This window comes from Microbulbifer sp., from assembly GCF_051659245.1.
Taxonomy (GTDB): Bacteria; Pseudomonadota; Gammaproteobacteria; order Pseudomonadales; family Cellvibrionaceae; genus Microbulbifer.
This window is the reverse complement of the sequence record NZ_JBOFOC010000016.1, coordinates 1-100,116: the sequence shown is the minus strand read 5'-3', so window position 1 is coordinate 100,116 and position 100,116 is coordinate 1. Positions and strand designations below refer to the sequence as shown.

Annotated in this window: 72 protein-coding genes; 33 read left to right on the top strand and 39 right to left on the bottom strand. The window is 60.7% G+C overall.

All coding sequences use genetic code 11. The features are described 5' to 3' along the window. Positions 1 to 251: 251 nt before the first annotated feature. Together ACRC0P_RS01930 and ACRC0P_RS01925 are read right to left on the bottom strand one after the other, a co-directional pair. A complete protein-coding gene (locus ACRC0P_RS01930; RefSeq protein ID WP_438627982.1) occupies positions 252 to 2,285 on the bottom strand; it encodes a glycoside hydrolase family 9 protein in 2,034 nt (677 codons plus the stop codon). 220 nt (positions 2,286 to 2,505) lie between these two features. Then, a complete protein-coding gene (locus ACRC0P_RS01925) occupies positions 2,506 to 4,857 on the bottom strand; it encodes a glycoside hydrolase family 9 protein (protein WP_438627980.1) in 2,352 nt (783 codons plus the stop codon). Positions 4,858 to 5,217: 360 nt separating this feature from the next. Between ACRC0P_RS01925 and ACRC0P_RS01920 the strand changes: the two genes are divergently transcribed. From ACRC0P_RS01920 to ACRC0P_RS01910, 3 genes are read left to right on the top strand one after another with little or no spacing between them, the layout of a single operon-like run. Beyond that, positions 5,218 to 8,049, top strand: coding sequence for a DEAD/DEAH box helicase (locus ACRC0P_RS01920; RefSeq protein WP_438627978.1), 2,832 nt, complete (start codon positions 5,218 to 5,220; stop codon positions 8,047 to 8,049). Further along, positions 8,042 to 9,235 carry a hypothetical protein gene (locus tag ACRC0P_RS01915; RefSeq protein ID WP_438627976.1) on the top strand — a complete coding sequence of 398 codons (1,194 nt, stop codon included), beginning with the start codon at positions 8,042 to 8,044 and terminating at the stop codon, positions 9,233 to 9,235. The genes ACRC0P_RS01920 and ACRC0P_RS01915 overlap by 8 nt, the downstream gene beginning before the upstream one ends. Before the next feature lie 16 nt (positions 9,236 to 9,251). Then, positions 9,252 to 9,827 carry an RQC-minor-1 family DNA-binding protein gene (locus tag ACRC0P_RS01910; RefSeq protein ID WP_438627974.1) on the top strand — a complete coding sequence of 192 codons (576 nt, stop codon included), beginning with the start codon at positions 9,252 to 9,254 and terminating at the stop codon, positions 9,825 to 9,827. A 106-nt stretch (positions 9,828 to 9,933) separates the two neighbouring features. Here ACRC0P_RS01910 and aceA read toward each other — a convergent pair whose 3' ends face one another. Continuing rightward, positions 9,934 to 11,268 (bottom strand): isocitrate lyase, encoded by a 1,335-nt coding sequence (gene aceA / locus ACRC0P_RS01905; protein WP_438627972.1) that lies wholly within the window; start codon positions 11,266 to 11,268, stop codon positions 9,934 to 9,936. Between the two features lie 115 nt (positions 11,269 to 11,383). Here aceA and ACRC0P_RS01900 point away from each other — a divergent pair, with 115 nt between their 5' ends. From ACRC0P_RS01900 to ACRC0P_RS01890, 3 genes are all read left to right on the top strand, one after another. Next, positions 11,384 to 12,319, top strand: coding sequence for a LysR family transcriptional regulator (locus tag ACRC0P_RS01900; protein ID WP_438627970.1), 936 nt, complete (start codon positions 11,384 to 11,386; stop codon positions 12,317 to 12,319). A gap of 128 nt (positions 12,320 to 12,447) precedes the next feature. Further along, entirely contained in the window at positions 12,448 to 14,628 is a 2,181-nt protein-coding gene (locus ACRC0P_RS01895; RefSeq protein ID WP_438627968.1) for a malate synthase G, read from the top strand. A 331-nt stretch (positions 14,629 to 14,959) separates the two neighbouring features. Next, on the top strand, positions 14,960 to 17,875 hold the full coding sequence (locus tag ACRC0P_RS01890) for a TonB-dependent receptor (protein ID WP_438627966.1): 2,916 nt from the start codon (positions 14,960 to 14,962) through the stop codon (positions 17,873 to 17,875). A gap of 292 nt (positions 17,876 to 18,167) precedes the next feature. On the opposite strand, the gene ACRC0P_RS01885 is transcribed toward ACRC0P_RS01890, so the two are convergent. The 6 genes from ACRC0P_RS01885 to ACRC0P_RS01860 all read right to left on the bottom strand — a co-directional run bounded on the left by ACRC0P_RS01885 (position 18,168) and on the right by ACRC0P_RS01860 (position 23,806). Continuing rightward, positions 18,168 to 18,647, bottom strand: coding sequence for a hypothetical protein (locus tag ACRC0P_RS01885; RefSeq protein ID WP_438627964.1), 480 nt, complete (start codon positions 18,645 to 18,647; stop codon positions 18,168 to 18,170). Between the two features lies 1 nt (position 18,648). Continuing rightward, complete coding sequence (locus ACRC0P_RS01880; protein ID WP_438627962.1) at positions 18,649 to 19,803, bottom strand: JmjC domain-containing protein; 1,155 nt, start codon at positions 19,801 to 19,803, stop codon at positions 18,649 to 18,651. Positions 19,804 to 19,926: 123 nt separating this feature from the next. Then, positions 19,927 to 21,300 (bottom strand): adenylosuccinate lyase, encoded by a 1,374-nt coding sequence (gene purB / locus ACRC0P_RS01875; RefSeq protein ID WP_438627960.1) that lies wholly within the window; start codon positions 21,298 to 21,300, stop codon positions 19,927 to 19,929. A gap of 15 nt (positions 21,301 to 21,315) precedes the next feature. Continuing rightward, positions 21,316 to 21,951 (bottom strand): high frequency lysogenization protein HflD, encoded by a 636-nt coding sequence (gene hflD / locus ACRC0P_RS01870; protein ID WP_438627958.1) that lies wholly within the window; start codon positions 21,949 to 21,951, stop codon positions 21,316 to 21,318. Positions 21,952 to 21,960: 9 nt separating this feature from the next. After that, a complete protein-coding gene (gene mnmA / locus ACRC0P_RS01865; RefSeq protein ID WP_438627957.1) occupies positions 21,961 to 23,109 on the bottom strand; it encodes a tRNA 2-thiouridine(34) synthase MnmA in 1,149 nt (382 codons plus the stop codon). A 106-nt stretch (positions 23,110 to 23,215) separates the two neighbouring features. Continuing rightward, positions 23,216 to 23,806 (bottom strand): pseudouridine synthase, encoded by a 591-nt coding sequence (locus ACRC0P_RS01860; protein WP_438627955.1) that lies wholly within the window; start codon positions 23,804 to 23,806, stop codon positions 23,216 to 23,218. A gap of 155 nt (positions 23,807 to 23,961) precedes the next feature. On the opposite strand from ACRC0P_RS01860, the gene icd reads away from it, so the two are divergent. Then, the gene (gene icd / locus ACRC0P_RS01855; RefSeq protein ID WP_438627953.1) at positions 23,962 to 25,212 is read left to right on the top strand and encodes an NADP-dependent isocitrate dehydrogenase; all 1,251 of its coding nucleotides are present in this window, start codon (positions 23,962 to 23,964) and stop codon (positions 25,210 to 25,212) included. Between the two features lie 97 nt (positions 25,213 to 25,309). Here icd and cspD read toward each other — a convergent pair whose 3' ends face one another. After that, positions 25,310 to 25,585: a cold shock domain-containing protein CspD gene (gene cspD / locus ACRC0P_RS01850; RefSeq protein WP_438627951.1), complete on the bottom strand. Its 276-nt coding sequence runs from the start codon at positions 25,583 to 25,585 to the stop codon at positions 25,310 to 25,312. Between the two features lie 269 nt (positions 25,586 to 25,854). Between cspD and clpS the strand changes: the two genes are divergently transcribed. Next, complete coding sequence (gene clpS, locus ACRC0P_RS01845) at positions 25,855 to 26,235, top strand: ATP-dependent Clp protease adapter ClpS (RefSeq protein WP_438627949.1); 381 nt, start codon at positions 25,855 to 25,857, stop codon at positions 26,233 to 26,235. A gap of 113 nt (positions 26,236 to 26,348) precedes the next feature. Further along, positions 26,349 to 28,637: an ATP-dependent Clp protease ATP-binding subunit ClpA gene (clpA, locus tag ACRC0P_RS01840; protein ID WP_438627947.1), complete on the top strand. Its 2,289-nt coding sequence runs from the start codon at positions 26,349 to 26,351 to the stop codon at positions 28,635 to 28,637. Between the two features lie 72 nt (positions 28,638 to 28,709). On the opposite strand, the gene infA is transcribed toward clpA, so the two are convergent. The 4 genes from infA to trxB form a co-directional block, all read right to left on the bottom strand. Then, on the bottom strand, positions 28,710 to 28,928 hold the full coding sequence (gene infA, locus ACRC0P_RS01835) for a translation initiation factor IF-1 (protein ID WP_010130378.1): 219 nt from the start codon (positions 28,926 to 28,928) through the stop codon (positions 28,710 to 28,712). A gap of 103 nt (positions 28,929 to 29,031) precedes the next feature. Beyond that, positions 29,032 to 29,751, bottom strand: coding sequence for an arginyltransferase (locus tag ACRC0P_RS01830; RefSeq protein WP_438627944.1), 720 nt, complete (start codon positions 29,749 to 29,751; stop codon positions 29,032 to 29,034). Then, a complete protein-coding gene (gene aat, locus ACRC0P_RS01825; protein ID WP_438627942.1) occupies positions 29,744 to 30,463 on the bottom strand; it encodes a leucyl/phenylalanyl-tRNA--protein transferase in 720 nt (239 codons plus the stop codon). The genes ACRC0P_RS01830 and aat overlap by 8 nt, the downstream gene beginning before the upstream one ends. A gap of 193 nt (positions 30,464 to 30,656) precedes the next feature. Continuing rightward, the gene (trxB, locus tag ACRC0P_RS01820) at positions 30,657 to 31,601 is read right to left on the bottom strand and encodes a thioredoxin-disulfide reductase (protein ID WP_438627940.1); all 945 of its coding nucleotides are present in this window, start codon (positions 31,599 to 31,601) and stop codon (positions 30,657 to 30,659) included. Between the two features lie 382 nt (positions 31,602 to 31,983). Here trxB and ACRC0P_RS01815 point away from each other — a divergent pair, with 382 nt between their 5' ends. From ACRC0P_RS01815 to cysG, 6 genes are all read left to right on the top strand, one after another. Then, positions 31,984 to 34,326 (top strand): DNA translocase FtsK, encoded by a 2,343-nt coding sequence (locus ACRC0P_RS01815; RefSeq protein ID WP_438627938.1) that lies wholly within the window; start codon positions 31,984 to 31,986, stop codon positions 34,324 to 34,326. Between the two features lie 150 nt (positions 34,327 to 34,476). Next, positions 34,477 to 35,088: an outer membrane lipoprotein chaperone LolA gene (gene lolA / locus ACRC0P_RS01810; RefSeq protein ID WP_438627936.1), complete on the top strand. Its 612-nt coding sequence runs from the start codon at positions 34,477 to 34,479 to the stop codon at positions 35,086 to 35,088. 6 nt (positions 35,089 to 35,094) lie between these two features. Continuing rightward, positions 35,095 to 36,429 (top strand): replication-associated recombination protein A, encoded by a 1,335-nt coding sequence (locus ACRC0P_RS01805; protein ID WP_438627934.1) that lies wholly within the window; start codon positions 35,095 to 35,097, stop codon positions 36,427 to 36,429. A gap of 66 nt (positions 36,430 to 36,495) precedes the next feature. Beyond that, a complete protein-coding gene (gene crcB / locus ACRC0P_RS01800) occupies positions 36,496 to 36,870 on the top strand; it encodes a fluoride efflux transporter CrcB (RefSeq protein WP_438627932.1) in 375 nt (124 codons plus the stop codon). A 54-nt stretch (positions 36,871 to 36,924) separates the two neighbouring features. After that, complete coding sequence (gene serS / locus ACRC0P_RS01795; protein ID WP_438627930.1) at positions 36,925 to 38,208, top strand: serine--tRNA ligase; 1,284 nt, start codon at positions 36,925 to 36,927, stop codon at positions 38,206 to 38,208. Positions 38,209 to 38,230: 22 nt separating this feature from the next. Continuing rightward, positions 38,231 to 39,613, top strand: a complete 1,383-nt coding sequence (gene cysG, locus ACRC0P_RS01790) for a siroheme synthase CysG (protein WP_438627928.1) — start codon at positions 38,231 to 38,233, stop codon at positions 39,611 to 39,613. 701 nt (positions 39,614 to 40,314) lie between these two features. Here cysG and ACRC0P_RS01785 read toward each other — a convergent pair. Beyond that, complete coding sequence (locus ACRC0P_RS01785; protein ID WP_438627926.1) at positions 40,315 to 42,672, bottom strand: penicillin acylase family protein; 2,358 nt, start codon at positions 42,670 to 42,672, stop codon at positions 40,315 to 40,317. A gap of 278 nt (positions 42,673 to 42,950) precedes the next feature. Here ACRC0P_RS01785 and ACRC0P_RS01780 point away from each other — a divergent pair, with 278 nt between their 5' ends. From ACRC0P_RS01780 to ACRC0P_RS01755, 6 genes are all read left to right on the top strand, one after another. After that, on the top strand, positions 42,951 to 45,587 hold the full coding sequence (locus ACRC0P_RS01780; protein WP_438627924.1) for a TonB-dependent receptor: 2,637 nt from the start codon (positions 42,951 to 42,953) through the stop codon (positions 45,585 to 45,587). 159 nt (positions 45,588 to 45,746) lie between these two features. Continuing rightward, complete coding sequence (egtB, locus tag ACRC0P_RS01775; RefSeq protein WP_438627922.1) at positions 45,747 to 47,048, top strand: ergothioneine biosynthesis protein EgtB; 1,302 nt, start codon at positions 45,747 to 45,749, stop codon at positions 47,046 to 47,048. Positions 47,049 to 47,050: 2 nt separating this feature from the next. After that, entirely contained in the window at positions 47,051 to 48,013 is a 963-nt protein-coding gene (gene egtD / locus ACRC0P_RS01770; protein WP_438627986.1) for an L-histidine N(alpha)-methyltransferase, read from the top strand. Positions 48,014 to 48,251: 238 nt separating this feature from the next. Further along, positions 48,252 to 49,652, top strand: a complete 1,401-nt coding sequence (locus ACRC0P_RS01765) for a hypothetical protein (protein WP_438627920.1) — start codon at positions 48,252 to 48,254, stop codon at positions 49,650 to 49,652. A 101-nt stretch (positions 49,653 to 49,753) separates the two neighbouring features. Then, positions 49,754 to 50,758: a hydrolase gene (locus ACRC0P_RS01760; protein ID WP_438627918.1), complete on the top strand. Its 1,005-nt coding sequence runs from the start codon at positions 49,754 to 49,756 to the stop codon at positions 50,756 to 50,758. Next, the gene (locus ACRC0P_RS01755) at positions 50,755 to 52,434 is read left to right on the top strand and encodes an NAD-dependent malic enzyme (protein WP_438627916.1); all 1,680 of its coding nucleotides are present in this window, start codon (positions 50,755 to 50,757) and stop codon (positions 52,432 to 52,434) included. Before ACRC0P_RS01760 ends, ACRC0P_RS01755 begins: the two co-directional genes overlap by 4 nt. Before the next feature lie 118 nt (positions 52,435 to 52,552). On the opposite strand, the gene ACRC0P_RS01750 is transcribed toward ACRC0P_RS01755, so the two are convergent. Beyond that, positions 52,553 to 53,497, bottom strand: coding sequence for a tyrosine-type recombinase/integrase (locus tag ACRC0P_RS01750; protein ID WP_438627984.1), 945 nt, complete (start codon positions 53,495 to 53,497; stop codon positions 52,553 to 52,555). Between the two features lie 245 nt (positions 53,498 to 53,742). On the opposite strand from ACRC0P_RS01750, the gene ACRC0P_RS01745 reads away from it, so the two are divergent. The 3 genes from ACRC0P_RS01745 (at position 53,743) to ACRC0P_RS01735 (ending at position 57,958) form a co-directional block, all read left to right on the top strand. Next, positions 53,743 to 54,813 carry a DNA-binding protein gene (locus ACRC0P_RS01745; RefSeq protein WP_438627914.1) on the top strand — a complete coding sequence of 357 codons (1,071 nt, stop codon included), beginning with the start codon at positions 53,743 to 53,745 and terminating at the stop codon, positions 54,811 to 54,813. 389 nt (positions 54,814 to 55,202) lie between these two features. Further along, positions 55,203 to 56,312 carry a hypothetical protein gene (locus ACRC0P_RS01740; RefSeq protein ID WP_438627912.1) on the top strand — a complete coding sequence of 370 codons (1,110 nt, stop codon included), beginning with the start codon at positions 55,203 to 55,205 and terminating at the stop codon, positions 56,310 to 56,312. Positions 56,313 to 56,713: 401 nt separating this feature from the next. Continuing rightward, entirely contained in the window at positions 56,714 to 57,958 is a 1,245-nt protein-coding gene (locus ACRC0P_RS01735) for a tyrosine-type recombinase/integrase (RefSeq protein WP_438627910.1), read from the top strand. An 11-nt stretch (positions 57,959 to 57,969) separates the two neighbouring features. Here the strand turns inward: ACRC0P_RS01735 and ACRC0P_RS01730 are convergent, their stop codons facing one another. The 6 genes from ACRC0P_RS01730 to ACRC0P_RS01705 are packed head-to-tail and all read right to left on the bottom strand — an operon-like array spanning position 57,970 to position 62,937. Next, entirely contained in the window at positions 57,970 to 58,425 is a 456-nt protein-coding gene (locus tag ACRC0P_RS01730; protein WP_438627908.1) for a hydrogenase maturation protease, read from the bottom strand. Next, the gene (locus ACRC0P_RS01725; protein ID WP_438627906.1) at positions 58,418 to 59,737 is read right to left on the bottom strand and encodes a Ni/Fe hydrogenase subunit alpha; all 1,320 of its coding nucleotides are present in this window, start codon (positions 59,735 to 59,737) and stop codon (positions 58,418 to 58,420) included. The genes ACRC0P_RS01730 and ACRC0P_RS01725 overlap by 8 nt, the downstream gene beginning before the upstream one ends. After that, positions 59,724 to 60,512: an oxidoreductase gene (locus ACRC0P_RS01720; protein WP_438627904.1), complete on the bottom strand. Its 789-nt coding sequence runs from the start codon at positions 60,510 to 60,512 to the stop codon at positions 59,724 to 59,726. The genes ACRC0P_RS01725 and ACRC0P_RS01720 overlap by 14 nt, the downstream gene beginning before the upstream one ends. Positions 60,513 to 60,533: 21 nt before the next feature. Further along, a complete protein-coding gene (locus ACRC0P_RS01715) occupies positions 60,534 to 61,340 on the bottom strand; it encodes an FAD/NAD(P)-binding protein (RefSeq protein WP_438627902.1) in 807 nt (268 codons plus the stop codon). Continuing rightward, positions 61,340 to 61,819 (bottom strand): cyclic nucleotide-binding domain-containing protein, encoded by a 480-nt coding sequence (locus tag ACRC0P_RS01710; RefSeq protein WP_438627900.1) that lies wholly within the window; start codon positions 61,817 to 61,819, stop codon positions 61,340 to 61,342. The genes ACRC0P_RS01715 and ACRC0P_RS01710 overlap by 1 nt, the downstream gene beginning before the upstream one ends. Beyond that, positions 61,816 to 62,937, bottom strand: coding sequence for a 4Fe-4S dicluster domain-containing protein (locus ACRC0P_RS01705; protein ID WP_438627898.1), 1,122 nt, complete (start codon positions 62,935 to 62,937; stop codon positions 61,816 to 61,818). The genes ACRC0P_RS01710 and ACRC0P_RS01705 overlap by 4 nt, the downstream gene beginning before the upstream one ends. A 193-nt stretch (positions 62,938 to 63,130) precedes the next feature. On the opposite strand from ACRC0P_RS01705, the gene ACRC0P_RS01700 reads away from it, so the two are divergent. Further along, on the top strand, positions 63,131 to 63,601 hold the full coding sequence (locus ACRC0P_RS01700) for a Crp/Fnr family transcriptional regulator (RefSeq protein WP_438627896.1): 471 nt from the start codon (positions 63,131 to 63,133) through the stop codon (positions 63,599 to 63,601). Positions 63,602 to 63,813: 212 nt separating this feature from the next. Here the strand turns inward: ACRC0P_RS01700 and ACRC0P_RS01695 are convergent, their stop codons facing one another. From ACRC0P_RS01695 to ACRC0P_RS01675, 5 genes are all read right to left on the bottom strand, one after another. Beyond that, a complete protein-coding gene (locus ACRC0P_RS01695) occupies positions 63,814 to 65,250 on the bottom strand; it encodes an RtcB family protein (RefSeq protein ID WP_438627894.1) in 1,437 nt (478 codons plus the stop codon). A gap of 259 nt (positions 65,251 to 65,509) precedes the next feature. After that, positions 65,510 to 65,929, bottom strand: a complete 420-nt coding sequence (locus ACRC0P_RS01690) for an archease (protein ID WP_438627892.1) — start codon at positions 65,927 to 65,929, stop codon at positions 65,510 to 65,512. Between the two features lie 3 nt (positions 65,930 to 65,932). Further along, entirely contained in the window at positions 65,933 to 74,527 is an 8,595-nt protein-coding gene (locus tag ACRC0P_RS01685) for a GH36-type glycosyl hydrolase domain-containing protein (protein ID WP_438627890.1), read from the bottom strand. Continuing rightward, a complete protein-coding gene (locus tag ACRC0P_RS01680; RefSeq protein ID WP_438627888.1) occupies positions 74,524 to 75,504 on the bottom strand; it encodes a universal stress protein in 981 nt (326 codons plus the stop codon). The genes ACRC0P_RS01685 and ACRC0P_RS01680 overlap by 4 nt, the downstream gene beginning before the upstream one ends. Positions 75,505 to 76,040: 536 nt before the next feature. After that, positions 76,041 to 77,321 (bottom strand): aminotransferase class V-fold PLP-dependent enzyme, encoded by a 1,281-nt coding sequence (locus tag ACRC0P_RS01675; protein WP_438627886.1) that lies wholly within the window; start codon positions 77,319 to 77,321, stop codon positions 76,041 to 76,043. Between the two features lie 150 nt (positions 77,322 to 77,471). Here ACRC0P_RS01675 and ppsA point away from each other — a divergent pair, with 150 nt between their 5' ends. The 4 genes from ppsA (at position 77,472) to fnr (ending at position 83,001) form a co-directional block, all read left to right on the top strand. Further along, positions 77,472 to 79,913: a phosphoenolpyruvate synthase gene (ppsA, locus tag ACRC0P_RS01670; protein WP_438627884.1), complete on the top strand. Its 2,442-nt coding sequence runs from the start codon at positions 77,472 to 77,474 to the stop codon at positions 79,911 to 79,913. Between the two features lie 117 nt (positions 79,914 to 80,030). Beyond that, complete coding sequence (locus ACRC0P_RS01665; RefSeq protein ID WP_438627882.1) at positions 80,031 to 80,726, top strand: OmpW/AlkL family protein; 696 nt, start codon at positions 80,031 to 80,033, stop codon at positions 80,724 to 80,726. Between the two features lie 19 nt (positions 80,727 to 80,745). Then, a complete protein-coding gene (gene hemN / locus ACRC0P_RS01660) occupies positions 80,746 to 82,128 on the top strand; it encodes an oxygen-independent coproporphyrinogen III oxidase (RefSeq protein ID WP_438627880.1) in 1,383 nt (460 codons plus the stop codon). A gap of 75 nt (positions 82,129 to 82,203) precedes the next feature. After that, the gene (gene fnr / locus ACRC0P_RS01655) at positions 82,204 to 83,001 is read left to right on the top strand and encodes a fumarate/nitrate reduction transcriptional regulator Fnr (RefSeq protein ID WP_438627878.1); all 798 of its coding nucleotides are present in this window, start codon (positions 82,204 to 82,206) and stop codon (positions 82,999 to 83,001) included. A 43-nt stretch (positions 83,002 to 83,044) separates the two neighbouring features. Here the strand turns inward: fnr and ACRC0P_RS01650 are convergent, their stop codons facing one another. Then, entirely contained in the window at positions 83,045 to 83,452 is a 408-nt protein-coding gene (locus ACRC0P_RS01650) for an STAS/SEC14 domain-containing protein (RefSeq protein ID WP_438627876.1), read from the bottom strand. Between the two features lie 160 nt (positions 83,453 to 83,612). Here ACRC0P_RS01650 and trhP point away from each other — a divergent pair, with 160 nt between their 5' ends. Then, positions 83,613 to 84,929 (top strand): prephenate-dependent tRNA uridine(34) hydroxylase TrhP, encoded by a 1,317-nt coding sequence (gene trhP / locus ACRC0P_RS01645; RefSeq protein WP_438627874.1) that lies wholly within the window; start codon positions 83,613 to 83,615, stop codon positions 84,927 to 84,929. A 5-nt stretch (positions 84,930 to 84,934) separates the two neighbouring features. On the opposite strand, the gene ACRC0P_RS01640 is transcribed toward trhP, so the two are convergent. Further along, on the bottom strand, positions 84,935 to 87,667 hold the full coding sequence (locus ACRC0P_RS01640; protein WP_438627872.1) for a cation-translocating P-type ATPase: 2,733 nt from the start codon (positions 87,665 to 87,667) through the stop codon (positions 84,935 to 84,937). Between the two features lie 184 nt (positions 87,668 to 87,851). Between ACRC0P_RS01640 and ACRC0P_RS01635 the strand changes: the two genes are divergently transcribed. Both ACRC0P_RS01635 and ACRC0P_RS01630 read left to right on the top strand, forming a co-directional pair. After that, positions 87,852 to 88,049: an acyl carrier protein gene (locus tag ACRC0P_RS01635; protein ID WP_438627870.1), complete on the top strand. Its 198-nt coding sequence runs from the start codon at positions 87,852 to 87,854 to the stop codon at positions 88,047 to 88,049. A gap of 38 nt (positions 88,050 to 88,087) precedes the next feature. Next, the gene (locus ACRC0P_RS01630) at positions 88,088 to 90,385 is read left to right on the top strand and encodes a heavy metal translocating P-type ATPase (RefSeq protein WP_438627868.1); all 2,298 of its coding nucleotides are present in this window, start codon (positions 88,088 to 88,090) and stop codon (positions 90,383 to 90,385) included. 9 nt (positions 90,386 to 90,394) lie between these two features. Here the strand turns inward: ACRC0P_RS01630 and ACRC0P_RS01625 are convergent, their stop codons facing one another. The 10 genes from ACRC0P_RS01625 to gap all read right to left on the bottom strand — a co-directional run bounded on the left by ACRC0P_RS01625 (position 90,395) and on the right by gap (position 98,855). After that, the gene (locus tag ACRC0P_RS01625) at positions 90,395 to 91,285 is read right to left on the bottom strand and encodes a F0F1 ATP synthase subunit gamma (protein WP_438627866.1); all 891 of its coding nucleotides are present in this window, start codon (positions 91,283 to 91,285) and stop codon (positions 90,395 to 90,397) included. 10 nt (positions 91,286 to 91,295) lie between these two features. Beyond that, positions 91,296 to 92,771, bottom strand: a complete 1,476-nt coding sequence (locus ACRC0P_RS01620) for a F0F1 ATP synthase subunit alpha (protein ID WP_438627864.1) — start codon at positions 92,769 to 92,771, stop codon at positions 91,296 to 91,298. Further along, complete coding sequence (locus ACRC0P_RS01615) at positions 92,764 to 93,519, bottom strand: F0F1 ATP synthase subunit delta (RefSeq protein WP_438627862.1); 756 nt, start codon at positions 93,517 to 93,519, stop codon at positions 92,764 to 92,766. The genes ACRC0P_RS01620 and ACRC0P_RS01615 overlap by 8 nt, the downstream gene beginning before the upstream one ends. A 12-nt stretch (positions 93,520 to 93,531) precedes the next feature. Then, positions 93,532 to 93,801 (bottom strand): ATP synthase F0 subunit C, encoded by a 270-nt coding sequence (atpE, locus tag ACRC0P_RS01610; protein ID WP_183457260.1) that lies wholly within the window; start codon positions 93,799 to 93,801, stop codon positions 93,532 to 93,534. Further along, positions 93,794 to 94,492: a F0F1 ATP synthase subunit A gene (locus tag ACRC0P_RS01605; RefSeq protein ID WP_438627860.1), complete on the bottom strand. Its 699-nt coding sequence runs from the start codon at positions 94,490 to 94,492 to the stop codon at positions 93,794 to 93,796. The genes atpE and ACRC0P_RS01605 overlap by 8 nt, the downstream gene beginning before the upstream one ends. 3 nt (positions 94,493 to 94,495) lie before the next feature. After that, positions 94,496 to 94,771 (bottom strand): AtpZ/AtpI family protein, encoded by a 276-nt coding sequence (locus ACRC0P_RS01600; RefSeq protein WP_183457264.1) that lies wholly within the window; start codon positions 94,769 to 94,771, stop codon positions 94,496 to 94,498. Positions 94,772 to 94,850: 79 nt separating this feature from the next. Next, complete coding sequence (locus ACRC0P_RS01595; protein WP_438627858.1) at positions 94,851 to 95,267, bottom strand: F0F1 ATP synthase subunit epsilon; 417 nt, start codon at positions 95,265 to 95,267, stop codon at positions 94,851 to 94,853. Beyond that, positions 95,264 to 96,664, bottom strand: a complete 1,401-nt coding sequence (gene atpD / locus ACRC0P_RS01590; RefSeq protein WP_438627856.1) for a F0F1 ATP synthase subunit beta — start codon at positions 96,662 to 96,664, stop codon at positions 95,264 to 95,266. The genes ACRC0P_RS01595 and atpD overlap by 4 nt, the downstream gene beginning before the upstream one ends. Positions 96,665 to 96,968: 304 nt before the next feature. After that, positions 96,969 to 97,502, bottom strand: a complete 534-nt coding sequence (locus tag ACRC0P_RS01585; RefSeq protein ID WP_438627854.1) for a hypothetical protein — start codon at positions 97,500 to 97,502, stop codon at positions 96,969 to 96,971. Between the two features lie 351 nt (positions 97,503 to 97,853). Then, complete coding sequence (gap, locus tag ACRC0P_RS01580; protein WP_438627852.1) at positions 97,854 to 98,855, bottom strand: type I glyceraldehyde-3-phosphate dehydrogenase; 1,002 nt, start codon at positions 98,853 to 98,855, stop codon at positions 97,854 to 97,856. Positions 98,856 to 99,149: 294 nt separating this feature from the next. Between gap and ACRC0P_RS01575 the strand changes: the two genes are divergently transcribed. Then, the gene (locus ACRC0P_RS01575; protein ID WP_438627850.1) at positions 99,150 to 99,989 is read left to right on the top strand and encodes a mechanosensitive ion channel family protein; all 840 of its coding nucleotides are present in this window, start codon (positions 99,150 to 99,152) and stop codon (positions 99,987 to 99,989) included. Positions 99,990 to 100,116: the final 127 nt, after the last annotated feature.

Below are 100,116 nucleotides of genomic sequence, written 5' to 3'. Positions count from 1 at the left end.
GGCACTGACTTAAGCGCAAATGGCCTTATTTGTAGGGTGGATAAGCGAAGCGCATCCACCAGTTACAAGGCCTGGGGCGGCGGATGCGCTTCGCTTATCCGCCCTACGGGAGCCGGAAACCGCTTAAGTCAGTGCCATTGGTCCCTGTCACTTTTCTATCGGCCCACCCCTGTTGTAGGAGCGGTCCGGCCGGGAGCGGTCCGGCCGCTCCTACAAGGAACTAGAAGAACTGTCTCGTATGCACAAGCTCCCTAGTCTTCGCCCTCCGGCACAAACTTGGACAGCAGGCGGATATAAGCCACCTGGTAGTCGTTGTGATTCTCCGTTACCGCCCAGGAGTTCAGTGGCCAACTGGTGTTGAAGTCGAGGTAGGACTTCTGTGCGGGCTGGTCGGCGGGCGGTGAGGGCGGCGCTGTACCGCAGCGGGCGTTGTTCTCGGGACTGTTGCAACTGTTGGGGCAGCAGGCGTCCCAGTCGTAACTGGGATTGGGGCCGCCCACCAGGAAGCCCGGTGCGGGCCCGTAGGAGGATTCGCTGACGGAATCCCATTCCGGGCTGCCGTCGGAGAACCAGGAGTGGTAGAAGCTGTCGATGGAATTCTCCGCGCCGAACTCTCCCATATTGGAGAGATACGCCTTGCCCAGCGGGTTGACCCCGTGCAGATAGTTCAGGTGGCGCAGCGCGGCATTGCGCGCTTCCGCTTCACCGGGGCCGCCGGCACCGAACTGGTACTGGTCGTAGAAGAGGTTGCCCTGGTGCGCGTGGGTGCGGTTGCTGCCCCAGGTGTAAACCTGTATGTGGGCGCGGTAGGCTTCCCGGTCGCTGTTTACCGCGGGCCAGTTGTCTCCCCCCTGGTCCAGGGAGTTTCCGTAAGCCGTGCGGATATTATTCGCCACCTGGGTGGATACGCCGTCCAGGGAAGCGAAGTAGAGCAGGGCGTGTTGAATTTCCGCTTCCCATACGGAGGCGTTGTTCTGTTCAATCAGGCGGGCGCCCTCATAGTTGTCTTCCACAAACTGCCGGTAATCGGTATTGCCCGTGCTTTGGTACAGGTAGATGGCGGCAATCAGGCTTTTGGCAAAGCGGCCGTAGTCATCCGTCTCCTGTTCACCGGCGGCGAGGCCGTTATCGGAGTTTCTGAAAGTCACTTCGGGATTCGTCTGCGCCCACTGCCAGGCGTTTTCCGCTCTTTCACTCAGGTCCGCGGCGTAACTCCCCAGGCCCTGGATCTGGCCCAGGATATGGCTGCCGAGGGCGAAAGCGGCGGCGCTGCTCAGTGTGGCGGCGGTGGTCGCCGGGCCGTAGGTGGTGGGACCGGTGGCGTCAGAGGGCGGGCTGGCGTGGGCCAGGTCCATCACCGAGAGCACGGAGCCGTCCGCTTCCTGCATGCGAATCAGCCAGTCCATCCCCCATTTCACTTCGTCGAGCAGGTCGGGGATACCGTTGCCGGATTCCGGAATATTGAAATCGTCCGTCCAGACCCCGGGGTTTTCCCGATAGCTGTGCAGCAGCGTGGTCAGGTAGGAGGCGTGCCAGTTGGTGTACTTGTTGTAGTCCCCGGCATCGAACCAGCCGCCGCGCAGATCGCGCTGGGTGTCTGCATTGCCGGTGTCGCTGAACAAACGGGCTTCCGGGTCCTGGCCCGCACCCAGGTGGCTGGCGCCATCAGTCCAGCGGGCATCGGCGTAGGGTGCTTCTTTGGCGAAGCCGGCGCGCTGGTAGTAGAAAGTGCGCACCGCCTGCACCAGCACGGGCCGGTAGACGTCGTCGGCTATGCGGAAGACGGGGGAGCGCAACTGGTTTTCGGTGTCCACCACCCTATAGTTGCCGGGGCGGGTAACCGCGCTGAAATCCAGGTGCCAAACCCGGTCGCCGGAGTTATCCGCGGTGGCGCCGCCATTCCAGGCCTGGGGCCCGACGGTGAGTACTACTTCGTCGCTTTCGGTATCCACCACTTGATAGCTGTCGGCCGGGGTATATTCCCGGTCGCCGTCAAAGCCCTGTTGCGGATCGCGCAGCACGGCCACTTTTTCCGATTCCGGCAGATAGCCGAACTGATCGACGACGATAAAACCGCTGAGAGCCAGGTTCCCCGGGTCGCCACCGCTGGAGCTGCTTCCAGAACTGCTACTACTTCCAGAGCTACTGCTACTTCCAGAGCTACTGCTACTTCCGGAACTGCTGCTGCCACCGTCTCCAGCATCACTTCCGCCGCCGCCTCCACAGGCGGATAAGAGAAAACAGAGCAGCAGGAAGGAAAAGGATGAGAATAGTTGTCTGTTCATTGGTCGCATTTATTGTTGGTTATTTTTCAGAATTATATGATTCTTCATATGTTAGCGCTATCGTACAACTTTTCTGAACCGTGACAGGGGTCACGAAATCGGCGTAAGGGTCAGGGCCGAATAAAAAGGGCCGCAAAAGCGGCCCAAAAAAAGCCGCTGGCCGGGCCGGATTCCTGTGAATCCGATCCGGCCAGCGGCCATGCTGTACGTTAGCTGGCAGTTATTCGCTGTCGGCTTTCACAAATTTGGAAAGCAGGCGGATATAAGCCACTTGATAATTGTTGTGGTTCTCTGTCACCGCCCAGGAGTTCAGCGGCCAACTGGTGTTGAAGTCGAGGTAGGACTTCTGTGCGGGCTGGCCGAAGGGCGGCTCGGGGGGAGCCACGCCACAGCGGGCATTGTTCTCGGGGCTGCCGCAACTGTTGGGGCAGCAGGCGTCCCAGTCGTAACTGGGATTGGGGCCGCCCACCAGGAAGCCCGGTGCGGGCCCATAGGAGGATTCGCTGACAGAGTCCCACTGAGGGCTGCCGTCGGAGAACCAGGAGTGGTAGAAGCTGTCGACGGAATTCTCTGCACCGAACTCTCCCATATTGGACAGATAGACCTTGCCCTGCGGATTGACGCCGTGCAGGTAGTTCAGATAGCGCTGTGCGGCATTGCGGGCTTCGGCAGCCCCCGGAGCTCCCGCACTGAACTGAAACTGGTCCAGAAACAGGTTGCCCTGTGCGGCGTGGCCGCGGTTACTGCCCCAGGTATATTCCGGGATGCTGGCCCGGTAGGCGTCGACGTCGCCGTTTACCGCCGGCCAGTTGGCGTCACCGTCCATGGCCGCTTGGTAAGCGCTGCGGATGGCCGAGGCCACTTCGCTGGAAACCCCTTCGAGCGCACTGAAATAGAGCAGCGCATGCTGGATTTCCGTTTCCCAGATGGAGGCCCAGCTCCACTGCACCAGATGGGCTTCCTGGTAGTTGCTCTCCACATACTGGCGGTACTCGCCCTTGCCGGTGGCCCGGTACAGATTGGTGGCGGCGATCAGACTTTTCGCGAAGCGCCCGTATTCATCCACTTCCTGCTCGCCGGCGGCGACGCCGTTGTCGGAGTTTCTGAAGGTCACTTCGGGATTCGCCTGCGCCCACTGCCAGGCGTCTTCCGCCCTTTCACTCAGGTCCGCGGCGTAACTCTCCAGGCCCTGGATCTGGCCCAGGATATGGCTGCCGAGAGCGAAAGCGGCGGCGCTGCTGTAGGTGGCGGCGGTGGTCGCGGGGCCGTAGGTGGTGGGGCCTGTGGCGGAAGAGGGGGGGCTGGCGTGGGACAGGTCCATCACGGAAAGCACGGAGCCGTCTGCCTCCTGCATGCGCACCAACCAGTCCATCCCCCATTTCACTTCGTCGAGCAGATCGGGGATACCGTTACCGGATTCCGGAATATTGAAATCGTCGGTCCACGCAGCGGGGTTTTCCCGATAGCTGTGCAGCAGGGCGATCAGGTAGTCCGCGTGCCAGTTGGTGTACTTGTTGTAGTCCCCGGCATCGTACCAGCCGCCACGCAGGTCGCGCTGGGTGGCCGCATTGCCGGTGTCGTTGAACAAACGGGCCTCCGGGTCCTGGCCCGCGCCCAGGTGGCTGGCGCCATCAGTCCAGCGGGCATCGGCGTAGGGCGCCTGTTTGGCGAAGCCGGCACGCTGGTAGTAGAAGCTGCGTACCGCCTGCACCAGAACCGGGCGGTAGATGTCACTGCCGATGCGGAAGGTGGGAGAGCGCAGTTCGTTGGTATCGTCCGCCAGCAGGTAGTCGCCGGGGGCTGTGACCGGGGAGAAGTCCAGGTGCCACACGCGGTCACCTGAGTTGTCGGCGGTGGCGCCGCTGTTCCATGCAACCGGTTGCGCGCTGTAGACCACTTCACCGCTGTCTGCGTCCACCACTTTGAAGGTCGCGGCGGGCATATATTCACCGGCGCTGTCGTACCCCTGCTGCGGGTCCCGCAGTACCGCGACTTTTTCGCTGTTGGGCAGGTAGCCGAACTGGTCCACGGTAATAAAGCTACTGGTTTCGTAGCCCTGATAATCGCCGCCGGAACTGCTGGAAGACGACGAGGAGCTCGAAGAAGAGCTCGAAGAAGAGCTCGAAGATGAGCTCGAAGAAGAGCTCGAAGAAGAGCTCGAAGAAGAGCTTGAGGATGACGAGGAACTTGAAGAAGAGCTCGAAGAGCTGCTGCTCGAGGAGCTGCTGGAAGAGCTGGAGCTGCTCGAAGAACTCGAGCTGCTCGACGATGAACTGGACGAGCTGCCACCGCCATCATCTCCTGCCACAGTCACCGGTACCGGTGAGATACCGCCCGGAGTAGTCAGAAAACCGATATTGACCTGGCCGTCAACGCCGATGGTGCCGTTGTAATCCACCGGCTCCACCACGTAGCGGCTGCCCGCGTGGGAAACGATGATGCCGTTCCAGATCTGGGTGATCTCCACATCCAGGTCGAACTCCACGGTCCAATCGGAAAGCGGTACCGGATCATCATTGAGTATAACAATTTCGCCTTGGGCGCCTTGCCCCCAGTCATTGGCAATATTCATGTTTGCCTGAGCGGCGAATACCGATGGTGCCGCAAGACACATACTGAAAAATAAACTTTTATGTGGTAACCGCATGATACGGATCTCCTTTTCACTGCTTTTGATTATGCGATGCGATACAAGCCTATTATTGTTAATGTGAAATATATGATTTTTGGGGTGGTACCGCTATCATCGGCGGGGAGGAAAGGGCCAAAGTTGAACCGGCGTCACGAATGGTCGATACGAAAGCACAATAAATCGGCAAGGTGGCCGTGCACACCGCCCGGAGCTGGCACGGGTTTCAGGCTCTACTGAAATCTACTTTGTTATACTCCGCCGCCCATCGCAGACAACCCACGGCAAAGTCCACCAACTCCCATGACCAGCAGTTTCCTACAGCGCCTGCGCCGCGAGCAGGGTCTTCCCGATACACCCGACACGCGGCGGCTCCACTACCGGCTGTCACAGGACGGGCGCAGGCTCAGCCTGCTGCTGGCAAAGCCGCTGGCAGGCGGGCAGTTGGAAAACCCCAGCGCTTACCGGCTGCAGCCGGCGCATTGGCAGCGGCCGCCGGGGTTTCTCGATGGGGACGACCTGGCGGCGCTGCCGCAACTGCACCAGCTGTGCCCGCGGGAAGCGGAGGAGGGCGGTTACCGGCTGCCCGTCACGACCCCGCTGAGCCTGCTGCGGGCCCTGGCGGAAAGCGGCCGCCTGCTGCTCGCGGACGCCGGCCCCCTGGCGTGGGGCAGTCCCGAAGCGGTGCCTTTCGGCTGGCAGACAGATGAACTGGGCCGCCAGCGCCTGGATTGGCAGCCCTCCCCCGGCCAGTTGCTGCTGCCCTGCGATCCCCCCGCCTGCCTGGTACCGCAGCGGCGCCAGCTGGTGCCGGTGGCCGATGTGCCCGCGGCGAGCGCGCGGGAGTGGCTGCGTCGACGGCCGCAATTGGCGCCGGAACAGTTGAATCAATTTCTCTCCCGCTACTGCGACGAGCTGGAGGCCGCCGGGCTGCCCCTGCCGCGGGCGCTGCCGGAGCGGCGCCTTGCCGCTGAGCCGCAGCCGCTGCTGGCGCTGTCCAGTGCCGGCGGCGCCGACCGGTTGCGGCTGCACTTTGTCTACCGCTGGCAGCAAGTGGAATGCCGCGTGGACGCCGGCGACGATGAAAGTTTCGGCCGCTACCACCCCGAGAGCGGCGAACTGCTGCGTTTCCAGCGCGACCGGAGTAAAGAAACCGCCTACAGGCGCGCCCTTGAGCAAGCGCTGGTGGAATACAACCCGCGCCTCCCGTCCCCCGACGCCTGGGAATTCCCCGACTGGCGCGACCCCATGACCAACGCCCTGCCGGCATTACGGGCGCAGGGCTGGCTGGTGGAAATCGCCCCCGACTTTCGCCAGCACTTTATCGCCCCCGGGGCCGTGCACCTGGAGGCGGCACCGGAGGGCGTGGACTGGTTCGAGCTGGCACTGCAGGTGGAAGTGGACGGCGAACTGTTGCCGCTGATGCCACTGCTCGCCGACTGCGCGCGCCGCTACAGCCGCGCACAGCTCGAAGTGCTCGGCGGCGATTTGCCCCTGGCCTTGCCAGACGGCCGCCAGTTGCTGCTGCCCGCCGCGCGCCTGGCCCGTTGGCTGGCACTGCTCGGCGAACTCTGTTTCGAGGAGGCCGCCGGTGAACGGCTGCGCCTGCCGCGGGCGCAACTGGACCGCCTGCATTATCTGGCGGATGACGAGCTGGAGGTGTCCGCCGAGGCCGAGGCGCTGGTGGAGGGTGTGCGCAGGCACCTTGCGCCTGCCGCGCCGCCGCGCCTGCCAGAGGAATGGTGCGCGACCCTGCGCCCCTATCAACTGCAGGGCCTGGCTTGGCTGCAACAGCGGCGCGCGCTGCAGACCGGCGGCCTGCTGGCGGACGATATGGGGTTGGGCAAGACAGTGCAGCTGCTGGCCCACCTGAGCGTCGAGCGGGCGGCCGGGCGCCTGGCGCCACCGGCGCTGGTGGTGGCTCCCAGCAGCCTGCTGGACAACTGGCTGCGGGAGGCGGAGCGATTCGCCCCGCGGTTGCGGGTGGAGCTGGTGCGCGGCCCCGGGCGCCACCGGCGCTGGCAACGGCTGGGCGAAAACCATCTGCTGCTCACCTCCTACGCGCTGCTGGCCAGGGACCTGGAGCACTGGCGCGCGCAGCCTCTGAGCGCCGTGATCCTGGACGAGGCCCAGGCCATCAAGAACGCCCACAGCCAGATGGCCGGCTGCGCCCGGGAGTTGCAGGCGGACTACCGGCTCTGCCTTACCGGCACCCCGGTGGAAAACCACCTGGGCGAGCTCTGGTCCCTGTTCGAGTTTATGCTGCCCGGATTCCTCTCCACCGAGGCCAGCTTCAACCGCTGCTACCGCAAGCCCATTGAAAGGGACGGTGACGAGGGGCGGGCGCGGGATCTGCTGGAACGCATCGCGCCCTTTGTGCTGCGGCGCACCAAGGCGCAGGTGGCGACAGACCTGCCGCCAAAAACGGAAATTTCCCTGCGCCTGCCGCTCCAAGGCGCCCAGCGGGATCTGTACGAGACACTGCGCGAAGAGGGGCTGCGGCAGATCCACGGCAGCGTCGCGGACGGCGGCGGGCGGCTGATGGTGCTGAACCTGCTCACCCGCCTGCGCTTGCTCTGCTGCGACCCGGGCCTGGCGGACCCGGCCCAGGCGGACGCCGGTTCCGCCAAGCGCGAATACCTGCGCGAAGTACTGCCGCAACTGGTGGAGGAGGGCCGCAGCGTGCTGGTGTTCTCCCAGTTTGTCGGTATGCTGCGGCTGGTGGCGGCGGACCTGCAACGGCTCGGCATTCCCAGTCTCAGCCTCACGGGCCGTAGCCGCAACCGCGGCGAATTGGTGGATCGTTTCCAGGCCGGCGCCGCGCCGGTGTTCCTGGTCAGCCTCAAGGCCGGCGGCAGCGGTCTCAATCTCACCCGTGCCGACACGGTGATCCACTGCGACCCCTGGTGGAATGCCGCCGCCGAGGCCCAGGCCAACGACCGCGCCCACCGCATCGGCCAGGACAAACCGGTATTCGTCTACAAGCTGCTGGCGGAGGACACAGTGGAGGAAAAAATGCAGCAACTGCAGGCCCGCAAGCGACAGCTGGCGGAGCAGGTCTACCGCGCCGCCGAGGCGGAAGCCCTGGAGTTCCAGGATCTCTATTCCCTGCTGGCGGAGGGCCCGGATGCTTGATGACGCCCTGCCGGAAGCGGACGCGGCCGCCGTAGAGGCGCAGCTGCTGGCCCGCGGCGCTTTTACCTCGGTGCAGTGGCTGCTGGACTGCGGCGCGCTGACTTTCGCTGGCTACGAAGACTGGCGCCGCGGCGGGCTTCCCACCCTGGAAGCCGCCGTCGCCTGCGACCGCGACCAGTTGCTGGCGCGCTTGCGCGGCGCCGAGGCCGCCGCCCGCGCGCTGAAGCTGGTCGCTGAGCCGCAGCCCTTTTACAGCTGGGGCGACGAAAGCGGGCGCGAGCTGCGCCCCAGCCGCGACGCCGAACTGGCACGCCTGCTCGGCGGCCGCTGGCTGCGTCCGCAGGACGCCCCGCAGTTGGACCTGTTTATGGACGGCGGTGCCGCCGGTAGCGAAAACGAGCTGCTGCAGGCCCTGGCGGAGCGCCAGTGGCGCATCGCGGAAGACAGCTACCAGCAGCTCTGCCAACTGGCTCCGGACAACCCGCACCTGGGGGGCTACGAGACGCTGCTGCTCTACGGCCGCCATATGGGCGCCAATGCCGCGGTAGAGGACTACGAGGAAGAGCTGGACGCCCTGGAAACGGAGATAGCGCCCCTGGCCCGGGACCTGCTGCGCGATCGCGCGCGGGACTACCTGGCCCTGGCGTGGCAGCGACTGGCCACCGCCGGCGTCGCGGGCGAGTTCGACCCACAGCAGCCAAAGCGGCACCCCAGCTTCGCCTGGGCACGGGCCGGCGACTGGCCGCGGGTGATCGAAAGCCTGCGCGCGGTGGACGGCTTCGAGACCCGGCCGCTGCTGCTGGCGCGACTGGCGACGGCCCTGTGGCAAACCCGCCGGCGCGAGCCGGCGCTGCTGGTATGGTGCCACCTGTTCGAGGTGGCACCGGAATTCGCCGAAGAATCGGCGGAGGACGATCGCGGGCCCCTGGCGGAGCTCTGGCGGGACTTCGGTGAACTGCCCGAGGAGCTGTCCGCAGAACACTTCTCCCCCTGGCTGCTGCTGCGCGAACCGGGGCTGGCGCACCATTTCGAGGGCACGGAATTCCCCACTCCGCGCGGCCGGGCGACCGCCGCGGTGTGCCGGCTACTGGCCCTGCGCGCCCGCGGGGAGCCGGAAACGGCGGCGCGCCAAGCGCTGCAGGCGGAGGCTCCGGCGCTGCTGAAAATCTACTTGGGCGACGCATGAAGAAGAGAGGATATCAGTGGGGAAAAGAGTACAGCGGGTGCCCCTGCACCTGGATACCAGGGGCATAAAATCCCTGCCGCAGGCAGAAATCGCAGCAATACTGCGCGGCGCAGACGAAATGATCCTGCGCGGCGGCCGCACCCTGCTGGCGCAACTGCTCAAAGGTTCACGGCGCAAAAAACTGCTCGAACTGGAGCTGGACAAATCACCGGTATTCGGTTTCTACCGCCAGTTGAGGGAAGAGGAAATACTCGCTCGCATCGACTGGACCATATTGCAGGGCTACCTGGAAATCGAGTACGACTACCGGTTGCCGCTGCTGGTTTTCGGCCGCAAAGGCTGGGAGATCGAAAAGCAGACCTATGCCGAAGAACTCTTACAGCGAATGCGCAGTGCCGCGGCCGGCGGAAGTCATTTTGACCCCGGCGAACTCAAGGACAGAAACCGTGAGCTTATCTGGCTGCTGCTGGAGAAGATCGAAGCTGCCGGCGATGCCGGCCTGATTCCCATGCTCCGGGCCTGGAGCGAAATAGATTATAAGAAGGTACGCACCCGTATTGCGCGAGTCATTCACAGGCTCGAGTCCGCTTAGTGGCATAGGTTGGACTGAGCGCGAGTATGCCCTGCTCATAAAACAAGCCAAAAGGGCCGCAAATCGGCCCGAACCATGAGTGAAATCAGGGATATTGCGGCGATTCTTATTTGAACTGCTCTTCCTCAGTGGAGCCGGTCAGCGCGGTCACGGAGGACCGGCCGCCCTGGATCACGCTGGTCATATCGTCGAAATAGCCGGTGCCCACTTCCTGCTGGTGCGCAACGAAGGTGTAACCCTTCTCGGCGTCGGCGAATTCTTTTTCCTGCAGGCGAACATAGGCGGACATATCTTCTCGGGCGTATTCGTAGGCCAGGTTGAACATCCCGTTCCACATGTTGTGGATTCCCGCCAGGGTGATGAACTGGAACTTGTAGCCCATCGCCGACAGCTCGCGCTGGAAGCGGGCGATGGTGGCGTCGTCCAGGTTCTTCTTCCAGTTGAAGGATGGGGAGCAGTTGTAGGCCAGTAACTGGTCCGGGTACTCCCTGCGTACCGACTCGGCGAATTTCTTTGCCTCGTCCAGGTTCGGCGTGGCGGTTTCGCACCACAGCAGGTCGGCGTAGGCAGCGTAGGCCAGGCCGCGGTTGATCGCCTGGTCGATGCCGGCCTTGACCCGGTAGAAGCCTTCGGCGGTGCGCTCACCGGTAAGGAAGGGGGCGTCGTACTCGTCGCAGTCGGAGGTCATCAGATCCGCGGCGTTGGCGTCGGTGCGCGCCAGTACGATGGTGGGCACGCCCTCCACGTCGGTGGCCAGGCGCGCGGCGACCAGCTTCTGCACCGCTTCCTGGGTGGGCACCAGCACCTTGCCGCCCATATGGCCGCATTTCTTCACCGAGGCCAACTGGTCCTCGAAGTGCACGCCGGAGGCGCCCGCGCGGATCATGTTCTTCATCAGTTCAAAGGCGTTCAGCACACCGCCAAAGCCGGCCTCCGCATCCGCCACGATGGGGGCAAAGTAGTCGATATAGCCGGCATCTCCCGGGTTCTTGCCCGTTTTCCACTGGATCTGGTCAGCGCGTTCGAAGGCGTTGTTGATGCGTCGCACCACCGTGGGTACCGAGTCGACAGCGTAGAGGGACTGGTCCGGGTACATGGTCTCGGAAGTATTGGCATCCGCCGCCACCTGCCAACCGGACAGGTAGATGGCCTGCACACCCGCTTTCACCTGCTGCACCGCCTGGCCCCCGGTCAGGGCGCCCATGGCGTTGACGAAATCCTTGTCCGGGCGGAAGGCCGGGCGGCCGCCCTCGTTGATCAGTTGCCATAGCTTCTCGGCACCCCGTTGGGCAATGGTGTTTTCGCGCTTGAGGGAGCCCCGCAGGCGCACCACATCTTCCGCGGAGTAGGGGCGCTTCACGCCCTTCCAGCGGGGATTGGACTTCCAGTCCTTCTCGATGGCCTCGATTTCGGCCTTGCGGTCATAATTGCCTGTGGTCATGTCTCTCTCCCTCGTAAGGCGCTGACTGATATTAGGTGTTGAGTATCCTAGTAGCCCTGGCATAATTTGCCCAATTTATTGCTTTTATTTTCGCTATCGACGGGGCGAATACTTAATGAACCTGGAAAGAGCCGACCTGAACCTGCTGGTCTACCTGGATGTGCTGCTGCGGGAGCGCAACGTCACCCGCGCCGCCAATTACCTGGGGTTGTCCCAGCCCGCCATGAGCAACGGCCTCAAGCGGCTGCGGGAGCTGTTCGACGACCCGCTGCTGGTGCGCACCCGCGAGGGCATGATGCCCACGGAACGGGCCCTGGAATTGCAGCCCATGGTGCGCGAGGCGCTGGCGGCCATCGATCGGGTGATCCAGCCCAACCGGGATTTCGACCCCGGGGCCGCGCGGCGCACCTTTCGCATTATGGCCAGTGACTACGCGGAATCCACGCTGATCCCACCGCTGTTGAAGCAATTGCGGGAGGGCGCGCCCGGGATCAGCCTGGACATCATGACCCCCAGCGACGTGAGCTTCGTGGACGTGGAGCAGGGCAAGGTGGATATGGTGATCAACCGCTTCGACAGCATGCCCCAGAGCTTCCACCAGGCCACCGTGTGGCGGGACAGCTTTTCCTGCGTGATGCGGGCGGATAACCCAATTCTCGAGGACTACAATCTGCAGAGTTACCTGCGCGCCCAGCATATCTGGGTGAGTAAGACCGGCATGGGTGTCGGCGTGGGAGTCAACCCGGAGGACGTTCAGCGTCTGGGGTGGGTGGACGAGGCCATCGGCCGCCTGGGCGAGAAGCGGACCATCTCGGTATTCACCCGCCACTACCAGGTGGCCATGCTGCTGGCGGAGCAGAGCGACCTGATTGTCACCGTGCCCACGCGCCTGGCCCTGCTGGCGCGGGACAACCCCCGCGTGCTGCGCCGGGAGCCGCCGCTGGAAATCCCGCCACTGGAGCTGAAAATGGCCTGGAGTCCACTGCTGCAACAGAGTGCACCACACCGCTGGCTGCGACGGCTGATTCTGGATATCGGCCGCCATCTGTAACGACGCGCGAGACAGGGTTTAATAAAAATCCAAAATGTGAATAGTGAAAATTCCGCCTATAAATTAGCAGCATGGCGAAGTGCCTGTTTAGAATGGCGAATTCCCAACGATCAGCAAGAGGCCCGGATATGACGGAACGAGTCCAAATCGGCGAACTGCAAATCGCGCCGGAATTGTACAAACTGATCAACGGGGAGGTGATCCCCGGCACCGGTGTGAACGCCGGGGAGTTCTGGGCCGAATTCGAGAAAATCATCGACGACCTGTCGCCGGTGAATCGCGCCCTTCTGGAGAAACGTGACCAGATACAGGCGAAAATAGATCAGTGGCACAGCAACAACCCCGGCGCCTTCCGGGATATTCCCCGCTACAAGGAATTCCTGCGCGAGATCGACTACCTGGTGGACGAGCCCGCGGATTTCTCCGCGACCACGGAAAACGTGGATGCGGAGATCGCCACCATGGCGGGGCCCCAACTGGTGGTGCCGGTAATGAATGCCCGCTACGCATTGAACGCCGCCAACGCTCGCTGGGGCAGTCTGTACGATGCGCTTTACGGCACAGATGTAATCAGCGAGGAAGGTGGTGCGGAAAAAGGCACCGGCTACAACCCGGTGCGCGGCGCCAAGGTGATCGAGTACGGCCGGAAATTTCTCGACCAGTCAGCACCGCTCACTCGCGGCAGCCACAAGGATGTCGTGGAGTACCGTCTCAACGGGTCGCTGCTGGAAGTGGAATTGTCCAGCGGCGACATTGCAACACTGAAAAACAGCAACCAATTTGTCGGATATACCGGCGATATCGATTCGCCCGATGCAATCCTTCTGCAACAGCACGGCCTGCGCTTTGAAATCCTGCTCGATCGCGAAAGCCCCATCGGCAAAACCGACACGGCCGGCGTGAAGGACATTGTGGTTGAGGCCGCGCTCACCACCATTATGGATTGTGAGGACTCGGTGGCCGCGGTGGACGCGGCGGACAAGGTGCTCGTCTACCGCAACTGGCTTGGGCTGATGAAAGGCGACCTGCAGGAGTCCATCAGGAAAGGGGAAAAGACCTTCCTACGCAAACTGAATCCCGACCGCGAATACACCTCCCCCAACGGCAGGGCCTTTTCCCTGCCCGGACGCAGCCTCTTGTTTATACGCAACGTCGGCCACCTGATGACCAGCGATGCGGTGCTCGACAAAGACGGCAACGAAGTCCCGGAGGGAATTCTCGACGGCATGATCACCAGCCTGATCGCACTGCACGATATCCGCGGCGATACCGACAGGTCGGTGAAAAACTCGCGCACCGGCAGTATCTACATCGTCAAGCCGAAGATGCACGGCCCCGAGGAAGTGGCCTTCGCCAACACCCTGTTCGACCGGATCGAAGACGTTCTGGGTCTGGAGCCCAACACGGTAAAGATGGGCATCATGGACGAGGAGCGACGCACCACCGTCAATCTCAAGTCCTGTATTGCCGAAGCCAGGGAGCGGGTTGTGTTTATCAACACCGGGTTTCTCGATCGCACCGGCGACGAAATTCACACCTCCATGCTCGCCGGTCCGATGATCCGCAAGGGAGACATGAAAAAGTCCAAATGGATTACCGCCTACGAGGACTGGAATGTGGATGTAGGGTTGGCCACCGGGCTCAAGGGCAGGGCACAGATCGGCAAGGGCATGTGGCCGATTCCCGACCAGATGCTGGCGATGATGCACGTCAAGCTGGCCCATCCCATGGCCGGCGCCAACACCGCCTGGGTGCCGTCACCCACCGCCGCCACGCTGCACGCGCTGCACTACCATAAGGTGGACGTGGCCAAACGACAGGAAGAGCTGGCCAGGCGGGAACCGGCCAGCCTGGATGACATTCTCACGGTTCCCGTCGCGGAGGACACCAGTTGGAGCACCGAGGAAATACAGCGGGAACTGGACAACAACGCCCAGGGCATTCTCGGCTATGTGGTGCGCTGGGTGGAGCAGGGCATCGGCTGCTCCAAGGTGCCGGATATCAATGACGTGGGCCTGATGGAAGACAGGGCCACACTGCGTATTTCCTCCCAGCATATCGCCAACTGGCTGAAGCAGGGTGTATGCACCGAGCAACAGGTGATGGAAACCATGCAGCGCATGGCTGCGGTTGTGGACCGGCAGAATGCCGGTGATCCCGACTACCGCGACATGTCGCCGAACTACGACGACAGCATCGCCTTCCAGGCCGCCTGCGAACTGGTATTCAGGGGCGGAGAGCAACCGAACGGCTACACCGAGCCGGTGCTGCACCGCCGGCGCAGAGAGTTCAAGGCGAAAAATGCTTAAACAGAAAAGGCCCCGCGGGGCCTTTTCTCATAGCAAGAAGAAACTCTTACCCAAATACCACTGCTGGCACTCAGGCCGGCACCGCTGCCCGGCCAATTCCGGCCCGCCGGCCGATCAACTGCGCGCAAAGACCAAAAAGTACCCCCCGGGCTTGCAACGCGGCTGTTGTCACCAGAGGTCATATTGATTGAACCTGACGAAATAAGACAAGAAGTGATCTTTATTGATTGATCGCATATCTTAAATATCATATGGTGAAAGAAGCGCGGAGGAGAGCTGCGCGGTTTCGGCTTTGCATGCGTTCCAATTCCAATAACGACGGAGCAAACCAATGAGCTACAAAGGACTGAGTGCCCCCGCTCCCCTGTCGGTAGCGATCATGGCCGCCATGGCCTTTGCCGGCGCAACACACGCCCAATCAACCTCTGACCCAGACGGCGCCATTGAAGAGATTCAGGTGACAGGGTTCAGAGCGTCCTTGAATACCGCACTCAATCAGAAACGCGAGAGTACAGCAGCGGTAGACAGTATTGTCGCCGAAGACATCGGGAAGTTCCCGGACTCCAACCTGGCCGAGTCCATGCAGCGTATACCCGGTGTCGCACTGGCGCGCGGTGATGGTGGCGAAGGTAAGAACATTTCGGTGCGCGGTCTGGGGGCCGAGTTCACCCGCGTGCGGATCAATGGTATGGAAGCTGCCTCCCAGACCGGCTCATCGGATATTTACGGCGCCGGCAACGCAGGGCGGAGCTTCGACTTCAACGTATTCCCAACCGAAATTTTCTCCGAGTTGACTGTCCGTAAAACACCCAGCGCTGATGTTGAAGAAGGCTCCCTCGGCGCCACCGTGGACCTGAGAGCACCAAGGCCGTTGTCCGCGGAAGGAGACCTAACCATCACCGGTACCGCACGAGGTGTCTACAACGAGGTGGGAGACTCCGTCGATCCCCGCTTTTCAGGACTGATTTCAAAGAAATTTTTCGACGATACCTTCGGCGTATTGGCCTCCGTTGCACACTCTGAACGGAATATTCGCGAGGTGGGTTACTCTGCCGTTAACATTCTCCCCACTTACGTGAATGGCGGCTTATGTTCACCTGTGGGCTACACCCTTCAAAACCCGGAAACCAATGCGAAAAAAGGAGCAGATGCCCTCAACTGCAGCACCAATAACCCACGCACGGGCAGCAGTGAAGCCTATGAGCTCATTCAGTCCCGGACCGGGGTGTCCGGCAACCCCGGGGGCGGTGTATTCCTTCCACGCATTCCCCGTTACCTTAACTCCGAGCAGGATGCAGCGCGCACCGGCGGCACCTTGACACTCGAATGGCAACCCACCTCCGATACCCGTATCGCTCTGGACAACCTTTACTCCAAGTACGATGTCGTGCGGCGGGACAATTATATTGACGCGCTATCGTTCGCTCGAAATGCCAATGTCAATGGCCAACCCATGGTATCGGTCCGGGAGCTTGAGGTAGATGACAATGGTACATTAGTCTACGGCGTTTTTGATGGCGTCAACCTTCGCTCAGAAAGTCTGGTCGACCGCTTTTCTACCACGTTTGAACAAACCAATCTCAGCATTTCGCATCTGTTCAGAGAAGACTTTGAAGTTAAGGCGCTACTGGGCCGCTCAGAGTCAGAGTTCGACAATCCTGAGCGCCTGACCGTAAACGTAGACTCTCCAAATACCGATAACTTCGTCATTGATTTTCGAAACCGCGACAACATTCCTGCCATGAGCTACGGCATAAATGTCAATGACCCAGGAAACTTCAATTACGCACCTCGCCGGGATGACGGTGTTGTTTTGGGAAATTTCAATACCCGGAACCAAAAAAGAGTTACGGAGAATACAACGGCCGAAGTAGACATCATCTGGAATTTCTCGCCTGAGCTTACCTTCAAGTTCGGCGTACAGTCCCGTGAGAGCGATTACAAAACCCATTCTGTTATAATCGCAGACGAGTTCAGAGATACATCGCAATTACCGGAAGGGACCAGCGTCGCCGACTTCTCAAGAACCGTTCAGGGTGTGAGCGACGTCCTGGGCTCAGCCACCATGGATGACTACCTGGGTGTCGATCACGAGAAATGGAAAGACATCGTGGGTTTCGACGATTTTGTATGGTGTGGCGCAGAGTGTGGCGCTCAATCTCCCGCGGTAAACGAGAAAACCAACAGCGCATACTTGATGGCCGAATTCACTTTTGACCAATGGAATTTTCCTGTGCGTGGCGATATCGGTGTTCGATACATAGATACCGATCAACACAGTATTGGCTTTATCCCCACCGCCGCCCCTGAAAGTTCTCCCTACCGCACTTTTGCCCAGAGGGTCGATATTGATCGTCAGTATGACGACCTGCTGCCTTCCTCCAACGTGGTCGTAGAGTTTACACCTTCGCTCCTGGGGCGGCTTTCAATCGCGGAAGTAATGTCCCGGCCCGACCTGGGACTGCTCATTCCAAGCGGCTCCATGAACCCTGTTACACGAACCGCCTCCATCGGCAACGCCTTGCTTGAGCCGATTCGAGCGAAGACTTATGACGTCGCCCTGGAATGGTACTTTGATGAAGGTGCACTGGCCTCTATCGCCTACTTCAAGAAAGACATCAGCACTTACATTCAGTCCATTTCAAGCCTGGTTCCGTATACTGAACTTCGCTTCCCAAATACGTTACTGGAAGGTACGGCTGCCAACCCCGATGATTTGTTTACGGTAAACCAATCGACAAACACTGAAGGCGGTCCACTCAGCGGTGTCGAGTTAAATCTTCAGCTGCCGATGATCTTCCTGCCCGGCTTTTGGCAAGACTTCGGGGTTCTGGCCAACTATACCCACGTAACCTCTGAAATTGACTATGTACTCCAGAGCAAGGAAGGCGTACCAACGCTGACCACCACCAACGACCTGATCGGTCTCTCGGGAAACGCGGCCAGCGCAACGCTTTACTATGAGAATGATGTTTTCAGTTTCCGCACCACCGGAAGCTATCGTTCAGGCTACTTGCGTTCAGTTCCGTCCGGAGCCAACGACAGCGACGTACTAGGCAACAATTCGACATTCTTTGTTGATGCCTCAGCATCTTACTATCTGACGGATACCGTCAAGTTAATATTTGAGGCACAGAACCTCACAAATGAACGCAACACCCTGTACATCGACAGCCAACGCAGGGACCCTTTGTTTGAAACCAAAATGGGGCGAACCTTTACTGTTGGTCTCAGCACCAAGTTCTGAAGGAAAACCCGGCCCTCTACAAGGGCGAAGAGCGACCTGCAGAGATCGATCAGCGAGGACGACAAGAGACCTTGGCCGCAGCCGAACGGCTACACTGAGCCGGTGCTGTAGGCGGCGGCGGGAATTCAAAGCCAAACACGCCTGGAAAAAGGTCCTGCGGGACCTTTTTCTCCCTTTATCATCGTCTAGGAGCGGCCCATGGCCGCGATCGGGCCTTACCCGAACAAATTGAACTCCGATCGCAGCTTGGAGGGAAACCGTTGCGCGATTGCCCTGAGCCAAAATAGGGGCCCTAAATGAGTAACCGCCGTAAATTGCCGTCCGGTACGGCCAGCGGCCAGTCCTGCTCGAACACGTCCAGCAGTTTGCGTGCCCTTACCGGGTTGCCCACCTCAAAGTTGCCCAGCCACTGGTCGCGATCGTCGCGCACAATCAACTGCCGGCCGTCGGCGACGGCGAACTCCCAGTCCGGCGTGTCTACGCTTGCCTGCACTTTGCGGATCTCCATCGCCGAACTGAGCCGCTGGGCCAGGTGATGCAATCGATGGAACTGGCGCACGATGGGGTCACTGTCGCGAATCAGGATACGCACCTGCACAAAGCGGCTGCGACGCGCATAACGGGACAGGGCGTCGACGACCTCCGCGTCGTGATATAGAGGGCGGGCCAAGTGTTCGGAGAAGATACACAGGCTTCTGCGGCTGTCGTCGAGCAGTTCGATCAGCGCCCGGCGAAAATCCTCGGCGGACGCCAGCGGCCGGGAATCTTCCATGCTACTCCACCTCTGGCGGGTAGATCAGGCTGCCCTGGGCAACCAACTGGTCGATCAGGCCACCGGCAGCGGCCAGTTCGGGGAATTGCTCGATATCCCGTTGAACCAGGGTTTTTATAGTGCAAAAGTTCTCCGCGAAGGAGAGTGGTGCGGAAAAAACCTCACCGTCCACGAACAGCGCCTGAGGATCGCGGCTGAAGGCGCAGCGGGAACCGGGATTTAGAACCAGTTCGACACCGCGCGCCAGTTGATCCCGCCAGCCCTCCGCTGCGCCGGCCTCGAGAGCGAGGATCTCGGGGTATTTGGCCTCGGTCATCACAGCGCCAAACCAGCGGGCGATATTCTGCGGCTGCTGAATCCACTGGCCCAGTTGCTCCTGCAGCCGTTGCACGGCGGCACTGTCTATCTCGCCGGGATTTTTTGCCGGCGCCAACCCGGGATCGCTGTAACGGACGTGTTCCGGAAGCGCCATAGCCAGCTCAGAAGCCAGATCCTCGAGAGCAACGCGTGCGGAGGGAGCGCGAAAGCCGATAGAAATGGTGGTACAGGGGCCATCGGCGATGCCCCAGTGGCTATACTGGGGTGGCAGATAGAGCATATCGCCCGGCTCCAGCAGCCAGCTGTTCTCCGCCTCGAAGTCACGCAGGATATTCAACGGCGTGCCTTCAACTCTTGGACTGCTTTCGTCCGACTTGGGCCCCTGGTGCCAAAGCCGTTTGCCCTCCGCCTGCAGCAGGAACACATCGTAGAAATCGTAGTGGGGGCCGACGCTGCCGCGATCCGCTGCATAACTGATCATGATGTCGTCCAGGCGCCAGTCGGGAATAAAACGAAAGCATTCCTTCAGTTCGGCCACTTCCGGCAGCCATTGATCCACCGCCTGTACCAGCAGCGTCCAGTGACTGGCGGGCAGGGAGAGAAAATCGCTCTCGGTAAAAGGCCCGTTGCGCAACTGCCAGGGGCCGTCTTTTCCGCTCTCCTCAATGAGGCGCGATTCCACTTCCTCTTCCAGCGCCATGCCGGCCAGCTCTTCCCCGGAAACCGGCGAGACAAAGTCCGGGAAGGCGTTGCGAATCAACAACGGCTTGCGCTGCCAGTAGTCGCGGAGGAAGTCGGCTATCGGCAGATCGCCCAGATGAGTAAGCGGTTTGACCACAGTAAATCCCCAGCAATTTCCAATGGCAACTTTCCGTAGGATGGGCAAAGCGCAGCGTGGCCATCGATTCTGCGGAAGATGGACACTCTGGGCTTTGCCCATCCTACAAATGTCCCGCCCATTCTAGATTTTTTTAGCTTGATCCACGGCATTGCCGATATAGGAAGCCGGAGTCAGTTCGTGCAGAGATTTTTTCGCTTCCGCGGGGATTTCCAGGTTTTCGATAAAAGTTTTCAGGGTTTCCCGGGTGATACCCTGTCCGCGGGTCAGCGCCTTGAGTTTCTCGTAGGGCTCTTCGATATTGTAGCGGCGCATTACCGTCTGAATCGGTTCCGCCAACACCTCCCAGGCATTGTCCAGGTCTTCCGCCAGTCGCGCGCGGTTGATTTCCAGCTTGCTCAGCCCCTTCAGTGTCGCGGCATAGGCGATCACCGCGTAACCCGCACCCACGCCCATATTTCGCAGTACGGTGGAGTCGGTCAGGTCCCGCTGCCAGCGGGAGATCGGCAGTTTGGCGGCAAGGTGCTGGAAAACGGCGTTGGCCAGGCCCAGGTTGCCCTCGGAGTTTTCGAAATCGATGGGGTTGACCTTGTGGGGCATGGTGGAGGAACCCACTTCGCCGGCGACCACTTTCTGTTTGAAATAGCCGAGGGAGATATAGCCCCAGATATCGCGGTCGAAGTCGATCAAAATGGTGTTGAATCGCGCGATGGCATCGAACAGTTCGGCGATATAGTCGTGGGGCTCGATCTGGGTGGTGTAGGGGTTCCAGGCCAGGCCCAGGGAGGTGACGAATGCCTCGGCATTAGCCGCCCAGTCCACATCGGGATAGGCGGACAGGTGCGCATTGTAATTGCCCACGGCGCCGTTGATCTTGCCCAGCAATTCCACATCGCGAATCTGTTTGAGCTGCCGGCGCAGCCGCGCCACCACATTGGCCAGCTCCTTGCCCACGGTGGTGGGGCTGGCGGTCTGGCCGTGGGTGCGTGAAAGCATGGGCACATCGGCAAATCCCTTTGCGAGCCCGGCAATCTCATCGACAACCCGGTTCATCGCGGGCAGCAGCACCTGGTCGCGCCCTGCGCGCAGCATCAGGGCGTGGGACAGGTTATTGATATCTTCGGAGGTACAGGCGAAGTGCACAAACTCGCCAACTTCCGCCAGCTGCTGGTTTGCAGATATTTTTTCTTTCAGGAAATATTCCACCGCCTTGACGTCGTGGTTGGTGGTGCTTTCTATCTCCTTGATCCGCCGCGCATCCTCCACCGAGAACCCGGCCACGATGTTATCGAGCAGCTGGTTGGCTTCACTGTCGAAAGCTGGAACTTCCTCGATTTCCGGGTGACTGGAAAGCCGCTGCAACCAGCGAACCTCCACCTCCACCCGCGCGCGGATCAGGCCGTACTCGCTGAAGATATCCCGCAGTGGTGCAGTTTTGCTCTCGTAGCGCCCGTCGATAGGGGAGACCGCGGTTAGGGCGGACAGCTCGACAGTCATAGTTTCTCTCCGAACTTAAATATTTGAGGATTCGATTCGCGCGATCAACTCGTCGGTCGCGGCGAGCAGTTTTTTGCGCTGGAACAGCAGGTGCAGTCTGCGCCCACCCAGTTGGCGCCACAGGGTGGCGGCGCGCACGCCGGCAAACAGCATGGTGCGGATCTGGTTGGCGATGCGCTGCTGTTGCAGAAAATTAAAATCCCCCAGCACCTGTATGCGGAAACGGAAGGTACTCAGGGTGTCGCCGTATACGCCGGCGAGATTGGAAAAGACATTTTCGTGGGTCAGGTTGAAGTGATCCGCCTGCACCTTGGCTTTTTCCAGGCGGCTGCCGATTATCGCCAGCAGGTCGCTTTTCCTGCTCAACTGGCGCTGCAGGTAGAGGATGGAGAGCGCGTAGCGCAGGCAATCGGTGTACTCCGGGTGCTGGCGCGAGCGCAGAAGCTGGCGGGAGACCTGCAGCCCGGGCAGCAGCCTGTCGGCGCCACCGAATACGTCTTCGGCGCGATCCGGGTTGATCTGGAACAGACTGTAGACGCCGGTCTCCAGTTGCTCCAGGGGCGCGGTGCCGGTTTTTGCCAGCCGCTCCACAAGAACCGCGGATTGAAAGATCCCCGCCAGTGCCAGTGCCTGGTCCCGCCAGTTACTCAAAGTCTCTCCTTAATTCTGTTTGCCGGGTGCGCAGCCAATGCCGGTGGCCCGCTCTATGACGGCGCCGCCGAGGCAGACTTCGCCATCGTACAACACCAGTGATTGTCCGGGTGTGATTGCCCGTTGTGGTTCGTCAAAGGCCACTTTCAGCCCGCCGGTGCCGCAGACCTCTACCGTGCAATCCTGGTCCGGCTGGCGATATCGGGTCTTGGCCCTGGCCCGCAGCCCCTCGGTAGTATTGGCGGTCACCGGTGCGCTGCCGTTGATCCAGTGGGTGTGTGCCGCCTCCAGGCCGTTGGCGTAGAGCAGGGGGTGGTGGGCGCCCTGGGCCACGATCAATACATTGCGCTCCAGGTCCTTCCCCACCACATACCAGGGCTCTTCGCCAGCACCCCTCACGCCGCCGATTCCCAGACCCTGGCGCTGTCCAATAGTGTGGTACATCAGCCCTGTGTGACGCCCCATGACTTCCCCTTCCGGGGTCTCCATGTCGCCCGGCTGCGCCGGCAGGTACTGCTCCAGGAAGTCCTTGAAACGGCGCTCGCCGATAAAGCAGATACCAGTGCTGTCTTTCTTGTCGTGGGTGACGAAGTCATGTTCTTCCGCCAGGCGGCGCACTTCGGGTTTTTCCAGCTCGCCGAGGGGGAACAGGGACTTGGCGAAAGCCGCTTCGTCCACCGCGTGCAGGAAATAGCTCTGGTCCTTGTTGGCATCCAGACCCTTTAACAGGTAAGTGCGCCCGTCGATATCCCTTCGCCGCGCGTAGTGGCCGGTGGCGATGAGGTCTGCGCCAAGCACTTCGGCGTACTCCAGGAAGACCTTGAACTTGATTTCCCGGTTGCACAGGATATCCGGGTTGGGCGTGCGCCCGGCCTTGTATTCCGACAGAAAGTACTCGAACACATGGTCCCAGTACTCGGCGGCGAAGTTGGCGGTGTGCAGCCGGATTCCCAGTTTCGCGCACACCGCCTCGGCATCCGCCAGGTCGGCCTTGGCGGTGCAGTATTCAGTGCCGTCGTCCTCATCCCAGTTCTTCATAAACAACCCCTCCACCCGATAGCCCTGCTGCAGGAGCAGCAGGGCGGCCACAGAGGAGTCCACGCCGCCGGACATGCCGACGATTACACGCTGGGGCTGTTTCACTGAGGATTGGGGCATAGACAAGGACGATCAGTTACTGCACGACGAATAAAAAGGGGCGCAATTTTACCCGCGATCGGGCTTTGTGACCAATGGCTTTGTCAGCGGTGGCTCCAGTGGCAGTTCACCGCTTCGGTCGTCTCTTTCGCACAGGCCGGGGCCTGGCAGGGGCTGTGTAGACTTCTTCGAGCCTCTGCTTCCCCGGCTGCAGCTGACCCAGCGTCCAGTTGCCGATAGCCACCCGCACCAGCCGCAGGGTGGGGTGACCCACCGCCGCGGTCATCCGCCGCACCTGGCGGTTGCGCCCCTCGCTGATGGTCAGCTCCAGCCAGGAGGTAGGAATCGACTGCCGGCTGCGCACCGGCGGGTTGCGCGGCCACAGGTCCGGAGCCGCCAGTCGCCTGACCTTGGCGGGGGCAGTGGGGCCGTCCTTGAGCTCGACGCCCCGGCGCAGCCGGGTCAGGGCATCTTCGCCGATGTCGCCTTCCGCTTGCACCCAGTAGGTCTTGGGCAGTTTCTGCCGCGGGTGGCTGATCCGGTGCTGCAGTTCGCCGTCGTCGGTGAGCAAGAGCAAGCCCTCGGAGTCGAAATCAAGCCTCCCCGCCGGATAGAAGCCCGGGCGGTGGATATAGTCGGCGAGGGTGGGGCGCCCGCGATCATCGGTGAACTGGCAGAGCACCCCGTAGGGCTTGTTGAAGAGGACGATCTGGCTCACTGGGTGGGTCCAAAAGCCACTATTGTAATCCAACTACAAAAACGAGCCGATACTGATATAATCCCGCCGATTTTTTACCCCGCCAGCGGCCTGCCGGACTTTAGGCGACAGGTTGCTGGACGGGTCAGATCCACCAAAGACGGAGTTCAAACAATATGGGCCATATCCAGGTGCCGGCAGACGGCGAGAAAGTTACAGTCAATTCCGACGGTTCGCTGAATGTGCCGAATCGCCCAGTCATTCCCTTTATCGAGGGTGACGGCATCGGCGTGGATATCACCCCGGTTATGCGCAAGGTAATCGACGCCTCGGTGGAGAAGGCCTACGGCGGCGACAAATCCATCGCCTGGATGGAGATCTTCTGCGGCGAGAAAGCGGCAGAGACCTACGCCGGCGACTGGTTCCCGGCCGAGACCCTGGAAGCGCTGAAAGAATATGTCGTGGGCATCAAGGGCCCGCTGACCACCCCGGTGGGCGGTGGCTTCCGCTCCCTGAACGTGGCCTTGCGCCAGGAACTGGATCTGTATGTGTGCCAGCGCCCGGTTCGCTGGTTCAGCGGCGTACCATCCCCGGTGAAGGAGCCGAACAAGGTCGACATGGTGATCTTCCGCGAGAACTCCGAGGACATCTACGCCGGTATCGAGTGGAAAGCCGACACCGATGAAGCCAAGAAGGTAATCAAGTTCCTGCAGGAAGAGATGGGGGTCAAGAAGATCCGCTTCCCGGAACACTGCGGTATCGGCGTCAAGCCGGTTTCCGAAGAGGGCACTAAGCGCCTGGTACGTAAGGCCCTGCAGTACACCATCGATCAGGACCGCGATTCCCTGACCCTGGTGCACAAAGGCAACATCATGAAGTTCACCGAAGGCGCCTTCGCCGACTGGGGCTATGAGATTGCCCGCGACGAGTTCGGTGCCCAGCCCCTGGACGGCGGCCCCTGGCACAGCTTCAAGAACCCGAAAACCGGCAAGGAAATCGTGGTCAAGGACGTAATCGCCGACGCCATGCTGCAGCAGATCCTGCTGCGCCCGGCGGAGTACGACGTGATCGCCACCCTGAACCTGAACGGCGACTACCTGTCCGACGCCCTGGCCGCTCAGGTGGGCGGTATCGGTATCGCCCCGGGTGCCAATCTGTCCGACGAAGTGGCCCTGTTTGAAGCCACCCACGGCACCGCGCCCAAGTACGCGGGCCAGGACAAGGTAAACCCGGGTTCCCTGGTCTTGTCCGCGGAGATGATGCTGCGCCACCTGGGCTGGAACGAAGCGGCCGACCTGGTGATCAAAGGTGTGGAAGGGGCTATCGAAGCCAAAACGGTCACTTACGACTTCGAGCGCCTGATGGACGGCGCCGAGCTGAAGTCCTGCTCCGAGTTTGGCGACGAAGTCATCAAGCACATGGCCTGATGCACCCGCGGGCCCCGCGCCCGCCCAGCAAAAAGCCCCGTGCCGTAAAGGTGCGGGGCTTTTTGTATGGGTATTTAGGGGGCCGGAGGGATAGTGCCTATTCCAGCGCTGCCTCCTTTTCCCGCTGTGTCCGCCTGGCGTCGTCGGAGGCCTTGGACGCTCCTGCGGAGGTGCCTGTACAGATGTTGGCGGCGTGATAGCCCTTATCACCCTTGATAATGTCAAAGGTGACCTGTTGGCCCGCTTTCAGGGTGCGGTAACCTTCCATCTGGATTGCAGAGTAGTGTGCGAACAGGTCTTCTCCCCCTTCATCGGCAAGAATAAACCCATATCCCTTGGCGTTATTGAACCACTTGACGGTACCGGTAGGCATTGGCGAACTCCCTCTAATTGCCGGGGCGACTGCTGGCCGCCTTGTAGAGTCTTTTATTGTTATCTGCATTTCCTGCATATAGATCGCGCTCCCGCTTGCGATCCGGCCCCGGATGGGGCCGACAACATCTCTTGTAGCTAACTGATATGCGATTGTCAAGACTGCTGGCGCCCGCTGTGTCGCGGTGCAAATGAGGTTACAATGGTTCCCCCGCTAAAAAGTTCGGGCTCGCTTGTTATTTTTCCTCCGGGACCTCATTGACAATTGCTATGGGTATTTCACTGGCCATTAAACTACACTCGAACGGAACTGGGGACGACTCGCCCTATTTTGGCGATGTCGACGGCGATACGGCAGTAGAAGAGGCCCCGCCCCAGCTTAAACGCCCCCCCATGTACAAGGTGGTGATGCTCAACGACGACTACACGCCCATGGAGTTTGTCGTGGAAACGCTTGAGCTGTTTTTCGGTGCCAACCGGGAACGCGCCACCCAACTGATGCTGCAGGTACACACGCAGGGAAAAGCGATCTGCGGTGTCTATACTCGTGATATAGCGGAGACGAAGGCCGCGCAGGTCAACCAGTTCGCTCGCGACCACCAGCATCCGCTGCTGTGCGAGATCGAAGCAGACGAAGATGAGGAAGAGTAGGCACATCAGGTCCCGTCGCTTGAAAGGAATCAGGCTCACTCAAACACCGCTTGCGGGCATGTGTTTCCCGGTGATTGACGGGTGGTATAGGCGAGTTAGGCTTTGAGGTTTAGATGCTCAGCAAGGACTTAGAGGTAACACTCAACCTGGCGTTCAAGGGTGCACGCGCGAAGCGCCACGAGTTCATGACCGTGGAGCACCTCTTGCTGGCGCTTCTGGACAATGAATCGGCTGCGGACGTGTTGCACGCCTGCGGTGCCGACCTCGGAGCGCTGCGCCGCGAACTGCTGGAGTTCGTCGACTCCACCACTCCCCTGATCCCCGAGGCCGACACCGACCGCGAGACCCAGCCGACCCTGGGCTTCCAGCGGGTGCTGCAGCGCGCCGTTTTCCATGTGCAGTCCTCCGGCAAGAAAGAAGTGACCGGTGCCAATGTCCTGGTGGCCATCTTCTGCGAACAGGAGAGCCAGGCGGTCTACTACCTGAAACAGCAGAGTGTGGCCCGTATCGACGTGGTCAACTACATCACCCACGGAATATCCCGGGTGGGCAGCAGCGGCCACAATCACCATCACCATCACCACAACCCCGAACCGGCGCCGGAGCAGACCGACGAGGATATTGCCGGCGGCGTGGAGCCCGGGGGTTCCGACCCGCTGGAAAGCTATGCCACCAACCTCAACCAGGAGGCCATCCTCGGGCGCATCGACCCGCTGGTGGGCCGCGGACCGGAAGTGGAGCGGGTCACCCAGGTACTGGCCCGCCGGCGCAAGAACAACCCCCTGCTGGTGGGTGAGTCCGGTGTGGGCAAGACTGCCATCGCCGAAGGCCTGGCTCGGCGTATCGTGGACGAGGAAGTGCCCGGGCCGCTGCTCGACAGCACCATCTACTCCCTGGATCTGGGCTCCCTGCTGGCGGGCACCAAGTACCGGGGTGATTTCGAGAAACGCTTTAAGGCGCTGCTGGCGGAGCTCCGCAAGCGCGAACACGCAGTGCTGTTTATCGACGAGATCCACACCATTATCGGTGCCGGCGCCGCCTCCGGCGGAGTGATGGACGCTTCCAACCTGCTCAAGCCGCTGCTCTCCAGCGGCCAGTTGCGCTGTATCGGCTCCACCACCTTTACCGAGTACCGCGGCATCTTCGAGAAGGACCGCGCCCTGTCCCGCCGTTTCCAGAAAATCGACGTGAACGAGCCCTCGGTGGAGGAGACGATACAGATTCTCCAGGGGCTGAAAAGCTGCTTCGAGGACCACCACAAGGTGCGTTTTACCGGCGCCGCCCTGGAGGCCGCGGCGAACCTGGCCAGCCGCCATATCACCGAGCGTTTCCTGCCGGACAAGGCGATCGACGTGATCGACGAGGCCGGCGCCCACCAGTCCCTGCTCCCGCCAGTGGAGCGCAGCGACGTCATCGATGTGGCCGAGATCGAAATAGTGGTCGCCAAGATGGCGCGCATTCCGGCGAAGAGCGTCTCCGCTTCCGACAAGATCCATCTGGCGAAACTGGAAGACAACCTCAAGATGGTGGTCTTCGGCCAGGACCAGGCGATCGGCGCCCTCAGTACCGCGATCAAGCTGAGCCGCGCGGGCCTCGGCGCCGAGGAAAAACCCATCGGCTCTTTCCTGTTCGCCGGCCCTACCGGTGTGGGCAAGACCGAGCTCTGCCGCCAGCTGGCCAAGGTGATGGGTATCGAACTGATCCGCTTCGACATGTCCGAGTACATGGAGCGCCACACCGTATCCCGCCTCATCGGCGCGCCTCCCGGCTACGTGGGCTTCGACCAGGGCGGCCTGCTCACCGATTCGGTGACCAAGCACCCGCACAGCGTGGTGCTGCTGGACGAGATCGAGAAGGCGCACCCGGAGGTTTTCAACCTGCTGTTGCAGGTGATGGATCACGGCACCCTGACCGACAACAACGGCCGCAAGGCGGATTTCCGCAACGTGATCCTGGTCATGACCACCAATGCCGGCGCCGACCTGATGAGCCGCCGCTCCATCGGTTTCACCACCCAGGATCATTCCAGCGACGGCATGGAGGAGATCAAGAAGATCTTTACTCCCGAGTTCCGCAATCGCCTGGACAGCATTATCCAGTTCAGCAGCCTGGATCTCGAGGTAGTGAAAACCGTGGTGGACAAGTTTATCGTCGAGCTACAGGCGCAGCTCGACGAGTCCCGCGTCACCCTGGAGGTGAGCGAGGAGGCCCGCGAGTGGCTGGCGGCGAACGGTTACGACGAAAAGATGGGCGCACGCCCAATGGCCCGCCTGATCCGCGACAAGCTGCGCAAGCCGCTGGCGGAAGCGGTGCTGTTCGGAGATCTGGCGGAGGAGGGCGGTCGCGTGATGGTTACCCTGGAGGGTGACGATCTGGCGATCAGGACGGCGGTTCCCGCCTGACAGGGGGCAGAGGACAGAAATGCAAAAGGCCACCTTCGGGTGGCCTTTCTGTCACCTGATCTCTGACCTCTGTCACCTGGCTCGGTAGGTGATCCTTCCCTTGCTCAGGTCGTAGGGAGTCAGCTCCACCTTGACCTTGTCGCCGGTGAGGATGCGAATATAGTTCTTGCGCATCTTGCCGGAGATATGCGCTATCACCACATGTCCGTTTTCCAGCTTTACGCGAAAGGTGGTGTTCGGCAGGGTGTCGATCACCTCACCTTCCATTTCAATGTAATCGTCTTTTGCCATGCGGCAGTAACCTTATAAATAACTTGCTCGGACCTTCACCCCGGCGCGTGGCCGCGGTACGACGGGCGTGCATTTTGCACGAAAAGCCCCAGCAGGGCAAAAGTTAGGGGGATTTTATTGCCCAGCGGTTTTCCCGCAGCAGTTCAATCGGCTGGAATTGGCTCTTGTAAGCCATTTTCTGGCACTCTTCTATCCAGTAGCCCAGGTACAGACTGGGCAACCCCAGTCGGCGGGCCCACTCCACCTGGTAGAGAATGCAGAAAGAGCCCAGGCTGCGCTTGTCCTCGTCCGGATCGAAGAAAGTATAGATGGCCGATACCCCGGCGGTGAGCACATCGGATACCGCCGTGGCCACCAGCCTGCCACGGGCGCGGAACTCGATATAACGGGTGCAGCCCCAGGCCTCGGTGAGGAAGCTGCGGAACTGCTCGCGGCTGGGAGGATACATTTCGCCGTCCGCGTGCCGCTGTTCAATATAGCGGGCGTAGAGCTCGTAGTGCTCGTCGGTATCGATCCCGTCAACGTGAAAGATATCCAGGTCGCGATTGCGGCGCCAGCAGCGGCGCTGGTTGCGATTGGGGACGAACAGCCCCACCGGGATGCGCGCGGGGATGCAGGCCCGGCAGGCGGCGCATTGGGGGCGATACAGGTAGCCACCGCTGCGGCGGAACCCCAGTTCCGAGAGACAGCTGTATAGGCGCTGGTCAACGGGGGTCTGCGGGTCCACGAAAACCGTGGTGGCCTCCCGGTCCGGAAGGTAGCCACAGGGATGGGGCAGGGTGGCCAGTAAGCGCACCGAGTCGAGCTGGGAATACTTACTCATAGTTCCAGGATAGGGTCCAAGGCTGTGCAAACGCCGGCATTTCGACTCCGCAGCGCAAAAGCCGCTCAAAATCCGCCCGGGACACTTCCACCGCGCCCAGGCTGAACAGGTGCGGATTGCCCACCTGGCAATCGATCAGTGGGCAGCCCCAGGATTCTAACTGGCGCACCAGGTGGACAAAAGCAACTTTGGAGGCATCGGTCGCGCGGTGGAACATGGACTCACCGAAGAACACCCGCCCCAGGGCGATTCCGTAAAGGCCGCCCACCAGCTCCCCGCCGCGCCAGGTCTCCACTGAGTGGGCGTAGCCCAGCCTGTGCAGTTGGACATAGGCATCGCGCATTTCCCCGGTGATCCAGGTGCCCTCGGTGTCGGCCCGGGAACTCCGGCAGGCGTCTATCACCCACTCGAAAGCCCGGTCGAAAGTCACCTGGAATCCGCCCCGGCGGAGCGCCTTGCGCAGGCTGCGGCCTATGCGGAACTGGTCCGGAAAGACCACGCAGCGGGGGGAGGGGCTCCACCAGAGAATGGGCTGGTCGTCGGAATACCAGGGGAAGATGCCACGGCGATAGGCGGCCAGGAGCCACTCCGGGCTCAGCCTGCCGCCGATGGCCAGCAGGCCGTTGGGGTCCTTCAGGGCGAGATCCGTCGGGGGAAATTCGATTCGCTCGCTGTCGAACAGGGTCAGGTAGCCGTCGTTGGTGCCGGTCATGCTCGGATTTCCATAGGGCGAAATTCGCCTCGAGCGTCAACATTCTTTTCGAACTGTAGGACGGATAAGCGTCAAGCGCATCCGCCGCTTGGGTTGGCGGATCCTTGCGATCTCTACCAACTGGTGTGGTGTGCGCACCATTGACCGGGCGGTGCGCACGGCGCACCCTACGGAGAGTCCCGAGTCCCGAGTATCACTGCGCGTCCAGGAAACGCTCCGCATCCAGCGCCGCCATACAGCCGGTGCCGGCGGAGGTCACCGCCTGGCGGTAGATATGATCGGACACGTCTCCGGCGGCGAAGACGCCGGGTACCGAGGTCTGGGTGGCGTTGCCGTCCAGCCCGCTCTGCACCAGGATATAGCCGCCGTTCATTTCCAGCTGGCCGGCGAAGATATCGGTATTGGGCTTGTGGCCGATGGCGATGAACACCCCGGAAACCTCCAACTCTTTGGTGGAGTCGTCCTGGGTGTTGCGCAGGCGCACACCGGTCACGCCGCTGTCGTCGCCCAGCACTTCATCCAGGGTGTTGTGCCAGCATACATTGATATTGCCGTTCTCCACCTTGTCCATCAGGCGGTCCTGCAGGATCTTCTCCGCACGCAACTCGTCGCGGCGGTGGATCAGGGTCACTTCGCTGGCGATATTCGAGAGGTACAGCGCCTCTTCCACAGCGGTATTGCCGCCGCCCACCACCGCCACCTTCTGGTCGCGGTAGAAGAAACCGTCACAGGTGGCGCAGGCGCTGACCCCGCGGCCCTGGAACGCCTCCTCCGAGGGCAGGCCCAGGTACTGGGCGGAGGCGCCGGTGGCGATAATCAGTGCATCGCAGGTGTAGGTCTCGTTGCCCTTGAGGGTAAAGGGGCGCTGCTTGAGGTCTACCTCTTCGATATGGTCAAAGATAATCCGGGTATCGAAGCGCTCGGCGTGCTGCTGCATCTGAACCATCAGGTCCGGGCCCTGCAGATCCGCCACGCCGCCGGGCCAGTTCTCCACCTCGGTGGTGGTGGTCAGCTGGCCGCCCTGCTGCATACCGGTGATGACCACCGGGTTGAGGTTGGCGCGGGCGGCGTAGATGGCTGCGGTATAACCGGCGGGGCCGGAACCGAGGATGATCAGGCGATGGTGGTTATTGTTCATGGAACGCTCTTAAACAAACAGTTAAAAACAGTGTATTGAACCTAGAAACTGCAGTTGGATCAGTTAAGGCTATCAATTTGGCGGCCATGATAGGCGAAGCTGCCCCCTCAACGAAATAGTTTGCCTTTATTTCTGCAATAACGCGCCACTATTGACTGGGGGAGGGACGATTACAAAAAGTGCAGACCTCTTCGCAGATAACTTTAAGAACATCATCTATATTACTGATTTACATAGACTTAAACTCACTTAAAGTAGTTTCTCAATCAGGCGATCGGTAGCATTTCGCGGGCGTCTGTAGTACACAGTCCGCTCTGGCGCCGCCGACCGGCGCGATATCGACGAGCGCGATACAACCAACACCAACTCCCGAGGTAAGCCATTGAAGGCCGACAGCGCAACCGACGCAGCCACCAACGACGATGCCCGTGTCCCGCCGGACTCCCTGATCGCCCGCCTGCTGCGCGAGGGTGCGCTGATTGCACTGCTCGCCGGCGCGCTGCTGCTCGCCATCAGCCTGGTGAGCTACAGCCCGCAGGACCCGGGCTGGTCCCACACGGGCCACACGGACCAGGTGCAAAACGCCATCGGGCCCACGGGCGCCTGGCTGGCAGACGTCTGCCTGTCCCTGCTGGGCTGGATGGCCTACCTGTTCCCGCTGCTGATCGGTTGGCGGGCCGTCGGCATTCTGCGCGATCGCAATGCGCGCTTTCACGGGCCGCTGTTCGCGCTGCGGGTTTCCGGCCTGGGTCTGTTGCTGGCCTGCGGCGCCGGGCTGGCCACCCTCTGTTTCGCCCAGGGGGCGGAGCCGCTGCCTTTCTCCAACGGCGGCATTATCGGCGCGGCGATCGCCGGGACCGCCGAACACAATCTCGGCTATGTGGGGGCGACCATCCTGCTGCTGGCCCTGTTCGCCATCGGCATCACCGTCTTTACCGGGCTGTCGTGGCTGAAACTGGCGGATTCGATCGGTCGCAATATCCTCGGGCTTTTAGGCTGGCTGGGGAACCGCTATCAGCGCTCGCGCCAGCGGCGCGAGGAGGAGCGCGCGGCGCGGGAGGCCGTCGTCGTGCGCAAGGCGGCGGTTGAAGAGGAAAAGCAGCGCACCGCCAAGCGCCTCCCGCCCAAAATCGAACCCGCGGTGCCGAAACCCAAGCTGAGCACCCGTGCCGCCAAGGAGAAGCAGCGGGAACTGTTCAGCGGGCCGGTCACCGGAACCCTGCCGCCGCTGTCACTGCTGGACGCGGCGGACAAGAACAAGAAGGCCGGTTTCTCCCGCGACTCCCTGGAGGCCATGTCGCGCCTGCTGGAACTCAAACTGAAGGACTTCGGCGTGGTGGCCGAAGTGGTCTCGGTGCTGCCGGGGCCGGTGGTGACCCGCTTCGAGATACAACCCGCGCCCGGGGTCAAAGTGAGCCGCATCACCAACCTGGCCAAGGACCTGGCCCGCTCCCTGGCGGTGATCAGCGTGCGGGTGGTGGAGGTAATCCCCGGGAAGTCGGTGGTGGGAATCGAAATCCCTAATGAAAACAGGCAGATGGTGCGACTTTCTGAAGTACTTTCTGCAGATGTGTATGACGGTGCCAAGTCGGCTTTGACCCTGGCCCTGGGCCACGACATCTCGGGCCAGCCGGTGGTGGCGGACCTGGCCAAGATGCCCCACCTGCTGGTGGCGGGCACCACCGGCTCGGGCAAGTCCGTGGGCATCAATGTGATGCTGCTCAGTCTGCTGTACAAGTCCACCCCGGAAGAGGTTCGACTGATCCTGGTGGACCCGAAGATGCTGGAGCTGTCGGTCTACGAGGGCATCCCGCACCTGCTGACCCCGGTGATCACCGATATGAACGACGCCGCCAACGGCCTGCGCTGGTGCGTGGGCGAGATGGAGCGGCGCTACAAGCTGATGGCGGCCCTGGGCGTGCGCAACCTGGCGGGCTTCAACCGCAAGGTGCGCGAGGCCATCGAGGCCGGCGAACCGCTGGTCGACCCGCTGTGGCAACCGGACCCCATGTCCAGCGTACCGGAAGCAGAGCAGACCCCGGGGCACCTGAAGCCGCTGCCGGCCGTGGTGGTGGTGATCGACGAATTCGCCGATATGATGATGATCGTCGGCAAGAAGGTGGAACAGCTGATCGCGCGTATCGCGCAGAAGGCCCGCGCCGCCGGTATCCACCTGCTGCTGGCCACCCAGCGACCCTCGGTGGATGTGATCACCGGTCTGATCAAGGCCAATGTGCCCACCCGGATTGCTTTCCAGGTTTCCTCCAAGGTGGACTCGCGCACCATTCTCGACCAGGGCGGCGCGGAACAGCTGCTGGGCCACGGGGACATGCTCTACCTGCCCCCGGGCAGCGGTGTGCCGGTGCGGGTGCACGGCGCCTTTGTGGACGACCACGAGGTACACAAAGTAGTGGCGGACTGGAGCCGGCGCGGTGAGCCGGAGTATATCGACGGCATCGTCGACGACACCAACAACAGCATCCCGGTGCCCGGCCTGCAGACCGAGGGCGGCGAGGACGACGACCCGGAAACCGACGCCCTCTACGATGAGGCTGTGGCCTTCGTCACCAAGTCCCGCAAGGCCTCCATCTCCTCGGTACAGCGCCAGCTGCGTATCGGCTACAATCGCGCCGCGCGGATCATCGACGCCATGGAAGCCGCCGGAGTGGTGTCCGAGGCGGGGCACAACGGCAACCGGGAAGTACTGGCGCCGCCGCCGGCCTGACGAGAGATTCGGTGGTGTAGGGTGCGCCGTGTGCACCGCCCGGATCAACGGTGCGCACAGCGCACCCGACAGTCCAACCGATAGGGTTCAGGCAGTATTCACCCGCCGGCAACTAATCTTTAGGGAAATCCCCTGCACAGGAATTCTTCGATGAAAGGTACTCTGAGAAACCTGATCCTGTCCCTCGGCCTGGCCGCCAGCGGCGCCTGGGCCGACGCCACGGAGGAGTTGAGCCAGCTGTTGAAGCCGCTGGCGAGTATCTCCGGCAACTTCCAGCAGACCCTGATCGACGAGCGCGGCAAGGTCATGCAGAAGAGCAGCGGCAACTTTTCCGTACAGCGGCCGGGCAAGCTGCGCTGGAAGACCGGCGAACCCTTCCCCCAACTGCTGGTCACCAACAACAAGAAGCTGTGGCTCTACGATCCGGACCTGGAGCAGGTGACCATCCGCCCGGTGGACAAACGTATGAAGGAAACTCCCGCGCTGCTGCTGGGCGGCAAGGTGGAGGAGATTCGCGGTTCCTTCAACGTCGACAGCAAGGACGGCGCCTACCACTTGACCCCCAAGCGCAAGTCGGCGGCTTTCAAATCCATGGAAATCCGCTTCAGCGACAAGGGCCTGCCGTCCGCGATGACCGTACGCGATGAGATGGGCCAGACCACCAAAATCAAGTTCAGCGGCATGAAGGCCAATCCGAAGTTGTCCGATGCCATATTCAATTTCAAGCCGCCGGCGGGGACCGATGTCGTTAAAGATCAGTGAGGCGCGATGAGCGACCTGTTTCAGTCCACTCCTCCACACCAGCCCCTGGCCGCGCGCATGCGGCCGGAGTCCCTGGCCCAGTATATGGGCCAGACGCATTTACTGGGGCCGGGGAAACCCCTGCGCGAAGCGGTGGAGCGGGGTCAACTCCACTCAATGGTGCTCTGGGGCCCGCCCGGCGTGGGCAAGACCACCTTTGCCCGCCTGCTGGCCAGGGAGTGCGATGCGCGCTTCGCGACCCTGTCCGCGGTGCTCGCCGGGGTCAAGGAAATCCGCCAGGCGGTGGCGGAGGCCAGGCAATACAGCAGCCGTACCATCCTGTTCGTGGACGAGGTACACCGCTTCAACAAAGCCCAGCAGGACGCCTTCCTACCCTACGTGGAAGAGGGCACCGTCACCTTTGTCGGCGCCACCACGGAAAACCCCGCCTTCGAACTGAACAACGCGCTGCTGTCGCGCTGCCGGGTCTACCTGCTGCGCAGCCTGTCCGAGGAGGAACTTCTGGACCTTTTGCGGCGTGCACTGAATGAAGACGCCGAACTGAAGGATCGGAATCCGTCGATCGCCCCGGAGATTCTGCAGAAGATCGCCAGAGCCGCCGATGGCGATGCCCGCAGCGCCCTCAACCTGCTGGAGATCGCCTGCGACCTGGCACGGGAGGAGGGCGGTCGTTTCGTGATCGACGAGGAGGTGCTGGCGGAGGTGCTGAGCGCCGATGTGCGCCGCTTCGACAAGGGGGGTGACTACTTCTACGACCAGATTTCCGCGCTGCACAAAGCGGTGCGCGGCTCCGATCCGGACGCCGCCCTCTACTGGTTTGCGCGCATGGTGGACGGCGGCTGTGACCCGCTGTACATCGCCCGCCGCGCGGTGCGCATGGCCAGCGAGGATATCGGCAATGCCGACCCCCGCGCCCTGCAGATCGCGCTAAACGCCTGGGATGTACAGGAGCGCCTGGGCAGCCCGGAAGGGGAACTGGCAATCGCCCAGGCCATCGCCTACCTCGCTGTGGCGGCCAAAAGCAACGCCGTGTACAGCGCCTACAAACGGATTCTGGCGGACGTGCGCCGGGACCCGAGCTACGAAGTACCGGTACACCTGCGCAACGCGCCCACCAAACTGGCCAGGAGCCTGGCCCACGGCGCCGACTACCGCTACGCCCACGACGAGCCGGACGCCTTCGCCGCCGGGGAAAACTATTTCCCCGAGGAAATCGCCGCGCGCAGCTACTACCAGCCGGTGCCCCGAGGGCTGGAATTGAAGATTGGCGAGAAGCTGGAAACCTTGCGGCGGCTGAACCGCGAGAGCGACAAACAGCGCTACAAGGCCGATGATCAATGACCAATGGAAAATTAGCCGCAATCGGTGATAATTGCCCATTGTTTACTGATCATTGGTAATTGAAACATGCAGTGGCTGGCAATCGCCCTGGGGGGCGCAGTGGGGGCTATTCTTCGCCATCTGATCACCGTTTGGAGCTACCCGGTCTTCAACGGAAAATTTCCGCTCGGGACCCTGATCGTCAATGTCAGCGGTTCCTTTTTGATCGGCATCGCCTACGTGATGATCGTCGAACGGGCCCTGCTCGGCCCCGAGTGGCGGCTGCTGCTGATGACGGGCCTGTTCGGGGCCCTGACGACCTTCTCCACCTTCTCGCTGGAAAGCCTGATCTTGTGGCACAATGGCCAACCCCTGACGGCCCTGGGCTATATCCTGATCAGCCTGGTCCTGTGCCTGGGCGCCACCGGCGGCGCCATTGCACTGGCCGCGAAATATTTGTAACCCCACCCATAAACACAATGCTGTAGGAGCCTGCTTGCAGGCGAACTGAATACAATGCTCGACCCCAAGTTAATTCGCACACAAATGGACCAAGTGGCCGCGGCCCTGAAAAAGCGCGGCGTGGAACTGGATACCGCCAAACTCGAAAGCCTCGAGGAGCGCCGCAAGGAACTGCAGGTACACACCGAGAGCCTGCAGAACGAGCGCAACAGCAAGTCGAAGAATATCGGCCGCGCCAAGGCCGCCGGCGAGGATATTGCGCCGCTGCTGAAGGAAGTCGAGTCCCTGGGCAGCCAGTTGAGTGAAGCCAAGCAGGCGCTGTCGGAACTGCAGGGCGAGCTGGACAGCATTCTCTCCGCCATTCCCAACCTGCCGGACGAGTCCGTTCCGGAGGGGAAGGACGAAGACGACAATGTGGAAGTTCGCCGCTGGGGCCAGCCGCGCCAGTTCGATTTCCCCGCCAAGGACCACGTGGACCTGGGCGCACAGCTCGGCGGGCTGGATTTCGAGATGGCCAGCAAGCTCACCGGTTCCCGCTTTGCGGTGATGACCGGGCAGGTGGCCAAACTGCACCGGGCGCTGTCGCAGTTTATGCTCGACCTGCATATCGAGGAACACGGTTACCGCGAGGCCAATGTGCCGGTCATCGTCAACGACGACTCCCTGTACGGCACCTCCCAGTTGCCAAAATTCGCCGAAGACCTGTTCAGGTTGGAGGATGAACGCGGTTTCTACCTGATACCCACCGCGGAAGTGCCGCTGACCAACTTCTACCGCGACGAAATTGTCGAGGACGCACAATCGCTCCCGCATAAATATGTGGCGCACACCACCTGCTTCCGCTCCGAGGCCGGCTCCCACGGCCGCGACACCCGCGGCATGATCCGCCAGCACCAGTTCGAGAAGGTGGAACTGGTGTGGGCTACCCGCCCGGACCAGTCGGAAGAGGCGCTGGAGGAACTCACCCGCAATGCGGAAACCGTATTGCAGAAATTGAACCTCCCGTATCGCACCGTGATCCTGTGCGGCGGCGATATCGGCTTTGCCGCCCGCAAGACCTACGACCTGGAAGTATGGATTCCCTCCCAGGACAAATACCGTGAAATCTCCTCCTGCTCACTGGTTGGCGATTTCCAGGCGCGGCGGATGAAAGCACGCTGGCGCAATCCTGAAACCGGCAAGCCGGAACTGCTGCACACCCTGAACGGCTCCGGCCTGGCGGTGGGCCGCACGCTGATTGCGGTGCTGGAAAATTACCAGCGCGAGGATGGCAGCATCGAAGTACCGGAAATTCTGCGGCCCTATATGCGCGGCCGGGAAGTATTGACGCCGGCATAACCCCACGACACGGAATACCACTTTGCGCTATCTGCCCCTCGCATTTGACGTTCAAGACCGCCCCTGCCTGTTGGTGGGCGGCGGCGCCGTAGCAACACGCAAGGCGCGGCTACTGGCCCGGGCCGGAGCCCGCCTGACGGTCGTGGCTCCGGAGATCACCGATGAATTGCGCCAGCTGATCGAAGACAGCGACGGGCAGTTTTTCCACGCCACCTATCACGCGGATTTCCTCGACGGCGCAGAGCTGGTGATCGCCGCTACCGCCGATCCGGCTGTCAACGCCGAAGTCTCCGCCGACGCACAGGAACGGAAGCTGCCCGTCAACGCGGTGGATGCTCCCGAGCTGTGCTCCTTCACCTTTCCCGCCATCGTCGAACGGGGTCCTCTGTCCATCGGCATCAGCAGCGGCGGCGCGGCGCCGGTGCTGGCACAGCGGCTGCGCGCCCAGCTGGAGGCATTGCTCTCACCGGGTATCGGCGCCCTGGCGGAACTGGCAATGCGCCTGCGCGACAAAGTAAAAACCGCGCTGCCGGAGCCACAGCGCAAGGACTTCTGGCGCTGGGTTTTCTCCGGGCCGGTGGCTTCCAGGGTGGAGGCGGGCAAGACCTCCGAGGGCGAGGCCGAACTGCTCGCCGCATTGAACAACTGGCGCGGCTCAGCCGCGCCAGTGGGGGAAGTCTACCTGGTGGGCGGCGGTCCCGGGGACCCGGACCTGCTCACCTTCCGCGCTCTGCGCCTGATGCAGCAGGCGGACGTGGTGCTCTACGACCGCCTGGTGTCGCCGCAGGTACTGGACCTGGTGCGCCGCGACGCGGAGCGCATCTATGTGGGCAAGAAAAAGGAATTCCACTCGGTGCCGCAAGACGGTATCAACCAGTTGCTGGTGGACCTGGCGGGAAAAGGAAAGAAAGTCCTGCGCCTGAAAGGCGGGGACCCGTTTATCTTCGGCCGTGGTGGCGAGGAGATTGACAAACTGGCGGAAGCGCGAATTCCGTTTCAGGTGGTGCCGGGCATCACTGCGGCATCCGGCTGCTCCACCTACGCGGGTATTCCGCTGACCCACCGGGACTATGCACAATCGGTGCGCTTTATCACCGGCCACCTGAAAGAGGGCGAACTGCAATTGCCCTGGAAGGAGCTGGCGACGCCGGGACAGACGCTGGTTTTCTATATGGGGCTCACCGGCCTGCCCACCATCTGCGAACAGTTGATTTCCCATGGTATGCCGGCGAATACACCGGTTGCTCTGGTGGAAAAAGGCACCACCAGGGAACAGCGGGTCGTGGTGGGGGACCTGTCGTCAATACCCGCGCTGGCGGAGGAAAAATCCGTAGAGGCGCCCGCACTCACCATCGTAGGCGGCGTTGTCAGCCTGCATGAAAAACTGCGCTGGTATCAGCCCTAACGTGAATGGCACTAAGGCCTGGGGCGGGCCTGCTGCCGGGAGTTCTTTGCGGGACACGGGCTAGGCGCCCCCCCGTAAATACATCCCTGTAGGCTTGTCCGCGAGGTCCCTCTCGCAGACAGTCCCGCAAAGAACTCCCGGCAGCAGACCCTTCGCATCAAGTTTTATCACTTAACTTAGTGCCATTCAGCCCTGATGTTACTACTCTCCCCTTGTAGGAGCGGCCCATGGCCGCGATCAGCGGTGAAGGCGTGCACTTCGCCTGCTACTCCGCTCCCGGCCGGACCGCTCCTACCGAACGCCCGGTCCAATTCGAGCATCTATACTGCAAGAGAAGTTTGCGAGTGGTGCACGGTATGTTTTGGGCGTCGATTCGATTCTACTGCACTCTTGTAGTGCGCAGTTTTTTGCCACGGGAAAGCGAAATCTGCCTGCCGGACCCGAACGACAGTCACTGTCGTCGATACACGCACCGCTACCGCGTCAAACGCAACTGGGTTAAAAACCTCTGGATAGGTTCGTCCCTGTTGATGCTGTGTTTCCCTCTGTTGCCTTTCGTCCTCTCCTTGGGACTCCTCACATCTTTTTTATCTTTCGCAATACTCGACGAAACCGCGTAGGGTGCGCCGCGCGCACCGAACCGCTCGAGCTGGCGCGCAGCTCCGTTGCTGGTGCGCGCGGCGCACCCTACATCAAACTCCTCAGTGCAGCGTCAGCGTATAACGGCTTTCCCTTTCCGAGAGCGGCGAAGGATTCCCCTGCACCCAATCCTCGTGCCCGTTGCCAAAAAATGGCGACAGCGGGTGCGCGCTCTGGCCGGTGGCCATATGGAAAATTCCGCTGTCCTCGCGGCCGGGGGAGACCACCATTCGCTCCGAGGCGCCGTTGTCCGGGGACTGTACCCGCGGCATATGAGTATCACCGGAAAGGGGCTCTGCGGGCATGGCGGTAAACCAGTTGATCGCGGATACCGCACGGCCCAAGGGGTGGTGGATACGCGCGGTATTCTGTGCTCCCCAGCTCTGCTCCGCCAGCGGGTGGCCGTCTTTGGCCATCTCTTCCAGAACGGCATCCAGGGCGGCCAGCTTCAGGGTCCGCCAGGATTCAAAGTCCGGGTTGAGCAGGTGCCGCGGTTCGCTCAGGCTCATTTCCCAGGCCCCGTATTCCAACTGGCGCTTCATGGGACCGAAGGAAAACTCCTCCTGAAAGCGGCGCATATAGGTGAGTACCGGTGCCGTAGCGAACTCCAGGAACTTGAGACGGTAATTGCGCACAATGCGGTAACCCACCGAAGAAGCGGCGGCGCGGCCGCCCCAGTTCTCGATCTGTTCGCGCACGTCGCGGTAATTTTCCTCACTCTCCAGCAGGCCCGACAACTGTTGCTGCCAGCGCTGCAGGAACACCGCCCGGTCGTCCAACTGGATATCCAGCAGGTCCCGCTCGGTAAAAGTTCTGCCGGCGAAAAGGGCATCGCGAATCTGCTGCTGGCGGGCTCCAAGGGCGTAGCCGTGGTCGCCCATCACCGCCAGAAACTGGCCATCCATGGTCCGCGCATTGGCGGTCCAGATGCGGTGGGAGGGCGGATCGTAGACCCGCGGCTGTTCGCTTGCAGAGAGGAAGCCATCCCAGCGGGCGCTGCCGTCGGCCCAGGAAACCGAGCGGCTGCCATCGAAGCCCACGCGACGGGGAATGGCGCCGGCGACCGTCCAGCCGATATGGCCCTCGCGATCGCCCACCACCAGATTCTGGTGGGGAATACCCAGTAGCGGGCCCAGGTCCAACGCTTCACGCGCGCTTTCCACTGTCTCCATTTGCAGCAGGTTCATATTGGCGCCGCGCAAATCGTGGGCCACCCAGCGGTAGGCGAGGGGAGTACCCCTGTAGTCCCGGCTCACCACCGGCCCCCAGATGGTTTTGCGGACTTCCAGATATTCTGTTTCACCTCCCTTCACCTCAATGGCTTCGCGATCGATTTCAAAGTCGCGCCAACCTTCGGGTGTTTTGTACTGGCGGCCGTTTTCGCTCAGCTCCAGCGGAATCAGGTCGCCCCAGTCACCGCCGGTATTGGTGAAGCCCCAGGCTACCAGGCCGTTGCTGCCCACCACTGCGATGGGACCACCAGGCAGGGTGACACCGCGCACCGTCCGCTCGCTTCCGGGCAGGTTCCATCCGGCGCGGTACCAGATATTGGGCACCCTCAACCCCAGGTGCATGTCGTCTGCCAGTATGGCACCGCCGTGTTCGGTCAGGGCGCCGCCAACCACCCAGTTATTGCTGCCATAGATTTTGTCGTCGCTCTCCATTTTCTGGTAGGCGATCGGCTCCTTCTCCTCCAGCAGTGAGGCGATATCGGTCTGGGGCATTTTGACGGGGCCGCGCGCCTCCCCGATCAGTGGGGCATCCCAGTGGCCGCCGTCGGGGAAAAAGAACTGGTAGAGGTCTTGGGGGAGCAGTTCGGCCAGGGCGGTGTCGCGCTGTTCGTATTCGCCGGTGGGACTCTGCAGGGTGAGGCACATGCTGAACATGCTCAGCAGGCTGTCCGCTTCGGTCCAGGGCTCCGGCTCCCTCCCCAGCACAGCGTATTCCCAGGGCCTTGCCTCCAGTTGCTGCAGGCCGTAGTTGACCCCTTCCACGTAGTGGCCCAGCAGCCGGCGCTGCTCCGCGGGCATCGCGGCCACATTGCGTTTGGCGCGCTTGCGGAACTGGTGCAAGCGTACTTTTTTGTCGTGTTTCAGCGCCGCGGGCCCCACCAGCGCCGACAGTTCGCCGGCGGAGTTGCGCCGCAACAGATCCATTTGGAAGAAGCGTTCCTGTGCGTGCAGGAAGCCCAGAGCAAAGGCTATGCTGTTGCGATCCAGCGATTCGATCAGAGCCACGCCCTGGGCATCCCGGCGGATGGTGGCCGGAACCTCCAGTTTCCCGGTATCCAGCTCTCCGTCCAGTATCGGCAGACTCTGTCGCAACCACAGCCAGCTGCCGGCCAGGGCAATTGCCAGGAGGGCGGCCAGCCAGGCCAGGATACGGAGGAAAAGGCGGGGAGAGGATGGACTCTTGGACATGGATATTTCCGTCGGCACTATTCTGATTGGCAGGATTCTAGCAGTGGATGAGCGCATCAAAATAGTTACCGGGCGGCAAATATTGGTCACAAAAAAAGATATCGAGTGGGATTGAGCGCCATTGAGTCGGGGCTTGTTTCCTGAGGGCAAGACAGAACTGACCGGTCACCCAAAAAAAGTCATAACAGGCTTTTAATCCTTCTGACCTGACCGTAAGATGGGGTCAATAACAAAAATAGAACATCACGTTTTTCTATAACAACAAACGCGAGGACGCGATGATGCATTACGCCGATCAGACCGGTAGCCACCGGTGTTTCCGCCTGTCCACTCTTTCCCAGGCAATCGCATTCGCCACCGCCATCAGCGGCAGCGCCTATGCGGCTGAAATTGAGGAGGTGACGGTAACCGCGCAGAAGCGTGCGGAAAACCTGCAGGACGTACCCATCTCCATCTCTGCCTTTACCGGCGACAACATCGAGAAGATGGGAGCGCAGAACCTGACCGACCTGGGCAAATCCACCCCCGGTGTCGAAATGAACAACGATACCACTCTTCAGCCCACCTACAATATCCGCGGCATCCAGACTTCCGATTTCACAGTGGGCTCCGACCCGGCGGTGGCCGTATATGTGGATGGTGTCTACACCGGCCGTGGTGCCGGTGCCGAAATCCCACTGGCGGATATCGAACGGGTGGAGGTATTGAAAGGCCCGCAGGGAACCCTGTTCGGTCGCAACGCCACCGGCGGTGCCATTCACATCGTCACCAAGAAGCCGTCCAACGAAAACCATGCGGAAGTATCCATGACAGCGGGCAACTACGGCCGCCTGTCTTCCGATGTGATCATCAACCGCGCGCTGACCGAACAGCTCTCCATGCGTTTCTCCGCATCCAGTGACCGCCGGGACGGTTACTACGACAATGCCGGCGAGGGTTCCGACTGGAACGGCCAGGACACCCAGACCTACCGAGCCGCCTTCTCCTGGGTACCCAGTGAGAACACCGAGATTGTCTGGCGCAACGAGTACAACAAGTTGGACCAGAACAGCGGCATCCGGGTATCCACCAACAGTTCCATTTCCGAGGGCGATATCTTCGGCGATCTGGCTCTGGATTTCCCCAACCGCGAAAAGCGCGATCTCTACGGCAGCTCGCTGACCGTCAGCCACGACTTCGATGACGTTACGCTCACCTCCATCACCGCTTACCGCAAACTCGACGCGATGATCCAGCAGGACGAAGACGGCACAGCCAATGCCGATTTCTTCTTCGGTTCCCGCAATACCGACGAACAGGAATACTTCTCCCAGGAACTCCGCCTCAACGGCGCCACCGATACCCTGAAGTGGACCCTGGGTGCCTCCTATTCACAGGAAGAGCTGGAACACCAGACCGATGCGATTTTTACGCCCAGCACTTTCGAATCCTTCGCGCTCTATACGGCGCTGAAGGATGACCCCACTCAACTGGCAGCGCTTGGCTTCGACCCCGATATGCTCGCCGCTTTCGCGAATATGACGGACGAACAGATCAGAAAGCAAGTACCCGCACTTCGACAGGGACTGCGCATGACCCCACTGGATCTCGGCCCCTACGGCATGGCGACTGCTGACGGCGCCGTGACTGCTGCTTTCTTCGGCCAGACCTTGCTGCCGCAACTACGTGCTCAGGCCGAAGTTAACCCGCAGGTACTTCAGGGCTTTACCTGTGCGACACCCCTGGGCATGGTGGAAAATGCGCAAGCTGCCTTCCAGCAAGCACAGGCTTCGGGCGACCCCAATGCGATCGCCCAGGCCGGTGCCGCCTTGCAGCAGGCTGGGCAGCTTATGCAAGGGTGCCTGATTTCCGGCGCCAACGCTTTTGTCCAAGGCACCAACGCCTCCTGGACCGAGAGCGTACTCAACACCGGCGACTACCGCTCGGCCGCCATCTACGCCGATGCCACCTGGTCCATCACCGAGCGTATGGACCTGACCGGGGGAATTCGCTACACCCGGGACGACAAGGACTTCACCATCGATACCACCTACCAGAACAGCCTTTACGACATCCCCTTCGGTATCGCCTTCTTCAGCGACGGCCAGCCGATGGTGTCCCAGAAGCAGTCCGACAACTGGTCCGACCTGTCCGGCCGCCTGGTGCTGGATTACCGCTGGAGCGACAACGTGATGACCTACGTGTCCTGGGCCAACGGCTTCAAGGCGGGCGGTTTCAACAGCCTTAATTACGGCGACGATATTGAGAACTCCTTCGACCAGGAGAATGTCACCAATATCGAGCTGGGCCTGAAGTCCAACCTGCTGGACAACCGCATGCAGCTGAACGCGGCCCTGTACAGTTACGAGTACGACAACCTGCAGGAGCTGGTCCTGATCGGCGAACCGATCCCCAGCTACAACCTGCGCAACGCCGATGCCGAGGGGCAGGGTGCCGAGCTGGAAGTACTCTGGGCGGCCACCGACAATCTGCTGGTCGGCGGTAATTATTCCTACCTGGATACCGAGTACACCAGGTACAAGGTCATTACCGCCGCCGGTGAGACCCAAGAGGACGACCGCACCGGCCAGCCGCGGGTGGGCACACCAGAAAACAAGGTCAACCTGATGGCCGAGTACACCCTGCCGCTGAACAGCGGTGCCCAAGTGGTGTTCCGCGGTGACTACAACTGGACCGACGAGCGGGTGGGCACCATCACCGATCCCTCCCTGGTGATCGACGACTACAAGCTGCTGAATGCGCGGGTGGCCTTCAACAGCGCCAACGACACCTATACCGTTTCCGCCTGGGTGCAGAACCTCACCGACGAAGAAATTGTCGGCTCCTACGGCGGCCCGGGTGAAGCGATTGGCTCCAACACCGGCTGGCGCTTTGCGCCTCGGATGTACGGTGCCGACTTCACCATGCGCTTCTAGGAGGGGAGCCTGTTCGCAAACGAGTGAAGTGATAAGGCCGGCTTTGTCGGCCTTTTTAAAAGAAATTGGCGCCAAATAACTCTTTAATCAGGTCCATTTCATAGGAATTGCGTCCAAACTGCGTATGATGAATCCCAATAACCGCAGTTCGCAATTGGAATGACGATGCTGGTGCATGAGGCCGATATCAAAGCCCAGACTGAAACACAGGCCGAGCTTCTCACCCGTTATCGGCGCATTCGTGGGGAAACCGAGCAGTTGGTGGACCCGCTTTCCGCGGAAGACATGCAGCTCCAGTCCATGCCCGATGCCAGCCCGAGTAAATGGCATCTGGCCCACACCTCCTGGTTCTTCGAAACCTTTATCCTTCAGCCTAACCTGCCGGATTATCGACTGTTCGACCCCGGCTACCACCACCTTTTCAATTCCTATTACAACAGCTTGGGCACCCCCTTCAGCCGGCCACAACGCGGGCTACTGTCGCGCCCGGACCTGGACAGCGTCTTTGCCTACCGCAGCGCCGTGGACCGGCAGATGAATCGGCTTCTGGCCGGGCAACCCCTGTCTCCAAACCTGGAAGCGCTGGTCGTGCTGGGCCTGAACCACGAACAGCAGCACCAGGAACTGCTGTTGACCGATATCAAACACGCCTTCTCCATCAATCCGGTTTTGCCGGCCTACACCGACTACAGCCCTGAGGATGATGACAGCGTTGATACGACAGACATGCGCTGGCTGCAAATACCCTCCGGGGAGTACGCGATCGGCAGTGACGGCGACCACTTCTGTTTCGACAATGAGAGTCCACCGCACCGGCAGCTGCTACAGGACTTCCAGATTGCCTCGCGCCTGGTGAGCAATGGAGAATACCTGGAGTTTATCGAGGATGGCGGCTATCGCGAGCCGCGCCTGTGGCTCTCCGACGGCTGGGCCTGGTTGCAGCGGCAACGCATCGATAAGCCGCTCTACTGGCAGCAGCGGGAAGGTCGCTGGTACCAGTTCACCCTGAGCGGACTGCAGCCGCTGCAGGGCCCCGAACCCGCCTGCCATCTCAATTTCTACGAGGCGGACGCCTACGCCACCTGGGCGGGCAAACGCCTGCCTAGCGAATTCGAGTGGGAGGTTGCCGCCTGCCTGCACCACCAGCCGGACCAGTTGGCCAAAGCCAACCTGCTGGAAAAGCGCCAGTTTCGCCCTCTGGCCGCCGATCACGGGCAAACCCAGTTTCTCGGCGACCTGTGGGAGTGGACCTCCAGTGCCTACCTGCCCTATCCCGGGTTCCGCGCCAGCGCTGATGCGGTGGGGGAGTACAACGGCAAGTTCATGTGTAACCAGAAAGTATTGCGCGGCGGCTCCTGCGTAACACCGGCTGACCATATCCGTATGAGTTACCGGAATTTCTTCTATCCACACCAGTCCTGGCAATTTACGGGTATTCGTCTTGCGGGAGATCTATTGTGAATATGGCATTGGCACAGCGGCTCGACACGCAGCCGGAAATCGGCGAATTTTTGCGGGACGTACTCGAAGGACTGAGCGGGCAACAGAAAACCCTGCCGTGTAAATATCTCTACGACGAAACCGGTTCCCGCCTGTTCGAGCAAATCTGCGAACTCGACGACTACTATCTCACCCGTACCGAAGCGACGATTCTCGAGGAAAACCTCGGCGAGATGGCCACCTGCATTGGCCCCGAAGCACTGATCGTTGAGCCCGGTGCCGGCAACTGCGAAAAGATCCAGCCGCTACTCGAGGAATTGGAATCTCCCAGCGGCTATATGCCCATCGACATTTCCCCGGAAATCCTGCTCGCCGCAAGGGATGCCATTAAAGAGCGGCTGCCCCAGATCCAGGTCCACGCCACTGTCGGTGACTTCACCCAGCACAGTGCCTGGCGCGCCCTGGAAAACAACGGCGGAGACAAGCGGGTGATCTTCTTTCCCGGCTCCACCATCGGCAACTTCAACCCCGAACAGGCCAGGGCATTGCTGCGGAATTTTTCCTCACACCTGGAGGCCGGCGACGGCCTGTTGATCGGCACCGATCTGGTAAAAGATTCCGTGATTCTGGAGCGTGCCTATTGTGACAGCAAGCATATCACCGAGGCTTTCAATAAAAACCTTCTAGTGCGCATCAACGGTGAGCTGGCGGGGGATTTTGATACCGGTCTCTTCGCTCACCGCGCCTTTTATCACCCGTTGCGCCAACGGGTGGAAATGCACCTGGTCAGCCTGAAAGACCAGGCAGTGCATATCGCCGGGGAAACAATCCGGTTCAAAGAAGGGGAGACCATCCACACGGAGAACAGCCACAAGTACTCCCTCGAGGATTTCCATAACCTGCTTGCGGAAACCGGCTACACTCCACAGAAACATTGGCGTGACGGACAGCGACATTACGCTATCCATTACGCTCGGGTAAGCTGACGGGGGCGGAAAATCTTTCCTGGTTTCCCCTGCAAATCCGCGCCAATTCAAATAGATTTACGCCAAAACCCCATCAATCTTCCCAGGCACTATTAGCGCAAAAGCTAAAATCAATTGGCAGCCTTTGATTATTTGAGCTATTGGATTACAGGCTTTTCGCAGTAGTAGCGCGCAGTTCCCGTCGCTTGTAAAGCTTCATCCAAATAATACAGAAGCCATCTCAGAGCGGAGGAGATCCATGTCAATTACCACTTCCAGGCCGACCATTATACGGCTGCTCCTGACCACATTATTCATTTTTTCCCCACAGGCACTGGCGCAGGATGAGGCCCCGCCCAGCAGCTACATGCCCGTAGTGGATAAGGAGAGTTTCAGCGACACGCTCGAGCGTATGCGGGAGGAGAAACCCTCCATTGAGAAGCGTCACAAGGAGCTCCTCAACAAACGCTATGACCTGTCCGACAAGCCGGCGCAAGGGGTCACCATGAGCGGTGGCAAGGCCGTGCAGAGCGGCGTACGCGTCAAGCTGCCTCGCGGCACCAGCTGGGAGGACCTGGCAAAAATGTCACCGGAGAATATCCGGGAAAAAGAACTCTGGCCCGAGGGCTTCTACCCACTGCCACACCCCAACCAGAATGAAGGGGGAATGCTGTTCCCGCAATTCCACATCGACGCGATAAAGGACCAGGAGGGTAGGGACCTCACCCGTTTCGACCTGGATTTCCTGCTGCCGGACACCTTTCTACCGGAGTTCCCGCCACCCATCTTCCTTACCACCCGGCCGGACCTCGGCGATGTATCCCAGGGCAAGGCTGTCACCCTGACCAACTTTTTCGAGCTGTTCAACGGTATCCTCAACCCAAAACAGCTGGAGGGGATGCGGCTGCTGGTGACGCCTTTCCCGCAGCAGCAATTCAACGCTACCACCGACCGGCGCTCGGAAAAACCCAGCCTGGGTGTCGCCTGCCTGGACTGCCATATCAACGGGCACACCAACGCCGCCACCCACCTGGTGGGTGATATCCGGCCGCAGAAGCACCGCCACCGTATCGACACTCCCACATTGCGCGGAGTGAATATCCAGCGACTGTTCGGCTCCCAGCGGGCCCTGAAAAGTGTGGAAGACTTCACTGAATTCGAGCAGCGGGCCGCGTACTTCGATGGCGACCCGGTAATCGCCACCAAGAAAGGCGTCAATATCCTGGAGCGGGGCAGCCAGGTACATTTTATGGCTGAGGTACAGGAACTGTTCGACTTTCCTCCGGCGCCCAAGCTGAACCTGCTCGGGCGGCTGGATAAGAACAAGGCCACCGAGCAGGAACTGCGCGGCGAAGAGATATTTTTCGGCAAAGGCCAGTGCGCGGTCTGCCACACCCCGCCTTACTTTACCGACAACCTGATGCACAACCTGCGCACGGAGCGCTTCTTCAAGCCCAAAATGATCAACGGCCGCCTGGCCAGCGCCGACGGCCCCATCAAGACCTTCCCCCTGCGCGGTATCAAGGACTCGCCCCCTTACCTGCACGACGGCCGGCTGATGACCCTGGATGACACCGTCGAGTTCTTCAACATCGTGCTGGGCACCCAGCTTACCGAGCAGGATAAGAAAGACCTGGTGGCTTACATGTATACTCTTTAACTCTCTCCCGGAGCCCGGCAGTTCAAAGGAACAGCCGGGCTCCCTCTTTGGTTCCGAGGCAAAACCCGGTAAGGTGCGCGCTCGACCTGCTGGAACCTGCAATGAGTAAGAAGTTCGCCCCCGCGGCCGGGCTCGGCAACCGCCACCTGCAAACGTTGTTTCCCCGATTCCACCGTCCCAAACCCCGGGTTGAGACTCTCCGTACCTGGTATCCTACCCCGGACGGCGACCGGCTGGCACTGCACGCCCCGGCAGCCCTGGTGGACGACCCACAGCGCCCACTGGTTCTGGTGTTGCACGGCCTGGAGGGTTCCGTGGATTCCCCCTATGTCCAGGGGCTGATGCCAGCCCTGCTGGAGCGGCACTATCAGGTGGCGGTGATGCATTTCCGCGGCTGCGGTGGCGTACCCAACCAACTGGCGCGGGCTTACCACAGTGGTGACAGCGACGATCCCCGCTGGCTGGCGGGAGAGCTGAAGAAGCAGTTACCCAACACCCCACTGATGGCTGTCGGCTACTCCCTGGGCGGCAACGTCCTGTTGAAGTGGCTGGCCGAGGACGGGGAGGGCAGTCCACTAACCGCCGCGGTGGCAGTATCCGCGCCCATGGACCTGAGCGCCTGTAGCCGGCGTATAGACTCCGGACTATCGCGCCTCTATCAACGGCACCTGCTGGCCAGCCTGAAAGCCAGCCTGCGGCGGAAGGCAGCCAATCCGCAACTGGCCGCGACCCTACCGAACCTGGATGACCCACAAAATTTCCGCAACTTCCGGCAGTTCGACAACGCCTTTACCGCGCCCATGCACGGATTCCGGGACTCGGACGATTACTACACCCGGGCCTCCAGCAAGCCGCTGCTCAAGCATATCACCAGGCCAGCGTTGATTATTCATGCGATCGACGATCCCTTTATCTGTCCGTCGGCAATTCCGCACAAAAGGGAAGTCAGCGCCCAAGTACAGCTTGAAATTAGCAAGCAGGGCGGGCATGTTGGCTTTGTCAGCGGCAGCCTGTGGCGGCCACACTACTGGTTGGAGTCGCGGATTCCCGACTTTCTGGCCGATTACAAAGACATACAATCACCTGGTAAAATCTCAGCAGTATGAACGACCCAATCAAACGCCCCCTCTATATTCCTCACGCCGGCCCCTCCTTACTGGAAATGCCCCTGCTGAATAAGGGCAGCGCATTTACCCTGGAGGAACGCCTGGAGTTCAATCTGATCGGCCTGCTGCCGAACAATGTCGAGAGCATTAAAGAGCAGGCCCATCGTGCCTATCATCAGTACCTCAAGTGCAAGAACGACCTGGATCGCCATATCTACCTGCGCGCGATCCAGGATGACAACGAGACGCTGTTTTTCCGCCTGATCGAAGCCCACATCGAAGAGATGCTGCCGGTCATCTACACCCCGACGGTAGGGGAGGCCTGCGAAGAGTTTTCCAATATCTACCGCAACCACCGCGGCCTGTTTATCTCCTATCCCGACCGGGAACACATGGACGATATCCTGCGCAGCGCCACCAAGAACAACGTAAAAGTTATCGTGGTCACTGACGGGGAGCGTATTCTCGGGCTCGGCGACCAGGGCATCGGCGGTATGGGAATTCCGATCGGCAAGCTCTCCCTGTACAGCGCCTGTGGCGGTATCAGCCCGGCCAATACCCTGCCGATCATGCTCGACGTAGGTACCAACAACAGAGAACTGCTGAAAGACCCCATGTACATGGGTTGGCGTCACGAGCGAATTTCCCAGTCGGAGTACGATGACTTTATCGCCCAGTTTATCGATGCAGTGAAGCGGCGATGGCCCAGCGTACTGCTGCAGTTCGAGGACTTCGCCCAGAAGAACGCCATGCCGCTGCTGGAAAAGTATCGCGACCAGCTCTGCTGTTTCAACGACGATATCCAGGGCACCGCGGCGGTTTGCGTGGGCACCATACTGTCGGCGTGCCAGGCGAAAGGTGAAAAAATCGGAAATCAAAAGGTTGTTTTGGTTGGCGCAGGCTCCGCCGGCTGCGGTATTGCAGAGCAGATCATCAAAGCGATGATAGATCAGGGGTTAACGGATACCGAGGCCAGAGCCCGGCTTTTCATGGTGGATCGCAACGGCCTGCTGACTACGGATATGGACGGCCTCTACGATTTCCAGGCCAGGCTGGCCCAGAACCCGAAAGACCTGGAGGGCGTAAACGGCTGGAGCCTTCAACAAATCATCGGGCAGGTCAGACCGACCGTGCTGATCGGCGTTTCAGGGCAGGGCGGCCTGTTTACCCAGGGTGTTATCGAGACCATGCAGGCGGGCTGCGCAAGGCCGGTGGTGCTGCCGCTGTCCAACCCAACGTCCCGAGCCGAAGCCACTCCGGAACAAATCCTGGAATGGACAAACGGCCAGGCGCTGGTCGCCACCGGAAGCCCCTTTAAACCGGTAACGGTGAACGGAGAAACCTATCCCATCGCCCAGTGCAACAATGTCTATATTTTCCCCGGTGTCGGTCTTGGAGTGATCGCCGCGGGCGCCACAAGGGTGACGGAATCCATGCTGATGGCCGCCTCCAAAGCTCTCGCCAGCCAGGCGCCGATCAATACCACCGGTGAGAATATCCTGCTTCCGCGGCTGTCGACGATCCGCGAACTGAGCAAGAAAATCGCCTTCGACGTGGCCCGCCAGGCGCAGAGCGACGGCGTCGCCCTGGTCAGCGAGGCCGAGGACCTGGTGTCCGCGATCGAGCAGAACTTCTGGTATCCCCGCTATCGGAAGTACCGGCGGCGGTCCTTCTAAAAGCTTTTTCCAGAACTATCGTGCGAGCGCCGGCAGCGACCGGCGTTCGCTGCAACAACTTTCGAGATGGCGAGACGCCACGCAGAGGTGGGACTCGCCTGTGAATCTCCGAGCCGCTTTAGATCAGCGTTGCCATTTTTCCCATCAGGATGATGGTGGCATTATCGCTGAAACGCTGCCCCTCTTCGATATATTCCCAGACCGTAGCATCGCTTTTCCACCCACCCTGCTTCTTGATCAGTTCAAAGTCCACCTTCTCCCGGGCAGCCGACGTAGACAGTCCGCGGCGAAAACTGTGGCTGCTTAAACTGGCAACGAAATCAAAACCACAGGAAGTGCCAAGGCTTTTCAGTAGGTCATTGACTGCCCCTGGGCTAAGCTGCTTTGGCCGAACCTGGTCCCAGCGGTTGACTGAGCGAAATACCGGCCCCTCAGTAATAGCGGCCCGGTCCAGCCAACGCCTGAGGGCGGTAGCAGGGCAGATTTGCTTGTCCCCAAAGGGCAGGGCACGCGCCAATCCTTCCCCACCTTGATCGGTCTTGGACTTTGGCAATCGGATAACAAGCCCTTCATCCTCCCAGGTCAGGTCAGAAACCTGTATCGCCACGAGTTCACTGCGCCGAAAGGCCCCAAAAAAGCCGGTGAGCAATAGGGCGAGATCCCGCAACTTCTTCTTTGTATCCGGAAGCCCCCGTAAATGGCTGGCCATTGCCGCAATATGCTGAAGACGCAGCGCCTTGGCCTTCTGTTTTGGCGTGCCATGTATACGCCGAATGCCTTCCATCGTTTTCTGCACCAGGGGATCGTTAACCGGATTGGCAAAGCCTTGGTACTGATGCCATTGACCAATGGCCGTGAGGTGTAAATCCAGAGTGCGCGGGTTGACCTCTTTGACACGGCTGAGCAAATAACGCACAACCACCTGGCTATCGGTAGGAAGTCTTCCTCCCCACTTCTCAAACTGCCGGACCGCTGATCGGTAGGCCTTGCGGGTGTTATCTGACGTCGCTGCGCGCAGGTACTTCTGTACTTCCTCTCCAGATTGCAATTCCCGCGCGCTCATTGACGCAACTGTGAAGTGACTTGGAGATTGCGAGGGTGGGTGTTCTTTGTCCATTGGAGAATGTGTCATCGAAAGGCCGTATTTGTACTGATGGCGGGAAGAAGAGATTCGTACTGAAAATTCTAACCGACGATAAGTGTCATTATCGATGGTTAATAAAGTGTTTCAAGAAGTTATTCCAAACAAGAATATAATGTTATATTACGTACTACGTAATATGGTATGAAAAACAAGGAGACCGAAGAATGGCGCGTATAGGGGTTACTTATCTGGATATCGCTCAAGCTGCCGAGGCGGTGAAGGGCCGAGGTGAGGAGCCGACAGTGGACAGAGTGAGAGCCGAGCTGGGTACGGGAAGCAAAAGCACAATTGCCCCACTGCTGAAGCGCTGGCGTTCTGAAACGGGCAACCAGGCTGATACAGGCGGAATGCCCAGGGACCTGGTTGAAGCGCTGAGAGCATTACACGATCGGGTACAGCAAGAAGCCGACCGGAAAGTGGAGGAGGCCAGGGAAGGGTTTGAGGCCACCGCCGAGAAGCACAAACGGGAGAGGGAGGAGGCCAGGGCTGCCACCGCCGGCCTGGAGGATGAGGTGCGCAGCCTGAAGCACAAATTGGAGATCTCCGAGGAGCAGAATCGGAAATTAAAGTCGGCTCAGGAGGAATCACAGGCGGCGCTGAACAAAAGCGAGTTTCAACGGGAAGAGGGCAGCGTCCGTATTGCCGAACTTAAGGCGACCGTGGAAGAGCTAAAGCAGGAAAATCGCGATATACGCGACCATTTTGAGCATTTCCAGCAGCGGGCAGCTGATGATCGCCAGCACGAGCGCGATCAGTTCAGGTTGACAAACGAACAGCTCAAGGGGCAGATAGCCGACCTTGCGGAGCAGCTTTCTGAAGCTGACCGCAGGCTCACGGAACGTGAAGAGACCGGTGACCGGCAGCAGGAGATCATAGCGACACTGGAAACGGAAAATCAGCATTTGCGGCAGCAAGTCTCAGGATACCGCACTGAAGTTGAGACCCTAAAGGAAAGGCACATCGACCACGCAGAGGAGATTGCGGCAAAGGCTGCCGAGATCAGCGTCCTGCACGATAAAGTTACCTCTTTATCGAGCCATAACGCGTCTGTCAGCAAGGAGGCTGAACTGTTGCGGCAATCGCTGGGCAAAGTAGAGCTGGAGCTGAACTCAACCAGAGACAGGGTGATCCTGTTGACTGACGAGAATCGGGCAATCTTACAGGAAAAGGCTGTCATCCAGGGCCAATTCAAACAGCTCGAAAATTCTTTACGAGAGTCACTCCCGAGTGAATGAAGGTTGAACCTGGCATGGAGTAAAAAGCCAAGCTCTATCCGGCTCCGCAGCCAGCTCCCATGAGGGTCGGCAGGGATTCTGGAAATTTTCGCCAAAATGATAGGTTAACTTGTTGTTTCTAAAGGATTTTTATCTGGCGTGACCATAAAGGGAACCACTATAAGCCAATAGCCACTAGCCACTAGCCACTATAAGGGGGAAGATCTACTTTTGACACTTAATTCATCCGTAATTTTGATGGTCGCCAGTAGTCCTAAAGGGCTATTGGTGGTGGGCGGCTATTGCGGTAAAGTCGATGACATAAAGGGGGCAGATCTATTTTAGATGCTTTATTTGACATCGACCATTAAATGAACAGTCAATAAATTCAAGCCAATATGGAGGCAGGGATGACTGATAGTACTGGCGGTAACGATAAGTCGATGGTCGGCCGGGGAGCTAGGTTAGGGTTAGTAATAATTAGAACGATTAGAAATAGCCCTTTTGGAAGGCTGATACTATTTCTTCTGGTAAGCGCTGCAATACTCACAATTGGCCTGCTCGGACTGGTTAAGTCTGGTGGTATTGCTGATAGCATAATTGCAGGGCTGAAGTTGCTCGCGGACGGGGATGCGGATCAATTTGATAGGGGAGTAATACTAAACCTGGTGGTGTTTGCATTTACCATGGTTTTTTCACTTGGACTATCTATATTACTTAGTCCGGCCTTTCAGTATGCTCCCCACTTGACGGAATTTGTCAAGGATGGGGGGTTGCTAAAAAGCACTTCTACGGGAGGTGGCAGTGCGATCCCTGCGATTTTTTTGATGGGTTCTATGGCTGTTTCTGTAGCGGTTAGCCTCGATGTTAATATCAAGAACTACCTGGATGGCAGGAAAGGCGAAGTTACTTCGGAAGCAACACCTGACCTTCCTTCAGTTCCCGAGCCGGACCCTATCGATCCAGAGAATCCCGAGCCTGGTATTGATCCGGTGGCGCATGGGGAAATAAACGATTTGAAAGACAGTATCGACAGACTGGATCAAACGTTTCAGGCTCTACTTGCCGCTGTTAATCATAGAAACCTGCAACTGGATCCAGAGTCCCTGAATATTCTTTCAGATTCTGTTGCAGATACACTGTGGGAGAAATATCACCTTCAGTTTAAGGAACAGCTCATAGCCGCTTTACCCGACCAGAATGACATTGAATCGATATTAGATCGGCGTGAGAGTCTGGAGCGTCCACAGGTCGATGCCGATGTACTTGACGCTAGATACTACGCTTCAGAGATTGAGTATCAACACTGCTTAGAGCAAAAAAAGATTCTGTACCTGTTTCTGACCAAAGCAAGAAAAGAAGACTGCAAAAATACTGCTTATGGCTGGGTAAAGGAAATTCTGCCCAACCTGAGTGTTAGGGATGAAACTCTTAATGCAGGGAACTCGCTGGTAGAGGAGTCGGGTAATGACAAGAAAGAGAGTGATGAAGGGGGCGCTCTGGCGCTTGGGGAAAAATAGAGGAGCTGTTCGCCTGCAAGCAGGCTCCTACAACCGGTCCGCCCGTGACGGGGATGCTTTTGATTATGGAAGTACCGCCAGATTGACAACCCCGACTGCCGCATCCAATTCCTTGATCACCCGTGTAAATCGTACTGGTAGGAATCTAGCGGCCGGGGCAAAAATCTGCCAGGCGAACATTTTCGGGGCAATTCAACCTCGGTTCGCCCGCAGGCAGGCAGGCTCCTGATCCGCGTAGTCTTTGGTGTGGTCGCGGTTGGCCTCGGCCGTCACCTTGCCGTTAAAGGCGTCCCGTTGGCGGTGCGACCTCTCACTATGTCGAATACTGTTTAGTATTCGACATTAACTGTTAATGCCGGTAGAATGGGCTTCCAACCGAAAACCCGGTCTTCAGACAACTTATGGCAATCCCGAAACCTATCCCACTATACCCGACCTATGCCGAGCTCAAGGATCTCAGGTTCAACGACTATCCAGATCTTCGGGACTTCCTGGAATCCGGCGAATCCTGGTGGCAGTCCCACTGGCGCTGGGGCCAGGAGTTCCTGAGCTACACGGGCCGCAACAAGTCCGAGCATACCTTTACACGCTTCCGTAACGAAACCGAACGTTTCCTGTTGTGGGTGTTCCTGGTCAAAGGCATACCCATGGAGCGACTGCGCAAGGCCGACATCCTCGAGTACGCAGATTTCTGCTGGCAGCCCCCGGTGTCCTGGATTTGCCTGGCCAACCACGAAAAGTTCCTGTTCAATAACGGCCGGTTTATTCAAAATCCATCCTGGGCACCGTTTAAGCTCAAGCAGCCCAAAAATAGCGATAACCCAGACTCCAAACCTGACAAGAAAAAATACAGGCCATCACAGCAAACCTTGACCGCCACGTTTACCGGAATCATTGCTTTCTATAAGTACTTGATGAACGAGGAACATTTATACGGTAATCCTGCCCAGATTGCCAAGCCAGACTGTCGCCATTTCATCAAGGATGCCCAGGTCAAGGAAGTTCGACGGCTGACGGAAGTCCAATGGAAGTATGTATTTAACATTGCAGTGGAAATGGCCGACGAAGATCCAATTTATGAGCGAAATTTGTTTGTTATTTGTGCGCTTAAGACGTTGTTTTTGCGGATTTCGGAACTATCTGAGCGACCCCAGTGGACTCCCGTTATGAGCCATTTCTGGCAGGATTCAGACAGCAACTGGTGGCTGAAAATTTTTGGGAAAGGCCGGAAATTACGGGATATCACTGTCCCGGATAGTTTTATCCAATATCTGAAGCGCTACCGGGTGTACAGAGGCCTCAGCTCCCTTCCTTCTTCAGGAGAAAACCATCCCATTGTTGAAAAAATTCGAGGCCAAGGTGGCATGACGTCTCGACAGCTTACTCGAGTGGTCCAACAAGTCTTTGATCGCGCATACGACGCGATGCGACAGAATGAAAGTGAGGACAACGCTCGCAAGCTAAAAGAGGCTTCTACACATTGGTTAAGGCACACGGGAGCTAGTATGGAGATTGAACGCGGCCGCGCGCTCAAGGATCTATCCGAAGACTTGGGCCACTCAAGTATGGCAACTACGGATACCGTATATGTGCAGACCGAGAACCGCGTACGAGCACAAAGTGGAAAAGGCCGTGGCGTCAAATAACCGAATAAGTCTCATGTATCAATCACCTCGGTGACAATATGTTCAGCTACCATATCCGCCGAGATTCTTACCGCGGGGGAGAGATCCCCGCCGGTGGAGAATTTCTCGCCGCAGATCGCGTAGATATCCAGTGCATGGGGAAGCATACCCATCAGCCTCCCCAGTTCAATTGCCTCGGAAAGATTCAGGCCGTGGCTGGAGGTAATGGAAAGGCTGACCGGCAACTCCTCTTCCAGGCCATTCAGGTGGATAACCTCTCCTGGGGCCCGGCTGTCTGAACAGGCTGCGTCCACCAGGTAGACCCGCCTGTTCATCCAATCTTCCAGTAACCGGGTAACGTCGCCGCCATTTTCGATACAGACGGCGTCGTTTCCCAGCCCCTGGCGCACCCGATCCAGCATGTAGGGACCCACACTGTCGTCGCAACGGAATCGGTGCCCAAGGCTGATTACCGCGGTATCACTCACGGGAATTCCCTCCCCGCTCCAGGCGCAACTTCAGGAAATGTGTAGAGCAGGAGATACATGGATCGTAGTTGCGAATGGCCTGTTCGCACTGCCACCTGAGCTTTTCCTCCGGAAGATGCAGATACTGTGGAATCATGCTGCGCAGGTCCTCCTCGATGGTTTTCTGGTTCTGGGAGGTGGGCGGCACTATCTTGGCGTCGGTGATCTTTCCCTCCCGGTCCAGGCTGTAGCGGTGGTAGAGCAGTCCCCGGGGAGCCTCGGTGGCGGCGTAGCCAGTGGCTTCACTGGGTCCGCATTGAAGGTAGGGCTCCTCCGGCCGCCGGTAGTTTTCCAGTATCCGCAGGGCTTCATCGAAGGCGTAGAGTACCTCCAGGCTCCGCACCACAATGCTCTGAAAAGGGTTTACACAGAAGGGGGGAAAACCGATTTCCCCCGCAATCTGTCGGACCAGCGGCGACAGGCGGTCGAAATTCAGGTTGAAGCGCGCCATAGGTCCAACCATATAGGCCCCACGCTGGTTGAGGACGCTGTGCAACGCGTTGGTATATTCGACATGTCGCTCAGTGAAATGTTGATCGTAGTCCGCCACAGAGATGTTCAGGCCCCGCGTGGATACAATCCGCCCTTCGTTCATCGGGTATTCGTGTGGATGCGAAAGGGCGACAAATTCATAGGGATTATGTGTCGAGCGCTCGAATTTCGGAAACGGCAGCGAGGCCGCCCAGCGCGTATTGTCCACCGCCATATCGCGCGCCCGCTGCAGCTCGTCCACCAGCGGGCGCAGTTCTCCCGCCCGGGGCACATGGTAGAACCCGCCCACACGGACATTGATCGGATGTATTTCCCTGCCGCCCAGCAGGCGAACTATGGCGTTGCCGGCCTTTTTCAGCTGCAGCCCGCGCTGCACGATCTGAGGATGATCCTTGGACATGGCCACGGCACTGGGGTAACCGAGGAAATCCGGTGCGTGCAGCATGGCGATATGCAATACGTGGCTTTCGATCCACTCGCCACAGTAAATCAGCCGGCGCAGAGCCCGCAGTTCAGGCGTCGGCACCAGGCCAAGTGCATCCTCCATGGCGTGCAGTGCGCTCATCTGGTAGGCCACCGGGCAGATGCCGCAGATCCGTGCAGTGATATCCGGTGCTTCCAGGTAATCGCGCCCGCGTAGGAATGCCTCGAAGAAGCGCGGAGGCTCGAATATTTTCAGCTGCACATCGTGCACGCCGCCGTCGTCATAGCGGATATACAAGGCCCCCTCCCCCTCCACACGGGCCAGATAGTCCACCTTGATGGTCTTACTCTTTGTCATGGCGGCGGCTTTCTTCGGCAAAGGCCGGTGCAGCGGCATTGAAATTGCGCAGGTTCTCGACAATGGTGACCGGTTGTACCCCCATTTCCTCTTTCCACCAGTGGCTCAGTGACGCGGTATTGGGGTTTTCCTTGGGGCCATAGCAAGCGTAACAGCCGCGATTATAGGAAGGACAAAGCGCACCACACCCGGCGTGGGTAACCGGGCCCATGCAGGGCGTACCGTGGGCAACCATGACACATACATTACCTTTCAGTTTGCACTCAATACACACGGAGTGCGGTGGTACCTGTGGCGGGCGCCGGTGCAGGAAAGCGCTGATCACCTCTAACAGCTGTCGTTTGTTGATCGGGCATCCCTGCAGTTCAAAATCCACCGGTACGTGAGCGCTGATCGGTGTCGAGGTTTTCAGCGTTGCAATATATTCGGGGTGGGCGTAAACAATGGAAGTGAAGTCTTTCACATCGGAAAAATTACGCAGGGCCTGGATGCCTCCGGCGGTGGCGCAGGCGCCGATAGTGACCAGTGTGCGCGACTGTGCACGTACTTCGCGGATGCGCTCTTCATCTTCTGCAGTAGTAATGGAACCCTCTACCAGGGAGAGGTCGTAGGGCCCTTCCAGTTGTCGGCTGGAGGCCTCCATAAAATAGGCAATATCCATCTTATCCGCCAGCTGCAACAGTTCGTCTTCGCAGTCCAACAGGCTCAGCTGGCAGCCGTCACAGGAGGCGAATTTCCACACGGCGAGTTTGGGCACCGGCGTAGCATTACCCATTGTGAATGTCTCGGTGGAATCTTACAGCGCGCGAATATGAAACCATTGCCGGATATCCTCGTAACGAAAGACGGGGCCATCCTTACAGATAAAATTTGGGCCCCACTGGCAGTGGCCACAGTGGCCGGTAGCGCATTTCATATTGCGCTCCATGGAAAGGTAAATGGCCGAAGGCGGCATACCTTTTTCCAGCAGCACCCGGATACAGAAACGCATCATGACTTCCGGACCGCAGAGAAACGCGAGTGCTTTCCCGGCGTCGAAGGACATCGCCGCGAGCGGATCGGTGACCGCGCCGATGCGTCCCGTCCAGTCCCGCTCCGCCTGGTCGACCGTAACCTGCACATCCATACTCCGGGACCACTCAACCAGTTCGTCGCGATAGAGCATTTCCCTGGGACTTCTGGCTCCGTAAAAGAGGCGCACTGCCGCACCTCCCCCCTGCGATAGCAGGGTGTAAATAACCGGGCGCAACGGGGCCAGCCCCAGGCCTCCGGCGACCAACAGAATCTCCCTTCCGACGACAGAAGTTATCGGCCAGTCGCTGCCAAAGGGGCCCCGTACACCCAACTGCCCGCCCTCACGAAGGTTTTCCAGTGCGCGGGTAACCATTCCGTGAGTCCTGATGGTATACACATAACCGCTGCCCTGGTCGGCAGGACCACTGATGGAAATCGGCACCTCGCCGGCCCCGAAAGCGTAGAGCATACTGAATTGCCCCGGCTGGAATCCCGCTACCCTGCCCATCCCGATCGGCGAAAGATGCAAGGTGAAGGTGCCGGGGAATTCCTCCGCTCTCCGCTCGACGCGGAACACTTCGGGAACCACTACTGCCCTCCCGCCGGCCGCGAAGGGTGGCCGTAGATGTCCAGCAACTGCATCCGGGTAGCCTGCAGCCGCTCGGTCATAATGCGGGCGAAGCGCCTCATCAGTTCGTAGCCGAGTTCCGGGTCCTGATGGCATTTTTGACGCAGGCATTTACCTCCCAGGCGAATCGCGCGGACCCTGTCCACAGCGCGCGCATCAAAAGTCCACTGATGGGGAGGGAACAACCAGGACCAGCCGAAAATATCGCCGTGCTGCAGGGTCTGCAGGCACACCTTTCCGTGCCCCGGCACATAGGTCTCGATAGCGACCCTACCCTGGCGAATCAGGAAAAAATGCTCTGCCGGGGCGTGTTCCTCCGCGATAGTATCGCCGGCACTGTATCCGACGATCTCGCCACAACCACCGATAAATTCGAGATACTCCTCCTCGATACCGTCGAAGAACGGGTGCTCGCGCAATAGGTCCACGATTTTCTTCACGGTTTTTCCGCCTCCCGGATACGCTGCACCTCCTCGGTGATATCGATGCCAACCGGACACCAGGCGATGCAGCGCCCGCAGCCGACACAACCGGAGGTACCGAACTGGTCGTACCATGTGGCCAGTTTGTGGGTCATCCACTGGCGGTAGCGGGAGCGGGTATCCGGCCGCACCGGACCGCCGGTGATATAACTGAAGTCAGCCGTAAAGCAGGAATCCCAGCGCTCCCAACGCTGTGCGTGTTCACCGCTGAGATCGGTGGCGTCCTCTACCGTGGAACAGAAACAGGTGGGGCAGGCCATGGTGCAGTTGGCACAGGACAGGCAGCGGTCTGCGACCTGGTCCCAGGAGGGACTCTCGTAATTGCGATACAGCAGTTCCTTCAGGTCCGAACTGTCGAAACTGCGCGGCCCCTCCAACATCTGTTTCGCCGCCCGCTGAATCGCCTCGCGTTCGGCCTTGCGATGCCCTTTACCGGCGCGCCTTAGCGGCAGTTGTCGCAGAATCCTCTCGCCCTTTTCCGAGCCGCTGCAGAGCAGGAAATAGTGGTCTTCCCCATCGACCACTTCAGTCATTTCCAGATCATTTGGCAGTGTTACCTTCGGCCCGGTATTCATTGAGGTGCAGAAACAGGTGGCCGCGGCGGAAGTACAGTTAACCGCCACGATGAAGAGCTTCCCGCGCCTTTCTGCATAACTGTCGTTTTGGTATCGGCCATCTACAAACACACGGTCCTGAGTGGCGATGGCATGCAGCTCGCAGCTGCGCACGCCGAGAAAGGCCATGTCTGGCGCCTCCTCCACAACTGCGGTTATTTGCATCGGGTGGACGCTTTTCTGTGCCCGCCACACCGGACGTCGCGGCAACTGCAGGAACTTTTTCCACGAGTGGGGACCGGCGGCGTAGCCGAAATAGGCGTCGTCTTCACGGCGCTTCACCCGGTAGCAGCCCTTTTCCTGCTCGTCGGTCCACCCTCGCGGCAGATCGTCGGCGGAACGGATTTCATCGTAGACAATGGCTCTCTCCGACAGCGTCGGGCCAAGCACCTGGTAGCCATCCGCGCGAATCGCCTGAATTAATCTATCCAGGTATTTCGCCTGCAAAATGAACGTTTGCATTATTTCTGGGCCATGACTGGCTCGTTCCTGCGCATAAATGAATCTGCTTGGTTGGCGGGAAGCAAAGGCAAAGATCTATTATTGAGTAAGATTGTAGAATCCCGCGGCCCCGTTTGAGAGGAGATAGGTGACAATGACCCACGATCAATAGTAATCTGCAGGCATCAATGACCACTTTATTGAGAAGGTTGCCATGCGCCAGGTAGATGGTGAGATTTTACTGGACGAACTCGGCATCGACCATTTAAAAAATGCCTCGGCACTCGGCGCCCTGTCCGACCAGACGATCGCTTACCTGATGAAGAAGGGACGTGTTTACGCGCTGCGCAAAGGCGAGACACTATTCGAAGACGGCGCAGCGGGAGACACCTTTTTTATCATTCTCAAGGGTTCTTTTGCTTATTATCTACCATCGAATAATCATAGTAAGTATATACGCGAATTCAATTTTGGGATGGAGATAGGGTTCGTCAGTATGATCGCGCTAATACCGCGGCCAGGAACTGCGATAGCCTCCAGTGACAGTTATGTTTTGGAGGTGACAACAGACCTGTTCTACGCCCTGCATTATGAAAGGCCCCTCGACTTCGGCGTGCTGCTGATAAACCTGTGCCGAGAGTTGGCGCGGAGAATCCTGGAAAGGCAAAAAAGAAACAACCACTGAAGGCTTTGGTCTGGCCTGAATGGCACTAAGTTAAGCTCCGAGTTGCTCCTGTCCCTGAGGATTACGCTGTAGGAGCCTGCTTGCAGGCGAACATTCCCGGTGCCTTGCCGCGACCTCAATTCGCCTGCAAGCAGGTTCCTACAGGGGGGTCCGCTTAATTTAGTGCCATTCTGGTCTGGCCTGATTCAAACGGCAATAGAAGCCATCCGGATTCAGCCTTTGACACATACGTGTGGTTCCAGCCGCACCACCTTGCGCGCCAGGCCCGCTTTCTCCGCCGCATCAACCACTGCACGCACATCCTTGTAGGCACCCGGCGCCTCCTCCGCTACACCGCGCATGGACGGGCTGCGGATCTGGATGCCACGCTCCGCCAGTTCGTCCACCACTGAGCGCCCGCGCCACTGTTTGGTGGCCTGGTGCCGGCTCATGGCGCGGCCGGCGCCGTGGCAGGCGGAATGGAAAGAGAGATCCGCACCCTGCTCGGTGCCCACGAGAACGTGCGATTCGGTGCCCATGGAGCCGCCGATCAGCACCGGCTGGCCCACCGCGCGCAGTGTTTCGGGAATCTCCGGGTGCCCGGGGCCGAAGGCGCGGGTGGCGCCTTTGCGGTGCACATAGAGTTTGCGCTCTCCGCCCTGCACCCGGTGTGTCTCCACCTTGCAGGTGTTGTGAGAAACGTCGAACAGCAGGGTCAGGTCCGCCTTCGGCAGTACGTCCGCAAACACTTCCCGTGTCAGGTGAGTGATGATCTGGCGATTGGCCAGGGCGCAGTTGATGCCTGCGCGCATGGCGCCCAAATAGGCCTGGCCCAGTTCGGAATTGATCGGCGCGCAGGCCAGCTCGCGGTCCGGCAACTCGATCTTGTGCTGGCTCGCGGCGAGCACCATGTACTTGAGGAACTCGGTACCTATCTGGTGACCCAGGCCGCGGGAGCCGCAGTGGATAAACACCACGACGTCATCCACCTGCAGGCCGAATGCGGCGGCTGTGTTCCGGTCGTAAATTTCCGCTACCCGCTGAACTTCCAGGTAGTGATTACCGGATCCCAGCGTGCCCATTTCGTCCTGTTGGCGTTTGCGCGCCCTGTCCGAAACCTCCGCCGGGTCGGCGCCGGCCATGCAGCCGCGCTCTTCAATATGTTCCAGGTCTTCGGGATTGCCGAACCCCTGCTCCACCGCCCAGCGCGCGCCGCCGCGCAGCATCGCCTGCATACCCTTGTCATTCAGGTGAATGCGCCCGGTACTGCCGACACCCACTGGAATATGTTTGTAGAGCTGGTCGGCCAATTTTTTTTTGTGGGGCTCGATGTCGTCCACGGTAAGGCCGGTGCGCAGACAGCGCACCCCGCAGGAAATATCGAAGCCGACGCCGCCGGCGGAGACCACGCCGCCTTCATCGGGATCGAAGGCCGCCACGCCGCCGATGGGAAACCCGTAACCCCAGTGGGCGTCGGGCATCGCGTAGGCCGCCTGTACGATACCCGGCAGGCTGGCCACGTTGGCCAGCTGCTCGAACACCTTGTCGTCCATATCGCGAATTAGCGATTCGTCAGCGTAGATTATCCCAGGCACCCGCATTTTGCCGGAGGGGTCCATACGCCAGCTGAATTCCGACTCGCGCTCGAGAGCGTATTCGCCTTTTTTCATATCGCCACCTCAGATGCGAAGAGCTCCACCCTGAATGCCGCTAAGTTAAGGGAGCCGGGCATTTTTGTAGGGTGGATAAGCGAAGCGCATCCACCAGAAGCCGGCTGCTGGAGTGGTGGATGCACTTCGCTTATCCACCCTACATCGGGCCAATCGCGCTTAACTTAGTACCATTGAGCTCCACCCGATTTAACCAGAGGTCAGCTTTTTGGAGGATGGGCAAAGCGAAGCGTGCCCATCCTACAGAACTTCGCCCACTTCACACGTCGATAACGCACTGCCCCATCCAGCCGCCGTTCTCTTGCTCACAGACTTTCAATGCAGTGTAGGTGGCCCCCTTGGCTTCCACCGCCGGCATATGCTTCTGCCGCTGCACTGGCTCGCCCCAGGCGCTGCCGCTCAACCGGTTCCCGTCCAGCTTTACCGCGAAACGGGAAAAGAGCATTTTGCGCGTGGCCATTTCGTAGACCAGCGCATTGATCCAATCCACCAGCAATAGCTCGAGATCGGGGGCTTCGCACTCGACGTCCACGCGCTCATCCGGCGACACACTGTCCAGTTCGGTAACGGTCGCGGTCAGCGCCAGGCCGGTCTGCTCGAAAGCTTCCTCCGGCGTCGCGCCATAACCGCGAAGCCCCATATCGGCCTCGTGGCTGAAATGCTCCCAGCCGGTGGTCAACGGTCAATCCCCACTACCCTGCGCTGCGAAGACAATGCGCACCCGGTGGCGCTCGCCATCGTCCCTGAACGGGATCTGCGGCCCGTCGATCTTCTCTCCATCCAGGTTCAACTCGTGGATTTCCTCCGGGCAGCCGCCGCAGTTTTCCACTTCGATGTCATAGCTGCTGTTGCCGCGACGCAGTGTCACGCGATAGCGCTCCCAGGAAGGGGGCAGACAGGGTTTTATCTCCAGATTGTCTCCGCGGACGCGCAGGCCGAGCAGGACTTCGAGCGCCCCGCGGTAGAGCCAGGCGGAAGCGCCGGAATACCAGGTCCAGCCGCCCCGGCCCACGTGCGGCGCCACCCCGTAGACGTCCCCGGCCAGTACATAGGGTTCGGTACGGTAGCGCTGCACGCCTTCGGCGTCGGAGGTATGGGTAATCGGGTTGAGAAGGTCGAACAGGTGCCAGGCGCGCCCGCTGTCGCGGAGGCCGGCGGCGGCCCAGACGGCCCAGGTGGCGGCGTGGGTGTACTGGCCGCCGTTTTCGCGGATGCCTGGCGGGTAGCCCTTGATGTAGCCGGGATCTTTTTTCGTGCGGTTGAAGGGCGGCGCCAACAGCAGTATCTGCCGGGCCTCCTCGCGCACCAGGTGCCGGTAGGCAGACTGCATTGCCGTGGGCGCCCTCTCTACCGGCTTTTCCGGGGCCAGGACCGACCAGGTCTGTGCAATCAGGTCGATCTTACACTCGTCGCTCTTCTCCGAACCCACCGGTGTGCCATCGTCGTAGTAGGCGCGCCGGTACCAGGCGCCGTCCCAGCCGTTTTCCTCCACCTGCTGCTTGAGATTCTCGCCCAGTTCGCGGTAGTGGTCCGCCAGGGCGCCGTCGCCCATATGCTCGCACAGGGGCGCCATATCCCGGCAGACCCGCACCAGGAACCAGCCCAGCCAGACGCTCTCGCCGCGCCCGGTGGTACTGATGCGGTTGAAGCCGTCGTTCCAGTCGCCGTTGCCGATCACCGGCAGGCCGTGGGGGCCCACCGCGCCGGCGCGCTCTATGGCCCGGCAGCAGTGTTCGTAAAGGGAGCCGGTTTCCGCGCTGGTTTCGTATTCCGTGTAGCGCTCGTTTTCGTCCTTTTCCAGGGGAGGCCCCTGCAGGTAGCTGACCCACTCCTCCAGGATGGAGTAGTCCCCGGTTGTGCGGATGTACTCCGCGGTGACAAACGGCAGCCACAGCAGGTCGTCGGAACATCGGGTACGCACGCCCCGCAAAGGGTTCTCGTGCCACCAGTGCAGTACGTCACCGTCCTGGAACTGCCGCGAAGCGGCGCGCAGGATATGCTCCCGGGTCCACTCCGGGTGCGTCCACAGCAGCGCCTGCACATCCTGCAGTTGGTCGCGGAAACCGAAGGCACCGCTGGACTGGTAGTAGCCGCTGCGGCCCCAGAGCCGGCAGGCCAGGGTCTGGTACGGCAGCCAGCGGTTCACCAGCAGGTCCGTGGCCTTGTCCGGCGTCTCGATCTGTACGCTGCCCAGGTATTCCTCCCAGAATCCTTCAGCTTCCTCGCGGGCCGACTCCGCCCGCTGCGGATCGCTGAACTCCTCGGCAAGCTCCAGGGCCCGCTTGCGGTCGGCGCCCTCTCCCAGCACGAAATAGATCTGCTCTGTGGCGCCGGGCTCCAGGTCGATATGCACCTGATAGGCCGCGCAGGGGTCGCCGCCGTGGTCCACCTGGCCGGAAAGGCCGATGCAGAACATGGCTGCCGGAGCATGGAGCCCGCCGGATTTCCCCAGGAATTCCGTGCGGTCCGTGGTCAGGCCGTGGACCGGCAGGCTTGCGGCGAGAAATGCCACGCCGGCGTCGGCATCGCGGGTGAAAGTGTTGCGCGCCAACAGCACTTCACTGTGGGATTCAAATTCGCTGACGATATAGGGCCAGGTGCCCGCCCGGGTCAGCCCCAGGACCCACTCCACGTAATAGGTGGCGGTGATGCGCCGCGGCCGGTCCCAGCTGTTGGTCAGGGTCAGGCGGCCGATCTTTACCGGCTCCTGCCGATGCACGAAGACCCGCCAGGCCTGTTCCATGCCGTGGCTGTTGTGCCGGTATTCGGTGTAACCGGCGCCGTGGCGCACCTGGTAGGGGGCATCTGCGGGGCGCGGCGCCGGTGTCGGCGACCACACCTCGGCGGTCTCCTCGTCCCGCAGGTAGAGGACCTCCCCACTGGGATCGCGCACCGGATCGTTTTGCCAGGCGGTCAGGCGGTGCTCACCGCTGTTGCCGGACCAGGTGCAACAAGAGCCCGCTTCTGTCACCAGACAGCCGAAAGAGGGATTGGCGATTACGTTGACCCAGGGCGCCGGCGGGCGCTGTCCTCTCTCCAGGTGCAGCACGTATTCCCTGCCGTCGGCGCTGAAGCCGCCGATACCGTTGTCGAACAGCAGGTCCTCCGGCCGCTCCAGATCCGGCGTGGGCTGCGGCTCGTAGTCCGCGGGGCGAACCGGCACGAAGGGGGGCAAGTGCTGGGGCACACCGGGGGCGGCGATCTGTGCCGAGACCGGGCCGGCAGAGGAATCCAGCACAACCCGCGCCGCGGCCGCCAACCGCTCCCGCTCCTCCCCGGGCAGCTCCCGCCCGGGGACAATAAATACCGAGCCACTCAGCTTGCGCAGGGTCCTGCCGCGGACATCGGTACTGATGTATTGCAGCCGATCCCGGGTGTTCTGTTCGTAGCCGGCGGAATCCTCATCGATGATCACCAGGTCGATGGCTATCCCCCGGCCGCACCAGTAGGTGTGCGCCTGCAGGATGGGCTCGGCGAAGGCGACCTCCCCGGAACTCTGGACCTGCAGCAGCAGGATCGGATTGTCGCCCGAGATGCCCCGGCTCCACAGGCTGGATTGCAATTGCCGGCCGCGGCCGAGTATCCGGGAGGGCGCGCGCACACTGCTGTCCGGCGAGAGCAGCGCCGACAGCAACTCCATCATCCAGCGCAGGTTCCCCGACGCCATGCGCAGGTTCTGCAGTTCGTGCTCCGATTGCATGCGCGCCAGGTCGAAAATCCAATGTACCTGGGGCAGTGAGCGGCGGGAGCGCAGCACCCCCATCAGTTCCCGCCGGGATTTGCTGACCCCGGTCAGGTAGGCGACTTCAATTTCCGACTGCGCCGGCACGGTCAGTTCCACACCGGTGGCGATCACCGGATCGAGGACCGCGCCGGTGGTGCCACTGAAGCCCGCCAGCCCCTTCTCCAGTGCCTGGGGGCGCGCCGGGGAGCCGCCGCGCCCGAGGAAGCGCCAGCGGTCCGTTTCCCAGGCGAGCCTGTGTTTCACCCCCGGCTGTACCAGCACGCTGTGACCCAGGTAGACGGGCTTCTCCTCGCTGCTGCGCGGCCGGCGCCGGTAGAGCATGGTCTGCTCCTCGGGCAGGTGGTGGCTCTCCACGAAAAGTTTGGCGAAAGCCGGGTGGCGTCGGTCCTCCTGTTCCGGGGCCAGCACCACTTCCGCATAAGTGCCCAGCAACAGCCGGCGCGGGCGCGCACTCTCGTTCTTGATGATCAGCCGGCGGACCTCCAGGTCGTGCTGGGAGCTGATGGCGATGCGCAGGCGGCAGAACAGCTCGGACTCCCGCCGCTGGTATTCGGTGCAGTGGGGCGCGAAACTGGCGGCGCACAAGCTGGTATCCGCGCCACAGGGGTCCAGGCCGATGGAAAAGAGCGTTCCCTTGTCCAGGTCGCGCACATAGCACCACTGCCCGAACTGTGCCCTGGTGGGGTCCGGTTGCCAGCGGGTCAGGGCGATATTGTGCCAATAGCTGCCACCGCCGCCTTCGGCGCTGTTAATCAGGGAGTAGTGGCCGTTGGACAACAGGTTGTACTGCGGACGCACTCCGTGCAGGGTGGCCCACCAACTCTCCAGGGGCACCGCCGGGTGGAAACCGCGGACAGCACCGGGGCGGCTCCAGGGTACCGGTGCCGCGGGTGCGGAAGGGATGCGTTCGTGCAGCAGCGGCGTCAGACCGGCGATGCGCGGCTCCCGGTGAAAGCGCCGCAACATGACGTCGGCGTGAAAGAAATTGTTCAGGGCCAACATGATCATGCCCTGGTGGTGGCTCATATAGGAGCGCACGGTGCGCGCCCTGCGCGGCGCGGCTTTGGCGGTGCGGCCGAAGTCGATCGCCTCGTACAGGCCGTATTGACCGTAGCCGCCGTGGGTGCGCAATCCGCGCAGGTTGTCCACCACAGCCGCGGCGTCGAAAGGCAGCGCCATCATCGACGAATAGGGGGATATTACCAGGCGGTCGCCCAGGTCCCGTCGAAAGCCGATGCCCGGTACCCCAAAGGCCCGGTACTGGTAGTGCAGGTGGGTATCGAGCTGGTAGTAGCCGGATTCGGAAATCCCCCAGGGTAATCCCAGCCGCCGGGTAAAATCGCGGTGGACCTCGATGGCGTTGCGGCAGGCCTTCGCGATCAGGCTGTGGTCCGGGGTCTCCATCAGCAGGCGGGGCATCAGGTATTCGAACAGGGTGGCACTCCAGGACATCAGCACCACCTTTCCCTTCAATCGCCGGAAGGGGCGCTCCAGGTGCAGCCAGTGCTGGCTGGGGACATCCCCCTTGGCCACGGCGATGAACCCGGCCAGGCGCGATTCCGAGGCCAACAGGTCGTAGTAGTTGGGATCGAGGCTGGCGTCGGTGACGTTGTAACCGATGCGAAACAGGTGGCGGTCCCGGTCGTAGAGAAAACCGAACTCCATCTCCTGCACCCAGTTCCGGGCCCGCGTGGCCAGCCCGCGCAGTTCCCGCGTGCGCTTGTCCGCGTGTTCGCGGGTGGATTCCAATGCGGTCCGCAGTTCGCTGTTCCAGTCTTCTGCCTGTCGGCGCAGTTCCTGCGAAATATCCGAGTCCGCCAGGGTGGACTCGAGCCGCTCGAGAATCTCTTCCGCCTCCCAGCAGCGTTCGGCGAGTTTCCCCAGAGGGACCTGGGGGTCCAGGGCCACTGCCAGTACTTCGTAGCTATCTGCGAGGGGGGTATCCGCTTCCCGGTACGCCGGGGGCGGTTCCTCGAGCAGGGGGTGGCAGGCCTCGATGCTTTCCCGGTGGCGGCGCAGGAATATCCGCTGGTGGTGCAGTTCGTCGAGCCAGTGGCGCAGGCGTCCCAGCGCCTCGGCACTGAAACTCTTGTCGTCGCTCTCGATCAGCGCCAGCATCCGCTCCTGCAGCTCCGGTATTTCCCGCTGGTAGGCCTCCTCTACCACGGACCACCAGTCGCCCTCCTCCACCCGTTCCTCCAGGCGGTCGCGCAGGTCATGTATCTGCGCGATGATTTCCCGCAGCTCCTCCCCGGGTTTCGAGCCGTCGCTGGGCTGAAGGGTCTCCTCGATGATACCGAGGGTGTCCACAACCCCGCGCACCAATTGCCGCCCCGCGGGCGGGAGATACAACATCTCCTCCAGGCCGCCGGCCAGGGCCAGCAGGGACCCCGCGAGGTTGCCGCTGTCCACGGTGGAGACGTAACGGGGCAACAGCGGGCGCAGTTCACGGGTTTCAAACCAGTTCAGGAAATGCCCCCGGTAGCGCTCCAGGGAGCCCATGCGGTCGAAGCTGTTGTTCAGGCTGGCGAGCAGTTGGGTCAGGTCTATATAGCCGAAATCGTAGGCGCTCAGGACACTCAGCAGCCCGAGGCCGATATTGGTGGGGGAAGTGCGGCGCGCGAGCACCGCCAGGGGCTCCTCCTGATAGTTGTCCGGCGGCAGCCAGTGATCGTTCGGCCCCATGAACTGCTGGAAAAAAAACCAGGTGCGCCGCCCCAGCAGGCGCAGTTCCCGCCGGTCTTCATCGCCGACGGGCAATTGTTTGATTACCGGTGGCCGGTCTATCCAGCGGGTCAGTTGCGGCGCCATCAGCCAGGCCAGCAGGAGCGGCGCGGCGGCGAGCAGGCTCGCCGGCTCGCGGAAAATCAGGCCGAGTGCCACGATGGCGGCCAGCGCGGGGGAAATCCACATTTCCCGCCAGGCGCCGACCGCTCCCATGGCCCGGCCCAGTGCCCGGTTCACATGGGCGCAGGACCGCCACTCCAGCAGGTGCCGCCGGGAAATACCCAGCCGGTAGAGGGTGCGTACTATCGCGTCCAGGGTACTGACCGCCTGGTAGGGCAGCAGCGCCAGCGACAGCAGCCAGTGCAGCAGCCGCTGGCGCAGCAGCCCCGGTGTACCCCGGAAATGCCGGTGTACGTTCAGGGGGTTGGCCGCGCTGCGCCACAACAATGACAACAGTTCCACCCACACCGGTGCCGCGGTCAGTGCGAGCAGCGCCAGGGTCCAGGCCCAGGCGGAGCCGGGCAGCCATCCGCTCCAGGCGAGCAGGAACAAGAGCAATACACCGGGCGCCTCCAGGCTGCGCCGCAGGTTGTCGGCGATTTTCCACTGGTGGATCAGCGGCAGCGGGTTTTTCACCCGCGTGTCGCCGGCGGCCGGCACCCGGCGGCGCAGCCAGGGCAGCAGCTGCCAGTCACCGCGTATCCAGCGGTGGGAGCGCCGCAACAGGGCGAAGACATTGGGCGGATACTGCTCGTAGACCACCGTATCGGACAGCAGCGCGGTGCCGCCGATGGCGCCCTCCAGCAGATCGTGGCTGAGCACCGCGTTCTCCGGCAGGCGGCCCGCCAGGGTCTGCTCCAATACCTCCGGATCGTAGATCCCCTTGCCGGCGAAGATGCCCTCGCCGAACAGGTCCTGGTAGGCATCCGACACTGCGTGGGTATAGAGGTCCACGCTTCTGTCGCCGGAAAATATTTCCGTGAACATTGTGTCTGCGGTGTCGGCGGGGTCGATTTCCAGGCGGGGCTGAAGGAAGCCGTAGCCCGCCGCCACCCGCTGCCCGGCGGTGTCCATCTGCGCGCGGTTCAGGGGGTGGGCGATGGTGCCCACGAGACGCCGGGCGGTGCCCGGCGGCATTTGGGTGTCCGCATCCAGGGTGATCACGTAGCGCAACCCGTGCAGCGCGGCGCGATCGCCGAAACAGGTCTCGAAGGTGGTGTCCTCGTCCCCGCGGATCAGGCGGTTGAACTCGACCAGCTTGCCGCGCTTGCGCTCCCAGCCCATCCAGCAGCCCTCGGCGGCGTTCCAGCAGCGCCTGCGGTGCAGCAGCAGGAAGGGGCTGTCGCGGCCATAGCGTCGGTTCAGCGCGGAGAAGGACTCTTCGGCGATTTTCAGCAGGAGGCTGTCGCTGTCGCAGTCCTGCTCGCCGGCATCGGCGAAATCGCTCAACACCACGTAGACGAAGTTGTTGTCGGTGTTGTTCAGGTAATTGATTTCCACGCACTGCAGAATACGGTGCACGTCCTCGGTATCGGCGATCAGCACGGGCATGACCACCGCGGTGCGGTAATCCGCCGGAATCCCCGTCTCGAAATTGAGCTTGGGGAGCTTGCGCGGCGGCAGGCTGTGGGTGATCAGGCCATTCACCAGCGCCAGGGCAAAACCCAGCAGCGGTATCGTGGTAAGCAGCAGGGCCAATACCACTACCCAGGCGGATGTCCCTCCGGCAATCAGGTAAACAGCAAGGCCAACCAGCGGAGGCAGGAAAAATACGGCCAGCCCTGTAGAGTAAACTGCAAGCGCGTGGTCGGTGATCCAGCGGTAAAGACGGCTCCCCCAGGGAAGCCGGCACTTGAGGGATTCCTCGAATTGGCGGCGCCCCTCCCCCACCAGGTAAAAGCCCAGATGCTGCTCGCGGCTGTCGGATGCCTGGGCCCGGCTCAGTTCCAGGGCCCGCTCCGCCACCTCGTACTCCGGCTTGCAACTGCCGCGCGCGATTTTCTCAACGGCGTCGCGGTAACTGTCGCGGGTTTTGAAATCCATGCGGGTGTAGGCGTCCGCCGGGTCCTGCCTGAGGACCATCTCCACGCGGCTGAGCCCTTCCACAAACTCGCGCCAGTTGCATGTGCGGAGGTCGCGCAGGCTGATAATGGCGCTGGCCACGCCGACCCCACCGAGTTCCGCCGCCTCGAAGTCCCGCTCGGCATCCTCGGAGCCGAGCACGTCCTCGGCATAGCCGGCCAGGGATTCCAACAGGGCCAGGCGCAGGACGGCCGGGAGCGCCCACAATTCGCCGGTGGTCAGGACAGTGTCATCCTGATAGCGCTCCACCAGTGGGCGGATACGCTCCATATCCAGTGGCTTGTCGTCGGTTGACAAAAGGGCCACGGCCAGGACCCGAACCCGCAGATCGGGGCGCCCCTCCCCGCCGCGGATTTTTGGGAGTTGCTTCAGAAAAGACGGCGGCAGGGATTCCCGTACCAGCTCCAGCGCTTCCTGCACCACGTGGCGATTGTCCAGCAACCACTCCTCGCCACGGGTTCCCGTTTCGCCAGCCTCTATACGGGCGGCAATCCGCTGGTAAATATCCGGGAAATGCCGTTCGAGCGCCTTCAGCTTCGGCTTGAGGTGGTATTTTCCCGGGCCGGAAAGGATATTCCTGTGCTCCTTCGCCAGGGCGGAAATATCCTCTTCCGGGCCGCCCTGCTCGTTTTCCTCCTTGACAATACCCCGCTTCACGCTTTGCGGTTGCGCCCCACCGGATGCCACCGGGCGCGAAAAGAACTTACGCCCATACAGTTTCATTCGACATTCCTGTCACTGGGGTGATTGAAGTGCGATACCGGGCAGAACTCGCCGCCCGTATGCAGGTGCTGGGGATGGGTGTCGGGCAGGTCCTGGAAGACCAGCAACGGCAGGGAACAGCGGCACATTACCGCCTGGCTGAGGTTGCCCTTTTCCCAGTGTGTGCCGCCCTGGGTATCGTGGACATCCATGGCAATCAGGTCGACCTCTTCCTCCATGGCCGCGCCGCAGACCTTCTCTACAACACTCTGCGTCACCTCCAGGCGAACGCGGACCTTGATACCGTTCTGCAGCTGCCGGGCAATATCCTCGAGGTAGGCTTTCGCCGCTCGCCGGTTGCATTCGACGAATTTCTCCCGTAGGGCGTACTCTTCCTGGGTAATGGGCATGCGGCGCGGCATTTCGGGCACCGAGATGACCTGCAGTAAAATCAGTTCCACCTCCTGGCCGCGCACCATGGCCGCGACCTGGCAGGCCACCCACTCGGAGCTGTGCGAGCCGTCCATCAGAATCAGGATGCGCTTGAAAGCCTTGTCCGCCCGCCCTGGCGGCAGCTCCCCGGGCCGAACGATCATAAAGGAAATCCCGGAGCCGCTGATGACCTTGTGCGCGGTACTGCCGAAGTGAAACCGGCTGATGCCCCCCTTTCCATAGGCGGTAAAGATCAGTAGATCGATGTCGTTCTCTTCCGAATACTCGACGATCTGCTCCGAAGGCCGGCCCTCGACGATATTCAAAGTCACTGGAATATTTCGCTCTGACAGGCGCCGCTCCAGCTGGCTGAGATAGCTGCGCATTTCGGCCCTGCGCAGCCGCCAGTCCACGGAATCGGGGCTGTGCTCATCGCCGTGAGAGGTTTGCACATGCAGCATGTGAACGCGGGCGCCACAGCTCTCGGCAATGAATATAGCGTGGGAGACGGCCTCCTCCGCTGTGGAGGAGCCATCGAGTGGCAGGAGTATTTGTTTGAAGGGCACGTGTATTTCCTCTGCGAAGTCCGGCATTGCGTCGTCATCGCGGCGGGCAAATAGTTGCCCGGCGATTCGACTGTCGCATTAGTCTTTCTCTGATGAATTGTTTGTACCTGGACCGGGCAAGGAAACCGACAGATATGGCGCTTATTGTCTCGGCGACAGTTGTGCTATAGGCAGCGCACTGCCCGCTGGCCTTTCTCGCAATGAATTCCTCTGAGACCATGGGGCACCGGGACCAGGCACCAGAAAACTATAGACCAGTAGACGGAATCTGCCTTGTTTGGGATCAATAATACGGAAGAAAGGCAGGCCCTCAGGTTGAAACAATGGCCAATGCAGGGAGTCCTCGCAGCGTCGGGTGTCCGCTGGTCAGACCAAACAGGTCTGGACGGAATGGCACTGACTTAAGCACAAATAGCCTTATTTGTAGGGTGGATAAGCGAAGCGCATCCACCAGTTACAAGGCCTGGGGCTGCGGATGCGCTTCGCTCAGGGGCAGAAGCAGCTCGGGACAGGCAGCCACAAGGACCCACTTGGTACTAACTCCCCAACTTTTGCAGTGCCTGCAACACGGGTTCGACTTCTGACATGGAATTGATAAGTCCCGGTGCGATTCGCGCGTATGAGGGGCTGTAAGGGGTGGTACTGGCAACGATATTGCGCTCCATTAACCGATCCACCACCTGCTCGGGTGACATCCCATCGACTTCAAAGCAAATGGTTCCCGCAGAGAGGTTTTCCTCCATGGGGGTATGCAGCTTCACATGAGCCATCCCGGCCATCCCTTCCTTGAATTTCCGGTTCAGGGAATGAATGCGATTAGTGACATGAGCCCTGCCGATCTCCCGGTGGAACTCAAATGCTTGCGTCAGCGCCCACAGATGCTCAAAAGGCTTGTATCCGCCTGGCGACATAGTCTCTCCCCACCCTTCACCATGCGAAAAAGTGGGAATGGTCGGTGACACAGCCGCCTGGGATTGGGGAGCCCCCCAGACAATCCCCGTCCCACGGGGACCAAACATCCACTTGTGCGTTCCGGCGATAAAAAAATCACAGCCCAGCGCACTGATATCGATGTCTTCGACCCCCAGGCCATGGACTCCGTCGACAAAGAGCAGCGCCCGGTCATCTTCATTGCGGTTTCTATTAATCTCTACAAGAGCATCGGCCACACCCCGGATGGGAAACTTCAACCCTGTACTCGAGTGGACCCAGGTGAGTGCAATAACCCGCGTATTGGGGCGAACCTCTGCAATCAGTCTCTCCACAATCCTGCTTTCGGAGACAGGCTCGACTCCCTGGTAGAGGGGGATCTCCCGTACAGAAGCGCCCGAACGGGCTGCCTTATAACGCAAGGACGCATGGGTAGAGTAATAGTCGTGATCCGTGGTGAGCATTTCCTGGTCTTCCCGGATCTTCACTCCATTGTATACAAGAGCCAACCCCATGGTAGTGCTGTCGGTCAGTGCAATATCGTCGCTTTCCACTCCCATGTACCTGGCCGCAGCCCGCCGCACTTTCCGTTGAAGCTCCGCGTTATTATCCAGCACATACACTGCCGGATTTTCATTGAGCGCTTTCCTATGCTCCTCGATGGTCTTGCGGACAGGATCGGGATTAGAGGCAATCAGCAGGCCAGCAAGGTGGATGTGGTCGGGAGACAGCGCAAAGCGCGCACGTATACTCTCCCATTCATCGGAGCCTTTTTCCGCGCCCTGGCCATCGGCGGTCGATTTTCCGCAAGCAACAACTCCCTGAAGGGTGCTGGCGGTTGCCCCCAGCCCTAACGAAAGCAAAAAATCCCTGCGGCTCAATGTCATCCCAATCACCTCCGTCGGGAGTAGCACTATCGCGGGGCACCGGGAAACTATAGACCAGCAGCCGGGAGCCGCCTCGGCTATGGTCAAAGATACAAAAGAAAGATGGGCACTCAGGTTGAAAGAAAGGACAATCCCGGAGGTGCATTCGCAATGCCAGGTGATCGCTATATCCGCTGGTTCGACCAAATAGGCTTGGACGACGTCCCCCTGGTAGGAGGCAAGACCGCATCCCTCGGGGAAATGTACCGGGCCCTGGGTTCACAGGGAATTCACGTGCCAAACGGATTTGCAGTTACCAGTGCTGCCTATCGCGAGGTTCTCGATCGCGCCGACCTCTGGAAGCCCCTCCGCCGGCTGATGGAAAAGACACAGAAAGATAACAGCCAGGCGGAAATCGCCAAAGAAGCACGTACCCTGATCTACGATGCGGGTCTGCCCGATGATCTGTGCGAAGAGATAAGCCGGGCCTATCTCGACCTCTGCGAGCAATACGGCCCGGGGTTGCGGGTGGCGGTGCGCAGCTCCGCCACTGCGGAGGACCTGCCGAATGCCAGCTTTGCGGGGCAGCACGACAGTTTCCTGAATATCGGCGACAACGACGGGCTGCTCGACGCCTGCCGCCACTGCTTCGCCTCCCTGTTTACCGAGCGCGCTATCAGCTATCGCGAGCGCAACGGCTTCGATCACTTCAAAGTCTTCCTGGCCATCGCGGTAATGAAGATGGTGCGCGCCGACCTGGCCGCCAGCGGAGTCATGTTTACCCTGGATACCGACAGCGGCTTCCGCGACGTTGTCTTTATCAACGGGGCCTACGGCCTGGGTGAAAATATCGTCCAGGGTACGGTGGACCCGGACGAATTCTATGTGCACAAACCCACCTTCGAACTCCGCCACCGCTGCGTGCTGCGCCGGGAACTCGGCGCCAAGCAGCAGACTCTGGTGTGCGACGAGGATATCAACAGCCAGGAAATGCACAATATCGACACACCCGACGAACGCCGGCGGCACTTCTGCCTCAGCGACGAAGAGGTCCTGACCCTGGCGGACTACGCCATCCGAACCGAAAAGCTCTACAGCGACCGGCGCGGCAAAGAATCCCCGATGGATATCGAATGGGCCAAGGACGGCGACGACGGCCAGCTCTACCTGGTGCAGGCGCGCCCGGAAACCGTCGCCTCGCAAAAAAAACGCAGCCAGCTGGAGCGCTACCATCTTACCGAAAAACCCGATAAGCAATCCGTGCTGGCTCGCGGGCGCGCCGTCGGTGCCAATATCGCCAGCGGCAAGTTGCGCAAAATAGACAACGCCAGGCAGCTGGTGGACTTTCACGAAGGCGAGGTGCTGTTTGCCGAAAGCACCAGCCCGGACTGGGGTCCCGCCATGCGCCGCGCCGCCGCGGTGATCACCGTACGCGGCGGGCGCACCTGCCACGCCGCCATTGTCGCGCGCGAATTCGGTATTCCCGCCGTAGTGGGTATCGGCGGCGAAAGTGGCAATTTACGCGACGGAGAGACTGTCACCCTGTCCTGCGCCGAAGGGGATATCGGCAAAGTCTATGCCGGAGAAATTCCCTTCGAGGTCACCACCACCGAACTGGAGAGCCTGCGCAGGTCGCATACCAAAATGATGATCAACCTGGGCAGCCCGGATCAGGCCTTCCGCCTCAGCGCCCTCCCCTGCGACGGTGTCGGCCTGGCGCGCATGGAGTTTATCGTCAACGAATACATCAAGGCGCATCCGATGGCACTGCGATTTCCCGAGCGGGTGGAGGACGAGGAGGCGCGGCGGCGGATCGCCGAGTTGACCGCCCTGCACGAGAGCGGGGGGGATTTCTTTATCGAAAAGCTTTCGGAAGGCATCGGCACCATCGCCGCAGCCTTCTACCCGCGCCCGGTGATCGTGCGCACCTCGGACTTCAAGTCCAACGAATACGCGCAACTGATCGGCGGCAGTACTTTCGAGCCCAAAGAGGACAACCCCATGCTCGGCTTCCGCGGCGCCGCGCGCTATACGCACGAGGCCTACGAAGCGGGTTTCGCCCTGGAGTGCGCCGCGATCAAGCGCGCGCGGGAGATGATGGGGCTGAAAAACATCAAGGTGATGATCCCTTTCTGCCGCCGGATTCCGGAGGGTGAAAAGGTGCTCGAGGCCATGGCGAATCACGGCCTCAAACAGGGCGAGGAGGACCTGGAAGTCTATGTAATGTGCGAGATCCCCAACAACGTGGTGCAGATCGATGCGTTCAGTCAACTATTCGACGGCATCTCCATCGGTTCCAACGACCTGACCCAACTGGTGCTGGGGGTGGACCGGGATTCGGATATCGTCGCCTTCGATTTCGACGAGCGCGACCCCGGCGTGCTGGAGATGATCCGTTGGGCCATCGAGGGCGCGCACCGCAACGGCATCCACGCCGGTATCTGCGGCCAGGCGCCGTCGGACTATCCCGAAGTGGCGGAATACCTGGTGCGCCACAGCATCGACTCCATCAGCCTCACCCCCGATGCACTGCTGAAAACCATTGAAAAAGTGGCGGTGATAGAGGAAAACAGGAACGCTTCTCTCAAGACAGGCGACGACACGGCTGGTTGACCTGGATCAAGGGGCGCCCCCCCTCGACCGACTAACCTTTGCGCGTCCCCCCGGCCGGGCCCCACAGCCCCGCTGCCGGGAGCAGAGCTTGTGAAACGTCATCATTTGGAGAAGCTGATGAACACGTTAGTAAAAAGCACCGCATTGAGCGCCGCCATCGCCCTGTCCGCTCCGGCATTCGCCTATGAGCAGGGGACAACAATCTTGCGTTGGGGGGCCGCCGGGGTCAATCCAGACGTCAGTTCAAGCGCCCTGTCGCTCTCCGGAACCCCGCTGCCCGGAACCGCCGCTGATGTGGACAACGGCACGGCTCTCGGCATCACTGCTGCCTACCTGTTCCGGGATCACTGGGGAGTGGAGCTGCTGGCCGCCACCCCCTTCAAGCACGAGCTGAGTGCGAAGGGTCTGGGAGAGACCTTCGACCTGGGAGAGACCAAGCACCTCCCCCCCACACTGATGTTGCAGTGGTTCCCGCTGGACGCGGCTTCTTCGGTGCAACCATACGCTGGCCTGGGAGTGAATTACACGAAATTCTTCGAGGAGAAAATCAGCGGTGAAGCCGATGCGGTTTTCGCCAGCCTCGGCGCCACCAGCGGCGCGGATCTCTCACTCGACAGCTCCTACGGAATCGCCGCGGAGGCCGGAGTGGATTTCGGCTTCGGCGCGCAAAAACAGTGGATGCTCAACCTCGCCGTCTGGTGGATCGATATCGATACCGAGGCGAAGGTAAATGTACCCGGTGTGGGCACCGTGACGGCCGATGTCGAACTGGACCCGCTCGTCTATATGGCCGGCCTGGGCTACCGCTTCTGACTTCTGTGGTTTTCCCAAAATGACACAAGACCCCAATCGCCTGCGCTCCGATCTCTCGCCGGAACTGCTGTCCCGCTACGGCGGCTCCTGCCCGCGCTACACCTCCTACCCCACGGCGGACCGGTTCGCCCCCCTGGAGGGGGCGGAGCCCTGGCTCGCCCTGGAGAATATCCGCAGGCTGTCACTGTACGTGCATATCCCCTTCTGCCACTCGCTGTGTTACTTCTGCGCCTGCAACAAGGTAATCACCAACCAGTACGGGCTGGCTTCGGACTACCTGGATTGCCTGCTGAAGGAGGCGCGCTGGTACCGCGACCGGGTGGCCAGGGCGCCGGTGGTGCAACTGCATCTCGGCGGCGGCACGCCCACCTTCCTCAACGACAGCGACCTGCGGCGCCTGGTGGAGGGGCTGGGGGAGGTGTTCCAGCTCGGCTCCGGCGACGCCGTCGAGTACAGTATCGAGGCCGACCCGCGCACGCTGGAGCCCGATACTTTGGTCACCCTGCGCGAACTCGGTTTCAACCGTCTGAGTCTCGGCATCCAGGACTTCAATACCGACGTGCAGCTGGCGATCAACCGACTCTGCTCCCCGCAGCAGGTGAAGGACTTGACCACCGCCGCGCGCGAGAACGGATTCCGCTCCATCTCCTACGACCTGATTTACGGCCTGCCCCGGCAGACGGTCGCCGGCCTGCAATCCACCCTGGACAAAGTGATGGAGCTCGCGCCGGACCGCATTGCGCTTTACCACTACGCCCACCTGCCCCACCGTTTCAAGGCACAGCGACTGATCGACACCGACACCACACCGGGGCCGATGGAAAAAATCGCCATGCAGCTGGCAGCGGTTGCGGCGCTGGAAAACGCCGGCTACGAATTCCTGGGCATGGACCACTTCGCCCTGCCCGGCGACGAACTGGCCCGGGCCGCCCGCGCGGGCCGGCTCAAGCGCAATTTCCAGGGCTACACGGTGATGCCCGCGGACGCACTGGTGGGGCTGGGAGCCTCCGCAATCAGCTACAGCGCCGACGGCTACTGGCAGAACCTGCACCGGCTGAAAGAGTACTCCGGGGCCATCCGCGAACAGGGCTTCGCGGCTTACCGCGGCTGGCAGCTGAGCGAAGATGACCGCCTGCGCCAATATGTAGTGATGGAGTTGATGTGCCACCTGCGGCTGGATAAAGAGCAAGTATCCCGGATGGCCGGAGCGCCCTTCGATGAGTTTTTCCGCGGAGATCTCGCGCGCCTGCAGCCCTTGTTCGACGATGGGCTGGTGGAGCAGGACCGAGACTACCTCCGCATCACCCCCCGCGGCCGCTGGTTCACCCGCAACATAGCCTCCGCGTTTGACGCCTATCTGCACGGCAGAAGTACGGAAACGGAATACTCGAAGGTTCTCTGAACAACGACGGCAGATCGAGGTAGGGGCCGGCATGCGGGCGCGAATGACTGACAAAAAACTCCCAGGACAATAAGCATGAACAGCGCTACAATGCAGCGACACTTGAACCCGGTTCCCGATTCTCCGATGAGCGAACGCCCCATATCCGTACGCTGCGGCGACTGCGCAGTCAAACGTCTATGCCTCCCCGCCGGCCTGTCGGAAAACGACATCGTCCGGCTGGAGCGGGTGACCAGAGCGAAAAAAGTCGTCAAGGCCGGCGATTGCCTGTACCGGGCGGGAAACCCCTTCACCGCCCTCTACGCCATCCGCTCCGGCAGCTTCAAGTCCACCATTATCGCCGCCGACGGCGACACCCAGGTGACCCACTTTTCCCTGCCCGGCGAGCTGCTCGGCCTGGACGCCTACAGCGGACACACCCATCCCAGCTACGCGGAAGCGCTGGAAGACAGCTGCGTGTGCGTACTGCCCTTTAACCAGTTGGAAACACTCGCACAGGACGTTCCGACACTACAGCGGCATATCTATGCGATTTTTTCCGAGGAACTGCGCGGCGAGAACGAAATCCTGCTACTGCTCGGCAAGCGCTCCGCAGAGACCAGGCTGGCCGCGCTATTGATCAATATCTCCAGCCGGTACGCGCGCCGCGGCTACTCTTCCAGCCGCTTCCTGCTGTCCATGCCGCGCACCGACATCGCCAACTACCTCGGGCTGACCGCGGAAACCGTCAGCCGGCTGTTTTCCCGTTTCCAGAAAGGGGGGCTGATTCAGGTGGAAGGCCGGGATGTAAAAATCCTCGATATGGTAGGGCTCAGTGAACTGGCGGGAACCCACTGCAGTTACGACGACAGCGAGTTGTCCGCCCGGCAATAGGGCCCCGCGCTGGGCGTGCAGCGCCATAGATCGCAAACAGGCTCTAAGCGGGTCGGGATACAACCACCGGCCAGGACAGCCATTCCAGCGCCGCATCGCGGTCTTCGAAATAACGCGCCTCGCCTGACGCAAACCACGAAGCAATGCCGGACGTCACCAGCCCCCAGTTGGAACGGCCCAGAATGGCAATTCTGGAGAATTGATTTCGGTAGCCCAGTTCCAGGGTGAAGTCCTCCCAGGCGGTGTACTGCTCCCACCCCAAAAAATCCGTTGCGTCGAGAAAAACATTCACCTGCGGATGCGCCACCCCGCGCAGTGCGCCGTCAATAATCGGAGCCAGCATTTCATAATCGGCATGACCGAGGTTACCGGAAGCCTTCAAACAGAGAAAGAAATCCCATTGGACTCTCTCGATGCCGATGGATATGCCATGGTTGGTCGTGGATATCACCCTTCCTCCTCCATTCCGTTTGCCGGTGCCGCAATTATTTCAGCGAGGGCGGCCGGACACTTGATTTGGATCAAGTGGCGGGCGGCTTTCAGCTGTCTGCGCCCTGTTCCTTGAGTAAAATCCGCGCCCGTCCAGACTTGTCCACCAACGGTTTCCATCCATGAACACCGAACTCCTCTCCCCCGCCGGCACACTGAAGAGCATGCGCTACGCCTTTGCCTACGGCGCCGATGCCGTCTACGCCGGCCAGCCCCGCTACAGCCTGCGGGTGCGCAACAACGAATTCAACCGGCTGGAAAATCTGGTAGCGGCCATCAATGAGGCCCACAGCCAGGGCAAACGGTTTTACCTGGCCAGCAACATCGCTCCGCACAACGACAAGGTTCGCTCCTACCTGCGGGACCTGGAACCGGTGATCGCCATGGGCCCCGATGCCCTGATCATGTCCGATCCGGGCCTGATCATGCTGGTACGGGAACGCTGGCCGGAACAGGAGATACACCTGTCTGTGCAGGCCAATGCGGTGAACTGGGCCAGCGTGAGGTTCTGGGGCCGTCAGGGCATCCGCCGCGTAATCCTTTCCCGAGAACTGTCCCTCGATGAGATCGAGGAGATTCGTATGCTGTGCCCGGAAGTGGAGCTGGAGGTATTCGTACACGGTGCCCTGTGCATCGCCTACTCCGGCCGCTGCCTGCTGTCCGGCTATATGACCCACCGCGACTCCAACCAGGGTGCATGCACCAATTCCTGCCGCTGGGAATACAACGCCCACGAAGCCCGGGAAAATGCCGGCGGCGACTTGATCGCTGTGGAACCGAAGGCTTTCGATCCGAGTGCCGACCAGGTATCGCCGCTACTGTTGCAGGAGCGCAGCCGGCCGGAGGAATACATGCCCGCCTACGAGGATGAGCACGGCACCTATATCATGAACTCGAAAGACCTGCGCGCGGTGCAGCATGTGGAACGCCTGGTAAAAATGGGAATCCACTCACTGAAGATCGAGGGCCGCACCAAAAGTCATTACTATGCAGCGCGCACTGCCCAGATCTACCGCCGCGCCATCGACGACGCCCTCGCTGGCCGGACCTTCGACATGCGCCTGATGGGCGAACTGGAACACCTGGCCAGCCGCGGCTACACCGAGGGTTTCTACCGCCGCCATATTCCCAGCGAGTACCAGAATTACGAACAGGGAAACTCAAGCAACACCAGCCGGCAATTCGTGGCCGAGGTCATTGGCTGCGACGCCGGTTGGCTCACGCTTGAGGTGAAAAACCGTTTCGAGGTGGGCGACAAAATGGAGTTGATCACCCCCCTGGGCAATCTGCGTTTCAATCTGCAAGCGCTGGAGGACCTTCAAGGCAGGACTGTAAACTCTGCGCCCGGTTCCGGCCACACCGTCAGAATACCCCTGCCCGCCCGCGTGGCACTGGCCGGGGACGGCGGTTTCGCCCTGCTGATGCGCTATCTCAAATAAGCGGCTTATTCCCTGATACTGTTCTCGTGATCCCGCCTTTTGGAAAAGAGCAACAGCAACTGCATCGTCGCCAGCTGCAACAACGCCACCGACAGCAATGCTCCCCAGTGCGCAAGACTCACGGGGGAGACCCCCAGTACGCCTTGCATCAACGGTGAATACATGGCGAGGATATGTATCACCTGTGCGGCCAGAGTGCCCAGAAGCAGAACCGGGTTGTTGAACAGCGGCTGCCGGAATATCGAGCGGTTTTCCGAGCGGCTGTTGAACACCTGGACGTTCTCGAACAGCACCATCAACAAGAGCACACTGTTGCGCGCCGCCTCGACTTCCCAGCCCTCTCGCAGCAGCCAACTGAAACAAAAAAAGCCGAGGCCGCCCATCACCATCCCCGAAACCACTACCCGGCGCACCATCAGCGGATTGAACAGCGACTCGCGGGGCGACCGCGGGGGTTTTTGCATCTCGTCGCCTTCACCGGGTTCCAGCGCCAGCCCGATGCTCTGCAGGCTGTTGGTCACCAGGTTGAGCCACAGTAACTGCACCGGCGTTAGTGGCAGGGGTAACGCAAATGCGGAAGCCAGCAGAAACAGCACGATCTCCGCCGCGCCGGTGGAAACCAGGAAAAAAACCGTCTTGCGGATATTCTGGTAGGCAATCCGCCCCTCCTCCACCCCCGACACCACCGAGGCAAAGTTGTCGTCGGTGAGCAGCAGATCCGCGGACTCCTTTGCCACATCGGTTCCCCGCCGCCCCATGGCCACTCCGACGTGGGCGGCCTTGAGCGCCGGCGCATCGTTCACCCCGTCGCCGGTTACCGCGACAAATTCCCCCTGGCGTTGCAGCGACTGCACGATGGTGAGTTTCTGTTCCGGCGACACCCGGGCATAGACACGGGTGCCGCCGGTCAGCGCATCCACCGCCTGCCCTCCCCGGGCTTCGGCGTCCGCCAATTGCATACCGGTGACCGCGGTTTCGCCCTTGCCGGCCAGCCCCAGTTCCCGCGCAATACTCAGGGCGGTGTGCGGATGGTCTCCGGTCAGCATACAGACATTGATTCCCGCCGCCCTGCACTGTGCAATCGCGTCGGGGGCCGAATCCCGCAGCGGGTCGAACATGGCCACCAGGCCCAGCAGGCACAGGTTTTCCAGATTGTCCGCGGCAAAGGAATGCCGGTTGTCCCAGCTTCCCTCAGCCATCGCCAGCACCCTGGCTCCCCTGCCCGCCAGCTCCTGCATGCGCGCCAGAGCCAGCTTCCGATCCAGCGGAATGTCGCCATCCGCACCGGCCATATGGCTGCACATCGGCAGCAGCTTTTCCAGCGCTCCCTTGACGCAGACCAATTGGCGCCCGTCATCGCGGTGCAGCGTGGCGGCAAAGCCGAGTGCCGGTTCGTAGTGAATCTGGGCCTGCAGCGGGTACCGGTCCAGCAGTTGGCCCGGGGCCTGGTGGTTTTTGTGCGCGAGCACCAGCAGCGCCTGATCCACCGCATCGCCGCTGCCGTGCCACTGGCCGCCCTCCAACTGGCGCAGCTCGGCCTCGTTGCAGAGTGCCGCCACACGACTGAGCCGGGCCAGGCGTTCGGCATCCCCGGGCTGTACCTCACCCTCCAACGGCAGGCACTCCCCAATGGGTTCTGTACCGCCGCCGGTCACATGGAATCCGCCCCTATCGAAAAAAGCCACTTCGCGGGCCACCAGCTGGTTCAGGGTCAGGGTTCCGGTCTTGTCGGCGGCGATCACCGTGCAGGAACCGAGGCTCTCCACCGCCACCAGCTTGCGCACGATAACGTGGCGCTTGACCATCCTGCGCATACTGACGGACAGCACTATGGTGAGCGCCATCGGCAGCCCCTCGGGTATCGCCGATACCGCCAGCGCCACCGCCGTCATAAAGATCACCAATACCGGCGTGCCCCGCGCGAGTTCGATCATCGCCAGCAGCGCCACGGTGATCAACAGCGCGACCGTGAGCCTTTTACTGAAGCGCTCGATACGCTGGAACAGCGGCGGCCTGACTGTCTCGGCGCTTTCCAGGCTGAGACTCAATCGCCCCATCTCGGTGTTCAGACCAGTACCCACCACCAGGCCCCTGGCCCGCCCCGCGGTAACCAGGCTGCCGGCGAAGCACTGATTGCGGCGTTCCGCCACCGGTGTATCGACATCGCAAATGGCCTGGCTGTCCTTATTCACCGGCAGTGATTCACCGGTCAGAAAGGATTCATCCACCTCCAGGCCCCGGGCCTCCAGCAAACGCAAGTCCGCTGGCACGCGATCTCCGGACGACAGCAGCACGAGATCCCCGGGCACCAGTTGCCCGGTGGCCCGCTCGACGATTTCCCCGTCGCGCAATACCCGCGCGTGGCTGACCAGGAGGTTGCGCAGGGCCTCGGCGCTGCGTTGTGCGTGATATTCCTGCAGTGCTCCGATAAGCGCGTTGAGCAGCAGGACCAGGCCGATAAACGTTGCGTCGATCAGCTCCCCCACGCCGAGTGAGACGACTGTGGCCGCCAGCAGTACATAGATCAGCGGGCTGACAAACTGGCGCAGGAACAACCGCCAGAAACCCGGCAGTTGTGGCACGGGTAGCGCATTGGTGCCATAACTGGCAAGGCGGCGCTCCGCTTCCGCCACGGCAAGCCCGTCGCCCCCTGTATCCAGCCGAACTATTAATTCCGGCAGCGACAGGAAATGCCACGGTCGCTGATCGTGCGTATCGTGCTCGATGATTTTGGGCATAGGGGTTAGAAGTCAATGTGCAAAGCAATGGATGTTTGCTTTTGCAACATTAGCAGCCTGTCGGCGGAAGATCCCAATTAAACGGATACCTCAACGCCGAGATAGACCGCCTGTTACAGGAGCAGGAAAAGTAAATTATGAACCGCGAGGAAATCGAGGCCCTGGTCCTGGAAAATTTCTTCAAGTGGCACCGGATATCGACCCCGATCGAGTTGACCCGGAAATGCGTATCCGCGACCAGCACGACTTCGACTCGATGTACCTGCTGAATTTCACCATAGCGCTGGGCAGGGCGTTGCAACTCGATATTCCGGAAAAGGATTATCCGAAACTGTCGAGCCTGGACAGCGCGGTCGATTACCTGGCTGCGCAACTCGGCTGAGCGGAGCATCTTCTCCAAAACCATTCAGGCTGGCAGTCATGGATGTGACGAAACTCTCGCGCAACTTTCACTCGACGCTGGCGATAATCGTGGCCCTGCTTCTGGCCATCGGCGGCCTGGCCTGGATGTTGGGTGCATCCGCCGCCCCTACGTGGATCACGGCCACCGCGCTGATGCTCGCAGTGGCGATCTTCGAATGCGCCCGCGCCCTGCTGCATCGCCGGGCCGGCGTGGACCTGCTGGCACTGCTGACCATGGCCGGGGCGCTGTTGCTGGAGCAGTATCTCGCCGGGGCGATCATCGCCTTTATGTTCGCCAGCGGCCGCTCCCTGGAGGAATATGCGAGGGGACGCGCGCGCCGGGAACTCACCGCGCTGATCGAGCGCGCCCCGCGGATTGCGCATCGCTATGCCGATACGGGCATCGAGGATATCGCGGTCGATGCGGTACGGGAGGACGACCGGCTGTTACTCAAGCCGGGGGAAACCGTTCCCGTCGACGCCCTGCTACTGTCCGAGTCGGCGCAGCTGGACGAGTCCGCGCTGACCGGCGAATCACTGCCGCGCCGCCGCGCCCGCGGGGAGCAGCTGCTGAGCGGCGTCGTCAATGCCGGAGGCCCGGTTGAACTGAAGGCGCTGAAAACCGCCGCCGACAGCACTTATGCAGGCGTCGTGCGTATGGTCGAGGAAGCCCAGACCGGCAAGGCCCCCTTCACCCGGCTGGCCGACCGCTATGCGCTGCTGTTTGTACCGGCCGCACTGGCCGTCGCCGGAGCGGCCTGGCTTCTCTCCGGCGATCCTGTGCGCGCGTTGGCGGTGCTGGTGGTGGCGACTCCCTGCCCGCTGATCCTCGCGGCGCCAGTGGCCATTGTCGGTGCGATTTCACAGGCGGCCAGGCGCGGCATTCTGATCAAGAACGGCGCGGCCCTGGAACAGCTCGCCAGCGCGGAAATCATGCTGTTCGACAAGACCGGCACCCTCACCACCGGCCAGTCGCGCCTGGTGGCAATCGAAACCAGACAAGACGTCGGTCCCGATGAATTACTGCGGCTCGCCGCATCCCTGGACCTGGCCTCACAGCACATCACCGCCCAATCCCTGGTGGCGGAAGCGCGCCGGCGGGGATTGGCACTCAGCCTGCCGGAGCAGGTCCGGGAAACACCTGGCGAGGGCCTGCGCGGGCAAGTTGAGGGCCGCGCGGTTGCCGTAGGCAGCCTTGGGCTGATTCTGCGCGGCAGCAAACCGGATGCCTGGGCACAGGCAGCCCTGAAACGCATGGCCTTCCAGGGCCTGTCCGCCGTCTTCGTCGGTCTGAACGACGAGCTCGCCGGTGTTTTGCTACTGACCGACCAGATCCGCCTGGAAACACCGCGCGCGTTGCGCGAACTCCATCGGGCCGGTATCCGCCGGACCGTGATGCTGAGCGGAGACCGGCGGGACGTTGCGGAAACCGTTGCCACCGCACTGGGCATAGATACCGTGCTCGCCGAGCGTTCACCGGCGGACAAGGTTTCAGCGGTAAACGCCGAACGTAGCCGCGGAATCACTGCCATGGCGGGCGACGGAATCAACGACGCCCCCGCCCTGGCCGCCGCGCATGTAGGTATCGCCATGGGCGCGCGGGGCGCCGGCGCCTCTTCGGAAGCCGCCGACGTGGTGCTGTTGCGCGACCGCCTGGACCGCCTGCCCGAGGGGCTGCAAATTGCCCGCCGCGGCCGCCGCATTGCCCTGCAAAGCGTACTGCTGGGCATGGCGCTCTCCGGCATCGCCATGATATTCGCCGCCTTCGGCTACCTGCCTCCGGTGGCTGGCGCCCTGCTCCAGGAGGGCATCGACGCAATTGCCATCCTCAATGCGCTGCGGGCACTGCGTGCCGCCCCGGAGTTGCGCGCCGCGCCCGCCCTGCCAGAGGAGATAGCCACCCGTCTGCAAGAACAGCACGACCTGCTGCAACCGGTACTGGACCGCATCGAAGCGGCCGCGAACGCGCTCAATACCGGTTCCTTCCGGGATGCCGGGGCCGAGCTGAAAGTGGTGGATGAGATGATTCGCGAGAAACTCCTACCTCATGAACGGGAGGATGAAGAGAAACTCTATCCGATGCTCGCCGGAATAATCCGCGGGTTCGATCCACTGGGGGCCATGAGTCGCACACACCGGGAGATTTTTCGCCTGGCGCGCCGCTACCAATTGCTGACCGCAGAGCTGGCCGATACCCAGCCCGCCGACTTCCAACTGCGGGAAATCAGGCAGCTGCTGTTCAGCCTTGTCGCCATCCTCCGACTGCATTTTTCCCAGGAGGAAGAACTCTACTTCACTTTAAGTGACACCCGATAACGCTTGGCATCAGTGATCGCCCTCCCGGGATTTTTTCTGCGGTGGCCGTTTTGCGCTGTCGGCGTTCAGCAGTATCACCTCGATTTCCTCGGTGATCTCCTCCTGGCGCAGCTGGTTGCCCCTGCGGCGCAGCGCTTCCAGTTTTTCGTCCAGGTAGCGCTGCGCGCCTTCCAGGTGTTGCATGCGCTGCTGGTTTTCCGCCATCAGGGAGACGTAGAGTATTTCGTGCAGGGCCGCGAAAAGGTACTGCTCCACCAGCTCGCGCAGAAAGTCGCCGGGTGCCAGGTTGAGCCTGGGCGCAAAGGGGAATTTTTCCGGCGCACTGCGCAGCGATTCAAACGGGGGCAGCAGTTCGCGCACGGCCACCTCCTTCCGCTGCGGGTCGTGATAGAGCACCGCCAGCGCTATGGCGCCCCCGGTCTGCAGTTCCGAGAGGCGGTTCACCAGTTGCAGCAGTGGCGCGCCCACCTCGTCCAGTACCGCTGCACCCTCGACGGCCGCCAGCAGCAGCGGATGTTCTTCCAATTTGACGCACAGCTTCTGCCCCCAACCGATAATGCCCGCTTTTGTGCTGCCGCCATCCACAGGCTCTTCCGCCAGGCACCGATGCAAACGCTGTATCAGGCTTTCGTTGAAGTTGCCGCAAAAACCCCGCTCGGAACCGATCAGCAGGTAGATGCGCCGCAGTTGCCGCGCCTGCGGCGGGGGCAGTGCCTGCGGAAAAAAGCTGAGGAAGTCCGCGGCGGCGGCGCGCATGGTTTCCACCGCGCGCCGCTGGCTGTCGAGAAAACGCCCCAGGCGCCGCACCTCGATAAAAGCCATCGCCTTCATGGCGCTGACAATCTCGCGTGTCTCGCCGAGTTGCTGCCCATGGCGCTGCAGCTCGCGGCGACGGCTCACCTCTCTCCCCTCACTTTTGGGCTCCCGCGGCACTCGGCAGCCAGTCCTGCGCCAGCGCCACCCACTGCTCGCGCGGGTCGTCCAGCTGCAGGCCGCTGGCCTCCACCCTGCCCCGCAGCCCTGCCATCAGCTCCCGTACCTGTTGCGGCTCCACGCCGTCCAGCAGGCCGTCATTAAAGGCGATCATCCACGCCAGTTGGAACTTGATCGACAGCGGCGCCAGCCGCTCCTGCTTGAGAATCTCCCGCAGCACGCGGCCGCGGCGGATGGCTTTTTCCATGCCCGCCTCCAGCCTGGCGCCGAAGCGGGTGAACATTTCCAGTTCGAGAAACTGCAGGTAGTCGAGTTTCATCCGTCCGGCCTCCCGCTTGATGGCCGGGTGCTGGGCTCGGCCGCCGATGCGGGATACCGATTTGCCGATGTCGATGGCCGGGCGGAAACCACTGCTAAACAACTCGCGATCCAGGTAGATCTGACCATCGGTAATGGAGATCAGGTTAGTGGGAATATAGGCGGCGATCTCTCCCTGTTTGGTTTCCACGACCGGCAGCGCGGTCATACTGCCGCCGCCCTGTTCTGCATTGAGACAGGTGGCCCGCTCCAGCAGGCGCGCGTGCACGGAAAATATATCGCCGGGATAGGCCTCGCGCCCCGGTGGCCTGCGTAATAAGAGCGAGAGTTCGCGGTAGGTCTTGGCGTGGGTGGAGAGATCGTCGTACACCACCAGCGTATGCAACCCCCTACGCATCCAGTATTCGGCAATACTGCAACCAGCGAATGGTGCCAGGTGTTGCAGCCCCGGCAGGGTGCTGGCCTCGGCCACCACCACGGTGGAAAAATCCAGTGCGCCGTAGTCGCGTAGCAGCTCGATAGTGGTGACCACTGCCGAGCGCTTCTGGCCGATCAGCACATAGACGCAATAGACTTGCTGATCCCGCTGGTTGATCACCGTGTCCAGTGCCAGTGAGCTGCGCCCGAGGCCCTCGTCGCCGATCAGCAGTTGCCGCTGGCCGCGGCCGATGGGAATCATGGTATCCAGCACCTTGCTGCCGGTATACAGCGGCCGGTGCACAAAATCGCGCTGTCTAATTGCCGGCGAAGGCATTTCCAGGCGCCCCCAGTCGGAACACTCGGGCGCGGCGCCGCCGTCGAGGGGATCACCCAGGGGATCTATCACCCGTCCCAGCAGATCATCGCCCACGGGGATGCCCAGTTTCTTTTCATACAGGCGTACGGCTGTGCCGGCGGTGAGATCCCGGGTTTCCCTCAACAGTATCGCGCCCACCAATTCGCCTGTGAGATCGAAAACCTGGGCGCGGCTGCCGTCGGCAAAGTCCAGTATGTCATCCATGGCCGCTGTGGGCAGCCCGCTGACCCAGGCGATACCGTCGCCTACCGACACCACGCGTCCCAGCTCGCGAATGCGCAGTTGAGGGCGGTAGCTCCTCAGCCAGTCCTCCCGGCGCTGCAGCAATTCGTTATTCACGGTCTGTATCCCACGCTATCCGCGCAAACCCCCGCAGTTCATCACGCACATTTGCACCCAGCACCCAGGGACCGATCACCAGGCGCAAACCCGCTATCAGATCGCTGTCCTCTGAAAAATGGCAGTGCACAGTGTTCTGCAACATTTGCTGCAAGCCATTTCGGATTTGTTCGCGCCGGTTGGCGGACAAGGGAAAGGCACTGGATACTTCCAACGGCTCTCCAGCCGCGGGCAACTGCCGTCGCAGTTCCACCAGTCGATCCTCCGGCAGTTCCGCCAGCGAGGCCAGCAGCAGTTGCTGAAGATTCCTTTCCAGTTCCGGGCCGGCGGCCTGTTCCAGCAGGCGCGCGGCGAAGTGGCTGCCCTGCTCCAGCGCCCGCTGTTGCAACTGATGGCGCTGTTCCCGCTGGCGGCGCTGCTCGATCACTTCGGCCTTCTGTCTCTGCTGTTGCAGGGCCTCCTGTAATGCCTGCTCCAGCTGCGCGCGCTCGGCTTTCATCTCCTGTTGCAGATCTGTCCGGGCCCGCTGGCGTTCGCGCTCCCAATCATTCATGCGGCCCTCGTACTCCCGCTGCAACCGCTCGGCCTCCTCCCGCATTTTCTCCGCTTCCGCCAGGCGCTGTTCGATATCCTGCCGGCGGCGTGCGATAACGGATTGCAGCGGCTTGTAGAAAAACCGCTTGAGTATCCACACCAGCACCAGGAAATTGACGATTTCCAGCAGGAAGGTCGACCAGCTGAGTTCCATGCGGAAATATCCCTACGGTTTGATGAGATATTCCAGCAGCGGATTGCGAAACAGCACGATCAGCGCGATCACCAGCACATAGATGGCCAGGGACTCGATCATCGCCAGGCCGATAAATAGGGTGCGCATGATCGAACGCTCCGCTTCCGGCTGCCGCGCCAGCGCGTCCAGCGCGCTGCTGATCGCCCGCCCCATGGCGTAGGCCGGCAGCAATACGCCGATCGCCATGCCGAGTATCGCGGCGATGGTTGAAAGCAGCGCAAACCAAGTCATATCACTCATGGCGCTCTCCTTGTGGTGGTTGCCTGAGCTGTTGTGATTGCAGGCCGCCGGCAACGTAAATCAGTGCCAGCATGCCGAAGATATAGGCCTGAACCAGGGCTTCGACAATGTGCAGCATCAGTATAGGAATTGGCGCCAGAAAACCGGCCACCAGCAAAATCAGCAGCGCAGCCATTTCCAGGCTCATGATGTTGCCGAACAGGCGCACCGCCAGGGCGACAGTGCGGGTAACTTCACTGATAAGGTGGAACGGCAGCAGTATCGGGCTCGGGGTCAGGTAGTGGCGCAGATAGCGTTTCAGTCCCTGGCTGCGGATTCCGAACCAGTGCACCGAAAGGAATACCAGTATTGCCAGCGCCGCGGTGGCGGAGAGATCCCGCGTGGGCGAATGTACGCCGGGAATCAATCCGCAGAGATTGGCCACCACCAGGAAGATCCACAGGCTGGCAATAAACGGCAGCAGCAGCTTGACGTGATCCGGCGCCACCGCGCGAATGGCGCCCTCCATCGCAATCACGACACCTTCCGCCAGGGTCTGCAGCGCACCCGGTTGCAGCCGGAGGCGGCGCGACAGCAGCCAGGCCGCAGAGCCGATGGCCGCGACAATTGCCCAGGTGGTGATCACGGTGCCGGTGATCTGCAGCGGCCCTATGCGAAAAAGTATCGAGGGAAATAACTCGCTACCGTCCATTCACTACTCCCGGATCAACAGATACACATTGAAGGCGCCCACCACCAGGCCGACGAAGATCAGGCTGAGAGTCCAGCGGGTGGAATAGCCGGCGGTCAGGCTGTCCAGCCAGTTGCCCAGATAGGCACCGCCCACCACCGGCAGCACAAATACCAGGCCCAGGGTGCCGATATAGATGGTCTGCGCGAATAGTGTCGGGCGCTCGCGCTCGGCCTGCTTCATGCGCTTGGCCTGGCGCTCAACTTTTTCACGCAGCTGTTTGTCCCTGTCCGTTGCCATAGAAACAGTAATGTAGGATGAGCAAAGCGCAGCGTGCCCATCACGGGCTGGTTGATGGGCACGCTGCGCTTTGCCCATCCTACGTATTATTAGCGCCTGGCGACTGGCGCCCTACCTCCCAAAGCCGACGCAAAATGGATTCCTCCATCCGGCGCAGACTTTCTTTCATTGCGTGCAGATCCCGCTCTTCCGCCAGAAGCTGCTGTTGCAGAAGCCCAGAAATGCGCTCGTAGTCGCTGTCGATCAGGTAGCGGCGGGCGCAAATCTGCAACTGGTTGTCGAAAAAATAGAGCAGTCCACCGGGCAGCGCCAGATACTGCCAGCCCTTTCCGCCGCGGCGAAAACGCGCCAGGCCAAATACCAGGGCGGTCATTGTGCGCATATGCCCGGCGAGGATGCCGAAACTGCCGGAGGCGTCCTCACCGACGAAGGAAATGACGCCGTCAATCCGCTGCTGTTCGGTGGCGGACAGAAGTTCCAGGCTAAAGGTTTTCACCGCGCGCCTTCCCGCATACCGCCGCGCATATAGCAGTCCTCCTCCGACAACTCGTCGTAGTCGCCGCGCAAAAAAGCTTCGCAATCCTCCAGTGTTTCCCGCAATGGCACCGAGACGCCGGCGATACCTGTGTGGGAGGCGGTGACCATAAACGGCTGGGTCAGGTAGCGTTGGAGCTTGCGCGCCCGCAGTACGATGCGGCGGTCCTGCGGCGACAGCTCCTCGATGCCGAGCATGGCGATAATGTCCTCCAACTCGCGATAGCGCGCCAGGTGTTCGCGCACCTCCTGGGCCACCACGTAGTGGCGGTCGCCCAGGGTATGCCGGTCCATTACCTGGCTGCTGGATTGCAACGGATCGACCGCGGGGTATAAGCCCTTTCCCGCCTGCGCCCGCGACAGCACCACCGAGGAATCCAGGTGGCTGAAAATGGCACTCACCGCTGGATCCGTCATATCGTCCGCCGGCACATAGACCGCCTGCACCGCGGTAATGGCGCCCTCCCGGGTGGAGAGAATACGCTCCTGGAGCTCCGCCACCTCGCTGATCAGCGTGGGCTGGTAGCCGACGGTGGCGGGCATGCGCCCGAGCAGGCTGGAGATCTCACTGCCCGCCTGCACAAAGCGGAAAATATTGTCCATCACGAACAGCACTTCCTTTTGCAGGGTGTCGCGCAGGTATTCCGCGTAGGTCAGCGCGGACAGGCCGACGCGAAAGCGGACCCCGGGCGATTCGTCCATCTGCCCGAAGGTCATCAGCGTCTGTTCCATTACCCCCGCCTCGCGCATCTCGTGCCAGAGTTCGTGGGCCTCGCGAATGCGCTCGCCGACGCCGGCGAATACCGACACACCGCTGTGCAGTGCGGCCACCGCGTGCATGAACTCCATTATCAGAACCGTCTTGCCCACCCCGGCACCGCCGAACAGACCGGTCTTGCCACCCCTGACAAAGGGGCACAGCAGGTCGATGACTTTGATTCCGGTTTGCAGAATGGCGCCGGTGCCCACCGCGTCCCACAGTGCCGCGGGCGCGGCGTGAATATTTCGGTAGTCCTGTGCCGCAAGCGGCTCGCCGTCATCCAGCGGCTCGCCGAAGATATTCAGCAGCCGCCCCAGGCAATCCGGGGTGACCGGCACATGCAGTGGCGCACCGGTGTCGAATACCGGCATCCCGCGGCTCAGGCCGGCGGTGCGGTGCAGAGTGATGGCGCGCGCATGTTTCTGGTCCAGGTGCTGGTGAACTTCGAACAGGTAGGTTTCGTGGTCGAGGGATGCGCGCAACGCCTGGCGCAGCGGTGGCAGCCGTGCACAGCGAATCACTACCACCGGGCCGTGTACCTCGGCGATGAAGCCGATCTGCACTTGGGAGCTGTCTGCCGCTGTTTCCGTTTCGGACATATGTTGCCTCTAAAACCAGAGAGGCACTTTGTAGAAGCCTGCTTGCAGGCGAACATTACATTGCATCTTGTTAACGGCCTCGTTCGCCTGCAAGCAAGCTCTTACAACGGCAAACACTTCAACAAATCCAGGCGGAGGCAGGTTTAGCCGCATTCATATCTGTGTCTCATCTTCACTTTGACTAGGTTTTCCATAGGTGCGTACAGAGGGAGCGATCAATTCCTCATCGCTATAGGCGAGTATGCCGCACGACGCTCCTTGAACCTCACGGCGCATTGATATGACGTACGCACACTATTTCTAATTAATCGTTAGTAGGACAATTTCCCGCCTGCTCACAAGTCTCTTTATCTACCTTCTTGATACACCATTGTACCGTGCCACTTCCAGTACAGTCTGAACCTGTGCAGAACTGCCAGTAGTTATTTATGCCTTTGTGCCATTTTCCGCACCATTCGGTGTAATTATCAAGAACTAATTCATTGATTCTTTGGTTTCCCGTATCAGTGCTCACAACTTTAAGCCCTGGCTTTTCTATATCCACGGAAAACCGCATCACTTTCTCATTAGAATATAGATCTATAATTCCTATTTCCCCTTGAGTAGACGTATTCATCGTTAACTCGGACAGATAGTATTTATCCAGAAGCTCACTTCCCTGAGCTTCAAGAAACAGAAGGTCAATGGGAGTGGAAACTCCTTGCTTGAACATCTCAGAAGGTGACACTATATCTGCTGACAACTCTGTCTTATCCGCATGTCTATCGCAGCCACTAATAACGCTCGAAATGAGAAGTAGATAAACAACCGTAATTTTTCGAAAATTAAATGTATGCACAGCTTTCTCCTTATTTAACTGAACCCTGGATTGATTAGAAAATATATCTACACTATGATTGACTGAAATAGTATAAACACGCTACATTTATTTCCCTCCTACCTAAGATTTCCCTATCCATACCGTTAGCGCCGCAGTCTCGGGTCAAGTCAGATTCCTTTGTTCCACCGGCCATGGCTATATCTCCTAAAATCATCGATCCGTAATCAAAATATATCATCCTGGAAAATTCTTCTGATGCACAAAATCTTTGGTAACAATTTTTACCAATTAAGAATTCTTAGGAGCCTTCTCTCAGAAGAATTTTCGGCGCTTTTCTATTAACTTTCTTGTTCACCTGCAAGTAGGCTCCTACATCGGCAGGCGCTCCAGCAAATCCAGGCAGCGGCAGGCGTAGCCGTATTCGTTGTCGTACCAGGACTGCACCTTGACCAGGTTGCCCTGGGCACGGGTGGAGAGGCTGTGAATAATCGCGGAGTGGGGATCACCGATAATATCCGAGGAAACCAGATCCTCTTCGCTATAGGCGAGAATGCCTTTGAGGTCCCCCTCCGCGGCCGCTCTGAACGCCGCATTCACCTCCTTGGCGTCGGCGGCATTGCGCAGCTGTGCGCTGATATCGGTGAGGGAGCCGTCCGCCACCGGCACCCGCACCGCCAGCGCGCTCAGGCGGCCCTTCAGCCGGGGCAGCGCCAGGGCGGTGGCGGCATCGGCACCAGTGGCAGTGGGGATAATGTTGATCGCGCCGGCGCGGCCGCGAATTTTCTTGCCCGCTGCCGTATCCACCAGGCTCTGGGTGGCGGTATAGGCGTGTACCGTGGTGACCAGTGCCTGCTCTATGCCGAAGGCTTCATCGAGGACTTTCAGCGGCGGTGCCAGGGAGTTGGTGGTGCAGGAGGCGTTGGAAATCACCTTATGGTGTTCGGGATCGAAATCGGAGTCGTTCACCCCCAGGACCAGGGTTATATCTGCGTCGGGTGAAGGGGCACTGATTACGACACGCCGGGCACCGGCTTCGAGATGCTTGGCCGCACCCGCCCGCTTGGTAAAGTGACCGCTGCTCTCGATTACCACGTCGACCCCCTCCTCGCTCCAGGGAAGCTTCGCGGGGTCCTTTTCCGCGAAGAGTGGCAGCTCCAGTGCGCCGACCACCAGTTTGCCCTGCTCACCGGACACTTCGAAGTCCGCGCGGCCGTGTATTGAGTCGTAGCGCAGCAGGTACAGCAGGTTCTTCAGGGGCATGGGGTCATTGACGGCGACAAGGTTGAAACGCTTGAAACCGCCCTGCAGGTAGCGGCGCAGCAACAGCCTGCCGATGCGCCCCAGTCCATTGATTGCTACTTTTTTCATCATATCCGCGTTGTTTGAGGTAGATGGCACCCAGTCGAGTGCAGCTCCCTGTAGGGGCCTGCTTGCTAGCGAATAGATGGGCTCTGTGCCAGCCGCCGTTCGCCTGCAAGCAGGCTCCTACAGGGAAGTAACATTTCCCGGGGCAACCCCAGGCTTGACCAGGTGCGAGGCAAGTGAAAGATTCCGACCTCAGCATAGCCGCCCCCTCTCCCCCTCGCCAACGGAAGGAATTTTCTCGCGCCTGCGATGGGTTTATCCTGTGTGCCTCAAAATCCAATCACCCGCTGTGGAGCTGCAATGCTGGAATCCCTCCTGGAAAACAAACTGGTTCTCACCCTGGTCGCCGTCTCCGTCATCCTGTTGTTGCGCTGGTTGCTGTCGTTTTTCTTCACGCGCCGGAGCTGGCCGAAACAGGATGTGCGTCGGCGTATCAACACGGTGCACAATATCGGCAACCTGTTGCTGGTGGTGACGGTTATCGCCATCTGGGTTTCCGAACTGCGGGACTTCGCGCTCTCCATCGCCGCCTTCTCTGTTGCGATCGTCCTGGCCCTGCGGGAGGTGGTGCACTGCTTTGTGGGTGGCGTCTACCAGGCGGGAATGCGCTCCTTCACCGTGGGAGACTGGGTCCAGATCGGCGACCAGATGGGCGAGGTGATCGACAGCGACTGGCTGAGCACCACCCTGCTGGAGGTAGATCCCAAGGGCCTGGGCAACGGCTATACCGGCACCACGCTGTTTATTCCCAACAGCGCGTTTTTCTCCCAACCGGTCAAGAACCTCAACTTTATGCGCCGCTATATCGAGCACAGTTTCTCCATCGTGCGCGAAAGCAAGGGCACCAATCCCCTCAAGGCCAAGGCGTTTCTAGTAGAGCGGGTACGGGAGCACTGCGAAGCCTTCCGGGAGGTGGCGGAGCGCTACTGTAAAATGATCGAACACCGCATGGGCGTCGAACTCGCGGGCCCGGATGCCAAAGTGAGCTTTACCACCAACGAGCTGGGCCACGATGTGGTAACCGTCGCCCTCTTCTGCCCCCGGGAGGAAGCGACCGATATCGAGCAGCGGGTGATCGAGGATTTTTACAGCTTCTGGTATGGGGAGCCCCGGGACGAGGAAGCCGCCGCGTCTGCTTAGAACCTGTTTAGGATTTCGCTAAGAACTTTCCAGGTCGGGAGGGGTGCCTCTTTCCGGGACCGTATGAGGCAGGGACGCCGATTACGAGCGTACAGGGATGTATTCACAGCGTGTCCCGGAAAGAGGC

Bases quoted from the DNA above. Each gene is read 5' to 3' on its own strand.
- ppsA (WP_438627884.1), top strand. From the start codon at position 77,472: ATGCCAGGTGATCGCTATATCCGCTGGTTCGACCAAATAGGCTTGGAC.
- clpA (WP_438627947.1), top strand. From the start codon at position 26,349: ATGCTCAGCAAGGACTTAGAGGTAACACTCAACCTGGCGTTCAAGGGT.
- cspD (WP_438627951.1), bottom strand. From the start codon at position 25,585: ATGCCTACCGGTACCGTCAAGTGGTTCAATAACGCCAAGGGATATGGG.
- ACRC0P_RS01930 (WP_438627982.1), bottom strand. From the start codon at position 2,285: ATGAACAGACAACTATTCTCATCCTTTTCCTTCCTGCTGCTCTGTTTT.
- ACRC0P_RS01700 (WP_438627896.1), top strand. From the start codon at position 63,131: ATGCGCCAGGTAGATGGTGAGATTTTACTGGACGAACTCGGCATCGAC.
- ACRC0P_RS01665 (WP_438627882.1), top strand. From the start codon at position 80,031: ATGAACACGTTAGTAAAAAGCACCGCATTGAGCGCCGCCATCGCCCTG.
- ACRC0P_RS01920 (WP_438627978.1), top strand. From the start codon at position 5,218: ATGACCAGCAGTTTCCTACAGCGCCTGCGCCGCGAGCAGGGTCTTCCC.
- trhP (WP_438627874.1), top strand. From the start codon at position 83,613: ATGAACACCGAACTCCTCTCCCCCGCCGGCACACTGAAGAGCATGCGC.
- ACRC0P_RS01760 (WP_438627918.1), top strand. From the start codon at position 49,754: ATGAGTAAGAAGTTCGCCCCCGCGGCCGGGCTCGGCAACCGCCACCTG.
- crcB (WP_438627932.1), top strand. From the start codon at position 36,496: ATGCAGTGGCTGGCAATCGCCCTGGGGGGCGCAGTGGGGGCTATTCTT.
- ACRC0P_RS01615 (WP_438627862.1), bottom strand. From the start codon at position 93,519: ATGGAACTCAGCTGGTCGACCTTCCTGCTGGAAATCGTCAATTTCCTG.
- ACRC0P_RS01720 (WP_438627904.1), bottom strand. From the start codon at position 60,512: ATGGGTAATGCTACGCCGGTGCCCAAACTCGCCGTGTGGAAATTCGCC.
- icd (WP_438627953.1), top strand. From the start codon at position 23,962: ATGGGCCATATCCAGGTGCCGGCAGACGGCGAGAAAGTTACAGTCAAT.
- serS (WP_438627930.1), top strand. From the start codon at position 36,925: ATGCTCGACCCCAAGTTAATTCGCACACAAATGGACCAAGTGGCCGCG.
- ACRC0P_RS01685 (WP_438627890.1), bottom strand. From the start codon at position 74,527: ATGAAACTGTATGGGCGTAAGTTCTTTTCGCGCCCGGTGGCATCCGGT.
- atpE (WP_183457260.1), bottom strand. From the start codon at position 93,801: ATGAGTGATATGACTTGGTTTGCGCTGCTTTCAACCATCGCCGCGATA.
- infA (WP_010130378.1), bottom strand. From the start codon at position 28,928: ATGGCAAAAGACGATTACATTGAAATGGAAGGTGAGGTGATCGACACC.
- gap (WP_438627852.1), bottom strand. From the start codon at position 98,855: ATGATGAAAAAAGTAGCAATCAATGGACTGGGGCGCATCGGCAGGCTG.
- ACRC0P_RS01885 (WP_438627964.1), bottom strand. From the start codon at position 18,647: ATGGAAGATTCCCGGCCGCTGGCGTCCGCCGAGGATTTTCGCCGGGCG.
- ACRC0P_RS01830 (WP_438627944.1), bottom strand. From the start codon at position 29,751: ATGAGTAAGTATTCCCAGCTCGACTCGGTGCGCTTACTGGCCACCCTG.
- lolA (WP_438627936.1), top strand. From the start codon at position 34,477: ATGAAAGGTACTCTGAGAAACCTGATCCTGTCCCTCGGCCTGGCCGCC.
- aat (WP_438627942.1), bottom strand. From the start codon at position 30,463: ATGACCGGCACCAACGACGGCTACCTGACCCTGTTCGACAGCGAGCGA.
- ACRC0P_RS01725 (WP_438627906.1), bottom strand. From the start codon at position 59,737: ATGACAAAGAGTAAGACCATCAAGGTGGACTATCTGGCCCGTGTGGAG.
- ACRC0P_RS01805 (WP_438627934.1), top strand. From the start codon at position 35,095: ATGAGCGACCTGTTTCAGTCCACTCCTCCACACCAGCCCCTGGCCGCG.
- ACRC0P_RS01675 (WP_438627886.1), bottom strand. From the start codon at position 77,321: ATGACATTGAGCCGCAGGGATTTTTTGCTTTCGTTAGGGCTGGGGGCA.
- ACRC0P_RS01925 (WP_438627980.1), bottom strand. From the start codon at position 4,857: ATGAATATTGCCAATGACTGGGGGCAAGGCGCCCAAGGCGAAATTGTT.
- ACRC0P_RS01735 (WP_438627910.1), top strand. From the start codon at position 56,714: ATGGCAATCCCGAAACCTATCCCACTATACCCGACCTATGCCGAGCTC.
- ACRC0P_RS01630 (WP_438627868.1), top strand. From the start codon at position 88,088: ATGGATGTGACGAAACTCTCGCGCAACTTTCACTCGACGCTGGCGATA.
- trxB (WP_438627940.1), bottom strand. From the start codon at position 31,601: ATGAACAATAACCACCATCGCCTGATCATCCTCGGTTCCGGCCCCGCC.
- aceA (WP_438627972.1), bottom strand. From the start codon at position 11,268: ATGACCACAGGCAATTATGACCGCAAGGCCGAAATCGAGGCCATCGAG.
- ACRC0P_RS01750 (WP_438627984.1), bottom strand. From the start codon at position 53,497: ATGAGCGCGCGGGAATTGCAATCTGGAGAGGAAGTACAGAAGTACCTG.
- ACRC0P_RS01915 (WP_438627976.1), top strand. From the start codon at position 8,042: ATGCTTGATGACGCCCTGCCGGAAGCGGACGCGGCCGCCGTAGAGGCG.
- mnmA (WP_438627957.1), bottom strand. From the start codon at position 23,109: ATGCCCCAATCCTCAGTGAAACAGCCCCAGCGTGTAATCGTCGGCATG.
- ACRC0P_RS01755 (WP_438627916.1), top strand. From the start codon at position 50,755: ATGAACGACCCAATCAAACGCCCCCTCTATATTCCTCACGCCGGCCCC.
- ACRC0P_RS01695 (WP_438627894.1), bottom strand. From the start codon at position 65,250: ATGAAAAAAGGCGAATACGCTCTCGAGCGCGAGTCGGAATTCAGCTGG.
- ACRC0P_RS01780 (WP_438627924.1), top strand. From the start codon at position 42,951: ATGATGCATTACGCCGATCAGACCGGTAGCCACCGGTGTTTCCGCCTG.
- fnr (WP_438627878.1), top strand. From the start codon at position 82,204: ATGAACAGCGCTACAATGCAGCGACACTTGAACCCGGTTCCCGATTCT.
- egtD (WP_438627986.1), top strand. From the start codon at position 47,051: ATGGCATTGGCACAGCGGCTCGACACGCAGCCGGAAATCGGCGAATTT.
- ACRC0P_RS01740 (WP_438627912.1), top strand. From the start codon at position 55,203: ATGACTGATAGTACTGGCGGTAACGATAAGTCGATGGTCGGCCGGGGA.
- ACRC0P_RS01600 (WP_183457264.1), bottom strand. From the start codon at position 94,771: ATGGCAACGGACAGGGACAAACAGCTGCGTGAAAAAGTTGAGCGCCAG.
- ACRC0P_RS01745 (WP_438627914.1), top strand. From the start codon at position 53,743: ATGGCGCGTATAGGGGTTACTTATCTGGATATCGCTCAAGCTGCCGAG.
- ACRC0P_RS01785 (WP_438627926.1), bottom strand. From the start codon at position 42,672: ATGTCCAAGAGTCCATCCTCTCCCCGCCTTTTCCTCCGTATCCTGGCC.
- clpS (WP_438627949.1), top strand. From the start codon at position 25,855: ATGGGTATTTCACTGGCCATTAAACTACACTCGAACGGAACTGGGGAC.
- ACRC0P_RS01890 (WP_438627966.1), top strand. From the start codon at position 14,960: ATGAGCTACAAAGGACTGAGTGCCCCCGCTCCCCTGTCGGTAGCGATC.
- ACRC0P_RS01900 (WP_438627970.1), top strand. From the start codon at position 11,384: ATGAACCTGGAAAGAGCCGACCTGAACCTGCTGGTCTACCTGGATGTG.
- ACRC0P_RS01605 (WP_438627860.1), bottom strand. From the start codon at position 94,492: ATGGACGGTAGCGAGTTATTTCCCTCGATACTTTTTCGCATAGGGCCG.
- hemN (WP_438627880.1), top strand. From the start codon at position 80,746: ATGACACAAGACCCCAATCGCCTGCGCTCCGATCTCTCGCCGGAACTG.
- atpD (WP_438627856.1), bottom strand. From the start codon at position 96,664: ATGTCCGAAACGGAAACAGCGGCAGACAGCTCCCAAGTGCAGATCGGC.
- ACRC0P_RS01895 (WP_438627968.1), top strand. From the start codon at position 12,448: ATGACGGAACGAGTCCAAATCGGCGAACTGCAAATCGCGCCGGAATTG.
- ACRC0P_RS01765 (WP_438627920.1), top strand. From the start codon at position 48,252: ATGTCAATTACCACTTCCAGGCCGACCATTATACGGCTGCTCCTGACC.
- ACRC0P_RS01705 (WP_438627898.1), bottom strand. From the start codon at position 62,937: ATGCAAACGTTCATTTTGCAGGCGAAATACCTGGATAGATTAATTCAG.
- egtB (WP_438627922.1), top strand. From the start codon at position 45,747: ATGACGATGCTGGTGCATGAGGCCGATATCAAAGCCCAGACTGAAACA.
- ACRC0P_RS01640 (WP_438627872.1), bottom strand. From the start codon at position 87,667: ATGCCCAAAATCATCGAGCACGATACGCACGATCAGCGACCGTGGCAT.
- ACRC0P_RS01575 (WP_438627850.1), top strand. From the start codon at position 99,150: ATGCTGGAATCCCTCCTGGAAAACAAACTGGTTCTCACCCTGGTCGCC.
- purB (WP_438627960.1), bottom strand. From the start codon at position 21,300: ATGACTGTCGAGCTGTCCGCCCTAACCGCGGTCTCCCCTATCGACGGG.